Raw genomic sequence first — 114745 nt, forward strand, 5'->3', positions numbered from 1 at the left:
CAAGTCGCTCGGCGGCCCGCCACGGTTTGAGCAGTCCGTCGACCACTGACTGAATCACTTTGAATCGGTCCAACTCGCGCATCGACATGGTAATCGTGTCCGTTGCAGCCATCGCGGTCTCCTGCGCCGCAGCATCGGCGCGGGGTAAGCTTAGGCGGCTCGAAGCGGACATTTGAATCTGGCTAAAAGCGGACATTACAATCTAGCCGCTACACGCAAAAACTGCGCTAATTTATCTTATGTAAACTCAAAGATTAGACACAGCAACCACGACCCCAACATCACCCCATTTCCTCCGCCCGCCCCAAAAGAAACGCCTGCTCCCGAGCATTCCTGGTCAACGCAGCCGCACGCGCGAACTCCTCGCGCGCTTCGTCTTTGCGTCCCAACTTTGCCAGCAAATCCGCACGCACACTCGGCAACCAGGGATAAGTCCTGAGCGCTGGCTCCTTACGCAAATCATCGACGATATCGAGCGCAGCCTGCGGCCCATAAGCCATGCTCACCGCGACCGCGCGATTCAGCTCGACCACCGGCGTGGGCGCCGTTTGCATGAGCGCGTCGTATAACGCGACGATCATCAGCCAGTCAGTCGCGTCGGCGCTCGGTGCGCGCGCGTGACACGCGGCAAGCGCCGCCTGAAGCGCATACACGCCGCGTGCGCCGCCCAGGGTCTCCGAGCGCTGCAAGGCCGTCAACCCGCGACGAATCAAAAGCGGGTCCCAGCGGCTGCGGTCCTGATCGGGCAGCAAAATCGGCCGTCCCTGGGCATCGACACGCGCCTTCGTGCGCGACGCCTGAATCTCCATCAACGCGACGAGGCCGTGAACTTCGCTCTCCGTGGGCATCAGCTCGGCGAGAATGCGTCCGAGACGCAGTGCGTCTTCACAGAGCGCGGGGCGCATCCAGTCGTCGCCGGCGGTCGCTGAATAACCTTCGTTGAAAATTAAATAGATGACTTCGAGCACCGACGCAAGCCGCGCCGCCCGCGCGTCCGCCTGCGGCACCTCGAACGGCACGCGCGCCGCCGTCAGCGTGCGCTTCGCGCGCACGATCCGCTGCGCGATGGTCGGCTCCGGCACCAGGAACGCGCGCGCGATTTCATCCGTCGTCAAGCCGCCGAGCAGGCGCAAGGTCAGCGCGGCGCGGGCATCGACGGAAAGAACGGGGTGACACGCCGTGAAAATCAGCCGTAGAAGATCATCGCCGATGTCGTCTTCGCGGGCCGCGTCGAGGGCATCAACGAAATCGGGCGTGATGTGCATCTCCTGGGCGTCGAGATCGCGGCCCAGTTCCTCGTGCTTGCGCGCGTGCAGCGTGTGCTGCCGCAGCCGGTCGAGCGCCCTGTTCTTCGCTGTCGTCATGAGCCACGCTCCCGGCTTGTCCGGCACGCCCGCATCGGTCCAATGCTCGAGCGCCGCGACGAACGCGTCCTGCGCGAGTTCCTCGGCAAGCGCGACGTCGCGCACCACGCGGGCCACGCTCGCAATCACTTTCGCCGATTCCATTCGCCACACCGCGTCGATAGTCTTGCGCGTCGCGATCGACTGCGCCGCCCGCCCGGCGTCCGAACGCTCGCTCACGCCGCTTCCGGATTCATATGCACGAGTTCCCAGATGTGACCGTCCAGATCCTCGAAGCCGTGGCCATACATGAAGCCGTGATCCTGCGGTTCGCGCGGCGCCCGCCCGCCCGCTTTCAACGCCTTCGCGACGAGGTCGTCCACTTCCGCCCTGCTCTCGCACGACAAACACACGAGCGTTTCGGTGGCCTCGTGCGCATCGACGATCGCTTTTGCGGTGAAGGTCTGGAAGAACTTCTCGACGAGCAGCATCGCGAAGATGTTTTCGCCGATAACGAGGCACGCGGCATCGTCATTGGTAAAAGCCGGGTTGAACGAGAGGCCGAGTTCCTTGAAGAAGGTCATCGAGCGCTTCAGATCGCGCACGGGCAAGTTGACGAAAATCTGTTGATGCATGGCGTAAGGCTCCGACGCGAATGGAAAGACGAGCGAAATTGCCGGCTTCATTGGGACGACGTTTGACGCGCCCGCCGATCGACAGGAAATCACCCGGGAGCAGCGAAACTCGCCTCAGAGATAGCACGGCCCGACTTTGCGGACCTCGATCGTGCACCACGCGGCCGCCGGGCACGTTGCGGCAATTTCAACTGCTTCGGCGTGCGTTTCGCAATCGAGCAGGAAAAATCCGCCGATCATTTCTTTTGCCTCGGCGAACGGTCCGTCGATGATTCTCGCGTCATCCGCCAATGCCCGCGAAACCCGCGACGCATCCTTGAGCGAAGTCAGCGACTCGCATGCGCGCAAAACGCCGCGCGCTTTCAGGCCGTCGGCGAACTCTCCCATCTGCCGATACGCCTCGCGCCCTTCTTCCGGCGTGCGTTGGCCGCGTTGCTCCACCGGCTCGATCACAAGTAGCAGATAAGCCACATCCACCTCCACGAAAAGTTTTTTAGCGTCGCTCAAGTTAAACCGTCGTGGCGCTATCGGCAAGGCTGGCGTGGGTTTGCCATGCGTATTCAAGCAAAAATCTATCCTCATACGTAACATTTTGTTACTCAGTATTACTCAACGTCATTCAATCCATCGAGTAGTATTTGCTTCAGACGAGCCGGAAATGTCTTAGAAGCGAGCAATAGTTACCTTGCATCGATTTCTTCTCATCATTAGTTCCAGCAGACCACCCGCTTTTCGTCACCCTTCTATCTCGCGATATCGAGCGATATCGAGCGATATCGAGCGATATAGCAAACGTTTGCGCGTTCAACCGTTCGTGTAGCAAAAGCGGGATGCGTGCATGTCGAAGCCGGTCGGATGGCGTATCAGAACCCAGCCCGCCTGTCGAAAACCAGATGCTTTTTGCATCGCTGGGCGTAATCGAAATGAACGCCTGGTTTTATCTGCGCTTATGCGTTTTGAATCGATGACCAAAAGTCCTTTCCTGCTTTCGACGCTCGTCCTCGCTCTTGCCGGTTGCGGCGGCAGCGACGGCGGTTCTCCCGCCTCCACGAGCGCGGCTAGCGCCGGCCCCGCCGGCGTGGCAAACGCCTCCGCCGCCTCCGGCTCCGAAGCCGATGCCACCGAACAAGCGGTTGCCAAGGCTGCCTCGAATTTGCGTCTGACGTGTGCTTCGCCGGCGGTGTCGTCGGCATCGGCCGGCAACGGCAAGATTACCGTCGATACCCCCGGGGGCGACGGTTCGCGCATGTTCGCGATCAACGCCAAGTTCAAGGTCGCCGTCACCACGCGCGCCGGCAGCGCCGATACGCTCAAGTGGACTATCGCCGATGCGCTCGGCAAGACGGTCGCGAGCGGCAGTTTCGCGGTGCCTTCGGTTGCAACGACCACCACCCTCACGTGCTCGTCCACGCTCGCCGGCTACTTTGCCGTGTCCGCGACGCTCGCCAATGGCGGCGGTCAGGTGCAAACCTCGGGCACGCGTCCGAATGGCTTCGCGAGCTTCGGCGTGACGCCGGATCTGAGCGGCACGATTCCGGCCGTGACCTACACGAAGCAGGAACAACATCGCTTCGGCATGCAAGGCTTCAACGACAACGGCGTCATGCTGTCGGCGCTCGGCATTTCCTCGACTATCGACGATCGTCAGATGTCGGTGATGGAACCGAACGGCCGCAACACCTTCAACCCAAGCGCGAACAATCTCGATCCGTTCTACACGTCGGGCAAGGTCATGCGTCTCGTGCGGCTCGACGGCATTCCCGGCTGGGCAAGCGGTCACGGCCTGAGCCCGGACTACGGCTATGCGCCGGCCGATCTCGGCTACTTCTCGAACTACCTGTCGCGCGTCGGTCAGGAAACCGAGGCGATTCGCCAAAAGTACTATCCGACGATGTCGTCGAACTACTATCAGGTGACGTGGGAGCCGTACATCCTGTGGAAAGACACGGATGCCAACTTCGTCGCGCTCTACAAGGCCGCGTATCAGGGCCTGCATGCGAAAGATCCGCACGCCGTCGTGATGGGCCCGGCCGAGCCGTTCCCGTCGCTGACGACGGATCGCCTCAAGCGCCTCGCGCCCTTGGGTTACGCGCAATATATCGACGGCATCGCGACGCACGGTTATTACGATGCGGGCACGTCGCCCTCGCATCCGCCGGAGCGTCATCACACGGACCCGAACCCCGCCGATGCCGCGAATTCGCTGCTCAACGAGATGCGCAACCTGCGCGCGGAGATGGCGAAGGAATACAAGCCGAACATGAAGCTGTTCGTGACGGAAACGGGTATCAGCTATGACATCGGTTCGAGCTATGGCCCGAACTATCCGTCGCCGAACATTCTGTACGCACAGGGCGCGGTGGTGGCGCGTACGCATATCATCATGCTCGGCGAAGGCGCGGATCAAACCTATGTCTTCTTCGGCCCGGACTTCCCGGGCGAACCTGGCTACGGCACGTTCTTCGACCTCGACAATCCGCAAGCGGCATTCGGCACGACCAACATCAGCCCGAAGCCGGCCGCGATGCAGGTCGCCACGATGACCCGCGTGCTCGACGGCACGGTGACGCTCGGTCCGGTCAAGAACCTGCCGGCCGGCGTGTACGCCTATCAATTCCAGCAGCTTGGCAGCGGCAAGATCATCACCGCGTTGTGGACGCATAACAATGCAGTGTGGCCCGCGGCCGACGGCACCTTTAGTTCGAGCTACAACACCTCGTACAAGCTGCAGGTAGGTGTGCCAGGCACGGCGGGCACGGTGGCGTTGATCGATCCGATGGGCAACGTGTCGAGCGCACCGTACAACAACGGCGGCATCACGCTCACGCTAACCGAGTCGCCGCGTTATATCGTGTCGACGCTGGCGGACATCGCGAAGAACAACACGACGAAGCCGCTGGGTTATAGCGGCAACTAAGCGCGATCGAGATACTCGAACGAAGAGAACCCGGACCGTGGCAACGCGGTCCGGGTTTTTTATGACTTTGAAAATCCTGTCTCGATATTGACAGCGCGCCTGGTTCCAACTGATACTCCATTCCATGCACGCAGACCTCGTCCTCGCCATCGCCGCGATTAAAAACCCAATGAACGCCATTAAGCATGGCGGGTCATCGGGAGAACGTGTGCGCTAGCAGCCAAGGCTCAAGCAGACAAGTTGGTTCCGAAGGCCCCGCCGAAAGACGGGGCCTTTTGTTTGATGCGTGCTGGCCTTCCGTCTTCGGCTTACAACATGGAGAGCGAGATGGAAGAAGGTTCGGAAGTGCTACAACGCGGCGTGTTGCACGGCGTGGCAGCGGGCAAGCTGGATGCGAGCGGCGCACGCGTGGTGGTGTATGTCGAAGTCGCGCCGCATCAGACGGTGTCGTGGCGTCTTGCACGCGATGCCGACTTGCGTATCGCCGATGCATCCGTGTGGCTCACGCGTCATCAGGATCCCTACGATTACTGGATGAAGCCCGGCGATATCGTGCGCCTGAAGCGCGGCGAACGCGTGTGGTTGTCGTCGGAGAGCGAGCACGCGGTCGAGGTATCGCTGACGTCGTATCGCAAGAATAAGGCGCGCACGTGGGCGCGGATTCTCGCGCGCTTCATGCCGCGCGCCGCGAACGCGACCAGCTTCTGAGCGTGCGCTCAAGACGGGCGCTCAAGGCAAGCATTCAAGGCAAGACACAGCGAAAGTTCGCCGCGACATTGATGCTGCCCTTACCCAGGTAACGCGGATAGCCGGGGTAACGGCAGATCGGCCGCGTGCGTCCGTTGGTGGCCGGCGCAATGTCGCTGCCGATGAGCGTCTCGGGCGCCGTGCCATTCGTGACCCACTCGTCGAGCGCGCCCAGTTCGTCCCATGCGGGAATGAACACGCCGTTGCCATGCTGAAAACCCGGCACCATGTAAAGCCGCATGAAGGAATCGACGCTGTCTTGGCCGTACTTGTCGATGAGCTCGTTGAAGAACGCGATGGTTTGGTTCGGGCTGATGACTTCGTCGGAGAGTCCGTGCATTGCAATCAGCTTGCCGCCGTGCGCGATGAATGCCGCGAAGTCCGGGTTCATCGCGCCGACCGTGTAGGCGAGCGTGATGAGCCGCTGCTTGTAGAGCGCGGGGTCGTTCAGGTCGAAATTGAGCGAGTTGAACGAGAGATCGCGTGTGACGAAGTGGCGGATATACGCGTCGCCTTGCGCGAAGAGATAGCCATTGGCGCCGAAGGTTGGCGGCGAAAGCAGCGTGGGTGAATCGCCGAGACCGAGCGTGCCGGAGAAATCGACGCCCTGAAACACGTTGTAGCCCGGATAAGTATCGACGTTATACGCGAGCGGATACGGCAGCTTCAAGCCATCACGCAGGAGTTCGAGCGTCTCGATCTGCGCGTCGGAAAGACAACTGTCGCGCAGTGAAGGCCGCTGCCCGTTCGCGCAGCGCAACGACGCGATGATCTGCGGCTCGAGCTTCCGGCAAGCTTCCACATTGCCGACGATGCCATCGGCCGCGCCGTCGAGCTTGTCGCATTCATGCACGACCGTTTCGAACAACCGCCGCTGCTGCGCGAGGCCGACGAATCCGCCGGGCTTGGCATAGGACGCCTGCCCGACTTTCACGCCCATCAGCCGCACGCCCGAGAAGTTGATAGCCGGCGCATTGGCGATCACGCCGTCGTAATCGTTCGGAAAGCGTTCGATGACCGTGAAGCCTTCGCGTCCGCCGGTCGAGCCGCCCGCGAAGTACGTCTTCTCGGGCGAACGTCCGTAGCCCATCTGGATGAGCGCGAGCGCGACATCGCGGGTCTTCTTGAGATGCGCGAAGCCGAAGTTGACGATGGCTTCGTCGTTCACGGCGAAGTCCGCGCGCCCCGCGTTGCCCGAGTGCCCCGAGTCGGAGCCGAAGGTCGCATAGCCGCGCGCGAGCGGCGTCGAGTCGGGCGCGAAAGGCATGGGTTCGGTGCCGGAGACGAGCGTGCCGTTATAGCCACCGCCGCCCATCTGCAACGCGCGGCCGTTCCATCGGCTTGGCAGATTCACTTCGAAGCGGATGTCGGGCGTGTTGTCCTGGATTGCCCGGATGATGCCCGTGACGCGGCAATACTCGCCGTTGCGATTACCCGGCGCGGCGGCCTTCGTCACCGACGCGCTCTCGATCAGCGCGCCGCGCGTCGGCAGACCGATGATCGATGCGGGCACCGTCTTGCCACCGAGGTCTTCGCAATGCTTCGTGAGATACGTGGCGGCATGCGCGCCCGCAAACGACAAGGCGAGCGCCAAGAAGACGAGCAACTGCCGCCATGTCCTCATGGACAGGCCCGCGAGACAGCTAGATGAAAGACAGCGAAGACGTGACACGAGATGGGTTGGCCGCTTCGAACGCCGCTCAATATATAAGAAGCGATCGGCGAAGGCCAATCGCACCGGCTGCACGTTGTTGCGGCACAACCGCCGCACATCTCGCGCCTGCCCTCTTTCGCTTCTGGTCGAAGCGTTCATTCGCCGTCCCATTCGCCGCGCAGGTCGCTGCTTTCGAGCAACTGAAGCAGGGTCTCGGCGGGCCGGCTCAGATGTTTCGCGCCGAACGCGATGAACTCCACCTCCGGCAATCCCGGCAACGCTTCGCGATTCACAGGCGGCGCGAGTCCGCGTCCCGCCAGAAAATGCGAACGCACCGTGAGCCCGAGTCCGCCGCGCGCCGCCGCGATGCAGCCCGCATGGCTGCTGCTCGTGCAGACGGTTTGCCAGCTCGCGCCGGCCATGGCGAGCGCATCGAGTACCACAGCGCGCGTCACGCTCGGCTCGGCGACCAAGATGAGCGGCAAGGGCTGAGTCGTATCGACGATGGTGCCTGGCTTTGCAAGCCACTCCAGTCGGCCGCTGAACAGCCGCGTGCCGCGCGCATCGCCGATACGGCGCTTGCCGACGGCAAGATCGAGTTCGCCAGCATCGACGAGTTGATACAGCCGTCCCGTCATGCCAATCGTGATCTCCAGTTCGACATCCGGATGCGTGTCGCGAAAGGCGGCAAGCACGCTCGGCAGCGGCCCGAGCGCCAGATCGTCCGATGAACCGAGCCGCACGCGTCCGCGCAGCCGCGGCGAACTGAACTGCGATTGCGCATGCGCCATCGCTTCGAGAATCACGCGGGCGTGAACGAGCATGGCTTCTCCGTCGGCCGTGAGCGCGAGAGAATGGGTATCGCGCACGAGGAGCCTTCGTCCGACGCTTTCTTCGAGGCGTCGAATGTGCTCGGAGACGCTCGACTGGCGCAGACCGAGCTGACGGCCGGCGTCGGTAAAGCTGTGCGACGTGGCCACGGTCGCGAAGGTGGTCAGCCACACGGGATTCAGCATGCGGCATTGTGATCGGAAATCACGATCACAGTCAATGCGGTTAGCGGTCTTCCCGATAGCGTGCGGAGTCATTAACATTCACAATGCGCGCTGACGGGCTTTTCACTGGCCTTTCGTCAGGCTTTCGCGGCGCGCCGCTTCCTGCCACTTCGCCCCTCAAATGAACAAACTGTCATCGCACACGGCTCTACTCTGGATCGTCGCCGTGGGCTTCTTCATGCAGGCGCTGGACACGACCATCGTCAATACGGCGCTGCCGTCCATCGCCCGCGATCTGCACGCGGCGCCGCTCGCGATGCAGTCCATCGTCGTTGCCTACACGCTCACGATGGCGCTTTTCACGCCTGCTTCGGGCTGGCTCGCCGACCGCTTCGGCACGCGGCGCGTGTACTTCGTCGCGATCACGTTGTTCGTGATCGGCTCGCTTGCCTGCGCGAGCGCCCACACGCTCGATCAACTCGTCATGGCGCGCGTGCTGCAAGGCATCGGCGGGTCGATGTTGCTGCCGATCGGCCGCCTTGCCATTCTTCGCACGATGACGGGCGAAGCCTACGTGTCCGCGCTCGCGATGATTTCGGTTGCCGGACAGGTCGGCCCTATTCTCGGTCCGACGCTCGGCGGCTGGTTCGTTCAGTCGTTCACGTGGCACTGGATCTTTCTGATCAACGTGCCGATCGGCGCGGTCGGCCTCTATGCCGTGCGGCGCTTTCTTCCCGACGACGCCGTCAGGAACGCGCCGCCTTTCGATTTCGTCGGTTGCGGGCTCTTGTCCCTGTGCATGGTGGCGTTTTCGTTGGCGCTGGATAGTCCGGTGAAAACGCACCGCGGGCTCGTGTCGGCGGCGCTGTTCGTCGTGGCCGCCGTCTCGGCCTTCGCGTATATCCCGTATGCGCGCAGAAAGCGCAATCCGCTCTTTCATCTCGCGCTCTTTCGCGAGCCGAACTTCAGCGTCGGGCTGATCGGCAATCTGGTGTGCCGGATCGGGTCGAGCGCGGTGCCGTTCTTGTTGCCGCTTCTCATGCAGCTCGAACTCGGCTACAGCCCGCTGCATTCCGGCTTGATGATGCTGCCTATCGCGTTCGCGGGCACCTTGTCGAAGCGCTGGATCGCGGGCCTCGTCAAGCGCTATGGCTACGACAATTTTCTGCTGGTGAATACGGCGCTGGTGGGCGCGTCGATCATCGGCTTTGCGTTGTTTTCGCCGTCGCTGCCGCTCGTCGTGGAGATCGCCATTCTCGCGCTCTTCGGCGCCTGCAATTCGATGCAGTTCGCGGCGATGAACAGCGTCACGCTCAAGGGCCTTTCCATCAAGGATGCGGGCAGCGGCAACAGCCTCTTCTCGATGGTGCAGATGCTTGCGATCGGGCTTGGCGTGTCGATCGGCGGGTCGCTCGTGCAGGTGTTCGAGCATCAGTTCGGCTCGGGCGCGATCGGTTTCAGACTGAGCTTCCTGTGCATGGGCGTGGTGACGTTGCTATCGGGTCTCGTGTTCAGACGGCTCGACAACGCGCCGCGCGCCGCCGCGCCCGCGCCTGCCGCGCGCTGATAGCGGCGTGCGTCCGGGTAGCCCCGAGCGCGCGGCACGCATAAAGACTATCCTGTCGATCGCTATTCAACCTCGGGAGCGCAATCGTGCAATATCGCAAATTCGGCAGCACCGGTCTCACCGTCTCGCGTCTCACCCTCGGCACGATGACCTTCGGTTTGCAGACGGAGGAAGACGCGTCGTTCGCCATCATGGATCGCGCGGCCGAGGCGGGCGTCAATTTCATCGACACCGCCAACGTTTATCCGCTCGGCGCGACGAACGACCTCGCGGGCCGCACCGAGGAAATCGTCGGACGCTGGTTGAAGGGCCGGCGGCATCAATACATTCTCGCCACCAAGGCCGTGCACGCGATGGGGCCGCTTACATGGGATCAGGGCGCATCGCGCAAGCATCTGCTCGATGCAATCGATGCGTCGTTGAAGCGTCTTGGCACCGACTACGTCGATCTCTATCAACTGCATAACGACGATCGCGACACGCCGCTCGACGAGATGCTCGAAGCGCTCGATATCATCGTGAAAAGCGGCAAGGCACGCTATGTCGGGGTATCGAATTTTCTGGCGTACAGGCTCGCACGTGCGCTAGGTCGCGCCGATGTACTGCGCACCGCCCGCTTCGTTTCCGTTCAGCCGCGTTATAACCTGCTGTTTCGCCAGATCGAGCGTGAACTGCTGCCGCTGACGGTGGAAGAAGGGCTCGCCGTGATTCCGTATAACCCGCTCGCGGGTGGCTTGCTGACGGGCAAGCACAAGCACGACGCCGCGCCTTCGGACGGACGCTTTACCGCGACGGTCGGCAAGGCGGGAGAAATGTATCAGCAGCGCTACTGGCATGAGCGCGAGTTCCAGACCATCGAAAAGCTGAAAGATGTGGCGAAGGAAAACGGCCGGTCGCTTGCGAGCACATCGCTTGCATGGGTGCTGGCGAATCCGGCGGTGACCTCGGCGATCATCGGTGCAAGCCGCGTCGAACAGCTCGACGAGACGCTCGCGACAGTGGATCAGCCGATCGATACCGAACTCAAGGCGAAGCTCGACGATCTGACGGTGGAGTACCGATGGGGTGACGCGTTGCGTTGATCACCCTCGCCCCGGCCGCGCCCGATACAAGCCTTCGAGCGAATAAATCGCCAACGCCGCCCAGATCGCGCCGTAGCCGATCAGACGGTCATGCCCGAACGCCTCCTGATAAATCACCACGCCGATGAGCAACTGCAGCGTCGGCGTGATGTACTGAATCAGGCCGAGCATCGACAAGGGAATGCGCCGCGCGCCGGCCGCGAACAACAGCAACGGCACGGCGGTGATCGGCCCGGCCGCCGCGAGAAGCACCTCGATGCCCACGGACGCATCCAGGAAACCGCTATGTCCGTTCGCGCCGAGCACGAATAAATAAAGCAGCGCGACAGGACACAGCAACATGGTTTCGAGCGTGAGCCCTTCGAGCGCGCCGAGCTTCGCCGTCTTGCGCAACAACCCGTAGCCGCCGAAAGTCAACGCGAGCGCGAGACTGATCCAGGGCGGCGCGCCGTTCACCCAGGTGAGCCACAGCACGCCGAGCGCGGCGATGACAACGGAGAACCACTGCATCGGCCGCAACCGCTCGTGCAGGAAGGCCATTCCGAACAGCACGTTGACGAGCGGATTGATGAAGTAGCCAAGACTTGCCTCGACGATTCGCCCGTCGTTTACCGCCCAGATGTAAATGCCCCAGTTCGTCGATAGCAACACGGCGCTCGCCGCGAAGCGCGCAAGCAGACGTTTGTCGCGCAGCACCGGGCCGAGCCAGCGCCACTGACGCCGCACCGTCAGGACGATGAAGAGGAAGATCAGCGACCAGGCCATGCGGTGCGCAAGCATCTCTAGCGCGCTAATCGAATGCAACGCCTTGAAGTAGATCGGAAACAGGCCCCAAAGCGCGAAGGCCGCGAATGCGTAGACGACACCAGGATTCATTGTTGGATACGTAAAGCGCACCGTGCCACGCACGTGGAACGCGCATTGCTCTTGCATCCGGCTCGATTGAGACCGGAAGCGGTCCGCAAGGAATGAAAGCCGGATTTTAGTCGAGAGCGGTATCAATGGTTGAACGCTGACCGAAGCGCCGGTCGAAACAGCGCTCCAACGCAGTGCACGAATGACGTCGGCAGCCGCGTGCTAGCATGCGCGAACTCGAGCGGCGCTGCCCGCTCCCCTTCCGCTTAACCGGTCCCAATGAATAATCAGTCCGTCCATCAAAGCTTCTTTCATATCCTGTTGTTCGTCGTCACGCTCGCGCTTGCGTGGGTGCTCCTGCCTTTCTTCGGCGCGATCTTCTGGGGCGCGATTCTCGCTATCCTGTTTCAGCCGATGCAGCGCTGGCTCACCGTGCGCTTCGGCAAGCGGCGCAACCTCGCGGCGCTGACGACGTTGGCTGCGGCGATTCTCATCGTCATCATCCCGTTGGCCGTGGTGGCCGTGACGCTCGTGCAGGAAATCGCGCTTGTCTACGCGCGCATCAAGAGCGGCGACCTGAATTTCGGAGTGTACTTTCAGCACGTGCTGCATGCGCTGCCGACTTCGGTGCAGCAGATGCTCGGGCGCTACGGTCTCGACGATATCCCTGGCATCCAGCGTCGACTCATGGAAGGCGCGGCGCAGATCAGTCAGTTCGCGGCGGCGCAGGCGTTGTCCATTGGCCAGAACACGTTCCAGTTCGTCGTGAGCTTCGGCGTCATGCTGTATCTGGTGTTTTTCCTGCTGCGCGATGGCGGCGAGATCGGCCGGCGCATCCGTCGCGCCTTGCCGCTCGATCCGGCGCCTAAGCAGCATCTGATCGCGAAGTTCACGACCGTCGTGCGTGCGACGGTCAAGGGCAATATCGCGGTCGCCGCCGCGCAGGGTTTGCTGGGCGGGCTCATCTTCTGGATTCTCGGCATCAACGGCTCGCTCTTGTGGGGCGTGCTGATGGCGTTTCTCTCGCTCCTGCCCGCGGTCGGCGCGGCGCTGGTCTGGGCGCCCGCGGCGATCTACTTCTTCGCGACCGGCCAGATCTGGCAAGGGCTCGTGCTGGTTGGATTTTGCGTGGTCGTGATCGGTCTCGTGGATAACGTCCTGCGCCCGATTCTCGTCGGCAAGGACACGAAGATGCCTGACTGGGTCGTGCTCATTTCGACGCTCGGCGGCATGGCGCTTTTCGGCATCAACGGCTTCGTGATCGGGCCGCTGGTTGCGGCGCTCTTCATGGCAAGCTGGGACATCTTCACGCAAGACGAGGAAGGCAAGGAAATCTGAAGCCTGCTTCGGACAAGAAAAAAACGGCTCCGCGAGGAGCCGTTTTTCTTTAAAGCTACCGATCAGCGCGCGTGATTCGGCGGCGTGTACCGACAGTCGAAGCGCTTTCTCACCGTGCCATTTTCATCGACGCTCTCCAGATAAACGTCGAACTGCCACAAGCGCGCCATGTGCTTGAGCACTTCGTCGCTGTCGTTCGACAGATGCCGGTTGTCCGTCATGAAGTGGCGCAGCGTGAGACTGCGGTCGCCGCGCGTGTTCACCGAATAGACCTGAATGTTCGGCTCGCGATGATGTATGTCGTATTGGCGCGACAACGCCTGCCGCACATAGCGATACCCGCTGCCGTCGTGAATGGCCGAGACTTCGAGCGAATCGCGCATGTCGTCGTCGAGAATCGAGAAGAGGCGCATTTCCCGGATCAGATGCGGCGACAAATACTGCGCGATGAAGCTTTCGTCCTTGAAGTTGCGCATGGCGTAGTGCAGCGATTCGAGCCAGTCGCTGCCCGCGAGTTCGGGGAACCACTCGCGATCTTCATCCGTCGGGTTTTCGCAAATGCGGCGAATGTCGCTCATCATCGAAAAGCCGAGCGCGTACGGGTTGATGCCGCTGTAATACGGCTTCGTCACGGGCGGCTGATACACCACGTTGCTGTGTGAATGCAGAAACTCCATCATGAAGCCGTCTTCGAGCCGGCCTTCGTTATAGAGCGTGTTGAGCAGCGTGTAGTGCCAGAACGTGGCCCAGCCTTCGTTCATTACCTGCGTCTGCCGCTGCGGATAAAAATACTGCCCGACCTTGCGCACGATACGAATGACTTCGCGCTCCCACGGTTCGAGCAGCGGCGCGTTCTTTTCCGCGAAGTAAAGCAAGTTCTCCTGCGGCTCCGGCGGATAACGGCTTTCGATTTCCTCGGCGGACTGTGCCTTGCGATTCGGCAAGGTGCGCCAGAGTTCGTTGACTTGCGACTGCAGATATTGCTCGCGTTCACGCCGCATCGCGGCTTCCTTCGCAAGCGAAAGTTTCTGCGGGCGCTTGTAGCGATCGACGCCGTAATTCATCAGCGCATGGCAGGAATCGAGCAGTTCCTCGACGCGATCCAGCCCGAAGCGCTCCTCGCATTCGGCGATGTAATTCTTCGCATACACGAGATAGTCGATGATCGCGTGCGCGTCGGTCCAAAGCCGAAAGAGGTAATTGCCCTTGAAGAAGGAGTTGTGCCCGTAGGCCGCGTGCGCGATGACGAGCGCCTGCATCGTCATCGTGTTCTCTTCCATGAGGTACGCAATGCATGGGTTCGAATTGATGACGATCTCATACGCGAGACCCATCTGCCCGCGCCGATAGCTCTTCTCGGTCGACAAGAAGTGCTTGCCGAAGGACCAGTGCCGATAATTCACGGGCATGCCGACGGAGGCGTAAGCATCCATCATCTGTTCGGCGCTGATGATTTCGAGCTGAATGGGATAGACGTCGAGCCCGTATCGGTTGGCGACGCGCGATATCTCGGCGTCGTATTCCTCGATCATCTCGACGGTCCAGTCGGACGGGCACGGCAGCGGCCGCTTTTCTGCAACATTCATCCTGCCTTCCTTGTGCGTCTCCTCGGACGCCTTGTCTTCGACTACTTCCTTGTCTGCTTCCTTCCCTTCTTCCAGTTCCAACGTCGATGCAACCGCACGATCGTCCGTGCCATCCGGTTGAGCCTTGCGCGCTTCCTTCTGCACATTCCGTTTCGTCATGCAGCCGCCTGTTGCTTTTCGAAGAGTTCGCGGAATACGGGGTAGATGTCCGCCGCGGAGTCCACCTTCTTCATGGCCAGTTCAGGCGCGCCGAGCGCAAGTTGCGCGTATTCCACCCACAGATTTTGCTCTTCTGGCGCAACTTGAATATAGGCGAAATAACGTACCTTCGGCAGGATGTCGTCCGAAAGGAGCTTGCGGCACTTGGGGGAATCGTCGGTCCAGTTGTCGCCGTCCGATGCTTGCGCGCCGTAAATGTTCCATTCGGTCGGCGAATAACGCTCATCCATGATTTTCTTCATGAGTTCGAGCGCGCTCGACACCACGGTGCCGCCGCTTTCGGTCGAATGGAAGAAAGTGTCTTCGTCCACTTCCTCGGCTCGCGTGTGATGGCGGATGAACACCACTTCGATTTTCTCGTAGTTCCGCTGCAGGAACAGGTAAAGGAGAATGAAGAAGCGCTTGGACAAGTCCTTGCGCTGCTCGTCCATGGAGCCGGAAACGTCCATCAGACAGAACATGACCGCCTTGCTCGACGGCGTGGGCTGCTTGACGCGATTCACATATCGCAGATCGAATGGGTCGATGAATGGGATACGCGTGATCCGGCCCTGCAGGATCACGATGTCCGCTTCCAATCGCGCGATGTCTTCGGGATCGGCGTTATCGCTCTTGAGTGCTTCGAGCTGACGTTCCATCTCGCGCAGTTGCGCGGTGAGCGGCATGCCGAGCGCGATACGCCGCCCGAGCGCGCTTCTCAGTGAACGCACCACGTCGATGTTGTTCGGCGTACCTTCCGCCGCCCAGCCCGCACGCACGTTCTTCCACGTGGGCACCGCGAGCAATTGCGTCTTCACGAGACGCGGCAGTTCGAGATCGTCGAAGAAGTACTGCATGAATTCTTCACGCGACAGTTCGAACACAAAGTCGTCCTGGCCCTCGCCTTCGTTGCTCGCGCTTTTGCCGCCGCCGCCCGAACCGCCTTGCGGACGCGGAATCTTGTCGCCGCGAATATAGTCGGCGTTGCCCGGATGAACATACTCGCGCTTGCCGCCCGGTCCATGACGGAACGAGGGCTCGGCGATATCCTTCTTGGGGATGGTGATGCTCTGAGTGCTCTGAATATCCTTGATGCTGCGATCGCGCACCGCGTCCGAAACCGCGCGGCGAATGTAGTTCTTGACGCGTCGCAGAAAGCGCTCGCGATTGGCGATGCTCTTGTTCTTACCAGCTAACCTGCGGTCGATGATCTGGTGCAGCACATTCAGTCTCCCGCGTTGATGGCGAGGATGCGAGGCGCTGCGCGAGCCTTGGGCCTGCCGCGAAGGGCATGCCAGCGTCTCTCTCTCGCAAAGTGCCCGCTTTGCCGCTCAGGAAGTCACACCTTGCGGCGCAAACTTCGGTCCCGAGCGGCGCGGACCTACATTACAGCATGCGTCCTGCTTACGACGACTTGCGCACGCGCAGATACCAGTCGCAGAGCAGCCGGACCTGCTTCGGCGTATAGCCCTTCGCGACCATGCGATTGACGAAGTCTTCATGCTTGCGTTGCTCTTCGGCCGAACCTTTCGCATTGAACGATATGACCGGCAGAAGTTCTTCGGTGTTCGAGAACATTTTCTTCTCGATCACCACCCGCAGCTTCTCATAACTGATCCACGCCGGGTTCTTGCCGCCGTTGGCCGCCCGCGCACGCAACACGAAGTTCACGATCTCGTTGCGGAAATCCTTCGGGTTGCTGATGCCTGCCGGCTTTTCGATCTTTTCCAGTTCCGCATTGAGCGAGGCACGGTCGAAACTTTCACCGGTATCGTGATCGCGGAACTCCTGGTCCTGAATCCAGAAGTCGGCATACGTCACGTAACGGTCGAAGATGTTCTGCCCATACTCCGAATACGATTCCAGATAAGCAGTCTGAATTTCCTTGCCGATGAATTCGGCGTAGCGCGAAGCCAGCACGTCCTTGATGAACGACAGATACTTCTGCTCCGTCTCCGGCGGAAACTGTTCGCGCTCGATCTGCTGTTCAAGCACGTACATGAGATGCACCGGATTCGCCGCGACTTCCGACGAGTCGAAGTTGAAGACGCGCGACAAAATCTTGAACGCGAAGCGCGTGGACACGCCTGTCATGCCTTCGTCCACACCGGCGAAGTCGCGGTACTCCTGATACGACTTCGCCTTCGGGTCCGTGTCCTTGAGGTTCTCGCCGTCGTACACCTGCATCTTTGAAAAGAGGCTGGAGTTTTCAGGTTCAGCCAAACGCGTGAGCACGGCCATCTGCGCCATCATCTTGAGCGTGCCGGGCGCGCATACCGCTTCGGCCAGCGACGAGTTGCGCAGAAGCTTTTCGTAGATCTTGACCTCTTCGCCGTAGCGCAGGCAATACGGCACCTTCACGACGAAAATACGATCGAGCAGTGCCTCGTTGTTCTTGTTGTTGCGGAACGCCTTCCACTCCGACTCGTTCGAGTGGGCGAGAATCACGCCGTCGAAAGGGATCGCGCCGAAGCCTTCCGTGCCCTTGAAGTTGCCTTCCTGCGTAGCCGTCAACAACGGGTGCAACACCTTGATCGGCGCCTTGAACATTTCGACGAATTCAAGCATGCCCTGATTGGCGAGGCACAGGCCACCCGAATAGCTGTATGCGTCCGCGTCGTCTTGCGAATAGGTTTCGAGCTTGCGGATATCCACCTTGCCGACGAGGGAGGAGATGTCCTGATTGTTCTCGTCGCCAGGCTCGGTCTTGGCAATGCCGATCTGACGAAGAATGGAAGGATAGCGACGCACCACGCGGAACTTGCGGATGTCGCCGTTGTACTCGTGCAGGCGCTTCACGGCCCACGGAGACAAGATGCTCTTGAGATAGCGGCGCGGAATGCCGTATTGCTCCTCGAGCACGGGACCATCTTCGTCGTAATCGAAGAGGCCAAGCGGTGATTCGTTGACAGGCGAGCCCTTGATCGAATAGAACGGGACGCGCTCGGCAAGCTGCTTCAAACGTTCGGCGATCGACGACTTGCCGCCGCCCACCGGACCCAGCAGATACAGGATCTGCTTCTTCTCTTCCAGACCCTGCGCCGCGTGCCGGAAATACGACACGACGTTCTCGATCACTTCCTCCATTCCGTAGAACTCACGGAATGCCGGATACACCTTGATGACCTTGTTCGCAAACACACGCGAAAGCCGCGGGTCGAGTCTCGTGTCGACGAACTCGGGTTCCCCGATGGCCGTCAACATACGTTCGCCCGCTGTTGCATATGTGGCAGGATCTTCCTTGCAGAGCGCGAGATACTCTTCGAGCGAGAATTCCTCCTCGCGGGTTTTTTCGAAGCGGGTCGCGAAACTGCTGTAGATATCCATGCTACCTCCTCGCCGAAGTCAGAAAGCTATGCCGTGCGCAACGCGCGTAATCGAAACGACATCGCTTGAATTCATCCTAAACCCTTTCGAATTTTTTTTCACGCACTTGCGAAGCTATCCATCTGAGAAGAAGTGCTAGCTACACGAATTATTTTCGGTGCCCTACAATCCTCATCCCAATCTCCTCTTTTGCACATGGTCTTGCGCGGCGTTCTCGCCGCCTGTACGCATGACCGCGCTTTTGTCACTCTCACCCTGCCTTCATCCGCCAGCATCGTTGGGCGCCGTACGCTGTTGTTTCCATCTCATGACTCATACGTGCGCGCATGCATGTCAGATGCAATAACGCGGGTTACGCGGCTGTCGTGACAATAACCGCGCGTGGCGTGTGGACTCTATGAACGCGTGGTGCGACGTGACATGAAGCGTCAGGTAAGAACGAGTTCGAGCTCGCCGATGCGGTCGATCGCGCCATGCACCATCGCGGGACCTTCCACGCGATAAGCGCCCGTATAAGAACCCGTGGTGATGGTCCAGAACGGTTCGACCGTCAGCCCCATGCGCGAACAATGATTGACGAGCCACGGCAGCACGACGCGGGGATCGCCCGCTGGATGGCCTTGCGCGGCCGGAGCAATCGGCAGGCCATCGAGCGTCAATTCGATACGCGGCGACAAGAAGTCGAAGCCCGCCGATACGACCTCATAAGGCTCCATGCCGCTCACGATGAGCGCGCCGTTGTTCTGCGAATCGGCAAGTTGCGCGAGTGGGTCGACGTTGGGCCATTGCGCGAGGCGGCTATCGACGATTTCGAGTGCGACGGCCATGCCGCCCAGTGCGTCGAGGACTTCGGCGTGGCTGTAAGGGTCGCTACGCGGCGGCAGCGGGTAGGCAAAGCGAAACGCTATTTCGAGTTCCACCAGTACGTGAAAAAACGAGTCGAACGCGAGCCGCGCAGGCGATACATGCACGAGGTCTGCATCGATGGGTGCGCCTGCGGCGAGCGCATCGGGCGCGCGGGCGCCGATCTTCCATGCGCCGATGCGCGCGTTTGCCGCACGCAGCGTCTCGTGCTGGATGGCATAGGCCGTGGGCGCGTCGGCGGGAATGTCGCGCGGCGCAAGCGTCTCGATGCTCCGATGCTGCCGGCGCGCGTCCACGAGCTGTGCGGCGAGTGTCGATCCGGTCATGTCGATGGTCCTCGTATGCAAGATGATGCGGTGGCATCAGTGTACGGGGACGAGCTCGATGATGGCGACAGGTGCGTCTTGCGTTCGCACCTCCGGCTTTAGACTTGGCGCCGTCACGCGCGCGACGGCGAAGTTCTGTTACCGCAGCGGGCTCAAAACGTCTCCCAATCCCCGCTTGCAGCCGCCGCTGCAACCGCCGGCGTGGCAGCCGGCTTTGCTGCCTGCGAAGGCTTGGCGGGGACGGGGCGCTTGCTTGCCGCCACAGCCGCTGGCTTGCGCGTAACGCGCCTGGCGGCGCTCACCGAAGTCGAAGCCAAAGGCGCATCCGCGCTGAAACCCTCATTCACCTGAAACACCGCAACCGCCTGACGCAAACGTCCCGCCTGATCTTCCAGCGATTGCGCCGCTGCCGCCGCTTCCTCGACGAGCGCGGCATTCTGCTGCGTCACTTCGTCCATCTGCGTGACCGCGAGCGACACCTGGTCGATACCACTCGACTGCTCCTCCGACGCCGCCGCGATCTCGCCCATGATGTCGGTCACGCGCTGCACCGCGCCGATGATCTCGTTCATCGTGCGGCCCGCTTCATCGACGAGTGTGGTGCCCGACTGCACGCGCGCCACCGAGGTATCGATCAACTCCTTGATTTCCTTCGCCGCCGCCGACGAACGCTGTGCAAGCGAGCGCACTTCGCCCGCGACCACCGCGAAGCCGCGCCCTTCCTCGCCCGCGCGGGCCGCTTCCACGGCTGCGTTGAGCGCGAGAATGTTGGTCTGGAACGCAATGCCCTCGATGATCGTGATGATGTCCGCGATCTTCGACGAACTGCGGTTGATCTCGCCCATGGTATCGACGACCTGCATGACGACCGTGTTGCCCTTGCCCGCGATCTCCGACGCGTTGGCCGCGAGCGCGCTTGCCTGACGCGCATTGTCGGCGTTCTGACGGACCGTGCCGGTCAGCTCTTCCATGCTCGACGCGGTTTCCTGCAACGCGGATGCTTGTTCCTCGGTACGCGACGACAAATCGGTATTGCCAGCGGCGATCTGCTGCGTGGCCGACGCGATCGATTCGCTGCCCGAGCGCACGGTGCGAACGGTCGTCAGAAGGCTTGCGCGCATCTTGGCGAGTCCTTCGAGCAATTGCCCCATTTCGTCGCGCGAAGTGACCACGACTTCACGGCGCAGGTCGCCCGCGGCAATCGCCTCGAAATGGCCGAGCGCGGCTTCGAGCGGGCGCGCGATGGCGCGTCGGAGCGAAACCCACGCGAACGCCGCCGCGGCCAGCCCGAGCGCGATGGCAGACATCGCGACCGCGCGGAACCACAGAAACTGGCTCTGCGCGTCTTCGTAGCTCTTGTGCGAGGACTCGGACAGGAACTTGCGCAGCGTTTCGTTGGCGTTGGCGTAATCGTTGTAGATCGCCTGCATCGACTTGGCGGAAGCGATGATCGCGTCGTGGTCGTTGGCGGCAACGGCCTGGAGGCCCTTGTCGAGCTCACGCTGCAGTTCGAGACGTTTGGCCTGCGCCGCTTCCGCGAGGCGCGCTTCGCCGGGCTCTTGCGGCAGCGCCGTGTATTGCTTCCAGAAGCCATCGGCGCGCTCGCGCATGAGGCGTGAACGCTCGATGGTCGCCGCGACTTCCGCCGTGCCCGCGAGCAGCGCGCCGCGATCGAACACGAGCCGTTCGCGCATGGCGTACATCTCGGTGTTGCCGACGGCGATGGCGCTCGGCATCTGATTCGAGTAGGTATCGAGAAACGCGGTGTTCGAGTGATTCATGCCGCTGAGGCCGAGCGCCCCGATGGCGATCAGCAGCGCGCCGAGAAACGCCATCGAGATGCCGATGCGCGCCTTGATGGTCAAAGCCTTGTTCATGTGTCGTCCCATGCCGCTCGTCAATGCGGTCGTAGCCAGGTGAGGGCCGGCGCGCGCGGAGAGTCGCCGCAACCGATTCGCGTAGCGGCGCTTCTGCGCTCGCTCACTATGTAAACGGCGCGAAAGGGACTGGCTTGAGGATATTTATTTCATCAGACGAAAAGAACGGCGCAAGCTACGCGCCGGTTTTCAGTGAAAACTGAACACTTATGCGGAAATTTCGCAGCGATGCGGAATCGAAGGCTGCGCGCCCTCACGCGTGACCGCAAGCGCGGCGGCGCGCTGGCCGAAACCGATGGCGTCGAGCACCGCCGAGCCGCGCGCGAGTTCCGCGGCAAATCCGCCGATGAAGGTATCGCCCGCCGCGGTGGTATCGACGGCCTGCACTTTCGGCGAAGGCAAGTGCTGGCCGCCGTCGTCGCCATTACCGTCTGATTCGAGCAGCGCGAAGACGCCCTGTCCGCCGAGCGTCACGATCACGTTGCGCGCGCCTTTTTGCCGGAGCGCGTGCGCGGCGCGGCGCGCATCGTCGGGTGTGGAAATGGCAATGCCCGACAGCGTCGCGGCTTCGAGTTCGTTCGGAATCAGATAATCGACGAGGCCGAACCAGTCGGCCGGCAACTCGTTCGCGGCGGGCGCGGGGTTGAGGATGGTCGTGCGCTGCAGGCGCCGGCCGGCGGCAAGCGCCGCGCGCACCGTGTCCGGCGGCGTTTCCAGCTGGCAAACGATTACGTCGGCGCGCGCAAGAAGCGCCTCTTGAGACGCGATGCTCTCGGGCGTCACCTGCGCGTTGCTGCCTGCCACGATCACGATGGCGTTCTGGCTCGCATCGTCGACGATGATGAGCGCGACACCCGTTGGCGCGTCGGTGCTGAGAGCCACCGTGGCGCAGTCGATGCCTTCCGCCTCGAGACTCGTCTTGAGCGTCGCACCGTTGCTGTCGTCGCCGACGCAGCCGATCATCGCGACCTCCGCGCCCAGGCGCGCCGCCGCCACCGCCTGATTACCGCCCTTGCCGCCCGGCACTTGCGCGAACGCGTGGCCTGCGAGCGTCTCGCCGGGTTTCGGCAAACGCGGCGCGCGTGCGACCAGATCCATGTTCAGACTGCCGACCACGGTGACGCGGCCTTGCTTGGCTATTGACTTGTCGCTCATTACGCTCCTTGTGTTGCTTCCAACGTCTATCCGGCGCGTCGCGCCTCGTGCACGACCGCCGTCGATTCGCGCCGCACGAGACGCGGCGCCACGACGCGCCGCCGCGTATTGCCCGCGAGCTTGCCGGTGATCCGCTCGATCAGCGTTTGCGCGGCCATTTCGCCGAGCGCGCGCACCGACTGTCCGACGGTAGAAAGCGCGGGATACGTGTACCGCGAGAGTTCGACATCGTCGAAACCGATGATCGAGCAATCCGTCGGCACGTTGATATGGCGTTCCGCGGCCGCCCGCAATGCACCGATGCCCATCATGTCGTTGCACGCGAAAATGGCCGTCGGCTTCATCGAGTCGAACAGTTGCGATGCTGCCGCGTAACCGCCTGTCGCCGAGAAATCGCTCTGCACGATCGCGTTCGGCTCGATCTCGATACCGCGTTCGGCCATCGCGCGAATGAAGCCATGCAGACGCATAGCGCTCACCGCCGTCGCGACCGGCCCGGTAATGCAGCCGATCTCCGAATGCCCGAGTTGCAGCAGATGCCGCGTGGCGAGATACGCGCCCTTCTCGTGGTCGATCTGCACGAGATCGGCCGTGACGCCTTCGATATTCCGGTCAACGATCACGAGCGGTTCGCGCGATCCGGAAAGGCTGTGCGCGAGCACCGAATCCTCACCCGCCGATGCAATGACCAGCCCGTCGATGCGCTTTTCCTGCAGCACGCGCAGGTAGTGGCGCTGCTTCGCGGGATCGTCGTCCGAATTGCAGAAGAATACGCAATAGCCGTTCTTCGCGCAGCCGTCCTCGACGCCGCGCGCGAGTTCCGCGAAATAAGGGTTCGTCGCGTTCGGCACCAGGAGGCCGATGGTCGCGGTGGACTTCGCCTTCAGCGAACGCGCGACGGCCGAGGGCACGTAATCGAGTTCACGAATTGCCCGTTCTACCTTCGCCCTGACATCGGCCGATACCGGCCTCGAATTGTTGACCACATGGGACACCGTCGTAAACGACACCCCGGCAATGGCTGCCACGTCTTTTATCGTCGCCATACATCGTCCTTCGCTATCTTTGTGCTGCTGCTCTCTTATTTGAAATAGGCGTTCGGTGCGCACTGGCCTCGCGTGCGCTTTTTGGTTTCGCTGTTCCCGTCAGCTACGGCGTAATGCTGCCGCTTCCCCGATCGCCCTGGTCTTTGCTGCATGCTGCCTGTCATCCCGGCGCGCCCCGTGCGCGCCGTACTGCCTTACCCTTTGCTCCTTGGTCAATTCGCCTGGCGCTCCCCGTCAAGCCCGCTTACGCCGGCTGCGATACGTGTCGAGCACGACCGCCACCACGATCACCGCCCCGGTGATGATGCGCTTGGTCGGTTCGTTCGCGCCGATCTGCGCGAGCCCCGCCGCCAGCACGGAAATGATCAAGACCCCGAAGAACGTGCTGATGACCGAGCCGCGCCCGCCCATCAGACTCGTTCCGCCGATCACCACCGCCGCGATCACCTGCAACTCCAGCCCCGCGCCGCCGTTAGGGTCGGCAGCTTCGAGGCGCGAAATCTGAAATAGCGCGGCGAGCCCGGAGAGCGCGCCCATCAACGCGAAAACGATTACCTTGTAAGGACGCGGATTCACGCCCGCAAGCCGCACGGCTTCCTCGTTCGTGCCTATTCCTACGAGATATCGGCCAAAAACCGTCCGAGTCAAGACCAGGTGCGCAATTATCACCACGGCGACCGCGATCACGAACGACGGCGAGATGCCGAAAGCGATCGGATTCGACAGAAAATCGAAGGCGTCGCCAATATACGCGGTCCGCGAATTGGTCATCTGGTAGGCGACGCCGCGCGCCGCTTCCAGCACGCCGAGCGACACGATGAACGACGGAATGCGCCACGCCACCGTCACGAGCCCGGTCAGCGTGCCCGTCAGCGCGGCGGCGGCCATGCCCATCAGCGCGGACGGCAACGCGGGCCAATGCCACTTCAACGCGGCGACGCTCACGACCGATGCGCCGAGCGCCAGGACCGACCCCACCGACAAGTCGATTCCCGCGATGATCAACACGAAGGTCATGCCCACCGACATCACGACCAGATCCGGAATCTGGTTGGCGATGGTGCTGAACGTCTCGTAGGTGAGGAAGTGCGAACTCAGCACCGAAAACAGCGCGATCATCGCGGCGAGCGCGCCGACGAGACCGAGGTAATTCGAAAAGCCGAGCCGCGTGCCGATGCCCTTCGGACTCTTCGGCGCATCGGCTGGCAGATTGGCTTGAGTCTGACCGGTCATTCAGTGCTCCACTTTTTGGTCTTGTTCGGGCGGCTTCGCGTCCGGCGCGAGCGGCTCGTGCAGCATGGCTTCGCGTTTCGCATAGCCCGCGAAGGCTGCGGCAAGCAGCGCATCTTGCGTCCAGTTGGCGCGCTCGAACACGCCCGTCATCCGTCCCGCCGACATCACGCCGATACGGTCGCAAATCAGCATGAGTTCGCGCAGATCGCTCGACACGACCACGAGCGCGCGTCCTTCGCGCGCCAGTGCGCCCATGAGCCCGTAGATATCGAACTTCGCGCCCACGTCGATGCCGCGCGTCGGTTCGTCGAACAGGAGCACGGTGCAGTCGCGGGCGAGCCAGCGGCCGATCACCACTTTCTGCTGATTGCCGCCCGACAGTTCCGAGACGGCCTGCGCCGGCCCGGATGTGCGAATACGCATGGCGTCGATCTGCGTCTGCGCGAGCGCGGCTTCGCGCTTCGTGTCGATCACGCCGTGACGCGACACCGCGTCGAGGTTACCCAGTGAAACGTTCGCGGCGATAGGCAAGCCAAGCAGCAGGCCCTCGCCCTTGCGGTCCTCCGTGATGAGCGCGATGCCGTGCTTCACCGCATCCGATGGCGAATTCACGGCAACGGGCCGCAACGCCTGCCCGCCGTGCGCAATCGAGACCGTGCCGGAATCCGCGCGATCCGCGCCGTAAATCAGGCGCATGAGCTCGGTGCGGCCTGCGCCAATCAGCCCGCTCACCCCGAAAATCTCGCCCGCCTTCACTTCGAAGGAGACGTCGCGCACCACGCTGCCGCGCGTCATGCCGGCGACCTTCAGCGCCACGCCGCCGATTCTTCTTTCGCCCAGGTCGATACGCTCGCCGAGTTCGCGTCCGACCATCAGCGTGACGAGCCGATCGCTCGACAGTTCGGCCATTGGTCCGAGATGCACGAGACGCCCGTCGCGCAGCACGGCCGCGCGCTCGGCAACGCGGCGCAATTCCTCGAGCCGGTGCGAGATGTACACGAGCGCGACGCCGCGCGCTTTCAGGCGGTCGATCTGCTCGAACAGCAAATCGACTTCGCGCGCGGTGAGCATGGCGGTCGGTTCATCGAGGATCAGCACGCGGCAATCGCCGATCAGGTTGCGCGCGATCTCCACCATTTGCTGATGCCCGATGCCGAGCGCACCCACGAGCGTGTCCGGGTCGATGGCGTCGAGCCCGACTTGCGCCATTGCGTGGCGCGCATCTTCCGCGAGCTTCTTGCGGTCGATCCAGCCAAAGCCGCCTTTTTTCGGCAGGCGGTTGAGGAACAGGTTTTCCGCAATCGACAAAGTCGAAAGCAGATTCAGCTCCTGCATGACCATGCGCACGCCGAGCGCTTCGGCCTCGGTGCGGCTTTGCGGCGTGTACGGCTTGCCGGCGAGCGTCATCGTGCCGGCCGTGGGGTTCACCAGCCCGCCGATGATCTTCGACAAGGTGCTCTTGCCCGCGCCGTTCTCGCCCGTCAGCGCGAGCGCTTCGCCCGGCACGAGGTCGAGGGTGACGTCCGCGAGCACCGGCTCGACATAGGTCTTGCCGACGCCGCTGACTGTCAGCACGCTGGCATCGTTCACGTCGTTCGCTCCTCGAAAGGGGCGCCATGGAATTGGCTACGCATCCTCGCTGTGTGTTCCGCTTGGGGCCCGACGGCTTGGCGCAAAGCGTCGCGCAGGCAAGAGCCTACGTCGACGTTCAAACGCGCTCGTTCGTGCTTTATCGGCATGAAAGCCGCGAAACTTGAATGGACCGAGGCTCGCGCATTCATGCCGTAGTGAAGGTTTGCGCCCGCTCCGTGTTCCGGCGGGCGGAGCTGACTGCTGCATCGCCGCGTGCGACGACAGGCAGCAGCTCGTCATGTCATGCCTACTTCGTGATCAGTTCGACCGGCGTTTCCACGACCGTCGACAGCTCCGACTGCTTTTTCTTGCCGGAAATCGCCTTCAGCGCCACGTCGATCCCGAACACCGCCTGTTTTGCGGCGTATTGATCGGCGGTGGCGAGCACGCGGCCGTCCTTCAACATCGGCTTGATGGCCGTGATGTTGTCGAAGCCGACCACCTGCACCTTGCCCGCCTTGCCCGCTGCGCGCACCGCCGACACCGCGCCGATCGCCATGTTGTCGTTATCGCACAGGAGCGCCTTCACGTTCGGGTTCGCGTTCAGGATCTGCGAGGCGACCGCGTTGCCCTTGTCGATTTCCCAGTCGCCCGACTGCAGCGCGACGACCTTCATGCCGCCACCTTCCATCGCGTCCTTGAAGCCGGCGCTGCGCGCCTGCGAATTGGTCGTCGTGGTCACGCCTTCGACGATCGCCACTTCATCGCCCTTCTTCAGATGCTTGGCCAGATAGTCGCCGACCTTCTTCGCGCCCTTGCGGTTGTCCGGACCGACGAACGGCACGTTCAGATTCTTCGACTTCAACACGTCCGGGTCCAGCCGGTTGTCGATATTGACGACGATGATGCCCGCGTCCGCCGCCTTCTTGATCACCGGCACGAGCGCCTTCGAATCCGCCGGCGCGATGATGAGCGCGTCGACCTTGGAGACGATCATCTGCTCGACGATGCGAATCTGCGCGGCGGTATCGGTTTCGTCCTTGATGCCGTTGGTGATGAGATCGAACTGGCCGGAGTTGTGTTGCTGATAATCCTTCGCGCCGTTTTCCATGGTCAGGAAGAACTCGTTGGCGAGCGACTTCATGACGAGCGCGACCTTCGGCTTGGCCGGCGTCTGCGCAAAGACGGACGACGATGCGAACGGCAGCGCGGAGCACGCGATCAGCGCGACGGCGGCCGACAGCACGCGGCGGCGGATGTTTCGATTCATGGATCTCCTCCAGTACTTTCGTTTTGAGTTGTCTGGGCGAAACTGATTCTGGTCAATCTCATAGCCTGACGAGCGTTGGCAAACGCAAATGTCCAGTCGCTGCTTTCAACGCTGTTCAACGTTTGCCCGCCGTCGATTCTCGTTGCGAAGCGGCGTCGGGTCAATCGGGCTAACGTGTAGTGGGCGCTTTGAACATGCGCCGAAATGATGGCTCGACCGCATTCGCAAGAAGAAAGCCGCCAGCCGCGGCCGTTGGAGGATGCAATGTGCTAGCGGTCAAGGGTTTCAAAGGTCTTCCACCGACTCGCCTTCGATCTCGTTGTCGATGATCTTGCGCGCGTAGTCGATGCCCGCGCGCACCGCGTCGATCGGGCTTTCGAAAGGTTCCTGATCGGGCACGCCGAACATCGCGGTGCGGCCGCTGTCGCCGTGCGCGCTGCGGGATATCGTCGTGACGATATCGAAATGGCGCGGACCGTCGTCGGGTTCGTCACGCTCCTTCGCGCGCCGCAAAGCCTGCACCTTGATTTCGAAACCCTTGTAGTGATCGGATAGCGGAGTGGACATGCGCGTGCTCCTTGTCGTTGGTGGCGGCCGTGGGTAGGACAGCCGCCTTTTCTGAATGCTGCACTAAAAACTCTCGAGGCGTCCATGAACATGCCGGTCTTACGGCGAGCTGCATACGCGCGCTCTTTCGCCTTGTAGCGAAAGCCGTTTGCAAGGCGTATTCCCTCTCGTCTCCCGATTTCACCCGATGCCACACATCAGTGATATTCGGTTTGCCATAATGCACGGGCGGATGGCGCATGCTTGTCAGGCGCATCCGGCATTCGTCGTCCAAAGAACAAACTTCATTCAAATCAGGGAGCGTCACATGATCATTCGAGCCACCGCCCTTGCAGCAGTCATCGCTGTTTCCAGCCTCACGATCAGCGCGAGCACGGCGTTCGCCGCCAACAGCCAGCAATCGAAAATGACCGACTGCAACAAGCAGGCAGCCGACAAGAAAGGCGATGAGCGCAAGGCGTTCATGAAGAGTTGTCTGTCGTCGTCGGCGCCCGCCGCCGCGCCCATGACCCAGCAAGAGAAGATGACCGCGTGCAATGGTCAGGCATCCGGCAAGAAGGGCGACGACCGCAAGGCGTTCATGAAGAGCTGCCTCAGCAACAAAGGCTGATTGCCGGCATTGCGTAATGCGCCGCGCGGCATCGCGCGGCGCCCATCCTTCGCCACTTGCTGCTTGGGGATATTGCACTGCACCCAAGCAAATGATTCGCACCGTCGTCTTTTTCTCCTAAGATGGCGCGAAGGCGGCCCCCCAATATTCGAAGAAACACGCCATCGGCCGCCGCTCGTCTAGCGGGGCGTCATGCCTCGCACGGAGGCAATGGATGGCATGGAGACACAAGAACCGCTGGTTCAGGCGGTGGCTCGTCACGATCACCTTCTGGCTCGTGCCGGTGATGATCGTCGCGGTCAATGAAGTACGCGACGAAATGGCCTACAACACGGTCGATCTGCAAAAGTCGCTATCCACGTGGGAACTGACCGATGCCCAACGCGCATCGGGCGCCGCGGCCCGCTGTCATGGCGCGCCCGACGAAGCGCGGGCCGCCGGCTGTCCCGCCGACATCCTCAGCGCTAATGCGGGCAAGCATCAGGAAGCGCTCGACGAATACGATCATCGCAAATCCACGCTCGCGGGTTATCTCTGGCACGCGTTCGTCGGCTACTGGGTCGTTCCTGCTGCATTTTTGTTCGTGCTCGGCATGGTGATCGGCATCATTCGACGACTGCTACGGCGCACGCCAGGCGAGCAAAACGCTTCGGCAGCCGCGCCCGCGTCCAAAGTAAAAACGACGAGTCACCCTTGAAGCCGGGTCGGGAACGGTCGTTGCTACTGGTGACAGCGGCCGCAGCGTAACATCAACGGCCGTGCGGTGAAATAAATGCAAGCCATACGGAAACGGTTCGGGCGAAAACGCGCTGTCAGGTCTTTCCAATCGAGCGGTTTCCGGGTGAGCGTTGCGCTGTATCGCATGACGAAGGTTTTTGTCGTGTAGCTACGCAACAACGATATCAGTGACAGATTGGGAGTAAGCTTGCCAAGTCAAAGTTACCGAAGGGAGCGGCGGCACTGCGCGCGGGTTGGTTCGAAGCAATTTTTCGGGTCACCCGGCGGGGTCTGGTGGTTGCACGGTGCTGTGCTATAACTTGGCGAACCTCACCCTCCCGATCTAATGGGGTTTCCCAAATTCCACGATGGAGAACAACGATGCAAAGACGAAACTTCATGCTCAAGTCGACGGCTGTGCTGGCACTTGGCGGCCTCACGCTGGCGGGTTGTACGACCAATTCCAACACGGGTCAGGAAAAGGCCGCAGGCACCGCTGACGACCGCCGCTCCATCGACGCGGACGTCGACAGCGCAATCCAGCGCCTCTATTCGACCGTCGCCGGTTCGCGCGAACTGGTCGCCAAGTCGCGCGGCATTCTGGTGTTCCCGTCCGTCATTCAGGCTGGCTTCATCGTCGGCGCGCAATACGGCAAGGGGTCACTGCGCGTGGGCGGCGGCACGGTCGGCTACTACAGCACGACCTCCGGCTCGTTCGGCTTGCAGGCAGGCGCGCAGTCGAAGTCGCTGATCTTCCTGTTCATGACGCAAGACGCGCTCGACAAATTCCGCAATTCGGACGGCTGGTCTGCCGGCGCGGATGCATCCGTGGCACTCGTGAAGATGGGCGCAAACGGCGCGGTGGATACGAACACGGCCACCAGCCCGGTCGAGGCGTTCGTGCTGACCAACGCCGGCTTGATGGCCGACGTATCGCTGGCAGGCACGAAGGTGACGCGCCTGAAGATGTAAAAGCGGGGCTCGCGCGGCCTGGCCGCGCGTTTTGCTGCTTTTGGCGTCGACAAAGCATGACCGCCGTGTGTCGCGACTTGACGGTCGCGGCACACGGCGGTTTTTTTGTGCTTTCGCGTTACGGACTTAAGTCGTCGCGCGATCGATCAGCTTGAAGCGCGAGCGCTTCTGCGCGCGCACGACGGACTGATACGCATCGATATACTGCCGCGCCATCCGGTGCGCGGTGAAGCGCTCCTCGAAACGCTTGCGCACGCCTTCGCGCGACAGCGTATGCAGCCGATTCACGGCGGCGACCGCACCGATCTCGTCTTCGACGATGAACCCCGAGACGCCCTCGTCCACCACTTCCGGCACGGCGCCGCGATTGAACGCGATGACAGGCGTGCCGCACGCCATCGACTCGATCATCGCCAGACCGAATGGCTCCGGCCAGTCGATCGGAAAAAGCAAGGCATGTGCGCCCGATAAGAACTCGGCCTTCTGACTGTCGTTGATCTCGCCGATATATTCCACGTACGGCAACTTGAAAAGCGGCGCGATCTCACGTTCGAAGTATTCGTGGTCCGCCGCGTCCACCTTGGCGGCGATCTTGATCTTCAAGCCACAACGCCCGGCAATGCGAATGGCCGTATCCACGCGTTTTTCCGGCGAAATGCGCCCGAGAAATGCCAGATATTCCTGCTTGACCGGTTGCGGTTCGTAGAGCTTTTCCGGCAGCGCGTGATAAACCGTCGTCACCCACTTCGCCTGCGGCAGCGGATGACGCTGCGCATCGGAGATGGACACCACCGGCGCGGTGTTGAAAGTATCGAAAACCGGCTGCTGCTCGGGCAGATCGAGCCGGCCATGCATGGTCGTGAGAAACGGCGTGTCCTGGCGCTTGAACAGCGAGAACGAGTAGTAGTCCATGTGGAAGTGCAGGACATCGAAGTCTTCCGCGCGGCGGCGCACCATTTCCAGCAGCAGCATGTGCGGCGCGATGCGGTCGCGAATGGCCGGGTCCAGACGCAACGCGCGCGGCCAGACGGCTTCGAGATTCGCTTTGGTTTGCGAGTCGCCGGTGGCGAAAAGCGTGACTTCGTGACCGAGCTCGACGAGCGCCTCGGTCAGATACGAGACGACGCGCTCCGTTCCGCCATACAGCTTGGGCGGCACCGATTCCGTCAACGGGGCAATCTGGGCAATTCTCATCGTTCTCGTCTCCCTGTCGGCCGTGAACTTCGTGCCGGCCGGCGTCAGCGCTGCAATGCTCGTTCTCGCGTCATGCGAAAAGGTCGCGCCAAGTTCCCTAAACGTTCGGGCAAGTCGCCTGAACGTGTGTCGAGTATGACAGTAGGCCGTAAGGTCTGGATAACGAGGTTTGCCCTAGGCGACGGCGCGCTCGTTTTGCGCGCTGGTTTGGCACGTGATGTCATTATCGATGGCTCATGCGTCAGCACCGCCGCCTATTTCACTTTCATCGCTCTGTTACAGGTCCGAAACAATCGTTTCGGATGGCGGTTACGGGTTCTTTTTCATGGCCGGCGCGGGCTTCTTGCGCGGTTTGCCACGAAGATCGGCAAGGAAATTGTCCCGCCACACGCCCAGATCGTATTTGCGCAGCGAAGTCATGTTGGTTTCGTAGCGCTGGCGGCGTTCCGCGAGCGGCATGGCGAGTGCGCGCGAGATGGCGTCGCTGGTGCCGACGATGTCATGCGGATTCACCATCACCGCGCCCGTCATTTCCGCGGCCGCGCCGGCGAATTGCGACAGCACGAGCACGCCCGGATCGTCGGGATTCTGTGCGGCGATATATTCCTTGGCGACGAGATTCATACCGTCGCGCAAGGGCGTGACGAGCCCGACTTGCGATTCGCGAAACAGCGACATCAGCTTCCACCGGTCGTAACGCTGATTCAGATACCGGATAGGCGTGTAATCGAGGCCGGAATAGCGCCCGTTGATGCGCCCTGCTTCGTATTCCAGATTCTGGCGGATCTGTTGATACGTCTCTACGTCCGAACGCGTAGGCGGCGCAATCTGCACGAGCGTGACGTTGCCGCGCCATTCCGGCGACTTCTCCAGAAAATGCTCAAACGCGCGAAAGCGCTCGACGAGCCCTTTCGAATAATCGAGCCGATCGACGCTCATGATGAGCTTGCGCCCTTCCAGACTCTGCTTGAGGTCCATGACATCCTGACGCGCTTCGCCGCGCTCGGCCTGTTCGGCGATCTCGTCCGGAAACACGCCGATGCGGTAGACGCCCGTCGTGAGCTTGCGACCGAACGCTTCGACATGTCCGTCGGGCGTCGCCGTGCCGTGCGCGTGCCGCACGATGTAATCGTGGAACGCGGTCTGATCGCCCTCGGTCTGAAAGCCCACGACGTCATAACAGCACAGCGACTTGACGAGCTCCTCGTGAGGCGGAATGTTCAAGAGAATTTGCGGCGACGGAAACGGGATATGCAAAAAGAAGCCGATGCGATTCGTCACGCCCGCGCTGCGCAACGCCTCGGCGAACGGAATCAGGTGATAGTCGTGCACCCAGATCACGTCTTCCGGTTCGAGCAGCTTGATGAGTTTGTGCGCGAGCCACGAATTCACGCGCCGATACCCCGCGTATTCGTCACGATCGTAGACGGCAAGATCGTTGCGATAGTGGAAAACCGGCCACAGCATGGCGTTGGAAAAGCCGCGGTAGTACTGGTCGTAGTCCTTCTTCGGCAGGCCGACGGTGGCGAACGTCACCGCGCCGTCTTGCTGTAGCGTCGGCCCCTGGTTCGCGACGGTCTCGCTCACCACGTCCCCGCTCCAGCCGAACCACACGCCGCCGCTGTCTTTCAGCGCGCCGAACACGCCGACGGCGAGGCCGCCCGCAGAGCCCTTGGTTTCGGTCGGGGTAGCGACCCGGTTGGATACGACGACGAGACGGCTCATGAGTATTCCTTTTTCGTTTGCTGACTACGATGATTCGGTTACGGTGCTTCGCTTGAGATTTCTATCGCTTCTATCGCTTCAGCGCATCCACCGGCGCGGTCGATGCCGCCGAGTTCGCGCGCGGATCGGGACCCGTGCGCTCGCCCCGGCTCGCGACCGGGTCCGCCGCGGTATTCGCGGTGGTGGGCGATGCCGTGTTGGCGCGTTCCAGCGGCGGCGCGAAGTCTACGTGCTTGCTGTCGGTGGAGAGATCGGCCCGTGCGCGTGGCAGATACTGCGGATACGCCGCCTGCACGAAATTCAGCAAGCCTTCGCGCACCCGGCAGCGCAAATCCCAATTGAGCGCGGAGTCGAAGGAACTGACGAGCGCGCGCAATTGCATGGCGTGCTCGGTGGCATCGGTGACTTGCAGCACTTGCACGCGGCCGTCCCACTCCGGCGCGCTCGCCAGAATGCGTTCGAGTTCCGCGCGCAGCGGCGCGATCGGCATGCGGTAATCGACGAAAAGAAACACCGTGCCAATGATCTGCGAGCTATTGCGCGTCCAGTTGGTGAACGGATTCTCGATGAACCATTGCAACGGCACGATCAGCCGCCGCTGGTCCCAGATGCGGATCGACACATACGTACCCGTGATCTCTTCGACGCGGCCCCACTCGCCCTGAATCACGACGACGTCATCGAGACGAATGGGTTGGGACAGCGCGATCTGCAAGCCGGCGATCAGATTGCCGAGCACGGGCCGTGCGGCGATACCCGCGACCAAACCCGCCACGCCGGCGGAAGCCAGCAAGCTCGCGCCGATCTGCCGCACGCTCGGAAACGCCATGAGCGCCCCGCCAAAACCGATGATCACGATCACCACCATGACCGAGCGCGCCAGCACGCGCGCCTGCGTGTGGATGCGGCGCGCGTTGAGATTGTCGTCGGTATCGAGCGGATGCGCCTGCACGATCGCCTCGCCCACCGCGCTCGCCGAACGCGCGGCGAGGAACGTGAGCGCACCGATCAACGCGACGGTTTCGATATCGCGCAATACGCCGATGAGCGGCAGCGTGTCCGGCGCCTCGAAGATCACGAAGCCGAACGCGAGCATGATGACGAGGACGAGCGCGGGCGCGTCGATGTAGCGCAACACCGTGCTCATCAGCGGATACGGCCGCGCGACGCGCGTCAAGACGCGCGCACCGATCCGATGCACCCCGATGGCGACGATCAGTGCGATGGCGGCGGCGCACAGCGCGCCGGGCCAGGTGCCGAGCGGGCGCTCGGCTAGATCGAGAAAGCGGTCGAAAGAAAGCATGAGCGTCGCGGGATCAGCCTCGCAGGAAGGTGGATACGGCGGCCGCGTGCACGAGCCTTGCCACTATGCGCCATGTCGGACGCATCGTGCGCGGTTCGTGCTGCCGGGGTGCGTCTTTAGTCGGCGTCCAGGTCGGCTTCTACGTCTTCAAGTGCAGCGGCGGGCGGCGTCGAGCATCAAGCAAATTCGCTGCCCGCCTCGCAGCCTTGCGATCAACGTTCCGCCTTGCAGGGAAACGCCTTGCCAAGTCCGAGCGACACCATGGTCGTCGCATTGAAGCCGGACTTGTCGGGATTGTCCGCGATGTACTTGCGCACTGCATCGGTCAGTTGTTGCGGCTTGACTTCGGCGGGCAGGCAAAAGTATTGGCCGACTTGCGGGCCGGAGGTTCCGCCAATTGCCTCGATGGTGTTATACACGCCGTCCGCGGCGCCTTCGATATAGGCCGCGCAGGCAGTACGGGAGTTCGGGTCGGTCTTGGTGCAAAGTTGATTCAAATCGCTGCCAGTGAATGCGAACGCGCTGACGGGCGTGGCGAGAACACAGGCGAAGACGAATTTCCGCAGCATGGTCTTCCTTTTATGTGGAGCGGCGGCTCGAAGGGGCGCGGCGGCCGCGCCTGGCCGCCCGCTCCCCGTGGTTACGTTATTTTGCACTGTTTGTGCTGCTTGCGGCGCCCGTCGAGGCCGCCGGCATGGCGTCGAGGCGAGCCTGCAGGCCTTCCGCGACGTCTTTCTCGTTGTACTTCTTCGCGAAATCCACAGCCGTCATGCCAAGCTGGTTCTTCACGCGCAAGTCCGCGCCTTCGTCGAGCAAAAGCTTGCAGGTGGACAGATGCCCGCCGCGCGCGGCCATCATGAGCGGCGTCGTGCCGTTCGGCGCGCCGGCATCGATATAGGCCGAATGGTCGAGCAGAATTTTCACGATATCGTCATGACCGTTGGTTGCCGCGTAGTGCAGCGGCGACCAGCCCTTCTTGTTCACTTCGGCATCCTTGGCGATCAGGAGATTCACGAAAGTCGCGTCGCCGTTGAGCGCGGCGAGCATCATCGCGTTTTCACCGGCCGGGTCCTGCTTCTCCAGATCGGTCTTGGGATTGTCGGCAAGCGCCTGGCCTACCTTGTCCGACTTCTCGCGCGCGGCGATCACGATGAGCGGTGCGCCCGTGTTGTCGACGGTATTCGGGTCCGCGCCCTGCGAAAGCGCCTTCTTGACCGAGGAGATGTCGTCGAACTTGACGTCCTTGATGAGCGCGTCCACGGACTCGGCCAACGCGGGTTGCGCGAACGCGCACGCGGCGAGCAGCACGCCGACCAACATTTGCCGCGTGCTCGAACGTGTGCTCGTGCGCTTGCTTTGTCCCGCTTCACGCGAGGAAGACATCATGGATTTATTCATAGTGAACCTTTGGATTGCCTTTGAAACAGTGGTTCTCGCCGAGCGTGCCGGTCAGACGGCCTGCGCGCCCGGCGGGAGCTTGAACAGCCGGAAGAAGTTGTCGGTGGTGGCTTTCGCGACCGCTTCGTCCGTCTCTTCGCGCAACTGCGCGATGTGACGTCCGACATAGCTCACGTAAGCTGGTTCATTCGGCTTGCCGCGATACGGCACCGGCGCGAGATATGGCGAGTCGGTTTCGATCAGCAGACGTTCGAGCGGCACGCGCCGCGCCACGTCGTGCACGTCCTCGGCCTTCTTGAACGTGACGATGCCCGAAAGCGAAATATGAAAGTTCTGCGCGAGCGCGGCTTGCGCCACTTCCCACGTCTCGGTGAAGCAATGCATCACGCCGCCCGGCACGCTCGCGCGTTCTTCTTCCATGATACGCAGCGTGTCTTCCGCCGACGAACGCGTATGGATGATGAGCGGCTTGCCGGTCTCGTGCGCCGCGCGAATGTGGTTACGAAAGCGCTCGCGCTGCCATTCCATGTCGGCGATGCTGCGGCCTTCCAGCCGGTAATAGTCGAGCCCGGTCTCGCCGATTGCGCAGACTTTGGGATGCCGCGCCAGTTCCACTAGTTGCGCGACGCTCGGTTCCGTTGCGTTTTCGTGGTCCGGATGCACGCCAACCGATGCGAAGATGTGCTCGTGCCGCTCGGCGATATCGAGCACCGATGGCAGCGTCTCCAGATCCACCGACACGCAAAGCGCGTGGGTGACCTTCTGCTCGCGCATCTTGTCGAGCACTTCAGGCAGCCGGTCGGCGAGGCCTTCGAAATTGATGTGACAGTGGGAATCGACGAACATCCGCTACTCCTTTGCTCTCGCGCCAAGCCGCAAGCCGAGAATGACGAGATCGCGCTCGACGCCGTCCAGCACCGCGACGCGCGGCAGCGTGCCCCACGACTCGAAACCGAAGCTGCCGAAGAGCTTCATGCTCGGCTCGTTATGTCCGAAGACGAAGCCGAGCACGGTGTCCACATCAAGCGTCGGCGCGCGCTCCAGCGCCTCGTGCAACAACAGCTTGCCGAGCCCCTTGCCGCGCGCGCGTTCGTCGAGATAAATGCTCACTTCGACCGTGCGCGCGTAGGCCGGACGGCCGTAGAAATCGGAGAAACTCAGCCACGCGATGACTTCGCCGCCCTCTTCCACGACCCACAGCGGACGCTTGTCCGGTCCGTGCGCGTGAAACCAGGCAAGGCGGCTTTCGACTGGGACCGGATCGAGGTCGGCCGTGACGAGGCGCGAGGCGACCGTCGAATTGTAGATGGCGACGATGGCGGGCAGATCGTCCAGCGTGGCGTCGCGGTATTGAAGACTCATGGCGTGATTGCGTTCAGGTTCAGGCGAAGATGCCGCGATAGCCCATGAAGAGTTCCTCGAACACGAGACGCGCGTTCAACGGATGATTCTCCACGGCGCGTTGCCGCGTGACGGTTTTCATGTAGCGCGAAAGCGCAGCCGGGTCGGCGCTGGCGGCGCATCGCGCGAGCGCCTTGGCCGCGCCCGGAAAATAGCGCGGACGGCCTGCCGTGCGCTCGGCGAGCACGTCGTAAAGCCAGCGTTGCAGCCAACCGAGCACCAGCGGCACCGGCAGTTTCTGCAGGTTTTCGCCGCACGCGAAGGCGTCGCAGTTCGGGCCGGCCGCAAGTTGCGCCAACGTGAAATCGCGCAGCGCGCGGTTCTCGTCGCTCGCGAGCGCAAGCGCGTTGAGCGGCGCGCCGCCCGCTTGCGCGAGAAGCCCGGCGGCATCGTCGATACCTCGTGACGCAAGCCACGCGCGCGCTTCGTCGAAGGGCGGCACGCTCATCGGCCACTGTCGGCAGCGGCTGATGATGGTTGGCAACAAGCGGTCGATACGCGCCGACACCAGCAAGAACACGACGCCCGAAGGCGGTTCTTCCAGCGTTTTCAAGAGCGCGTTGGCCGCCGCGACATTGAGCGCTTCGGCGGGATACAGCAGCACGACACGCAAGCCGCCGCGATGCGATCCGAGACTGCAGAAGTCAAGCAGTGCGCGTACCTGTTCGATCTTGATTTCCTTGCTCGGCGCGCGGCTCTTCTTGCCTTCGTCGCCATCGGCTTTCTCGGCTTTCTCGGCGGATGCATCGGCGGAAGAATCCGCGCCTGCCGCCGCAAGCCCTGCAAGCGCCTCGGGCAACACCGCGCGGTAGTCGGGATGATTGCCCTGCGAGAACCACAGGCAAGCGGAACACGTGCCGCACGGCTCGCCGCTCGGCAGATGCGTTTCGCACAGCAACCCTTTCGCCAGATACTGCGCGAATTGCAGCTTGCCGATGCCCGCTTCGCCATGCAGCAAAAGCGCATGCGGCCAGTTCGCGCGTAGCTGCTGGAGACGCTGCCAGTCGTTGGCTTGCCAGGGATAAATCATCGGCGGTTCAGTGGGTTAGGCGTTGCTTGAGCGTGGATCAAAGGCTCGCGATGACATCTTCGAGCTGCGTGCGGATATCGTCGATGGGCCGGCTCGAATCGACGATAAAAAACCGCTGCGGCGATTCGGCCGCGCGCCGCAGATATTCGGCGCGCGTGCGCTTAAAAAATGCCTCCGATTCGCTCTCGAACTTGTCCGGCGCGCGCGCGGCCGAACGGCGCTCGCTCGCGGTCTCCGTCGGAATGTCGAACAGAACGGTAAGGTCCGGCTGAAAACCGCCCTGCACCCAGCGTTCCAGGGCTTCCAGCTTGTCGCGCGGCAGACCGCGTCCACCGCCCTGATAAGCAAAGGTGGCATCCGAAAAACGGTCCGATAGCACCCAGTCGCCATGCGCGAGCGCCGGTTCGATGACCTGCGCGAGATGCTCGCGGCGCGCGGCGAACATGAGGAGCGCCTCGGTTTCGAGGTCCATTGGCTGATTCAGCAGAATGCCGCGCAACGTTTCGCCGAGCGGTGTGCCGCCCGGCTCGCGCGTCATCACGACAGAGCGCGCGTGCGCGGCGAGTTTTTCGGCGAGCCGCTCGCGAAACCACTCCAGATGCGTGGTCTTGCCCGCTCCGTCGATACCCTCGAATGTAATGAACTTGCCCCGCGCCATTCACTGACCCCGGATGTATTTGTCGACGGCCTTGTTGTGGTCGCCCAGGTTGTCGGAAAAGATGCTGCTGCCGTCGCCGCGCGACACGAAATAGAGCGCATTGCTCGCGGCGGGATTGAGCGTCGCGGTGAGCGCGGCCACACCGGGCAGCGCGATCGGCGTGGGCGGCAGACCCATGCGCGTGTAGGTATTGTACGGAGTGTCGGTCTGCAGATCCTTTTTCTTCAGATGCCCGCCGTAAGCCGGACCGAGGCCGTAGATGACGGTCGGGTCGGTCTGTAGCGGCATGCCGATCCGCAGCCGGTTGGCGAACACCGCCGCCACCAGCGGCCGGTCGGTTGCGCGCCCCGTCTCCTTCTCGACGATCGACGCCATGACGAGCGCCTCGTAAGGCGTCTTGTAAGGCAAATTCGGCGAGCGCGTGTTCCAGGCTTCGGTGAGCCGCTGCTGCATGATCCGGTACGCGCGCTTGTAGACCGTGAGGTCGCTCGTGCCTTTGTCGAAAAGATAGGTATCCGGGAAAAACAGTCCTTCCGCCGATGCCTTGTCCACCTCGGGCGCGCCGATTGCACGCAAGAGGTCCGTGTCGGACATGCCGGCGGTGTCGTGCGCGAGCGCGGGGTTGGCGTCGAGTTCGGCGCGCATTTTTTGCAACGTCCAGCCCTCGATGACGGTGGCCACGTACTCGTTGACGTCGCCGCGCGCGATCTTTTGCAGCACTTCATACGGTGTCACGCCGCTTTTGAACGCGTAATTGCCGGATTTGAGCTGCGACGAAAGCCCGAGCACGCGCGTCATCAACACGAAAAGCTCGGATTCGACCGGCACGCCGCCGCGAATCAACTGGGCGCTGACGCTGCGCAAGCTGCTATGAGGCTTGATGGTGACGTCGAGTTCGGCGGGCGTGAGGTTCATTGGCCGATTGGCCCAGTAATAAACGCCACCTGCGAGCGCCGCCGCGAGCACCGCGACGATCACCACCGCCACGACGCATTTCTTGAAAAGGGACATGCCAGACACACTAGGAATAAGACCAATATAATAACTTGCCCGCCTGCGCCCCGGTCAGTTTGACCGGCCGGACCGACTGACAGGATTGACCGCACTTGACGCCATGAATTCCCAAACCCAGCTTTCCCCCGGTTCCGCTCCAAGCGCCATTCCCGCCGACGACTTCGAAGCCGTGAAGACAGCGGGCGTTTTCGTGCCGCTCACGCAGTTCGGCGTGATCGACATCAAGGGCGAGGATGCCGCTTCGTTTCTGCACAACCAGGTCACCAACGACGTCCAGCATCTCGACGCATCCACGGCGCGCCTCGCGGGCTATTGCTCGCCGAAGGGACGCCTGCTGGGTTCGTTTCTCATGTGGCGTTCAGCCGATACCGTGCGTCTCTTGATCTCGCACGACGTCCAGGCGCCCGTGCAAAAACGTCTGTCCATGTTCGTGCTGCGCGCAAAGGCGAAACTGAGTGACGCGACGCCGGAACTCGCGGCAGTCGGCTTTGCGGGCGATGTGCGCGCGGCGCTCTCCGGCATCTTCGATGCGTTGCCCGACGGCGTGCATGTCAAGGTGGAAGGTCCGCATGGCGCGCTGATTCGTGTGCCGGATGCGGCGCATCGGCCGCGTTTCCTGTGGGTCGGCCCGAGGGCCGATATCGAAGCACGACTGCCCGAGCTCGGCGAGAAGTTGCGGCGCGCGGGACCGGCGCTGTGGGACTGGCTCGACATCCACGCGGGCGAGCCGCGCATCACGCAGGCGACGACCGAGCAGTTCGTCCCGCAGATGGTCAACTTCGACGTGCTGGGCGCGGTGAACTTCAAGAAGGGTTGCTATCCGGGACAGGAGATCGTCGCGCGCAGCCAATATCGCGGCACGATCAAACGACGCACGGCGCTCGCGCACGGCGAATCGGCCACGCCGGGCGCCGAGCTGTTCCATTCGGCCGATCCCGGTCAGCCTTGCGGCATGGTGGTCAACGTGGCGCCGGCCGAAGGCGGCGGCGTGGATTGTCTTGTGGAGATCAAGCTGGCGTCGCTGGATAACGGTTCGGTGCACGTCGGCGCCGCCGATGGCCCCGCGCTCGAATTCGTGCCGCTGCCCTACGCCTTTCCTGCCGACGCCTGAACGCCATGTGCCTGATCGTCTTCGACTGGCAACCCCAGGCCGCGCCCGCCAACGGCCGCGCGCTGCTTACACTGGCGGCGAATCGCGACGAGTTCTTCCGCCGCGAGACCGACCCGATGCATTGGTGGACCAACGCGCCCGGCGTGCTCGCGGGCCGGGATCTGACGGGCGGCGGCACGTGGCTTGGCGTAACGCGCGACGGGCGCTTTGCTGCGCTGACGAACTATCGCGCGCCGAGCGAGATGCGGCCGGATGCGCCCACGCGTGGCACGTTGGTCAGCGAATATTTGACGGGCGAGCGCGTCGAGCCTTTGAAGTATCTCAAGCGCGTTGCCCTGGAAGGTCATCGGTACAACGGCTTCAATTTACTGTGCGGGGATTTAACACGACGTGAGCTCGGCTGGTACGGCAATCGCGCCGATGCCGAGCCGGTTTTGCTCGAAGCGGGCGTGCATGGGTTGTCGAACAGCTTGCTGAATACGCCGTGGCCGAAGCTCGTCGCCCAGCGCGATGCTTTACGCGATTTGATTCACGCCGATGAGCGGCCATCGCTCGACGAGCTGATCGAAACCTTGCGTGACCCGCGTATCGCCGACGATCACGTCTTGCCATCCACTGGCCTTTCCATCGAGCGTGAACGCGTGTTGTCGGCGGCGTTTATCGAGAGCGATGGATACGGCACGCGCGGGACGACGGCGTTGCAAGTGTTGCCGCTGACGCATGGTATGGAGCTGCATGTCAAGGAACGCAGTGACGATGACGGTTCGCACAAGGTCGTGCGGCCGGGGGATTTTGTGCGGGCGTTCAGGTTTGAGGTGGCGTGACGCATGATCGCCGCGACCCACGTTTCAACAGTAAGAGCACTATCGCGGTAATCGCAATGGCGATAAATTCGCCAGGTACTTTTCAGAATCTAATCAAGCCCTCACCCCAACGCCTTCCTCAACGCAGCCACCGCATCCGCATGCGCCCGCGCCACGTCGCGAACAAACCCGCCCATCTTGAAGAACTCGTGAATCATCCCTTCATACCGCATGAGTTCCACCGATACGCCCTGCGCTGAAAGCTTCTCCGCGTAAGCGATATCTTCATCGTAAAGCGGATCATGATCCGCGGCCGCGATCCACATCGGCGCCACGCCACGATAATCCGGCTGCCCGCCCGCCGCATCCAGCGGCGCAAAACGCCAGTCGTCCCGGTCGCGTTCATCGCGCACGTACTGCTCGAAGAACCATTGAATCGTCTCTGCGCTCAGCAAGTACCCTTCGGCAAGCCGCGCATGCGATTCGCTTTTCTGCCACGCGCTCGTCCCCGGATAAATCAGCATCTGCAATTGCAAGGCGATGCCTGCATCGCGCGCCAGCACCGAGCACACCGTCGCGAGCGTGCCGCCCGCGCTGTCTCCACCAATCGCGATGCGAGCCGGATCGATCCCCAACGTGGACGCCTCGCGCGCGAGCCATTGCAAGGCGTCGAAGGCATCGTTCACGGCGACCGGAAACTTGTGTTCGGGCGCAAGCCGGTAATCGACCGATACCACCGCGCAGCCCGCGTCGTGCGCGAACTTGCGGCACAGCGCGTCGTGCGTCTCGATGCTTCCCACCGTAAAGCCGCCGCCATGCAAATACATGAGCGCGCCAAGCGGCTCCGCCCAATTCGGCTCGATCGGATAATACGCACGCACACGAATGGACCCGCCATCGCGCATAGGAACGGGAAGATCTTCGACACGCGCCATTGGCAACGGCGCGACATCGAGAATGGGCGCGCTCATCGCATAGGCGGCGCGCGCTTCTTGCGGCGTGACCGTGTGATAAGGCGCGCGCCTCGCGCGTGCGACCATCTGCAAGACTTGCGCGACCTGGGGATTGAGCTGCATTGTCATGCCGATGCCGAGGTCAACGCGACTTGAGCGACATGGGATCGCTCGGATCGCGCAGCTGCGCGATGTCGTCCAGCCGCAGCTGAACCGAAGGCATGATGTTCGGATGCGTGACCACATAAAAACGATTCGCGCGGATAGCGTCGAAGGTCAGTTCGGCGACATCCCGCGCCGATAGCTTGCCGTGCTCCACCGCCTTTGCCAGTTGCCGCGCCGCGAGCTTCTGCGACGCCGTCATCTCTTCGTCGTTGACGAGCGCGCCGGGCCGCGCGCGTTCGGAATCGGCGATACCGGTCGGCACGAACGCCGGACACAACAAGGACACGCCGACCGACGCGTGCGCGAGCCGCAGATCGTGATAAAGCGTTTCGGTCATGGCCACGACCGCATGCTTCGACGCGTTATAGACGCCCATTGCGGGCGCGGCGAGCAGCCCCGCGACCGAAGCCGTGTTGACGATATGCGCCGGTTCGTTCTGGGCCAGCATGATCGGCGTGAACGCGCGAATGCCGTTGGCAACGCCCATCACGTTGACGCCGAAGACCCATTGCCAGTCGTTCGCGCTGCTCTCCCAGATGAAGCCGCCGGCGCCCACGCCCGCGTTGTTGAAGAGCAGATGCGCGCCGCCGAAGGCATCGAGCGTGGCGCGAGCGAGTGCATCGACGTCCGCGGCATTCGAGACGTCCGTTCGCACGCCGCGCACCTCGGCGCCTCGTTCGCGCAGCGATGTTACGGTGGCATCGAGCGCGGTGGCGTCGATATCGGCGAGTACGAGCTTCATGCCGAGCGCCGCGCCCTTTAGCGCAAACTCGCGGCCGAAGCCGCTCGCCGCGCCGGTGATCACGGCGACTTTTCCTTCGAAGCGGTCCAAGCGGGCTCCTTTCTCGCGTGGTGTGGTACTCGGCGCGTCAGATGAGTTTGACGAGCTGCTTGCCGAAGTTCTTTCCGCGCAAAAGACCGAGGAACGCTTCGGGCGCATTTTCCAGTCCCTGCGCAATGGTCTCGCGGTAGATCAGCTTCTTGGTCGCGACGCGTTCGCCGAGTTCCTTCAACGCTTGCGGCCACAATTCCATGTGCTCGCTCACGATGAAACCCTGCAGCTTCAGACGCTGCGTGAGCAGAATGCGCGGCGCCTGCAGCGGCAATGGCTTGCCGTCGTAGCCCGAGATCATGCCGCACAACGCAATGCGCCCGTGTGCGTTCATGCGCGGCAGCACGGCATCGAGCACTTCGCCGCCGACGTTTTCGAAATAGCCGTCGATGTCATCCGGCGCCGCGGCTTTCAGCTCGTCGTACAAATGGCCCGCCTTGTAGTCGATGCATGCGTCGAAGCCCAGCGTTTCGACGACATAGCGGCACTTCTCGGCGCCGCCCGCAATGCCGATCACGCGGCAGCCCGCAGCCTTCGCCAGTTGCCCGACCACGCTGCCGACCGCGCCGCTTGCCGCGCTCACGGCGACCGTATCGCCAGCCTTCGGTTCGATGATGCGATTCAGGCCATACCAGGCCGTCACGCCCGGCATGCCGACCGGACCGAGATACGCGGACAGCGGAACGTGCGTGGTATCGACGGCATAAAGACCCGTGCCGTCCGATGTCCCGTATTCCTGCCAGCCGTACATGCCGACCACGTTGTCGCCGACCTTGAACTTCGGATTGCGCGACTCGACCACTTCACCGACCGTGCCGCCGATCATCACTTCGTTCAAAGCCTGCGGCGCGGCGTATGACTTGGCATCGCTCATGCGCCCGCGCATGTACGGATCGAGCGACAGATAGTGATTGCGCACGCGCAGCTCGCCTTCCCGTAGCGGCGCAAGCGGTGTTTCGACGAGCCTGAAATTGTCGGTCGATGCCTCGCCTTCCGGTCGCGATACCAGCAATACCTGGCGATTCTTCTGAGCGTCTGCCATTGCGAATCCTCCTGTTCGGAATGAATCAAGCGTCGCTCGGTCCCGGCGTGGCCTTGGGATCGGAACGCATTTTCTGTTTCACGATATCGCGGCCCACTGCGAGCCTGCGCATGTATTTGAACGTGCCTAGCGCCTTGGCGACGAAATGCCCTTCGCTGTCGCGCACTTCGCCTTCGCAATACGCCATGGTGGTGGAGCGATGCAGCACGCGCCCGATGCCGCGCAATTCACCGCGTCCCGGCTGCATGAAGTTCACCTTCATCTCGACGGTAACGACGCCGATGCCATTGCCCGCGAGACTGCGCGCGGCGAGTGCCAGCGCGGAATCGAGCAAGGTCATGGTGACGCCGCCGTGCGCGATGCCCCACGTGTTCAAATGCGCATCTTCGAGCGCGAGCCGCACTTCCGCTTCGCCGTCGGCGGCCTTGACCAATTCCACGCCGAGCGAGTCGATGAACGGGCTTTCGATGGCGACGTCATGTGGCTTGTCGGTCATGGTCGTCACACTTCGTAGTCGACGCATTGACGGTCTTCGCGCACCGCGGCAATGAAGTCTTTCAGCGCCACGTGCTTCGGATGCACCTGATAGGCAACGAGCGCCGCTTTGTCGTCGAAGTCGGAGACGAGCACGACATCGTAAGTGCAGTCGAAACCCGGTTGCGCCGTACCGACCTCGAAGTGTCCCTGCCCCTTAACGATGCTGCGGCAGGTTTCGAGCTTCTCCTTGAGCTTCTGCGCATTCTCCGCGCGGCTCGCGCCTTCCGCCGACTCCTTCAGCTTCCACATGACGATGTGACGTAACACGGCAACTCCTGGTCAAGAAAACGATGAAGGCAGAAGCGTAGCAAAGATTCGACGGTAGCTTCGGAGGCTCACGCGAGCAAATAATCGGAGCGTATGCGTTCGACACCCGCGTCGCGCATTTCGCGCCACGCTCGATCCAGCGAGCCGTCGAGATCGATCGCGCGGCACGCGTCTTCTATCACGCTCACTTCGAAGCCCGCGCGACGCGCATCCAACGCGGACCACGCAACGCAATAATCCGTCGCCAGCCCCGCGACCCATACGCGCTTCGCACCGACGTCGCGCAGATAGCCTGCAAGACCCGTGGGTGTCACGCGATCCGCCTCGAGAAACGCGGAGTAGCTGTCGACATGTTCGTGATGCCCCTTGCGGATCACGAGCCGCGCGTGCGGTAATTGCAGGCCGCGATGTAGCGCCGCGCCCTCGGTGCCCTGCACGCAATGCACCGGCCACAGCACCTGTTCGCCGTAAGGCATTGTCATCATGTCGAAGGGCGCGCGTCCTTCGTGATTCGCCGCGAACGAGACATGCGAGCGCGGATGCCAGTCCTGCGTCAGAACGACATGCGAGAACGCGCGCGCCAGGCGGTTGATGACGGGCACCACCTCATCGCCTTCCTTCACGGCGAGCGCGCCGCCGGGCATGAAATCGTACTGCACGTCCACGACGAGTAAAACGTCTTCTACGGGTTTCATCATGCTCATCTTCAAGGGTTGAACCGGCCGTTGACCGCCGCGAGTTGCGTCACGCGGGCGGCGGGCTGCCATGCGTCGCCGTTGGGCTGTTGCGCGTAGCGGCGCATGGCGCGTTCCACGGCGGCAAGGCCGATGGTGTCGGCGTAGAACATCGGGCCGCCGCGCCAGAGCGGGAAACCGTAACCCGTCAAATAGACCATGTCGATATCCGAGGCCTTCGAAGCGATGCCCTCTTCGAGAATACGCGCGCCTTCGTTGACGAGCGCGAGCATGAGCCGCTCGACGATTTCATCGTCCGCGATACGCCGTCTTTCGATGCCTGCTTCCTTCGAATACGCGACGATCATGTCGTCGACCGCTTGTGATGGCAGCGCATCGCGCTTGCCTGGCTCGTAGTCGTACCATCCCGCGCCGGTCTTTTGTCCGAAGCGGCCCGCTTCGCACAGCCGATCCGCGATTTTCGAATAGCGCAACTCCGGCTGCTCGACATAACGGCGCTTGCGAATGGCCCAGCCGATGTCGTTGCCCGCAAGATCGCTCATGCGAAACGGCCCCATGGCGAAGCCGAAATTTTCGATTGCGCGATCGATCTGCGCGGGCAGCGCGCCTTCCTCCAGCATGAAAAGCGCCTGCCGCAAGTACTGTTCGACCATGCGGTTGCCGATGAAGCCATCGCATACGCCCGAGACCACGGCCGTCTTCCTGATCTTCCGCGCGAGTTGCATGACGGAGGCGAGCACGTCCTTGTCCGTTTTTGCGCCGCGCACCACTTCGAGCAGCTTCATCACGTTGGCGGGACTGAAGAAGTGCGTGCCGATGACATCGCCCGGACGTTTCGTGAACGCGGCGATTTTGTCGAGATCGAGCGTCGATGTGTTCGATGCGAGAATCGCGCCGGGCTTCGCGACTTCATCGAGGCGGCGGAAGACTTGTTCCTTCACGCCCAGGTCTTCGAATACCGCTTCGATGATCAAGTCCGCGTGCGCGAGGTCTGCATAATCGAGCGTCGGTTGAATGAGGGCCATGCGTTCATCGACCTCGTCTTGCGTGAGCTTGCCCTTCTTCACTTGCGCTTCGTAATTGCGGCGCACGTTCGCCAAACCCCGGTCGAGTGCGTCCTGTTTCGTTTCGAGCAACACGACGGAAAATCGCGCGTTGATGAAGTTCATGGCGATGCCGCCACCCATCGTGCCCGCGCCGATCACGCCGATGCGCTCGATCTTTCTGACGGGCGTGTTCGACGGCACATCCGCGATCTTGGACGCCGCGCGTTCGGCGAAGAACGCGTGCCGCAGCGCGCGGCTTTCCGGTGTCTGCACGAGCGCGAGAAAGCATTCGCGCTCGAAGGCGAGCCCGCGTTCGAAGCCTTCTTTCAGGCCTTTTTCGATGGCATCGATGCACTTGTGCGGTGCCGGAAAATGCTTCGCCGTCGCGATGGCGTTCGCGCGCGCGGCCTGGACGATTCGATCGGCATCCGTGTGTTCGATGGGGCGTTCGCGCACTTGCGGGTGCTTGCTGTCACGCTTGGCGACGTGCTGAGCGAAACGCACGGCGCCATCGAGCAAGTCGCCTTCGATCATTTGGTCGAAGAGCGCGGTATTCGCGAGTCGTTCGGATGATACCGGCGTCCCTGACACGATCATGCCAAGTGCCCTTTCGACGCCAACCACGCGCGGCAGCCGTTGCGTGCCGCCCGCGCCGGGCAGGAGGCCGAGCTTCACTTCGGGCAGCGCGATCTGCGCGCCGGGCGACGCCACGCGGTAATGCGCGCCGAGCGCGAGTTCGAGGCCGCCGCCCATCGCCACGGCGTGAATCGCCGCGATCACCGGCTTCGCGCTGCCCTCGATTGCTTCGATGACCGTCTTGAGCGTCGGTTCTTGCGTCGCCTTCGGCGTATTGAATTCGGTGATGTCCGCGCCGCCCGAAAACGCCTTGCCGGCGCCGATCACGACGATGGCGCGCACGTTGTCTTCGTCACGCGCGCGCTCGATGCCTTCCACGATGCCAAGCCGTGTCGCGTGCCCGAGGCCGTTCACCGGCGGGTTGTCGAGTGTGATGACGGCGACGCCGTCGTGGATCGTGAAGTGCACAGCCATGAAGATGTCTCCCGTTCGCGCGTCTTTGGCGAGGTTATTGTGAGTGATCGACGCAGAATACACAAAGGAGAACGATCGTTCAAATGCGCGTCGTCCGGCGAATGAAAACGCCCCGGATCGACCGGGGCGCGAGGTCAGCCGGAAGCGCTGGTATCAAGATGTCTTCTCACCCTTCTCCGGCAGCACATGCTCACGATACAACGCGCGCAGCCGCACCTTCTGCAGCTTGCCCGTCGCCGTATGCGGCAACTCGTCGGCGAACACGACATCGTCCGGAATCCACCACTTCGCGACCTTGCCCTCGAAATGCGCGAGCAAATCCTCACGCGTGATGGTCGCGCCCGGACGCAGCACGGCGACGATCATCGGCCGCTCCGTCCACTTCGGATGCGAGCACGCAATGCACGCCGCCTCCGCCACCTGCGGATGCGACACCGCGATGTTCTCCAGATCGATCGAACTGATCCACTCGCCGCCCGACTTGATCACGTCCTTGCTGCGATCGGTGATGTTCATGAAGCCATCGGCGTCGATGGTCGCGACATCGCCCGTCGGGAACCAGCCGTCGATGAGCGGCGACTCGTCGCGCCGGAAATAGCGGTCGATGACCCACGGTCCGCGCACGTGCAGATCGCCGAACGACTGGCCGTCCCAAGGCAGTTCGTGGCCGTCGTCGCCGACCACTTTCATATCGACGCCAAAGAGCGCGCGCCCCTGCTTTTCGAGCGAGATGCGCTGTTCCTCGGCCGAACGCTGCTTCTGCCGGAAACTCAGCCGCGCGAGCGTGCCGAGCGGCGACATCTCCGTCATGCCCCACGCATGAATCACCTGCACGCCGTAGTCTTCCTCGAAGGTCTTCAGCATGGCGGGCGGACACGCCGAGCCGCCGATCACCGTGCGCTTCAACGTCGAAAAGCGCAAATCGTTCTGCTTCATGTAGGCGAGGAGCGCCAGCCATACGGTCGGCACGCCCGCCGAATAGGTGACGCCTTCCGCTTCCATCAACTCGTAGAGCGACTTGCCGTCGAGGTCCTTGCCGGGGAACACCAGCTTCGCGCCGACGAGCGGCCCCGCATGCGGAATGCCCCACGCGTTGACGTGGAACATCGGCACGACGGGCAGGATGGAATCGCTCGATGAAGCGCCCATCGCATCGGGCAAGGCCGCGCCATAAGCATGCAGCACCGTCGAGCGATGCGAATACAGCGCGCCCTTCGGATTGCCCGTCGTTCCCGACGTGTAGCAAAGAAACGATGCCTGACGTTCATCGAGCATCGGCCATTCGTAGACGCCATCCTGTTCGCCGACGAGACTTTCGTAGCTCATCACCGGCACGCTCAGGTTCGAAAGATGCTGCTCGATGCAGGCGGCATCGCCGAGTGCGATCCAGCCTTTCACGTTCGGACACTGCGGCGCGATCATCTCGACGAGCGGCGCGAAGGTCATGTCGAACAAGACGTACGAATCGTCCGCATGATCGATGATGAACGCGACCTGATCCGGAAAGAGACGCGGATTGATGGTGTGGCACACGGCGCCCATGCCCGCCACGCCGTAATAGCACTCCAGATGCCGGTAGCCGTTCCAGGCCAGCGTGCCGATGCGCTCGCCCTGCTCCACGCCGAGCGCGATCAAGGCCTGCGCGAGTTGCTTCGCGCGCTTCTCGCAATCGCGGTACGTGTAGCGATGGATATCGCCTTCGATACGCCGCGACACGATTTCCGTATCGCCGAAGTGGCGCGAGGCATGGGACAACAGGGACGACGCGAGCAACGGTATTTCCATCATCTGGCCGTAAAGCGGCGACGTCATGGGTGATTTCCTCGGTGAGTCGGTTGGCGAGTCCGGGCTCGAGTCATTGGGTCGGTCATTGGCTTTGCGCCGCCCGATGCCCGGCCGGGTGCGGCCCTGCAGGCCCGCGGGCGCGGATTTACAATATCGTTTAACCAAAAGGCGCTCAATATGTCGTTTTCCCCAAGCAATGCCGTGCGTGCAGCGTCCGGCGAGAAGGCTTCCGGCGCTGATTCCATGGACGCCATCGCCGCCGCGATCAAGGTTGGCCAGCCCGGCTCGTTCGCGGCGCTCGGGGCCGCGTTCCTCACGCGCCTTCCCGCCACGCCGGTGCCCGATCCTTATCTCGTCGCGATCTCGCGCGAAACGGCGGACATGCTCGGCATCGATCCGGATGTCGCGGAAGGCAGCGAGCAAAAGCGCTTTGCCGAATACTTCGCCGGCAATCCCACGCGCGAATGGCCCGCCGGCGACCTGCCTTACGCAGCGGTCTATTCGGGGCATCAGTTCGGCGTATGGGCAGGTCAATTGGGCGATGGCCGCGCACTTACACTCGGCGAGATCGAGCCAGACGCTGATCGGGACCATGACGGCACACGCTTCGAACTTCAGCTGAAGGGCGCGGGCCGCACACCGTATTCCCGCATGGGCGATGGCCGCGCCGTGTTGCGTTCGTCGATCCGCGAATTCCTGTGCTCCGAAGCCATGCACCATCTGGGCATTCCCACGACGCGCGCGCTCGCCATCGTCGGCTCCGATATGCCGGTGCGGCGTGAGAGCATCGAAACAGCGGCGATCGTTACGCGCGTCGCGCCGAGCTTCGTGCGCTTCGGGCATTTCGAACACTTCTATTCGAACGACCGCGTCGACGATCTCAAAGCGCTTGCCGATCACGTGATTGAGCGCTTCTATCCGCATTGCCGCGATGCCGACGATCCCTACCTCGCGCTCCTCGACGAAGCCGTGCGCAGCACCGCCGATCTGATGGCGGAGTGGCAAGCCGTCGGCTTCTGTCACGGCGTGATGAACACCGACAACATGTCCATTCTCGGTCTCACGATCGACTACGGCCCGTTCGGTTTCATGGATGGCTTCAACGCGCATCACATTTGCAACCACACGGACACGCAAGGGCGCTATTCGTACAGCCGTCAGCCGCAGGTCGGCTATTGGAACCTGTTTTGTCTGGCGCAGGCGCTGGTTCCGCTCGTCGGCGCGAACCTGCCGGAAGAAGGCCATGCGCAACGCGTGGTCGAGGAAGCACAGAAGGTTCTCGAACGCTACAAGGCGCGCTTCGGCCCTGTGTTCGAAGCGAAGATGCGCGCCAAGCTCGGCCTCGAAATCGCGCGCGAAGGCGATGACAAACTCGCCAACGGTCTCCTCGAAATCATGCACGCGAACCGCGCGGACTTCACGCTCACGTTCCGGAACTTGTCGAAGCTCGTGAAATCCGATACCTCGAACGATTCGCCCGTGCGCGACCTCTTTCTCGACCGTGCCGCTTTCGACGCGTGGGCGGTGCAGTATCGCGAACGTCTCGCGCACGAAACGCGCGACGATACGAATCGCGCGGCCGCGATGAATCGCGTGAATCCGAAGTACGTGCTGCGTAATCACCTGGCCGAACAGGCGATTCGCCAGGCGAGCGAAAAGGATTACACCGAAGTGGCGCGGCTTCTCGACGTGCTGCGCCGTCCCTACGACGAACAACCCGAATACGAAGCGTACGCCGGCCTGCCACCCGACTGGGCGAGCGATCTGGAAGTGAGTTGTTCTTCTTAGGATCGCCCCAAAATAGCTGGCCTGATCCGTTTTTCCGACTTTCGGCCGATAAAAGGAATGATATGAGCAGAGACGACACCATCGACAACACTGGCGCCACGGCGTATCCGCTGCAAAAGGACGATGCGGCGTATCGCAGCGAACTCAACGACATGCAGTATCAGGTCACGCGCCACGCGGCGACCGAGCGCCCGTTCTCCGGCGAATACTGGGACCACTTCGAGCGCGGCGTGTATGACTGCGTGTGTTGCGGCACGCCGCTTTTCGAATCCGCGACCAAGTTCGACGCGGGCTGCGGCTGGCCCAGCTACTTCAAGCCGATCAACGGCGAAGTGATCGAAGAGAAGACCGACCGCTCGCACGGCATGCTGCGCATCGAAGTGCAGTGCAAGAACTGCGGCGCGCATCTCGGTCACGTCTTCGAAGACGGCCCGGCGCCCACCGGTTTGCGGTATTGCATCAACTCGGCTGCGCTACAATTCGAATCCAAGTAAGCGCGGGCGGGTTGTGGCGGGCTAATCAATAAGCCCGTGCATAATTTTCTGCCGCATGGAACGCCCGCTTCTCGAGAGCGGGCGTTCGTTTCGCGCGCCGCAGCCTGCTCGCTGCCCACCTCATCGCCACGCCAATGAAATTTCTGTTCGATCTGTTTCCGATCATCCTGTTTTTTGTCGCATTCAAGATCTGGGGCATCTATACGGCAACTGCCGTAGCCATCGCGGCGACGCTCGTGCAGATTGCGTGGGTGGCGTTCCGCCATCGCAAGGTCGATCCAATGCTGTGGGTGAGTCTCGGCGTGGTCGTGGTGTTTGGCGGCGCGACGCTCGTGCTGCACAACGATACCTTCATCAAATGGAAGCCCACCGCGCTTTACTGGCTCTTCGCCGTGGCGCTGATCGTCGCGCAACTCGGCTTCAAAAAGAACCTCATTGAAGCGATGATGGGCAAGCAGATCGTCCTGCCGCATCGCGTGTGGGGACAATTGAACGTGGCGTGGGCGGTGTTTTTCGCGCTGCTCGGTATCGTCAATCTCGTGGTGGCGTTTCACTTCACCACGGACCAATGGGTCAACTTCAAACTCTTCGGCGCGACGGGGTGTCTCGTGGCGTTTATCGTCGCGCAAAGCTTCTGGCTCGCCAAATACATGAAGGAGGATGGTCAATGAACGCTTCCTTCGATTTTCCGAACGCGAGCGCGGCCGACAAGATCGCGCATCTCGAAGCGCGCCTCGAAGCGGCGCTCGAACCGCAAACCGTGCATATCGAAGACGACAGCGCGGCGCATGCCGGGCATGCCGGCGCGGCTTCGGGCAGTCATTACACGGTCACGGTCATCGCCGAATGCTTCGCGGGCCGCGCGCGAGTGGCGCGGCATCGACTGGTGTATGATGCGCTGGCCGCGGAAATGCAGCATGGCGTGCACGCGCTGGCCATCCGGGCTTATACGCCGCAAGAGTTCGCAGAACAATTCGAATAGACTCCGCGCGGGCTTTGGCGCCTGATTGCCGCGCTTTTGCCTCGCCTCTCCCGCGTGTCGATTCACTCAGCTTCTTCCAGATCAACCTCTCAATCAAGCGCCTTTCGAGGTCGCTCGTTGCTCAGTTAGGAACCTCCGATGACTTTGAAAAAAACCCGCGTCTGGGTCTTGCTGGCTGCGTTCGCCGCGGCTCCCGCGTTTGCGCAGAACATCGCCGTCGTCAATGGCACGCCGATTCCCACGTCGCGCGCCGATGCGCTCGTGAAGCAACTCGTCCAGCAGGGTCAGCAGGATTCGCCGCAATTGCAACAGGCGGTGCGCGAGGAACTCATCAACCGCGAAATCCTGATGCAGGAAGCATCGCGCGAAGGCCTGCCCATGCGTCCCGACGTGAAGGCGCAGATCGCGGTCGCGCAACAGACGGTCGTGCTGCGCGCGATGATCGAAGACTTCGTCAAGAAGAACACGCCGACCGACGCCGAGATCCAGGCGCGCTACGAGCAACTCGTGAAGCAGACGGGCGGCGGCAAGGAACTGCATCTGCATCACATCCTGGTAGAAAGCGAAGCGCAGGCGAAGGACTTGATCGCGAAGATCAAGGGCGGCGCGAGCTTCGAGGATTTGGCGAAGCAATACTCGAAGGACCCGGGATCGGGCAAGAACGGCGGCGATCTGGACTGGTCCGCGCCGCAAGCCTACGTGCCGGAATTCGGCGCCGCCGCCGAGAAGCTCAAGAAGGGTGAAGTAACGCCGCAGCCGGTGAAGACGCAATTCGGCTGGCACATCATCCGTCTGGACGATACCCGCGACGTCGCCCCGCCGCCGCTGGAACAAGTGAAAGCGCAGATCGCGCAGCAGATTCAGCAAGAGAAGCTGCAGGCGTTCGAGGAAGGGTTGCGGAAGAAGGCAGTGGTGAAGTAAGAGCGCTGATCGCCCTTCGTCGCTGTCGGACAAAGCCGCCTTCGGGCGGCTTTGTCGTTTTCGGTGCGTGTCTGCAATCGGCAAAAAAACACCCCGAAAAACCACTTCGGGGTGCTCTCATCCCACCGATACAACCGAACCTCACCCCATGAACCGCCGCGCGTTCTGAAACACGCGCAGCCACGGACTGCCGTCAGTGGTCCAGTCATCCGGTGTCCAGCTCATTTGCACATTGCGATGCACGCGCTCCATATGCGGCATCAAAACGGTGAAGCGGCCGTCGGGCGTCGTGACCGACGTGATGCCTTGCGGCGAGCCGTTCGGGTTGAACGGATACTGCTCCGTCGCGCGGCCGTGATGATCGACGAAACGCATGGCGACGAGTGCCTTCGCGGCATCGCCCTGTTGCGAGAAATCGGCGAAACCTTCACCATGCGCGACCGCCACCGGAATGCGCGAGCCTTCCATGCCGCTAAAGAAGATCGACGGCGAACTCTCCACTTCCACGAGCGAGAAGCGCGCTTCGAACTGCTCGGACTTGTTGCGCGTGAACTTGGGCCACGCCTCGGCGCCGGGGATGATTGACGCCAGGTTCGACATCATCTGGCAGCCGTTGCAGATGCCGAGCGCGAAGGTATCGGCGCGGCTAAAGAAGGCGGCGAACATATCGGAAAGACGCGGGTTGAAGCGAATGGTCTTGGCCCAGCCTTCGCCCGCACCCAGCACGTCGCCATACGAGAAGCCGCCGCACGCCACCGCGCCCGCGAAGTCGGCGAGTGTCGCGCGGCCTTCGAGCAGATCGCTCATATGTACGTCATGCGCATCGAAGCCCGCGCGGTCGAATGCATACGCGGTTTCGAGATGCGAGTTCACGCCCTGCTCGCGCAGGATCGCCACGCGCGGACGCGTGTTCGTCGCGATGAACGGCGCGGCGACGTCTTCCGCCGGATCGAAGGTCAACACGGGCGACAAGCCGGGATCGCCGGCATCGAGCAATGCGTCGTATTCGGCGTCGGCACAAGCGGGGTTGTCGCGCAGACGCGCGATGCGCCAGCTCACCTCGCTCCATGCGCGCTGCAACTCGGTACGCGGCGCATCGAAAATCTTCTTCGCGTCGCGATAGATCTCGACCGTGTCGCGCTCGTTCGGCTTGCCGATGACATGCGCGCACGCCGACAAACCATGCCCGCGCAACGCGCCGAGCACGGCATCGCGATCCGCCGCGCGCACTTGCACCACCGCGCCGAGTTCTTCCGTGAACAGCGCGCGGATCGTGCGGTCGTCGCGCCGGCCGCTCGTCTGCTTGGTCCAGTCTTTCGCGTCGCCGTAATCGGATTCGTGGTCGGCATCGAGTGTCAGCATGTCGACGTTGAGCGACACGCCCACGTGCCCCGCGAACGCCATCTCGCAGACCGTCGCCCACAGGCCGCCGTCCGAGCGGTCGTGATAGGCAAGCAGCTTGCCGTCGGCGTTGAGCGCCTGAATGGACGCGAAGAAGCGCTTGAGGTCTTCGGGATCGTCGACGTCGGGCACGGCATCGCCCACTTGCTGCGTCACTTGCGCGAGGATGCTGCCGCCCATGCGATTGCGCCCGCGCCCCAGATCGATGGCGATCAGCACCGTATCGGACTCCGCGACGAGTTGCGGCGTGAGTTGACGGCGCACGTCCTCGACCGGCGCGAACGCCGAGATGATGAGCGACACCGGCGACACCACTTCCCGTGAGCCGCCGCGTGCGTCCTGCCACTTGGTGCGCATCGACAGCGAATCCTTGCCGACCGGAATGCTGATGCCGAGCGCCGGGCACAGTTCCATGCCGATGGCCTTCACCGTGTCGTAGAGCGCCGCGTCTTCGCCCGCGCTGCCGCACGCGGCCATCCAGTTGGCGGAGAGCTTGAGCTTGCTCAACGATTCGATCGGCGCGGCAGCGATATTCGTCACTGCTTCGCCCACTGCCATGCGGCCGGATGCGGGTGCGTCGATGACGGCGAGCGGCGTGCGCTCGGCCATCGTCATGGCTTCGCCGCGATAGCCCGCGTAGTCCATGGTCGTGATGGCGCAATCGGCCACCGGCACTTGCCACGGGCCCACGAACTGGTCGCGCGCCGTCGTGCCGCCCACCGAACGGTCGCCGATGGTGATGAGAAACGACTTGCTCGCGACGGTCGGGTGCTTGAGCACATCGACGGCGACTTCCGAAAGCTGCAGGCCGGTGACATCGACCGGCGTGAAGCTCGGATGTTCGCGCGCAACGTCGCGATGCATTTTCGGCGGCTTGCCGAGCAGCACATCCATCGGCATGTCGACGGGTTCCTGACCTTCGTTTTCATCGTCGATGAGTTCGAGGTCGCGCTCGTCCGTCGCCACGCCAACCACTGCCACCGGGCAGCGTTCACGCTCGCACATTGCCTCGAAGGCCGGCAGATCGGCGGGCGCGATGGCCAGCACATAGCGCTCTTGCGCTTCGTTCGACCAAATTTCGCGCGGCGACAGTCCGCTTTCCTCGAGCTGTACCTTGCGCAGTTCGAAGCGCGCGCCCTTTCCCGCGCCATCGACGAGTTCGGGGAACGCATTCGAAATGCCGCCCGCGCCGACGTCGTGAATCGACAGAATGGGGTTGTGCTCGCCCAGTTGCCAGCACGAGTTGATGACTTCCTGCGCGCGGCGTTGAATTTCAGGATTGCCGCGCTGCACGGAATCGAAGTCCAGCTCGGCGGTGTTCGCGCCCGTGGCCATCGAACTCGCCGCGCCGCCGCCCATGCCGATGCGCATGCCCGGTCCGCCGATCTGGATCAGCAGAGTGCCCGCCGGCAGATCGTTCTTGTGCGTGTGCTGGTCCGAGATATTGCCGATGCCGCCCGCGATCATGATCGGCTTGTGATAGCCGCGCACGCGGCCCGCGACGTTCTGCTCGAAAGTGCGGAAGTAGCCGCCCAGGTTCGGACGGCCGAATTCGTTGTTGAATGCCGCCGCGCCGATGGGCCCGTCGATCATGATCTGCAACGGCGACGCAATGCGATCCGGCCGGCCATACGCCTCATGCGTTTCCGACGGATTGCGCGAGACGAGCGGCGTGGCGGCATCGCGGGCGTTTTCCCACTTTTGACGCGCATCGGGCAAATCGAGGTTCGATACCGTGAAGCCCGCGAGACCGGCTTTCGGACGCGCGCCGCGACCGGTCGCGCCTTCGTCGCGGATTTCGCCGCCCGAGCCCGTTGCCGCGCCCGCGAACGGCGAGATCGCCGTCGGGTGGTTATGCGTTTCGACCTTCATCAGCGTGTGCGTCAACTCGACCTTGCGCTGATACTGCTCGCTCTCGCCGCGCGGAAACCAGCGCTCCGCGACGCCGCCCGCCATGATCGCCGAGTTGTCCGAGTACGCGACGATCGTGCCTTCGTGATTCAGCTTCTCGGTGTTGCGGATCATGGCGAAGAGCGACAGATCCTGCTTCTCGCCGTCGATGGTCCATTCGCCGTTGAAAATCTTGTGGCGGCAATGTTCGCTGTTGGCCTGCGCGAACATCATCAGTTCGACGTCGGTCGGATTGCGGTTGAGGTTTTTGAAGGCATCGACGAGATAGACGATCTCGTCTTCCGCGAGCGCGAGGCCCAGTTCCGCGTTGGCCGCTTCGAGCGCCGAACGCCCGGCGCCGATGATATCGACCGTCTGCAAGGGCTTGGCGGGCAGTTCGTCGAAGAGATGCAGCGCCTGATCGCGCGAGGCCGCGACGCTTTCGGTCATGCGGTCGTGCAACGCGTCGGCAACGGCGGCGCGCGCTTCGTCCGACAGGGTTTTCTTGCCGCCGAGCAGGCCGCTCTTCAGGACGACCGTGTATTCGACGCCGCGCTCGATACGCCGCACTTGCGTGAGGCCGCAATGATGCGCGATGTCGGTTGCCTTGCTCGCCCAAGGCGACACCGTGCCGAAACGCGGCACGACCAGAAACGTTTCGGCGTGGCCGCGTTCCTTGCCTTCTTCGAGCGGCGCACCGTAGTGCATCAACGCGTGGATGCGGTTGCTGTTCTCATCGGAAAGCGGTTCGGCCGAATTCACGAAGTGCAGAAACTGGCCGCGCACGCCGACGATGTTCGCGTCGATGCGCGCGAGCGTCTCGAGGAGGCGGGTCTGACGGAAATCGGAGAGGGCCGAAGCGCCGGGGAAACACGAGAAGTGGGCCATTGTGACGGTGCGTCGATGACGTCTGTGTGCCGCTGGGTGCCGCGCTCGAAACGCCGGAAACGGCCACGAGCGTGGATGAGCGACGTGAGGCGAAAGGAAGACCGCGATTATACCCCGGATGCGTCTCAAATTCAGCCGGCCCGACCGGCGCCATTGCCCGTCGCGCGTGCGCATCCCGCCGCGGACGTGACGCATGGCTTATCCTGAAATCGATCCTGCAGTGTACGCAGTGCAGAAACGTTCGCGACGGACATGCTGCGATCTGGCACCTATGGTCCCGGCGCGGCTCATTTGGCGCTATCATGGCGCGCTTTCTTCGGGTGTGGCGAGTCTGCCGCGCCCGCCGTCTCATCGTCGACATGCGCGGCGCGCCCGAGCTTGCGGCGCGGTGTGCGGCGCAAGTTCGCGCCTTCGGGCAAAAAAGTCATGGATGTCATCGTTATCGGCGGAGGAATCGCCGGCATCGCCACCGCTTACCAGTTGCATGCGGCCGGGCATCGCGTCTGCGTGGTCGAGCGCTACGCGACGGTCGCCCAAGGCGCCACCTATGGCCAGGGCGGCGCGCTTCTGCCCTCTCCGCTCGATGTCTGGTTCGGACCGACCTTCATGTCGTCGAACCGCGCGAAGCAAAACGGCATGGTCGTGAAGACCGGCTTTCATAGCGCCGTGCGCGATTTTCTGAAACAACTCGCCATGCTGCGCGAGCCGGACGCGTTCGCGGCGCAATATGCGTTGCTGGAACCGCTCGTCGCGTTGTCGCGCCGTACCGTCGCGGAAATCGAGAGCGCACTGCAACTCGAATTCGAACAGCGGCGCGGCATGTTGCACGTGTTTCGTCACGCGCGCGAGCTGGAGGAAGCGCAACCGGCCATCGATCTGTTGCGGCAGTTCAAGGTGCCGCATCGCGTGCTGACGCCTGAGGAATGCGTCGCAGCGGAGCATTCGGTGCCCGAATATCCCGAATTCGCAGGCGGCGTTTTGCTGCCCGAGGATCGCACGGCCAATTGCCCGCTCTTCACCAAGCAACTGAAGCAGGTGCTCGAAGACGGCGGCGTGCAGTTCCGCATGAATCGCACGGTAACGGCGCTGCGTCTGGACGATAAGCGCGCGGCCGTCGAACTCGCCGATCCGGACGCGAGCCGCAACAAGCGCAACGAAAATGTCGAGTTGATCACGGCGGACGCCGTCGTGGTCGCGGCGGGAGCCGAGACGCCCGCGCTCGTCAGGAAGTCCACGCCGTGGCTGTATCCGCTGCGCATGCATACGCTCACCGCGCCGATTGCCTACGAAGAGCGCGCGCCGCATCTGACGGTCGTCGATTCGATGAAGCGCATCACGATGACACGTGTGAACCAGCGTCTGCGCGTGGCGGGCGCGGGCGTATTCCAGAGCGCATCCAAGGCCGACAAGCCGCTCGATGCGAGCCTCGCCCGTCGTGCCCTCGACGTGCTCGGTCAGGGCACGCACGACTGGATTCCGGGCGCGGGACGCGTCTCGGCCGCGCGTCCGTGGGAAGGCCTGCGCCTCTTCTCCGCCGATGGCCTGCCGGCAGTCGGCGCGACACGGCATCCGCGTGTGTTCGTGAACGCGGCGCATGGTCCGGCGGGCTGGGGGCTCGCGTGCGGGTCGGCGAAGGTGGTGGCGGATCTCGTGTCCGATGTGACGCCCGAGGTTCCGGAACAGACGCTTGCGGCGTTGAGTATCGAGCGGTTTTGAAGAGCGCGCGTCCGTGCTCTCGCGTGCTGCGGTGCTAGTGGCTGCGTCGGCCTGGCATTCGGTTTGTGCGAGCCGCGCGCGTCGGCTTGGCATTCGGTTTGTGCGAGCCGCGCGCGTCTTTGAGCGACTCACGAAACTTGCGATCCTGGTCGAGCCGAATCGCCACATGCTTCAGGCACGAACGGTGCGAATCGACGCAATGTTCGCTGCACGCCTATCATCGTCGACATGACCGATTCCCGAACGCCCTACTTCACGCCCCGCGACGATGCCCTCGCGCTCCTGACGCTCACAGAGCTGCGTTCGCTCGAAGCGCGCGCCGCCGCCGCGCTGCCGCCTCACACGCTGATGGCCCGCGCAGGCGCCGCCGCCGCACAGCTTCTGCTCCATACGCGCGACTTTCATACGAAGAAGCCCGTCTGGATCGTCGCCGGCCCCGGCAACAACGGCGGCGATGCGCTCGTGATGGCCGAGCGGCTTCACCGCGCGGGCGTGACGGTGCGCGTTTGCATGCCGGTCGAGGTCAAGCCCGACGACGCCCGCTGGGCGCTCGAAGCGGCGCGTGCCGCAGGCGTGACGATCGACACCGAAGTCCCCGCATCGTTCGATGAATTCGGCTGGCTGGTCGACGGCATGTTCGGCATCGGCCTGACACGGGTGCTGGACGGCGTGTTCGCCGGCATTGCGACACGTCTGTCGCAAAGCGCGCGCGATGCCGACAGCCGCGACCACGGCCGCGTGCTCGCGCTCGACGTCCCGAGCGGTCTCGACAGCGACACCGGCGCACCCGTCGCGGGCGGTGCAAGCGTGCGCGCGAACGAGACGATCACGTTCATCGGCGCGAAGCCGGGCCATTTCACGGCGGAAGGCCGCGATCTGTGCGGCACGCTGCATGTCGCCACGCTCGACATCGAGCCGCCCGCCGCGCCTTCCATCGTGCTCAACGTGCCGGCCCTTTTCGCGGCCCACATGCCGCTGCGCGACAACGCGACCAACAAGGGCACATTCGGCACGCTTGCCGTGATTGGCGGCGATACCGGCATGTGCGGCGCGCCCATCCTCGCCGCGCGCATGGCGCTCTACAGCGGCGCGGGCAAGGTCAACGTGGCGTTTCTAGGCGAAGGTGCGCCGTCCTACGATCCGCCGCATCCCGAACTGATGCTGCATCACGTCGACGACTTCGCGCTCGAAAAAATGGACGCGCTTTCGATCGGCTGCGGCATGGGCAAGAGCGACCGCGCGAAAAAAGTGCTCGCCGATGTCCTGAAGCTCGACGCCGCCAAGCTGCTCGACGCCGATGCGCTCAATCTCGTCTCGAAGGACGACGCCCTCGCCGCAGAAGTCGCGGGACGCGGCGCCAAGGGCAATCCGTGCGTGCTCACGCCGCATCCGCTAGAAGCCGCGCGGCTCTTGCAAACCGATGCAAAGGCGGTGCAGGCCGACCGCATCGCGGCCGCGCGTCGGTTGGCAGCGCGTTATTCGGCGGTCATCGTGCTGAAAGGCTCGGGCACGGTCATCGCGTCGCCGGATGGCCGCGTCGCCATCAATCCGACCGGAAACGCAGGACTCGCCACCGGCGGCACCGGCGACGTGCTCGGCGGATTGATCGGAGCATTGCTCGCCCAAAAGTTGCCTGCGTATGAGGCGGCGCTGGCAGGCGTGTACTTTCACGGGCAGGCCGCCGAGCATCTGGCGAGCGATGGCACCGGGCCTGCGGGACTGACGGCGGGCGAACTTGCGCCTGCCGTGCGCAGTCTCATCAATCGTCGCTTCTATAAACGACAGCAGCGCGCCTGATTCGCGCGAGGCTTGCACGGCGCCGCGATGACGCCTTGCAAGCATTCGTTCATGCATCGTCGCTATACTGCCTCTTGCTTCTTACATTCGAGCATCCGCGGCACCGCTGGTCGCGTTCACGAACTGACTGACGCCACCCGCCAAGCCGCCTTTGCACGAACGTTTCCTTTGTCACTCAGGACTATCGAACCGTTATGACGCTCAAATCGCTACCCGCCTGGTCGGCGCTCCAATCGCACTACGATGCCATCTCCGGCGAGCGCCTGCGCGACTGGTTCGCGCCGCAAAACGACACCGCGCCCACGCGCGCCGAGCGCTTCACGTTCGACGGCGGCGGTATCAGCATCGACTTCTCCAAGAACCGCATCACCGACGCCACGCTCAAGCTGCTCATTCAGCTCGCCGAAGAGGCGAAGGTGACCGAGCGCCGCGACGCCATGTTCGCGGGCGATATCGTCAATATCACGGAACATCGCGCGGTGCTGCATACGGCGCTGCGCGCGCAATCCGACGACGCGCCCTTCGCCGAACAGGTCCGCGCCGAGCGCGCGAAAATGGCCGCGTTCGCCAACAAGGTCCGCGACGGCTCGTGGACCGGCTATACCGGCAAGCGTATCCGCCATGTGGTGAACATCGGTATCGGCGGCTCGGACCTCGGACCGAAGATGGTCGTGCACGCGCTGCATCATCTGGCATCGAAAGAACTCGACACGCATTTCGTCTCCAATGTCGATGGCGCCGATCTCTGGAACGTGCTCCAGCAAGTCGATGCCGAAGAGACGCTCGCGATCATCGTCTCCAAGACCTTCACGACGCTCGAAACCATGACCAACGCGCACTCCATGCGCGATTGGTTCTTGAAGCAGGGCTGCCCGGAAAGCGAGCTTTCGAAGCACTTCGTCGGCGTCTCGGCGAACCCGGCGGAAGTGGTCAAGTTCGGCATCGCGAAAGAAAACGTCTTCGAGATGTGGGACTGGGTCGGCGGGCGCTATTCGCTGTGGTCGGCGGTGGGCCTGTCCATCGTGATCTCGGTCGGACCGGAGAATTTCGACGCGCTGCTGGAAGGCGCGTACGCGATGGATCAACACTTCCGCGAAGCGCCGCTCGACAAGAATCTGCCCGTGCTGATGGGCATGATCGGCATCTGGTATCGCAACTTCTTCGGCTCGCAGAGCGATCTGATCGCGCCTTATTCGCAGGCGCTGCACTATCTGCCTTCGTATCTTCAGCAACTGGAGATGGAAAGCAACGGCAAGTCGGCGACGCTGGCAGGCGGCATGGTCGATTACCCGACCGCTGCCGTGATCTGGGGCGAGCCCGGCACGAACGGCCAGCACGCGTTTTTCCAGATGCTGCATCAAGGGCCGACCATCATCCCGATCGATTTCATCGCCGTGCTCACGCCTGAGCATCCGCTCGTCGATCACCATGCGAAGCTGCTCGCCAACTGCTTCGCGCAAAGCGAAGCGCTGATGCTTGGCCGCACGCTCGAAGAGGCGAAGAAGGTCGCGGGCCCGGGCAAGGAAGAACTTGCCACGCATTTGAGCTTTCCGGGGAATCGGCCGACCACGACCATCATTCTCGATGCGCTCACGCCCGAGGCGCTCGGCGCGCTCATCGCGCTATACGAACACAAGGTGCTCGTGCAGGGCGCGGTGTGGGACGTGAACTCGTTCGATCAGTGGGGCGTGGAACTCGGCAAGATTCTCGGCAAGGTGGTCGAGGCGGATATCACCGCCGCGAGCGCCGATCCGAAGAAGCACGATGCCTCGACCTCCGCGTTGATCGAGCGCGCGCGCAAGGCTCTGAAGTATTGACGGCTGGTTGCGTCGTTAAAGCCCGCATCGGCCCGCATCGGCCGATGCGGGCTTTTTTATACGCTCAGGCCATTGACGAGCCGCCCTGCTTCGATCGTCACGGTGGCATCGCAGCGTTCGGCGAGTTCGACGTCGTGCGTGACGAGCACGAGCGTCGCGCCGTTGCGTTCGTTCATCGCGAACATGAGATCGATGATGGCATAGCCCGTAGCGGCGTCAAGGCTGCCGGTGGGTTCATCGGCGAAGAGCACCGCGGGATGCGTGACGAAGGCGCGCGCCAACGCCACGCGTTGCTGTTCGCCGCCGGACAGCAGCTTGGGATAATGCGCCGTGCGTTGCGCGAGACCGACCTGATCGAGCAGCGAGCGCGCGCGCGCGGCAATCTGATCGTGCGGCAACTCCGCGCGCAGTTCGAGCGGCAGCATGACGTTCTCGAGCGCGGTGAGATGCGGCATCAACTGGAACGACTGGAACACGAAACCGACCGCGCCGCTTCTGAGCGCGGCGCGCTGGTCTTCATCGAGCGTGGAAAGCTCCTTGCCCAATAAACGAACCGAGCCCGCACTCGCGCTGTCCAAACCCGCGAGCAGGCCGAGCAGTGTCGACTTGCCCGAGCCCGATGCCCCGACGATCGCCACGCTGCTGCCCTTCGCGATGGACAGATCGATCTGATCGAGTATCGTGAGCTCGCCCGTTGCGTCCTTCACCCGCTTGCTTAAACCCCGAACTTCGATGACCGGCTCGATATTGTTTTGCATGGACACCCTGAAAAAGAACTGGAGCGCGCGTGCTTGCGTCGCCTTGACAATGCTTGCGGCAAGTTCCGCGCTGCATGCACAAGACGCAGCGACGAACAAGCCTGCAATCGTCGTGCTTGGCGATAGCCTCTCCGCCGAATACGGCTTGCCTCGCGATACCGGCTGGGTCAATCTGCTGCGCCAAAGGCTTGCGAAAGAGCGTCTCGATTATAGCGTCGCCAATTCGAGCATCAGCGGCGACACCACGAGCGGCGGACGCGCGCGATTGACCGCCGTGCTCATGCGTATCAAACCGGCGGTGGTAGTCGTGGAACTCGGCGCGAACGATGCCTTGCGCGGCGTGCCGCTTGCCACCACCGAGACGAATCTGCGTGGAATAGTCGAGGCATCGCAGGCGGCGCATGCGAAGGTTTTACTCATCGGCATGTACGTTCCGCCCAATTACGGCCCCGACTATTCGCAAAAGTTCCACGCCATCTATGAACGCATCGCCAAGGACAAGAATGTGGCGCTCGTCCCTTTCCTGCTTGCCGGGATCGAAAACAAGCCGACGATGTTCCAGTCGGACCAGATTCATCCGACGGTGCAGGCCCAGCCATTGCTATTAGAAAACGTCTGGCCAAGCTTGAAACCCTTGCTGGGCGCAAGTGCGTCGTAACAACGAAGACGCCAGCCGCGACAGCTTTTCCAACAAACGCGGAACACGGCCAAGATTCAGTTATCTGAGACTTTCGCGTAACTCTTATAACCCCGCTCGCAAGAGAGCGCTCTACAAGGAGGTCACGTGAAATACTTCCCTCTGGTTGCATTGACCATCGCGATTTCGGCATGCGCCGCTCAACCGCCCGCAGGCGTGCAACAAGTCGGCATGAGCGACAAGCCGGTCAAGGCGGTCGCCGAATGCGTCTCGCATGCATGGGCTGACAAGACGCAACAGCAAGTCGTGTCGCAAGATACGCTTGCCAACGATCAGGCCGTCGATGTCTATGTGCCTGGTCAGCAGCCGCCGAATGGCGCGGCCGCCGTGGTGCGTCCGAAGTGGTCCGGTCCGGGCTCGTGGGTGGGTTTCCGCGCATCGGGTGCCGCTGGCAGCCAGGCGACGGGCGACATTCAGGCTTGCCTGTAAGGACACTGTTGCTGGTTACATCGGGCAGCATTGAAAAAGCCCCGCGTCCTTTCGGACACGGGGCTTTTTTGTGCGACTGACGTTTTACTGCTTCTTATTGATTGGCCGCAGGCACCGGCGCCTGACTCAGCTTGACCTTCGAGCGCGCCTTCAACGAGTCGATATACGCTTCCATCTCGGCTTGAGCATAGACCTGCGCGATCTGCTGCTGCGCGCCGGCGAGACGATCCGCGGCCACCGCGTTGGCTTTCTCGATACCGTTGACGCGATAGATCGCATAGCCGTCCGTGCCGAGATCGACGCCGACGTACGCGGGCAACTTCGAGGCATCCGCCTTGAAGATCGCGCTCAACGCGGCAGGCGGCAAGCCCTGCGCGTCGTTGCGCGAGACGATGATCGGTGACGTGAAGCGATCGGTCGACTTCGATTTCTGCAGATCGGCAAGCTTCGTCTGGCCTTCCTTGAGCGCCATCGCAGCTGCGTCTTGCGCGACGACCTTCGTGCGTACCGCGTCCTTCACGGCGTCGAATGCGGGAACGGTCGAAGCCTTGTAGTCGGTCACGCGCGCGGCGATCAGCGTGTTGTTGCCTGCATCGACGGCTTGGGTGTTGTTGTGATCTTTCACCGAGTCCGGTGAGAACACGGCCGCCAGAAACTTCGCATTGTTGAGCGGATTGTCCTGCGGCAATTGCGTGTTGGGCTTCGGACCGACCGTAGCGGTCTGAACCGTGAGCTTGTATTTGTCGGCCGCGGGCTGCAGCGACTTCGCCTGTTCGTAGACGGTGTCGGTGAAGCCTTGCGCTGCTTCTGCAAAGCCCTTGCTGCCCTGTTGCGCGGCGTAGTCCTTCGCGAGCGCTTCCTTCACTTCTTCGAACGACTGCGTAACCGACGGCTTGACGTCCGTTGCCTGAATGATGTGGTAACCGAAGTCCGACTCGACGATATCGCTCACTTCGCCTTTTTTCAGGTTGAACGCGGCGTCGTCGAAAGCCTTGCCGCCCGCGATCTGACCGCGCGCGAAGTAACCGAGGTCGCCGCCCTTCGACGCCGAGCCCGGATCTTCCGAATTCTTTTCCGCTACTTGCGCGAACTGATCGGGATGCGCCTTTACTTGCGCGAGCAGTTGTTCGGCCTTCTGCTTCGCCTTCGCCTTGTCGGCCGCGCTGGCGTCCTTCGGCGCGTTCACGAGGATGTGACTCGCGCGTACCTGACCCTCCGTGCGATAGCGCTGGATGTTGTCGTCGTAGAACTTCTTGAGTTCGGCGTCGCTCGGCTTCGATGCCGCCGCGAGCGTGGACGGCGACAGCACGAGGTACTGAATGGTCGCGGTCTCGGGCGTGGCAAAGTCATTGCGATGCGCGTCGTAGTACGAATGCAGTTGCGCTTCGGTGGGTTGAACCTTCGCGGCGTAATCCGCCGCGCGCAGCGACATGCCCTGCACCGCGCGACGCTGCTCGGACAATTCGGTCAAGCTCTGCGCGAGCGACTTCGAGGTGAACGAAGACTCCTGAATGCTTGCCGGGATCTGCTGATTTGCGATTGTGTAGCGCATGCGCTCGTCGTACTGCGCGGGCGTCATGCCCTGCATGGCGAGCATCTCCTTGTAACGCTCGATGTCGACGGAGCCATCGGGCTTGCGCAGCGACGCGACGATCGGATCGGACAGCAGCGCGCGACGCACGGCGTCGTCGGATGCGGTCAGATGCAGGCGTTGCGTCTCGTCCGACAGCGCGCGCTGTTGCACGAGACTGTCGACCATGGCGGCGCGCGCTTCGGGCGTGTCGAACATGCGGGCGTCGAACTGAGCGCCCAGCATGGAGCGCGCGCGATCCACCTGCTGGCGGAAGGCGTTATCGAATTCGGGGCGCGTGATCTTGTGACCGTTCACGCTGGCGACGTAAGCGCTTTCGTCGAAAAAGTTGCTGAAACCCTGAATCCCGACAATGCCGAGACCCGGCACGATGATCAGGATCAGCAGGGCCATCATCAGGCGCTGGTGATTACGGAAGAAGTCGAGCATGCGTAGCGCTGCGTGGTTAGAACAAAACGCTCGATATTACAACAGCGCGAGGGGAAAAGGCGACAAGTCGGGGTGTAAGGCTTCCGGTGGGAGCCGCGTTTGGTGGTCCATCTATGTTCCAGGAAGCGGAAAATCCTTCGTACTCAAAGGCTTAACCGTTCATGCGGAAGATTCGGCGGCATTATCGCAATGCCTGCAAATTTGGCAATGCACGAGACGCGTCGACGCTGTAAATTGCTTCGGAATCTTAATCAAGAAGCGGAAAAGAGAAAGTCCCGCAAGCTTGTGACTTGCGGGACTCTTTCAGTCGATCCTGGCGGAGCGGACGGGACTCGAACCCGCGACCCCCGGCGTGACAGGCCGGTATTCTAACCAACTGAACTACCGCTCCTTGCTTGATGCTCAACCCAAACTGCTGTGAACCGGAAACTGGTGGGTGCTGAGAGGCTCGAACTCCCGACCTACGCCTTGTAAGGGCGCCGCTCTACCAACTGAGCTAAGCACCCGTTCCGCGATTCAAGCGTTGCTGCTTTTTGCTACTCCGCGTTGACCAGCAGCTCATGTAAGAGTTGCCGTATCCAGCGAGTCCGCTAGTTTAGCGCATCCTTCAGCGCTTTGCCAGGCCGAAATTTCGGCACCTTGGCCGCCTTGATCTTGATGGCCGCGCCCGTGCGCGGATTGCGTCCCGTACGCGCCACGCGCTTGCCCACGGCAAAGGTTCCGAACCCCACGAGCGTCACCGTTCCACCCTTCTTCAAGGTCGCGCTCACGCCGCCGATCACGGCTTCGAGTGCACGCCCCGCTGCCGCCTTGGAAAGATCGGCTTGCTCCGCGATATGGTCGATCAGGTCAGTCTTGTTCATTGTGATCCCCGAATCTGTAATGGCACGATGTGGTCGATGTCGTTTCGCATCGAAACGAGCAGCATCGATTTTTCGATTCGATGCGCGGCCATTAAACGCAGCCGAAACGGGAGTGTCAACGAGGGTTGCGCCTGATTTCATCTGCTTTGGAAGGACTACTCGAATTCGTCGACGCAAACAAAAAGACCCCGCAAGCGCGAACCTGCGGGGTCTTTTTTACGACTTGGGCCGTAAGTGCGGCAGCGTCAATGAAGCGTGCTTCAGTGCTTCACGAACTCGCCGACAGCCGGACCATCTTTCTTCGCTTCAGCGGCCACTGGCGGCTTGGCTTCTTCTTCCGGCAACGGTGCCGGCGCGCGTTCGAGCGCCAGTTCCAATACGCGATCGATCCAGCGAACCGGAATGATCTCGATGGCGTTCTTCACGTTGTCCGGAATGTCGGCCAGATCCTTGGTGTTTTCTTCAGGGATCAGCACGAGCTTGATGCCGCCGCGATGCGCCGCCAGCAGCTTCTCCTTCAACCCGCCGATAGGCAGCACTTCGCCGCGCAGCGTGATTTCGCCTGTCATCGCGACATCCGCGCGAACCGGAATACCGGTCAGCACCGAGACCAGCGCCGTCGTCATGGCGATACCGGCGGACGGACCGTCCTTCGGCGTCGCACCTTCGGGCACGTGAATGTGGATGTCCTTCTTCTCGAAGGCCTCGTCCGAGACACCGAGACGACGCGAACGCGAACGCACGACCGAGCGCGCCGCTTCGACGGATTCCTTCATCACGTCGCCGAGCGAACCGGTGCGGATCACGCCACCCTTGCCGGGCATAACCGCCGCTTCGATCGTCAGCAAATCGCCGCCGACTTCCGTCCACGCAAGACCCGTCACCTGACCGATCTGGTTTTCCTTCGCGGCCAGACCGAAGTCGTACTTGCGCACGCCGAGGAAGGTGTCGATGTTCGTGCCATCGACCTTCACCGCGCCTTCGGCCTTCTTCAGCAACAGCATCTTCACGACCTTGCGGCAGATCTTCGACACTTCACGTTCGAGCGAACGCACGCCCGCTTCACGCGTGTAGTAGCGAATGATGTCGCGGATGGCTTGTTCCGCCACTTCGATCTCGCCGTCCTTCAGACCGTTGTTGCGCTTTTGCTTCGGCAACAGATAACGCTGCGCAATGCTGACCTTCTCGTCTTCCGTGTAACCCGAAAGGCGGATGACTTCCATCCGGTCGAGCAGCGGCGGCGGGATATTGAGCGAGTTCGACGTCGCGACGAACATCACGTCCGACAGGTCGAAGTCCACTTCGATGTAATGGTCCGCGAACGTATGGTTCTGTTCTGGGTCCAGCACTTCGAGCAACGCCGATGCAGGATCGCCGCGGAAATCCATCCCCATCTTGTCGACTTCGTCGAGCAAGAAGAGCGGATTGCGCACGCCGACCTTGGTCAGGCTTTGCAGAATCTTGCCGGGCATGGAACCGATATACGTGCGACGGTGCCCGCGAATCTCGGACTCGTCATGCACGCCACCAAGCGCCATGCGTACGAACTTGCGATTCGTCGCACGAGCGATGGACTGCCCAAGCGACGTCTTGCCGACGCCCGGAGGCCCGACGAGGCACAGAATCGGCGCCTTCACTTTCTCCACGCGCTGTTGAACCGCGAGATATTCGAGAATGCGTTCCTTGACCTTTTCCAGACCGAAGTGGTCTTCGTCGAGCACGCGCTCGGCATTGGTCAGGTCGTTGTTGACCTTGCTCTTCTTGCGCCACGGCAAACCAATAAGCGTGTCGATGTAATTGCGCACGACAGTGGCTTCAGCCGACATCGGCGACATGAGCTTGAGCTTCTTGAGCTCGGCGTCCGCCTTCTTCTTGGCTTCCTTCGGCATGCGCGCGGCCGTAATGCGCTTCTCGAGTTCTTCGAGATCCGCACCCTCCTCGCCTTCGCCCAATTCCTTCTGGATAGCCTTGACCTGTTCGTTCAGGTAATACTCGCGCTGGCTCTTCTCCATCTGGCGCTTCACGCGGCCACGGATACGCTTCTCGACCTGAAGGATGTCGATTTCAGCTTCGAGTTGCGCGAGCAAATGCTCGAGGCGTTCGATCACAGGGAACATCTCGAGGATGTGCTGCTTTTGATCGAGCTTGAGCGGCAAATGCGCGGCGATGGTGTCCGCGAGACGACCCGCTTCGTCGATGCCCGACAGCGACGTCAGGATCTCGGGCGGAATCTTCTTGTTGAGCTTCACGTACTGATCGAACTGCGACACGATCGCGCGACGCAGCGCTTCAGTCTCGGCGCTGTCGGCGTGGTCGGGTTCGAGCGGCATCACATCGCAGGAAAATTGCGTTTCCTGTTCTTCAATGGACAGCGTCTTCGCGCGCTGCAAGCCTTCGACGAGCACTTTCACGGTACCGTCCGGCAGCTTGAGCATTTGCAGGATGTTGGCGACACACCCTACTTCGTACATGTCCTTTTCGGTCGGCTCGTCCTTCGCCGCCGTTTTCTGGGCAACGAGCATGATGTGCTTGCCACCTTCCATCGCGGCTTCGAGCGCCTTGATCGACTTGGGCCGCCCGACGAAGAGCGGAATCACCATATGCGGGAAAACGACTACGTCGCGCAGCGGGAGCAGCGGCAACGTGATGCGTTCCTGCGGGAGGAGTTGGGTTCCTGACATTTCATTTCCCCATTAATGGAATCGGTTCGTTCGTAAGTAAGGCCGTTAAGAGCTATTGCAAGCCTTTATCGGAAGGGAAAAGTCGTTAGTCGACGACCTGGTCAGTAACGTCCACAATAAACCGAAAAAATAAACAAAGGCCGTTCACGTTGCCATGAACGGCCTTTCGCCGGGACACAGCCTGCTTCAGTTCGACCCTGCTACTTTCGGTGCGTCTTCGTAGATGAGCAACGGCTTGCCGTCGCCGTCGATCGTGTTGTCGTCGACGATCACCTTCGAAACGCCCTTCATGGTCGGCAGCTCGTACATGACATCGAGCAACGCTTGTTCCAAGATCGAACGCAACCCGCGCGCACCCGTCTTGCGACGAATGGCTTTTTGCGCGATGGCCTGCAGTGCCGCCGGACGAATCTCCAGTTCCACACGTTCCATGGCAAAGAGCTTGTGATATTGCTTCACCAGCGCATTTTTCGGCTCGATCAGAATCTTCACGAGCGCGGCTTCGTCGAGCTTGCCGAGCGTGGCCACAACCGGCAAACGGCCGATCAGTTCGGGAATAAGACCGAACTTGATCAGATCTTCTGGTTCCACATCCCGCAGTACTTCGCCGGCATCGCGATCCTGCTTGCTCTTCACGCTCGCGCCAAAACCAATGCCGGTTTTTTCCGTACGATCGGTAATGACTTTCTCGAGCCCGTCGAACGCGCCGCCGCAAACGAACAGGATGTTGGTTGTGTCGACCTGAATGAAGTCCTGGTTCGGATGCTTGCGCCCGCCTTGCGGCGGCACCGAAGCCATCGTGCCTTCGACAAGTTTCAGCAGCGCCTGCTGGACGCCCTCGCCCGACACGTCGCGCGTGATGGACGGGTTATCCGACTTGCGGCTGATCTTGTCGATTTCGTCGATATAAACAATTCCGCGCTGCGCCTTGTCGACTTCGTAATTGCAGTTCTGCAGCAGCTTCTGGATGATGTTTTCGACGTCTTCACCGACATAACCGGCTTCGGTCAGCGTGGTGGCGTCGGCAATGACGAACGGCACGTTCAGCATGCGTGCAAGCGTCTGCGCGAGCAGCGTCTTGCCGGAGCCGGTCGGCCCGATCAGCAAGATGTTGCTCTTCGACAGCTCGATCTCGTCTTTCTTGTCGAGGTGCTTGAGTCGCTTGTAGTGGTTGTACACGGCCACGGCGAGAATTTTCTTCGCGCGTTCCTGGCCGATGACGTACTGATTAAGGATGTCGCTGATTTCCTGCGGGCTCGGCAGGTCGGACTTGGTCAGCCCGGCCTCTTCTGCCGCGCCGGCCGCTTCGTCGCGAATGATCTCGTTGCACAAGTCGATGCATTCATCGCAGATGAACACGGACGGCCCAGCGATGAGCTTCTTCACCTCATGCTGGCTCTTGCCGCAAAACGAGCAATACAGCAGCTTTTCGCTGCTGGAACCTTTTTTGTCCGCCATAAATGTGTGAGCCTCCGGACACTCTTGTTACATGATACGCCCTTCGATCCGGCCACGCAGTTTCGCCTGTGTGGCCCGTCCGAAGCGCGTTTTGGCGCGTTTCGCGTGACGCCGCATGCGCCACTCGCAACAGCCGGCTTCGTGTTTCGTGGAAGCCGGCGCGGCGTCGTTCCGGACGCCTTAAGGACGCTTGTGCAAAACCTGGTCAACGATGCCGTACGCTTGCGCGTCATCGCCCGACATGAAGTTGTCGCGGTCGGTGTCGCGTGCAATGCGCTCGACCGGCTGGCCCGTGTGATGCGACAGCAATTGGTTCAGACGCTCCTTCAAGTACAGGATTTCCCGCGCTTGAATTTCGATGTCCGACGCCTGACCACGCGCGCCACCCAGCGGCTGGTGAATCATCACGCGCGCATTCGGCAACGCGACGCGTTTGCCCTTTGCGCCCGACGCCAGCAGGAACGCGCCCATGCTTGCGGCGAGCCCCATGCAAAGCGTAGTGACGTCGGGTTTGACGAATTGCATCGTATCGTAGATCGCCATGCCGGCTGAAACCGAGCCGCCCGGGCTATTGATGTAGAGGCTGATGTCCTTGTCCGGATTTTCGCTCTCGAGAAACAGCAACTGCGCGACGACAAGATTCGCCGACTGATCATTGACTTCGCCGACGAGAAACACCACGCGCTCTTTCAGGAGGCGCGAATAGATGTCATAGGCACGCTCGCCGCGGCCGCTGGTTTCCACGACCATCGGAACGAGGCCGAGCGCCTGGGCTTCGAAGTCCCGCGATGCGTGGGACGCCAGTGTGTCGAGCAATTCAGCGCGAAAGGTCATGCAATTTCCTTGTTCGGAATAGGGATACTGATCGACGAAGGAGCATCCGGTAGAACGGCATGCGTACGCACAAACTTTAATGCAAAAAAGGCGTGAGGGCCGTCAGTCCGACGACCCGCACGCCCCCGGGCTCTACGCGTCAGGCTTGCGCCGTTGCGCTGGCCAGTTCCTCGAAGCTGACTTCCTTGTCGGTCACCTTGGCCTTGCCGAGAACGAAATCGACGACGTTGCTTTCAACGACGTACGCTTCCATTTCGGAGAGGCGCTGCTGATTCGAATAATACCAGCGGACGACTTCCTTCGGGTCTTCGTAGCTCTTGGCGAATTCGTCCACTTCCGCGCGGATCTGCTCGGGCTTGGCCTGCAGTTCGTTGGCCTTCACCAGTTCTGCGAGCACGAGGCCCAGCTTCACGCGACGCTCGGCTTGTTCAGCGAACATTTCGGCGGGGATCGGTGCGTCGGCAGCGTTCGGCACGCCACGTTGTTGCAGATCCTGGCGCGCCATTTCGACGAGACGTTCCTGGTCCTGTTCGATCAGCGCCTTCGGCACGTCGAGTTCGGAAATCTTGAGCAACGCGTCCATGACCTGATTCTTCACGATCTGCTGCGTGCGGCGCTTTGCTTCGCGCTCGAGGTTGTCCTTGATCTCGCCGCGCATTTTCGTGAGATCGCCGTCTTCGATACCGAGCGACTTCGCGAATTCCGCGTCGATTTCCGGCAGATGCGGCCACTCGATCTTTTTCACGGTGACGGCGAACTGCGCGGTCTTGCCGGCGACGTCCTTGCCGTGATAGTCCTCGGGGAACGTAAGGTCGAACTCGCGCGTTTCGCCGACCTTCAGGCCGGTCGCTGCTTGTTCGAATTCCGGCAACATGCGGCCTTCGCCCAAGACGAACGCGAAGTCTTCCGCGCTGCCACCTTCGAACGGCACGCCGTCGAGCTTGCCGATGAAGTCCAGCGTGACGCGGTCGCCTTCCTTGGCCGCCGTGTCCGCGCCGCCGTCGCCATGCTCGCCGCCTTCGCCGCGCGCGTGGAAGTGCACGCGCTGCTTGCGAAGGATGTCGAGCGTACGGTCGACTTCGGCTTCGGAAATGGTCGTGACGGTGCGTTCGATTTCAGCGGTGGCAACGTCGCCGAGCTTCACTTCGGGATAGACCTCGAAAGTGGCGTCGAATGCGTAGTCTTCCGCAGCGGCTTCGACCTTCGGCGCAAAGCTCGGCTGGCCCGCGACGCGCAGGTTTTCGGTGCGCGTGACGTCGAAGAATTCCTTGCCCACCTTGTCGCTCAACACTTCGGCTTCGACCTGACCGCCGTATTGCTGCGTGACCATCTTGAGCGGCACCTTGCCCGGGCGGAAGCCCGGCATGCGCACGGTCTTGGCCAACTGGCGGATGCGCGAGTCCACTTCCTTCTGCACGGTGTCTTTCGGCAGCGAGATGGTGACGCGGCGTTCGAGCTTGCCGAGGTTTTCAACTACGTTAGCCATGGCTTCAATCGTCCTAGAGTATTCGGGTGTTCGGTGTTCGGTTCTTCCGCGGTTCTGGTTGCGCGGGTCCGGATGAGTTCTGCATGAGCCGCGCCGGGTGCGATGTCGGGCTTCGAAAACGCGCCGCCATGTCGAGACAAGGGAGCGCATCTCGCGACCGCCAGATGTTCGCCAACGCCGAGTCAGCCGGCAGAGCCAAGTATTCTAGCAAACAAATCGCGCGGCCTCTGACCACGAAACCCGCTTGGCCCGTTTCGAGCGATTTGCACGGTTTTTCAGCGCAATTCCGCTCGAAATACACATTTTGAGTCCATCGGCGCGACACTGCGATGGCGGTTATCGCACCTTCGCTATTTTGCTGCGGGCGGAGCGCTGATAAGCTTGCCGGCGCGTGACTCACGAGAAGCGAAAGGAGCGCGCGTTGCGTTGCGCGCTCGATTACCGCAACGCATGAAGCGCATGCGCCATACGCATGGCGACGTGCGATGCAATGCGCATACATCGGGCTTCGCTTCGGCTTTTCAACGTCCACTCACACAGAAAATATTCGAGACACCATGCCTAACGTCACGTCTGCCACGTCTGCCCCTGTCGTCGTCATCGCGCCCGATTCGTTCAAGGGTTCGCTTTCCGCCGAGGGCGTTGCCAACGCCATTGCAGAGGGCATTTTGCGCGCGCGTCCGGATGCCGAAATACGCATTCACCCGATGGCCGATGGCGGCGAAGGCACGCTCGACGCCATGCTCTCCGCAGGCGGCGAACGACGTCTGCTCAACGTGCGCGGCGCGGCTTCGGCCCGGCGCGACGCGGCGACCGGATTGCTGGCGGATGGCGGCGCGATCATCGAGACGGCCGAAGTAGTCGGCATCACGGACCCGGACGGCATGGCGACGCCCGTCACGGAGCGCAGCACGCTTGGCATGGGCGAGGCGATTCGCGCCCTGCTCGATTCGGGCGCGCGCACGTTCTACGTTGCGCTGGGCGGCAGCAGCACGAACGACGGCGGCGCGGGTCTGCTCGTCGGGCTCGGCTTGAAGCTTTTCGATGCGAACGGGCGCGAACTCGAGCCGGTGCCGTCGGCGTTGGCGAAGATCGCGCGTATCGATGCGTCGGGGCTCGATTCGCGCGTGAAGGAAGCGGAGTTCATCGGCATGTCGGACGTCGATAATCCGCTCACCGGCGAGCACGGCGCGACCGCGATCTTCGGTCCGCAGAAGGGCGTGACGCCGGAGCAAGTGGCGACCATCGATGCCGCCCTCGCGCATTTCGCGGATCAACTCGAACCGGCGATGGGAATCGTCAAGCGCGACGAGCCGGGCGCGGGCGCGGCGGGTGGTCTGGGTTTCGCGCTGCATATGCTGGGCGCGCGCTTCGAAACCGGCGCCGAAGTGGTTGCGCGCGAGATCGGACTGGATGCGGCACTCGAGGGCGCTGACTGGCTCATCACCGGCGAAGGCCGGTCGGACGTGCAGACGCTGCACGGCAAGGCGCCGTTCATCGCCTGCAGGCACGCGCGGGACGCAGGCGTGCCGGCGACGCTTTTGTCGGGCGCGGTGGATTCGGCGGCGCTGCCGCGTCTGTCGGAGTTTTTCAGCGGATGCTTTTCGCCCGCGCCCGGCCCGATCACGCTCGATGTCGCGATTCGCGATGCCGCGCGCTTGCTGGCGAACGAAGCGGAGCAGTTGACGCGGTTGAGGTTTGGAGCAAAGTGAAGGGTCGGTGCTTGCGAAATGGCAAGCGCCAACAAAAAACCCCTTTCAGAAACAAAGGGGTTTGTTTGGTGCGAGGAGCGGGACTCGAACCCGCACACCATTGCTGGCGTCAGGACCTAAACCTGGTGCGTCTACCAATTTCGCCATCCTCGCAGCACGACTTCGAGCGGGGTTTCGTTTTGCCGCGCAACCTTGGTTGCGTGGCGCCGCAAAGCGCCCGGCGCTGTTTCGCCGTGTTCGACACCGGTCCAGTGTGTCGAGCCCGAGATTCTAACGCATTCGTCTGGTGATGTCTGGGAAAATCCGTGACAGCTTTCTAGGGGCGTGATTTCGGCTCAGGGAAGGCATTGAATCTTCAGGAATCCTCGACGTCGATTGTTGCCAGGTTCAAGGATAGTCGCGTCTGTTGTGAGCCACCCGACAGCGAACGATTCAGGGCTCACGCATCCGTTCACGGTTCAAAGCGTCTCCTCCGGCGCGGCTCGTCAAATTGCGACGCGCGATCGAGTGCGAGAAGCCGCAGCGTGCATCGTCAGACGGACACGCCGCCCAACTCCACCATGACCACTTCGCCTTTGGCCTGCGAGCGTCCGGCGAAATCGATACCCGATTGCCCCATCAGCTTCCTGATCTCGTCAGGCATCCTTTCGCTTGCTTGCGCTGCCGCAATCGGCCTGTCGATATGCGACAGAAACTGCCGCACGCTAGATGGCGGCAGGAACACGAAAACGTTCAGCGGATAAGACAGCTTTGCATCGCTGGCGCGGTTGGCCGTGATGTGCAGTCCCATGGTCGGCGAGACGTGCATCTGACGCGGACACACTCGAAAATCGAAGCCGAAATCGCTTGCCACGCTTCTCAGGAGAAACGGCAGGCATCTGTCTCCAAACTGCTTGTTCTCGGTCTTGCTGAGGGCCATGGCAGCCTCCGGTGCGCGCGCGGTTCGTTCACGAGCGCCCAGTGTTGCGCGGCGCGAAAACGGCGTCGGTGGGTCGGCGCACATCCGTGTCGATGACCGTGCATCGGGAGGACGTTCGCCGCGCCTGGCAGCGGAGCCTTTCGCGGGCGGATAAAATAGACATCGCGTCACGTTCATGCGTCAGAACAATCAAAGCCGGACGCCCCGCCCCACTTGGCCTACCCCACAAGCTCAGTTCGTGAATTTCGACGATTATTGCCAGCAAAAAGCCGCGCCCGAAGGCTCGGGCACTTACTACGCGCTCCGTCGCGCGCCCACGGCGCGTCAGCCGCTTTTGAGCGCGCTCTATGCGTTGCGGCGCGAACTCGAAGAGACCGTGAAGGAAACGAGCGACCCGACCATCGGGCGGACCAAGCACGCGTGGTGGCAAAACGAACTAGGCAAGCTCGATGCCGGTGAACCCACGCATCCCGTGACGAAAGCCTTGCTGGCGCACGCACCGTCCGCGGCGCAACCCGTGCTCGAAGATGCGGGCCGCGCGCTGATCGATGGCTTCGGCATGGATCTCGATCAGGCGCGCTATCTGGACTGGCCAGGACTGCGTCGCTATCTGGAGCAGACTGGCGGCGCGTTCGGAACGGCGGTCGCGCGTGCGACCGCGCGCGATCCGGCGCAGGCCGCGTCGTGGGCGGCGCCGCTCGGTTCGGCGCTCTTGCTGGCCGAGCGCGTGCAGGAGATCGGCGACGACGCGCGACATGGACGCATCTACGTTCCTATCGACGAACTGCAGCGCTTCGGCGTGACGGCAGCGGACATCATCAATCGCAAATACAGCGATAGCTTCACGGAACTGATGCGCTTCCAGACCGAACGCGCCCGACGTGCGCTTGAAGATGCGCTTGCCGCAATACCGCCGGCCGAGCGTTCATCGCAACGTGTTTTGCGCTCGCAGGCGGCGCTGTCGCTTGCGCTGCTCGACGAGATCGAGCGCGAGGGTTTTCAGGTGCTGCATCAGCGGATAGCGCTAACGCCAATTCGGAAGCTCTGGATTACCTGGCGGACGCGATAGGTGCGTGGACAGCGCTTTTCATTGCTGTTGATTCTTCGGCGCGTCGATTGGACGCGGGGCGCAACGGGCTGACGTCGTCACCGCGATTCGAAGGCGCTCGTGAATACCGCCTCCGCCATTCGTGTCTGCAAATGGCCAATGCACGCGAATAAACCGCAGCGCTCGCGCAGCAGGCCCAATGCGGCTAGCGATCGGGTCGAACGCGTGAGCGGCGGCTCTTCAATGGCGCGAGCCGGAAACGGAAGACCGCTAGAACGAAGCAATAACGTCTACACACGAATCAATGGCAGCGCGTCCGAAGACGGCCCCAGGCTCGCCACCGATTCGAGCTCCGCGCACGCGCTCAGAACCGTCGCATAAACCCGCCTGAAGTCGATGCCGACGCTCACGCCGCCATCGACGTCCAAGTCATCCAAACGCGGCGCTGCCCCATACAGCCCGCCGCTCACGCTTCCACCCAACACAAACTGCGGTGCGGCCGCGCCGTGATCGGTGCCTCGCGCATCGTTTTCACGAGCGGAGCGCCCGAACTCCGAATGACTCATCACAAGCGTGGTGCGCCAGTCGCCCGACGCGATCAACGCGCGTCGCAACGAAGCGAGCCCGTCCGCAAGCTGCGCCAACACACGCGCGTGCTTGGCCGCCTGATGCTCATGCGTATCGAACCCCGGTAGCGTAAGACGCACGAACGCGACCTTGTCACGTTCAGCGCGCCCGACGATGAAACGCGACGCCGCATCGCATGAAGCGGCAAACGACGCGCGTGCCTGCCCGATCCATTCGACCGCGCGGCTGGCATTTGCGAAAGGCCCCGCCTCCGCCGTGCCAACGACGCTCGCACGCGTTGCGTCCGAACGCGCAAGCCAGCCATCACGGCGATATTGGGCGGCGCTCGAAGCCGTATCCCAGATTTCGCGGGAGCGAAAATGCGAGCGGCTGGAGCTCGCATACCCCACGCCCTGGACGATGGCGAATTCGCGCGCTTCCCAAGCCGGCATCAACGCGAGCAAGGAAGGATGCAGCCCGGTTTGCTCATTCAGATGCAAGACATGCTCGCGCGGGATCGCAAGCGTCGGCCTGAGCGCGCGATAGCGATCATCGTTAAGCGGGATGACCGTGTTGAGGCCGTCATTGCCGCCGCTGAGTTCGACGAGCACGAACGTCTTGATCGAACGTCGCGCACGCGCCGTGGCGAATCCGTCCGCGCTCGCGCCACCTGCAAGCGCGCCGGCAATCTGCATGAAGCGGCGTCGGTTCATCGCGGCTCGCGCTCAACGCTTGTAGAGATCGCGCACGGCCTCTTCGATATGTTGACGCAAGAGGCGCCGCTCATCGGCGGTCATGACGGTATGGCGCGGAGGACGCGCGGGCGGTGCCTGATCGACCTGCTGAACCGGCTGCATCGTGGCGGCTTTGGTGTCGCGGTCGGGAAGATTGCCGTTCTTGGACGAGCGCTGCTGCGCGCGAATCATACGGCCGTCGAAGCGATTCGGCCGGGTGTCGGACGTGGTGTCGAAAGCGGTTGAGGGACGCGCGAAGCCCGGCGTCTGGGCGAAAACATGGTGCGTGCTCAGGATGGCGCAGAGCGCGCTGGCGAGAAGCGTTAGCTTGAAGATGCGCTCGACGCGCACGGGTCCGCGTTGCCGCGCTCCCAACATGTTTTTCCCTTCGTTGCTCGACAACCGGACAGCCTCATTCTTTTAGCGCACGTCTCAAAAGGCTTGGTCCGGCCAAATGACGCGCTGGTCTAATGGAGTATCTACCGAATGGCGGGCTTAGGTAAGGGAGTGTACGCATAGAACCTTTTGGGCGTGCCACAGTCGCCGTAAATTTTGTAACGGACTGTTACACTCGCTTTTGTTACAAACTCGACGATTGAACAAACGCGCTAAGATGCCGCCATGGAAACCAAGAACCCATCCAAAATTCTCGTCGTCGACGACGACCCGCGCCTGCGCGATTTGCTGCGCCGTTATCTGGGCGAGCAAGGCTTCAACGTGTATGTCGCGGAAAACGCGCCGTCGATGAACAAACTCTGGGTGCGCGAGCGCTTCGATCTGCTCGTGCTCGACCTCATGCTGCCCGGCGAAGACGGTCTTTCCATCTGCCGCCGCCTGCGCGGCAGCAACGACCGCACGCCGATCATCATGTTGACGGCCAAGGGCGAGGACGTGGACCGCATCGTCGGTCTGGAAATGGGCGCGGACGACTACTTGCCGAAGCCGTTCAACCCGCGCGAACTCGTCGCGCGCATTCACGCGGTGCTGCGCCGCCAGACGCCGTCGGAGTTGCCGGGCGCGCCGTCCGAAACCACCGAGGTATTCGAGTTCGGTGAATTCGCGCTGAATCTCGCCACGCGCACGCTTACCAAGAACGGCCAGGAGATTCCGCTGACCACGGGCGAATTCTCGGTGCTGAAGGTGTTTGCACGGCATCCGCGTCAGCCGCTCTCGCGCGAAAAGCTGATGGAACTCGCGCGCGGCCGTGAATACGAAGTGTTCGACCGCAGTCTCGACGTACAGATTTCCCGCCTGCGCAAGCTGATCGAGCCGGACCCGAGCAGCCCGCGTTTCATCCAAACGGTGTGGGGCCTGGGCTACGTGTTCATTCCCGACGGCGCGGCCTGATGCCTCATGCTTTGACGCGAGTCCGCCACGCTTTTTTTCCTCCATCGAGCCGAACCCGATAGACCCATGCGCATCGACAGGCGGCTATTGGCGCTTGCGTTCGGCGGCCTGTTCTGGCGAACCTTCGCGCTGATCGCGCTGCTCATCGCGGTCAGTCTCACGGCATGGTTCCAGAGCTTTCGAGTGATCGAGCGGGAGCCGCGCGCGCAGCGCGTGGCGCTTCAGCTCGTCGCCGTGGTCAAGCTCACGCGCACGGCCCTGCTCTATTCCGATCCCGATCTTCGTCGCGCGCTCCTGCAGGACCTGGAGAGCAACGAAGGCGTGCGCGTGTATCCGCGCGAGACCACCGACAAATATCGCCTGCAGCCGGATGAATCGCTCAACCGTCTGATCGAGCGCGACGTGCGCGGACGCCTTGGCAACGACACGATCATCGCGCAATCCGTGAACGAGATTCCCGGCGTGTGGATCAGCTTCAAGATCGACGACGACGACTATTGGGTCGCGCTCGACCGCGATCAACTGGATACCGTCACCGGTCTGCAATGGGCCGGCTGGGGCGTTTTCGCGCTCGCGCTGTCGCTCTTCGGCGCGGCGTTTATCACGAGTCTCGTGAACCGGCCGTTCGCGCGACTGGCGCTCGCCGCGCGCAAGGTCGGTTCGGGACAATCGCCCGAGCCCTTGCCGGAGCGCGGCATGGGCGTCGCCGCGGAAACCAATCGAAGCTTCAACCAGATGGTGCAAGACCTCGAACAGCTCGAAGCGGACCGCGCGCTGATGCTCGCGGGCATTTCGCACGATCTGCGCACGCCGCTCGCGCGTTTGCGGCTCGAAACCGAAATGAGCCCTTCGGACGAAGCCACCAAGCTCGCGATGATCGACGACATCGAACAGATGGACATGATCATCGGGCGCTTCCTCGACTACGCGCGGCCGATGCAGCGCATGCCCGAGGCCGTCGATCTCTCGATGATCGCGAGCGAACTCGTCGCGCGCTTCCAGGCCGACGAAGGCGTCGTGATGCGCACCGACCTCGCGCCCGGCGCGGTGATCGAAGGCGACCCGACGGATGCGCGCCGCGTGGTCGGCAATCTGCTCGAAAACGCGCGCAAGTACGGGCGCAGCGAACAGGACGACATCGCGCGGATCACCGTGCTTACGCGCGTCACGCACGGCAAGGTCGAACTCTCGGTGATGGACGAAGGCCGCGGCATCCCCGACGATCAGGTCGCGCTCATCACACGGCCCTTCTATCGTGTCGACGCCGCGCGCACGCAAGCGAACGGCACGGGTCTCGGCATGGCGATCGTGCAGCGGCTCGTCTCGCGTCAGCGCGGCACGTTGCGCCTGCGCAATCGCACGCCGCTTGCGGGCTTCGAAGTCACCATCGATTTCCCGGTGATGAAAGGCGCACGTTTCGACGGCGTCTGACACCTCCCGCGTTTCCTGGAAATTCGTCAAAAACTATTCGAAGTTATAGTCAAATACTATTGCTTCGATTTAGTGATACGCTTAATATGGATTTGTGCAGCGCGATGGCATGACGATTGTTTTCATGTCCGCGTTACGAAGATTCAGTAGCCTCATTTTGCGTTTGTCCTTTCAACGAACACAGGAGTCACTGCATGAAGACCGTTGGCGATAAAGTCGAAGCATTCACCGTCACCGCTGCCAAGCCGGGTTTCAATCACCACGAAGAAAACGGCCAGTCGGCATTCGAAGAAATCACCGAGCAGTCGTTTCCGGGCAAGTGGAAAATCATCTACTTCTACCCGAAGGACTTCACGTTCGTCTGCCCGACTGAAATCGTCGAGTTCGGCAAGCTGGCAAAGGACTTCGAAGACCGCGACGCCATTTTGCTCGGCGGCAGCGTCGACAACGAGTTCGTCAAACTCGCATGGCGTCGTGAACACAAGGACCTGAACAAGCTGAACCACTACTCGTTCGGCGACGTGAAGGGCGAACTCATCGACCAGCTCGGCGTGCGCGACAAGGAAGCCGGCGTGGCGCTGCGCGCGACGTTCATCGTCGATCCCGACAACGTCATTCAGCACGTCTCGGTCAATAACCTGAATGTCGGCCGCAATCCGGAAGAAGTGCTGCGTATTCTCGACGGCCTGCAAACGGACGAACTCTGCCCGTGCAATCGCGCGGTCGGCGGCTCGACGCTTTAATCGCACGAGCCTTTGAGCGCCTGAGGCAACGCCCGTAGCCCGCCCTCTTTCGAGCGCCCGCTTGGAAGCCGGCGGGCTTTATTGACGCCATCGAATAAGGAGAACGCATGGAATTCCTGTCATCGATCAAGGAGCTGGTGCCGGACTACGCGAAAGACATTCGCCTGAATGTCGACGGGACGATCGCCCGTTCGTCGCTGGAAGGCAACGACGCGGTCGGCGTCGCGCTCGCCGCCGCGTATGCCGCGAAGGCGACGAAGATCGTGAATATCATCCGCGAGTCGGGTGTCATGGCGCCGGAAGAAGTCAATGCCGCGCTCACGGCGTCCGCGCTGATGGGCATGAACAACGTCTGGTATCCGTACCTGGAGATGGCCGACAACGCCGATCTCAAGACGCAGCCGGCTGGACTGCGCATGAACGCGTATGCATCGCACGGCGGCGTCGACAAGCGGCGCTTCGAGATGTACGCGCTCGCGGCGTCGATCATCGGCAAGTGTCACTTCTGCGTGAAGTCGCACTACCAGAATCTCGTCACCGAAGGCATGTCGACGACCCAGTTGCGCGATGTCGGGCGCATCGCGGCCGTGATCAACGCGGTGGCGCTCGCCATCGAGGCCGAGGCGAAGTAAGCCCTTGACGCCACGCGCGCGTGGCGTTCGATTTCAACTATCGATCGACGTGCGCCGCAACAGCACCGCGGCCTGCGCCTCGATACCTTCCTTGCGGCCGAGATAGCCGAGCTTTTCGTTGGTCTTCGCTTTCACGTTGACGCGATCGACGGCCAAGTCCAAGTCTTCCGCGATATTCGCGCGCATCGCCTCGATGTGCGGCGCGAGCTTCGGCGCCTGCGCGATGATCGTGCTGTCGATATTGGCGATGGCGAAACCCGCTTCCGACACGCGCTTGAACGCTTCGCGCAGCAGCACGCGGCTGTCGGCGCCGGCGAATTCCGTCGCGGTATCCGGAAAGTGCCGGCCGATATCGCCGAGCGATGCCGCGCCGAAGAGCGCGTCGGTGATGGCGTGCAGCAGCACGTCCGCGTCCGAATGGCCGAGCAGGCCGCGTTCGTAGGGAATCGTCACGCCGCCGATGATGAGCGGGCGGCCCTCGACGAGCTGATGTACGTCGTATCCCTGTCCGATTCTGAAATCCATCGATGCAACCTTGCTGTAGAAAGTGTGTGTCGGAGCCGTCAGGCCTTCGTGGCGAGCATCGCGCCCGCGAGCGCGAAGTCTTCCGGATAGGTCACCTTGAAGTTGCGCAGGCTGCCCTGAACTAATCGCGGCGAGTGGCCGAGCCATTCGATTGCGCTCGCTTCGTCCGTGAGATCGTGACCGTCGTGACGCGCACGTTCGATCGCTTCGCGCAACATGCCGAGGCGGAACATCTGCGGCGTTTGCGCCTGCCAGAGCCCGTCGCGCGATTCCGTGCGGGCGACGCGCGGGTGGTCATCCGCTGCATCGGGCATGCTCGGTGCGACCCGTTTCAGCGTATCCGCGACCGGCAATGCGAGAATGCCGCCCACGGCGTCGTGACGCAGGGCGCCGACGAGCTTGCGAATCAGTTCCGGCGTAATGCCGGGACGCGCGGCGTCGTGGACGAGCACCCAGTCGTCGTCGCGTGCGCCGAAATCGGCCAGCGCGACGAGACCGTTATACACCGATGCCTGTCGTGAAGCCCCGCCACAGCGCTGCACCGCGAAGCGCAGGCCGGCAAAGCGGCGCGCATCGAAGTGATGATCGTCGGGAGCGAGTACGACGAGGGTCTGCGAGAATTCCGAACACGCGTCGAAGGCGGATAACGTGTAACCAAGCATCGGGCGGCCCGCGACGGTCTGATATTGCTTCGGCATGGGTGCGCCGGAGCGGCTGCCGTTGCCGGCGCACGGAATCAGCGCGAACAGGCGCGAGGTAGTGGCGGGTGAAATCGTTGGCGCAGTAGACGGCGCATTTGACGAATTTGCAGTCGTAGTCACGGGCAGATCACTGAGCCAGGTCAAAGTGGAGCCCGGATTTTATAATAGGTCTTTAGCGACCACGTCCGGCGCGTCCTCGAAGAGGGCGAAAGAGCCGACGGTTAATTGCATATATATGTCCTCGAAAGCCGTCAACGCGCAGTCCAGTTCTCCCATCCCGCTCGTGAAAGCGGGTCAGCGCTTTGTCTTCGACGGTGCGCCCGGTTCATCCGATGCCCTCGTCATCGCGCGGTATTACACGGCTAATCGCGAGTCCGTGCGGCTCTTGACGGTGCTCTGCGCAAGCGCGGTCGATGCGCAACGCCTCGCAACCGAAATCCCCTACTTCGCGCCGGATGCCCGCGTGCGTCTCTTGCCGGACTGGGAAACGCTGCCGTACGACACGTTCTCGCCGCATCAAGACCTCGTGTCCGAGCGTCTCGCGACGCTGCACGATCTCGGCGAAGGACGTTGCGACATCCTGCTCGTGCCGGCGACCACGGCGCTTTATCGCATGCCGCCCGCGTCGTTTCTCGCGGCTTACACGTTTTCGTTTACGCAGGGCGAGCGCCTCGACGAAAGCAAGCTCAAGGCGCAGTTGACGCTCGCGGGTTACGAGCACGTGAGTCAGGTCGTGCGTCCCGGCGAATATTGCGTGCGCGGCTCGCTGATCGACCTTTATCCAATGGGCTCGCCGCTGCCGTATCGCCTCGACTTGTTCGACGATCAGGTCGATTCCATCCGCGCCTTCGATCCCGACACGCAACGCAGCCTGTATCCCGTGCGCGACGTGCGCCTCTTGCCGGGCCGCGAATTTCCGTTCGACGAAGCCGCGCGCACCGCGTTTCGCAGCCGCTGGCGCGAAGTGTTCGAGGGCGATCCGAGCCGGTCGCAGATTTACAAGGACATCGGCAGCGGCGTGCCGTCGGCGGGCATCGAATATTACTTGCCGCTCTTCTTCGACGACACCGCAACCCTCTTTCACTATCTGCCGGAGAACTCGCAACTCGCGTTCGTCGGCGACATGGACGCCGCGATCAAACGCTTCACGGCCGACACGAAGCAGCGCTACAACTTTCTTTCGCATGATCGCGAGCGGCCTTTGCTCGAACCGCGCCGCCTCTTTCTCAGCGACGACGACTTCTTCACGTTCGCCAAGCCATTCGCGCAACTGAAGTTCCCGGCGTCGCCCGAAGGCGGCTGGGCCGTGCCGCTGCCAGGGCTTGCTATCGACCGCCACGCGGACGAACCGTTGCTCGCGCTGCGCCATTATCTGGAGCGGACCGAAAACCGCGTGATGCTGGTCGCGGAATCGGCGGGACGGCGCGAAGCCATCCAGCAATTGCTCGTCGATAACGGCTTGCGCGGCGAACTGCGCGACACGTTCCAGGAATGGCTCGGCGCGGATGCCAAATTCACGCTCGGCATAGCGCCGCTCGCGAACGGTTTTTCGTTGCCGGAAGCGAAGCTGTCTATCGTCACCGAGACCGAGCTCTACGGGCCGCTCGCGCGCCGCGCCGGACGCCGCCGCCAGGAACAGGCGAGCAATGTCGATTCGATGGTGCGCGATCTCGCCGAACTGAAAATCGGCGATCCGGTGGTACACGCGCAGCATGGCATCGGCCGATACATGGGTCTCGTGTCCATGGACCTCGGCGAAGGCGAAACCGAGTTTCTGCACCTCGAATACCAGAACGACGCCAAGCTCTACGTGCCCGTCGCGTTGTTGCATGTGATTTCGCGCTATAGCGGCGCCGATCCCGAAAGTGCCCCGCTCCACACGCTCGGTTCGGGCCAATGGGAAAAAGCCAAACGCAAGGCCGCGCAGCAGATTCGCGATACCGCAGCCGAACTGCTCAACCTCTACGCCCGCCGCGCCGCGCGCGAAGGCTACGCGTTCAAGCTCGATCCACGCGACTACGTGAAGTTCGCCGAGAGCTTCGGCTTCGAGGAAACGCCCGACCAGGGCGCCGCGATTGCCGCGGTGATCGGCGACATGACGAGCGGCAAGCCGATGGATCGGCTCGTGTGCGGCGATGTCGGCTTCGGCAAGACGGAAGTGGCCTTGCGCGCGGCGTTCATCGCGGTAATGGCGGGCAAGCAAGTGGCGATACTTTCCCCCACCACGCTGCTCGCCGAACAGCATACGCAGACTTTCACCGACCGCTTTTCCGACTGGCCCGTGCGGATTGCCGAACTGTCGCGCTTCAAGAGTTCGAAGGAAGTCACGCAGTCGATCGCGCAGATCAACGAAGGCAGTGTGGATATCGTCATCGGCACGCACAAGCTGTTGTCGTCGGATGTGAAGTTCAAGCGGCTCGGGCTCGTGATCATCGACGAGGAACATCGCTTCGGCGTGCGGCAGAAGGAAGCGCTCAAGGCGTTGCGTGCGGAAGTGGATGTACTCACGCTCACCGCGACGCCCATTCCACGCACGCTCGGCATGGCGCTCGAAGGCCTGCGCGACTTCTCCGTGATCGCGACCGCGCCGCAGAAGCGCCTTGCCATCAAGACCTTCGTGCGGCGCGAGGAAGACGGCGTCATTCGCGAAGCCATGCTGCGCGAGCTGAAACGCGGCGGGCAAGTCTACTTCCTGCATAACGAAGTGGAAACCATCGAGAATCGCCGTTCCATGCTCGAAGCACTCGTGCCCGAAGCGCGCATTGCCGTGGCGCACGGCCAGATGCACGAGCGCGAACTCGAACGCGTGATGCGCGATTTCGTCGGCCAGCGCGCGAACGTGCTGCTGTGCACGACCATCATCGAAACGGGTATCGACGTGCCGAGCGCGAACACCATCATCATGCATCGCTCGGACAAGTTCGGTCTCGCGCAGCTGCACCAGTTGCGCGGGCGTGTCGGGCGTTCGCACCATCAGGCTTATGCGTATCTGCTCGTGCACGACCCGCAGTCGCTGACCAAGCAGGCGCAGCGCCGGCTCGAAGCCATTCAGCAGATGGAGGAACTCGGCTCGGGCTTCTATCTGGCCATGCACGACCTCGAGATTCGCGGCACGGGCGAAGTGCTCGGCGACAAGCAATCGGGCGAGATTCACGAGATCGGTTTTCAGCTTTACACCGACATGCTCAACGACGCCGTGCGCGCACTGAAGGAAGGCCGCGAGCCGGATCTCAACGCGCCGCTCGCCGCCACGACCGAGATCAATCTGCACGCACCGGCCATCTTGCCCGCCGACTATTGCGCGGACGTACAAGAGCGTCTTTCGCTCTACAAGCGGCTTGCGAACTGCGAATCGAGCGATGCCATCGACGGCATTCTCGAAGAGCTCGTCGACCGCTTCGGCAAGTTGCCGCCGCAAGCGCATGCGCTCGTGGAGACGCATCGGTTGCGGCTTGCGGCGAAGCCGCTCGGTATCTCGAAGATCGACGCCAACGAGAGTTCCATCGGCTTGCAGTTCGTGCCGAATCCGCCTGTCGATGCCATGAAGATCATCGAGATGGTGCAGAAGAACAAGCACATCAAGCTCGCGGGACAGGACAAGTTGCGCATCGAAACGCGCAGCCCCGATCTCGCGGTGCGCATTGCCACGGTGAAGGAAACGTTGCGCGCGCTCGGCGCGCCGGTGCGGCAGTCGGCGGCCGTGGCGCGCTAGGTTCATCCGGCGCGTGGGTATCGACGGGAGGCACGGCGCGCGCATCGACCGGAAGAAGGGTCAAGCGCCCCGCCCGACGCACCCCGTCATTGCCGCACTTTTGAAAGGCAGTGACGGGAGCCATGCCGCAGCGCATATATTGACCGGAAGGTCAGCAAGCGTGGTTTCGGCTATGATCGGCTTCTACCCCGCAGGAGCGAAAAATGTCCCAAATCGCCGCTGAGGCGCAACAAGCCACGACCTCCGCCACGCCTCAATCCTTGCCTTGGATCGAACGTCTCGTTTCCTTCGATACAGTCAGCCGCAATCCCAACCTCGGCCTCATCGAAACCGTGCGCGACGAACTGCGCAAGGCGGGTGTCGAAGCCAGCATCACGACCGATTCACGCGGCCAGTGGGCCAATCTCTTCGCCACGGTGCCCGCGCACGACGGTCAGACGAACGGCGGCATCGTGCTGTCGGGACACACCGACGTGGTGCCGGTCGACGGTCAAAATTGGAAAAGCGATCCTTTCAAGCCCGAAATCCGCGATGGTCTGCTCTACGGTCGCGGCACCTGCGACATGAAGGGGTTCATCGGCGCGGCACTCACAATGCTGCCGAAGATGCAGGCGACAAAGCTCGCCAAGCCGATCCACTTCGCGCTTTCGTTCGATGAAGAAGTAGGCTGCGCGGGCGCGCCGCTCATGATCGCCGACTTGCAAAAGCGCGGCGTCAATCCGGATGGCTGTATCGTCGGCGAACCGACTTCCATGCGCCCGGTCATCGCACACAAGGGCATCAACGCGTTCCGCTGCTGCGTGCGTGGCTTTGCGGCGCATTCGTCGCTTACGCCGAAGGGGCTGAATTCGATCGAGTACGCCGCGCGCCTCATCTGCTTCATTCGCGACGTCGCCGATGAATTCCGCGCCAAGGGCCCGTTCGACGAGTTCTACGACGTACCCTTCACCACCGCGCAGACGAGCACGATCAAGGGCGGCAACGCGCTCAACACCGTGCCCGCGGAATGCACTTTCGACTTCGAATTCCGCAACTTGCCGACCATCGACCCGGACCCTATCTTCAAGCGCATCGAAGCGTTCGCGCGCGACACGCTCTTGCCGAAAATGCAGAAGGAGCACGAGAACGCGGCCATCGAATTTTCGAAGATCGCCGCCGCGCCCGGACTCGACGCCACCGAGCAGGCCGCCATTACGCAACTCGTGCGCGCGCTCACCGAGAATCAGGAGAAGCGCAAGGTCGCTTACGGCACCGAAGCGGGACTTTTCGCGATTGCGGGCGTGCCGAGCATCGTGTGCGGACCGGGCAACATCGAACAGGCGCACAAGGCGAACGAATACGTGTCGCTCGACCAACTCGTCGCTTGCGAAGCGTTTCTCGGCAAGTTCATCCATAGCATGTCGGTCGAAGCCCAGGCGCGCTAGTCATCGACCGTCGCACGATCCATCGAGCCATGTCCACAGCAACGCATTCCGACCATACGATCGACGGCACGCCCATTCCGACCCTCGACGAGATCGCCGAGCAGCATATGGCGCTCACGCCCTGGGTAGCGCGCACGCCGATCTTCGAGCGGCACGATTTTCCGACGCTCGAAGGCACACCCGTCACGTTCAAGTTCGAGCTGCTGCAGGCAAGCGGCACGTTCAAGGCGCGTGGCGCGTTCTCGAACATCCTCGCGCTCACCGACAGCGAACGCGCGGCAGGCGTGACGTGCGTGTCGGCGGGCAATCATGCGGTCGCGGTGGCTTACGCGGCGCAGCGCATGGAAGTGGGCGCGAAGGTGGTCATCACGAAGAACGCCAGTCCGACGCGCATCGCGCTTTGCCGGCGCTTCGGCGCGGAAGTCGTGCTGGCGGAAAATGTGATCGAGGCCTTCGAGATCGTGCGGCGCATCGAGGCCGAGGAAGGACGCTTCTTCGTGCATCCGTTCAATGGTTATCGAACGGTGCTGGGCACGGCGACGCTCGGTTACGAGTGGACGTCGCAGGCGCCGGATCTCGATGCGGTCATCCTGCCAATCGGCGGTGGCGGGCTGTCCGCCGGCGTTTCGACCGCCATGCGTCTCGCCAACCCTTCGCTGCATGTCTATGGCGTGGAACCGGAAGGCGCGGATGCGATGAGCCGCAGCTTCGCCGCCAATCACACGATCAAGCTGAGTTCCCTGCACAGCATCGCCGATTCATTGATGGCGCCGCATACCGAGCAATACAGCTATGAACTGTGCAGGCGACATATCGACGAGATCGTCACCGTATCGGACGACGCGTTGCGGCACGGCATGCGGCAGTTGTTCAACGAACTGAAGCTGGCTGTGGAACCGGCGTGCGCGGCGGCGACCGCCGCGCTGCTCGGACCGTTGCGCGAGCGGCTGCAAGGCAAGCGCGTGGGCGTGTTGCTGTGCGGAACCAACACGGACCCGGCGACGTTCGCGACGCATTTGGCGAGTACGTGAAGTGCCATTGCAGGCGCTGCGTGGAACCGAAGCATCTGGCAATTGCTGGCAATTGCTCGATGCTCACAGTGACATCGTAGGTAAAAAGCGGCTTTAAGCGGCGCTTGCCGTGTTCAGGCGAACACGCGGAAAAGCGCCACTCTCGCGGTTCCTCGTCAACGAGAGCAGACTAACGCGCCTGCGTTCACAGCACCTCGGCCAGCCTTCTGCGCTCATTGCGCTGCATGAAGTAATTCGCGGCGATCACCCCGACCGTCACCAGCGCGATGAACAACGTCGCGAGCGCATTCATTTCCGGATTCAGCCCAAGCCGCACGCGCGAAAACACGACGAGTGGCAGCGTGGTCGATCCCGGTCCCGACAGAAACGCGGAAAGCACGAGATCGTCAATCGACAAGGTGAACGACAGCAGCCAACCCGCCACGAGCGCCTGCGATATCAGCGGCAGCGTGATCGCGAAGAACACGCGCAGCGGTGTCGCGCCGAGATCGAGCGCGGCCTCTTCCAGCGACGGATTCAGCTCCCGCACGCGTGACTCCACGATGATCGCCACATACGAGATGCACAGCATCACGTGGCCGATCCAGATGGTGAAGAGCCCGCGCCCCGCCGGCCAGCCGATCAGCTTGGCCATCTCCACGAAAAGCAGCAGCAACGAGATGCCCTGAATGACCTCGGGAATCACGAGCGGCGCGTTGATCATGCCCGTGTAGAGCGTGAAGCCGCGAAAGCGTCCCATGCGCGCGAGCACGAACCCCGCCCACGTGCCGATCACGACCGACGCGCACGCCGTCAGAAACGCGATGCGCAACGACAGCCATGCCGCCGCGATAAGCTCGTCGTCGTACCAGAGCGCCTTGTACCAGCGCAGCGAAAACTCCGTCCACACGGTGACGAGCTGCGACTCGTTGAACGAATAAACGATCAGACTGAGGATGGGGATATACAGAAACGCGAACCCGATTCCGAGCGCGGTGATCTGCAGCGGACGGCTCGGCTTGATCATCGTTTCTCCTCCAGTTGCTTCGCCTGGAAGTGCTGGAAAAGCGCCATCGGCACGAGCAGGAGGAGCACCATCGCGCAGGTGACTGAGGATGCCATCGGCCAGTCGGCGTTATCGAAGAACTCGTTCCACATGACGCGGCCGATCATCAAGGTATCCGCGCCGCCGAGCAGCTCGGGAATGACGTATTCGCCCACCGCCGGAATGAACACGAGCAGACATCCGGCGATAATCCCGTTCTTCGACAGCGGCAAGGTAATCTGCAGGAACGCCTTCCAGGGCTTGGCGCCGAGATCGTAAGCGGCTTCGAGCAAGGTGAGATCCATCTTCACGAGATGCGCGTAAAGCGGCATGACGAGAAACGGCAAGTACGAATACACCATGCCGATATAAACCGCGACATTCGTGTGATAAAGCTCGATTGGCGAATGGATGAGGCCGATCGACATCAGGAAGTTGTTGAGCAAGCCGTTGTTCTTGAGAATGCCGATCCACGCGTAGACGCGTATCAGGAACGACGTCCAGAACGGCAGCATGACGGCCATCATCAGCAGATTGCGCGAGGCCGGATTCGCCCGCGCGATGTAATACGCCATCGGATAGCCGATCACGAGGCACAGCAAGGTCGAAACCGCCGCGACCAGCAGCGAATTCATGTAGGTCGCGAAGTACAGGCTGTCGGTGACGAGAAACGCGTAGTGCGAGAAATCGAGCGCGATATTCAGCACACCCTCTTTCAACGCCACGATATCCGTGTACGGGGGAATGCCAAGCTGGCTGTCCGCGAAGCTGATCTTCACGACGAGCAGGAACGGCACGAAAAATAGCAGCAACAGCCACATGAACGGCCCGGCGATGACCGCGGTGCGGCCGCTCACGCCCATGCGGTCGAGCAGTTTCATCATCATGCCGTCAGCACCACGCCCGCCGACGCGCTCCAGCGCACGTAGACTTCATCGTCGAAAGTGGGGGAATCGATTTCGCCGAGCGCGAGGCTCGATACGTTCGCGACTACCGTCTTGCCGCTTTCGAGCGTCACGTGATAGAGCGTGTAGCCGCCCATGTAAGCGATATTCGTCACATGCCCGCGGCCCCAGTTGAACGCGCCCTCGGGCGGCTTTCTCATGAGCGCGATACGTTCCGGGCGCACCGAGATGGTCACCGGCATGCCGAGCGGCCCGGTAATGCCGTGGTTCACATAGAGCCTGACCGGCAGTTCCGGCGACTCCACGAAAATATGGTCTGGCTCGTCCTCGACCACGTTGCCGTCGAAGAGATTGGTCGAACCGATGAACTGCGCCGAGAAGCGGCTGTTCGGATACTCGTAGACCTCGTGCGGCGTGCCGATCTGCACGATACGCCCTTCGCTCATCACGGCGAGGCGCCCGGCCATGGTCATCGCCTCTTCCTGATCGTGCGTGACCATGATGCAGGTGACGCCCACCTGATCGAGGATGTTGACGAGTTCCATCTGCGTGCGCTGGCGAATCTGCTTGTCGAGCGCGGACATGGGTTCGTCGAGCAAGAGCAGCTTGGGACGCTTGACGAGGCTGCGCGCGAGCGCCACGCGCTGCTGCTGGCCGCCCGACAACTGATGCGGCTTGCGCTTCGCATACTGGCCCATCTGCACGAGTTCGAGCGCGGCTTGCACGCGCTCCTTGAGTTCGCCACCGCGCACGCCTTCCTGCTTCAAACCGAATGCGACGTTCGATTCCACGCTCATGTGCGGAAAGAGCGCGTAGGACTGAAACATCATGTTCACCGGCCGGCGATACGGCGGCATCTGCGCGAGGTCTTCGCCTTCGATCAGAATCTGCCCTTCGGTGACGGTCTCGAGCCCGGCGAGCATGCGCAACAGCGTGGACTTGCCGCAGCCGGAACTGCCGAGCAGCGCAAACAGTTCGCCCTTCGCAACCGACAGGTCGACGCCCCTCACGGCCACCGTCTCGCCGAACTTCTTCACGACGCCGACGACCTGCACGAAGTTGTCGTCCGACACGAGTCCGGTGGACGGAAAATTGTCCGGCGCTTGTCTGCCGGAATTAGGCGCTGCCTTCAACGCGCTCGACTGCTCACTCATGATTGCCTGTTCGACTCCCGCAACTTGTCCTTCATCGATGACTTCGTCTGCCCGGCTACGCGACGATCACGAACAAAGCCCCCGGAGGTCCAGGGGCTTCGTCGGTTCAAAGCATAACCCGCTTTTGCAAACTAGCGGCCGGATTTGAGTTCGGTCCACAAGCGCGTCTGCAGACGCTGGATTTCGGGCGGCAACGGCTTGAGCAGGAACAGCGTCTTGATGACATCCTGCGGCGGATAGACAGCCGGATCGTTCGCCACGTCCTTGTCGACGTACTTGCGCGCTTCGAGGTTCGCGCTAGGGTAATACACCGCATTCGTGATCGCGGCGTGCACCTGCGGCGTCTCGATGTAGTTGATCCACTCGTGCGCGGCGTCCTTGTTCTTCGCGTCCTTCGGAATGGCCATCACGTCGAACCACACCGGCGCGCCGCCCTTCGGAATGTAGTACTCGATCTTGTAAGCCTTCTTCGCGTCCACGGCGCGATGCTTGGCAATGACGACATCGCCCGACCAGCCGTAGGTGAAGCACACGTCGCCGCCCACCAGGTCGTTGATATAGCCCGACGAGTTGAATTGCGTGATGTACGGGCGAATCTTCTTGAGCATCGCGAGCGCCTCTCGATAATCGGCGGGATTCGTGCTCATCGGGTCCTTTCCGATGTAATGCAGCGCGGCGGCGAACATCTGGTCGGGCGCATCCAGCACGGACACGCCGCACGCCTTCAGCTTCGAAATGTTCTCGGGCTTGAAGAGAATGTCCCAGTTATTGAGTTCGACGTTCGCGCCGAGTATTTTCTTTACCTTGTCGACGTTATAGCCGAGGCCGGTCGTGCCGTACGCCCAGGGCACCGTGTACTTGTTGCCGGGGTCCGCGCCTTCCACCAGCTTCATCAGTTCGGGATCGAGATACTTGAGGTTCGGCAGCTTGGACTTGTCGAGCGGCGCGAAGATGTTTGCCGCGATCTGTTTGCCCGCGTAGTTGCTCGTCGGCACGACGATGTCATAGCCCGAATTGCCCGTCAGCAGTTTGGCCTGCAGCGTGTCGTCGCTGTCGTAGTTGTCGTACTTCACCTTGACGCCGGTTTGCTTGGTGAAGTTGGGGATCGTGTCCTTGGCGATGTAATCCGACCAGTTGTACACGTTGAGCTGCGTGTCTTTCGCCGATGCCGTGAGGGACATCAGCGGCAACAGCGTCGCCGCGCACGCCAGCGCGCCCGCGAATTTGGCCAGCTTGGCCACGGGGGCCGCCAGTTTCTCGTTCATCTCGTTTCTCCCTTGTTCCGACTGTCGACGGCGTCGTGTCGGGCCCAACTCTCAAGGAACGGCCCGCGAACCCCATAAAAACCCGAAAACTACCATTAAACCGAAGCACGACAAAAATAATGTCCGGCTTGTCGCGCGAATCTCACGTGCGTCGAGGGCAGCCGCCTGGTTATAAGGCCTGCCCGTGCCACGGTTCATCGATCTGCTGTACCGAAAGTGCGCGCATTTTAGCGTCTAATGACGCCGTGCGACACCTGATAAAACCACACTCGTCAAAGGGAACCACGCCGCGAAAGCATCGCGAAATGTCATTATCGATGGAAGGGACTTAAGCATCCACGTGCGACCGTCGCTCGTAAAGACACAAGAGCGGCGCGACGGCACGGTTTGAGCCCAATTCCTTGCCTGACGAATAGCCAGCGGAACACTCGTTGCTAGCCAATTCGGATGTGCGTTGATTTTTCCCACGCATTCTCAACCGGCAACGCGTGCGCTCGTGCCGCGGCTTCAGAAGCCGTGACACGACAGCGCTGTTGCAACGCTATTCAAGGCAACCGACCGCATGAACACCAATCCGTCCGCGCTTGCGCAGCTCTCGGCTACCGAGCCCGACGTACCGCCTCAATCCGGCAATCGTCAAGACCGGCCCCGCGCGCCGCGCGGCCGCTGGTACACGTTCGTCGGCGCGGGTTCGCTCGTCGCGGTCGGCTACATGGACCCGGGCAACTGGGCGACGGCGCTGGCGGGTGGCGCGCGTTACGGCTATCAGTTGCTCTTCGTCGTGCTGCTCGCGAGTCTCATGGGCATGCTGCTGCAATGGGTGGCGTCGCGCGTGGGCGTCGTCACCGGCCGCGATCTCGCGCAGTTGTGCCGCGAGCGCTATAGCCGCCGCACGACGCTCGTGCTGTGGCTCGCATGCGAAATCGCCATCATCGCGTGCGACGTGGCCGAAGTCGTCGGCAGCGCGGTCGCCTTGCAGATGCTCTTCGGCGTCTCGCTGACCGCAGGCGTGTTGTTCTCGGCGGTCGGCACTTTCATCATGCTCGCGTTGCAAAGCCGTGGGCAGCGGCCGCTCCAGCGTGCCATCACGGCGATGATCCTTTTCGTCGGCTTCTGTTTCGTCGTCGAACTGGCGCTGGCGCATCCCGTCTGGAGCGATGCCTTGCGTGGCTTCGCGCCCCCGCGCGAGCTTCTGCGCGATGCCGGCATGCTCTGGCTCGCCGCCGGCGTGCTGGGCGCGACCGTCATGCCGCACAACCTTTATCTGCACTCGGCGCTGGTGAAGGAACACGCTCCTCACCACGACGACGCAACCATCGGCCGCGCGCTCAAGGGCGTGAATATCGATACGTTCGCATCGCTCGGGCTGGCGCTTATCGTCAATGCGTCGTTACTGGTGGTGGCCGCGTCGGTGTTTCATGCAAGCGGCCACTTCGATGTCGATGATCTCGCGGACGCGCATCGGCTCATCGCACCGCTCGTGGGAAGCCACTGGGCGGGCATTGCGTTCGCCGCCGCCCTGCTCGCGTGCGGCTTGAACGCGACGGTCACGGGCACGCTCGCCGGTCAGGCAGTGATGGAGGGCTTCCTGCAGCTGAAGATGGCGCGCTGGGCGCGGGCGCTCTTGACGCGTTCGCTTGCCATCGGCCCAGCGCTTTTCGCCGTCGCGAGCTTCGGGCAGCACGGTTCGAATACACTGCTCGTCGCGACTCAGGTCGTGCTGAGTCTGCAATTACCGCTGGCAGTGATTCCGCTCGTGCGCTTCGCTTCCGATGCCGGTCTCATGGGGCGCTGGCGCGTCGCCCGCGTGCCGCTTGCACTTGCTTGGGCTTGTGCAGGACTGATTCTTGCACTGAATGGCGCGCTGTTGTGGCAGATGGTGGGTTCTGTCTGAGCGAAAGGCGTTGGTATCGGCGTCGGCGCCTGGGCAATCCTTTCGCGGGCTTGAGCAAGAAATGCCTGCAAGCGCGATAGTGCGAGTGCCCAACCAATGACTCGGCACAGCGCGCCGCGTCAGCAGCCCTGCCGCACACCCCGACAACAAAACGCCAAACTACCCGATGCATCGTCCAAATTCGTTTGTTTTGCCGACACTCCTTCGTGCGGCTCATGCCCAAACCGGCGCTCGGCGCCGTCTTCGCGCCGCGACGTTCGCACTTGCCACGCTCAGTGCAGCGAGCACGGCGCATGCCACTGTCTCCGTGCTGCAACCGGCACGCGAAGCGGCGGCGTCGCAGCCGCTCGAAATCACGCTGCTTTATACCGATGACGGTAGCAAACCGCTTTCCATCGATGTGCCGAAGCAACTGACGGTGAATCTCACCAATGGCGATCTGCCGCCGGCGCCACTCACGCTCGCCCGCGATCCGAAGGTGCCGGACCATGTGCGCCTCGCGCCTGGGCAGTATCGCCGGGTGCGCTTTACGGCTGCGTGGCCCGAAAGCGCGCGCGGCACGATGAAGATCGATCCGGTCGGCTTCGATGCTTCACCCATGCTCGTCACGCTCAACCGCGGCGATACGCAGACGCAGGTGGTCGCCGCCGAGAAACGCGAAGCGCAGGCGACGACGCCCGCGCAAATGGCCACCGCCACCGCCGCCGCGAACACGACGGCCGTGCCGACGACGACCATCGACACCATGCTGTCCGGCCGCCTTTCGACCTTCGAGCCGATGTACTTCGCCGATGGCGAAAACGGCGACAATCTCGCCAAGTTCCAGTTCAGCTTCAAATACCGGCTGCATCTGCCGGACGACCCGCGCTCGCGCGGCTTCCTCGACAATCTCTACTTTGCGTACACGCAGACGACCATCTGGAACCTCTCCGCGCCGTCCGTCCCGTTTCGCGATACGAGCTATCAGCCGCAGCTTTTCTACTACGTGGAAGACACGGGCGTGAAGAGTCCGTTGTTCACGCGCATGGGCGTGGCGGCGGGTATCGGGCATGAATCGAACGGCAAGAGCGGCGACGAATCGCGCGCGATCAACATCATGTTCGTGCGGCCGACGTGGGATTTTGGCGACCTGAACGGCGAGCATCTGACCATCTCGCCAAAGATCTATTACTACTTGTCGAGAAGCGGGAATCATGACATCGCGGATTATCGCGGCTACACCGACTTCCTGGTCAAATACGGCAGCCCGGATGGGTGGCAGCTCGCAACGACCTTGCGCAAGGGCACGAAGCACTGGTATGGCAGCGTGGATTCGCAGCTCACCTACCCGCTGGCTAAGCTGATCGGCAGCGCATGGGGCGGTTATGTGTTTGCGAGCTACTTCAACGGTTACGGCGAAGATATCCTCGATTACAACCAGCGGCGTCACTGGATCGCGCGAATAGGCTACAGTATTGCCCGCTAATGTCTTTCAATGCGTGCGTCATGGCTTTCGTCATGGCGCGCGGCAATCAACGAATCCATGTCTTCGAATCTCCACGATCTTCCTGATAGTCCCTGCATCGGCGTGTGCTCCACGCTTTTCGACGACATCTGCAAAGGCTGCGGCCGCACGGCGGGTGAAGTGTCGAACTGGGTGTTTCTTTCCGATGCCGAGAAGCAGGCCGTGTGGGAGCGGATCAGGCGTGAAGGGACGGCGATGCGGTTCAGGAAGCCAACGTGAACCGGCTCGGCTAAAATGGTTTTGGCGGACCCGGACGAGCAGCATCCGCCTCAGTCATGGCGAAACCCGGGATGGGCTGCCGATGCGGGGTTGCTGGTTTCCCGACACAACAAAACCAGCGCGATAACCAATGAAAAAGCCGCGCATACGTCTGTATGCGCGGCTTTTGTTTGCAATGCCGACTGCGGCTTTACTGAATGCCCTGACTCGACAAGAAGTCCTCGTAATTCCCACCGAAGTCGCGCAATGTGCCATCCGTCTTCACTTCGATGATCCGGTTCGCCAGCCCGCTCACGAACTCGCGGTCATGCGACACGAAGATCAGCGTGCCTTCGAACTTGTCGAGTGCAATCTGCAGCGATTCGATGGACTCCATGTCCATGTGGTTGGTCGGCTCGTCCATGAGCAGCACGTTATGGCGGCCGAGCATGAGCTTGCCCCAGATCATGCGGCCCTTCTCGCCGCCCGACAGCACCTTGACGTTCTTCTTGATGTCGTCCGCGTTGAAGAGCAGGCGCCCGAGCGTGCCGCGCACCATCTGGTCGTCATCGCCTTCCTGACGATACTGGTCGACCCAGTCGGTCAGCGTCTCGTCCTTCGGAAACTCTTCGTAAGTGTCCTGCGGCATGTAGCCGACGTTCGCGTTCTCCGCCCACTTCACGCGGCCGCCGTCCAGGTCGAGCGCGCCCCTGAGAGACTTCAGAAGCGTGGTCTTGCCCGCGCCGTTTTCGCCGATGATGGCGATCCGCTCGCCCGGCTGCACGCTCAGGCTGAAGTTCTGAAAGATCGGGCGGTCGTACTTCTTCGTGATGCCCTCGGCCACCACCGCGATGTTGTGCAGCTTCTTCTCGAACTCGAAGCGGATAAACGGATTCTGCCGCGACGACGGCTTGAATTCCTCGATCTTGATCTTGTCGATCATCTTGAGACGGCTGGTCGCCTGACGCGCCTTCGACTTGTTCGCCGAGAAGCGGCGCACGAAGTCCTGCAGGTCGGCCACGCGTTCCTTCGCCTTCGCGTTCGCGTTCTGCTGACGCTCGCGCGCCTGCGTGCTCGCCAGCATGTAGTCGTCGTAGTTGCCCGGCCAGAGCTTGAGCGTGCCGTAATCCATGTCCGCCATGTGCGTGCAGACCTGGTTCAGGAAGTGTCGATCGTGCGAGATGATGATCATCGTCGAGTTGTACTGGTTGAGCACGTCTTCCAGCCAACGGATCGAGTTGATGTCCAGGTTGTTGGTCGGCTCGTCCAGCAACAGCACGTCCGGCTTCGAGAACAGCGCCTGCGCCAGCAGCACGCGCAGCTTCCAGCCTGGCGCAACGTTGCTCATCGGGCCATTGTGATCGGCGATATCGATGCCGATGCCAAGCAACAATTCGCCCGCGCGCGCTTCGGCCGTATAGCCGTCGTATTCGGCGAACTTCGCTTCAAGGTCGGCGGCGCGCATGTAGTCGTCGTCGGTGGCGTCGGGGTTCGCGTAGATCGCGTCGCGCTCGGTCATCGCGGCCCACATTTCGGTGTGACCCATCATGACCACATCGAGCACGCGCATGTCTTCATACGCGAACTGGTCCTGACGCAGCTTGCCCAGACGCACGTTCGGCTCGAGCATGACGTTGCCCGAACTCGGCTCCAGATCGCCGCCCAGGATCTTCATGAAGGTCGACTTGCCGCAGCCGTTCGCGCCGATCAAGCCATAGCGGTTTCCCTCGCCGAACTTGACCGAGATGTTCTCGAAGAGGGGCTTGGGCCCGAATTGCATGGTGATATTGGCGGTAGACAGCACGGCGCGTCCTTTGAATGATGTACGGCGAAAAACCTATGATTTTAGCAGATTTTGGTGGCGATTCTGGCGGGGAGCGGCATGAGCCTTGGCATTCCGGCAGATTACGCGGATCAAAAAACATCGGGGCGCCGGCCGAACCGGCCGCGCCCCGCGCTCAACCGCTCTCGATCCGCGCGCGGCGGATGCGCTTCAAGTCCGTTCAGCGATAAACGCCTTCACCACGGCTGCATCCGCAGGAACGATATCGAACCTTTGTGGCAGTTTTTCAAGTCCCACGAACGCGATAGGACGCTCGGGCTCGCGGTTCAACGCCTCGCGGATGGTCTCGCCGAATTTGATCGGCTGCGCGGTCTCGAGCACGATCATCGGCACGCCGGGTTTGAGGTTCTCGCGAGCAACCTTCACGCCGTCGGCGGTGTGCGTGTCGATCATCGTGCCGTAACGCTCGAACACATCGCGAATGGTGTTCACGCGGTCGTCGTGATCGCTCTTGCCCGACACGAAGCCGAATTGCTTCACCCGCGCAAAGTCGCCGCTCGCCGCGAGATCGAAGCCGCCCTTCTCGTCGACGTCGCGGAACAGTTGCAGCACGCGCGCCGGGTCGCGGCCGAGCAGGTCGTACACAAAACGCTCGAAGTTCGACGCCTTCGAAATATCCATGCTCGGGCTGGTCGTGTGATACGTCTCGTCCGCGCCGCGCACGCGATAGATGCCCGTGCGGAAGAATTCGTCGAGCACGTCGTTTTCGTTGGTGGCGACCACGAGCTGATCGATCGGCAGACCCATCATGCGCGCGATATGCCCCGCGCAGACGTTGCCGAAGTTGCCCGACGGCACCGTGAACGACACGCGCTCGTCGTTGCTCTTCGTCGCGGCAAAATAGCCCTTGAAGTAGTACACGACTTGCGCGACCACGCGCGCCCAGTTGATCGAATTGACCGTGCCGATCTTGTGCTTCGCCTTGTAGGCGTGATCGTTCGATACGGCCTTCACGATGTCCTGGCAATGGTCGAAATTGCCTTCGACCGCGAGGTTGAAGATGTTCGGGTCTTGCAGCGAAAACATCTGCGCCGTCTGAAACGCACTCATCTTTTTATGCGGCGAGAGCATGAACACACGCACGCCGGTCTTGCCGCGCATGGCATATTCGGCGGCGCTGCCGGTATCGCCCGACGTTGCACCGAGAATGTTGAGCGTTTCGCCGTGCTTTTCCAATGCGTACTCGAAGAGATTGCCGAGTAGTTGCATTGCCATGTCTTTGAAGGCGAGCGTCGGACCATTCGACAGTTCCAGCAACGACAGCGGCGTGCCGTTCTCCATGCCCAGCGTCTTCAGCGGCGTGATCTGCGCGGCGCTTTCTTCGTGGCGCACGTTGCTGTAGACCTGCGCGACGTAAGTCTTGCGCGTAAGCGAACGCAGGTCGTCGGCGGGAATGTCATCGCTGAATTTCGACAGCACTTCGAAGGCGAGATCCGCATACGACAGAGTGCGCCAGCGCGCGAGTTCATCGGCCGAAACGCGCGGATATTCCGCCGGCAGATACAGACCGCCGTCCTTCGCGAGACCGCCGAGCAAGATGTCCGAGAACGTGTGGCGCTCGTTCGAGCCGGCGCCGCGCGTCGAGATGTAGTTCATGTCGCGTTCCTGTGCTTAATTCAGCGTTGCCATGCGCAGTTTCGTCACCTTGGAGACGACCGTGGAAAGCGCTTCGATCTGGGCGATCGCCGCGTTCGCGTTCTTTTCCACCGTCTCGTGCGTGATGAGGATGATGTCCGTCTCGCCCTTGTGCTCGCCGCCGACGTCTTCCGATTCCTTCTGCAGCAACGCGTCGATGGAGATGCCCTTGTCCGCGAGAATGCGCGTGATGTTGGCAAGCACGCCCGTCACGTCGGCGACACGCAAACGCAAGTAATAGCCGCTCGTCACTTCGTCGATTGGCAGGATGGGCGTGTTCGCCAGACTGCCCGGCTGGAAGGCCAGATGCGGCACGCGATGCTCCGGGTCGGCCGTATGCAGACGCGTGACATCCACGAGATCGGCGACCACGGCCGACGCCGTCGGCTCCGCGCCCGCGCCCTTGCCGTAGTAGAGCGTCGTGCCGACCGCATCGCCATGCACGACGACCGCGTTCATCGCGCCTTCGACGTTGGCGAGCAGACGCTTGGCCGGCACCAGCGTGGGGTGCGTGCGCAACTCGATGCCCTTCTCCGTGCGCCGCGCGATGCCGAGCAGCTTGATGCGATAGCCGAGATCCTCCGCGTAACGAATGTCGATGGCTGCGAGCTTGCTGATGCCTTCCACGTACGCGCGGTCGAACTGCACCGGCACGCCGAACGCGATCGCGCTCATGATCGTGACCTTGTGCGCGGCGTCGACGCCTTCGATGTCGAAAGTGGGATCGGCCTCCGCGTAACCCAGATCTTGCGCGCCCTTCAACGCGGTCGCGAAGTCCAGCCCGCGGTCACGCATCTCCGAAAGAATGTAGTTCGTCGTGCCGTTGATGATGCCCGCGATGTATTCGATACGGTTCGCGCTCAGGCCCTCGCGAAGCGCCTTGATGATTGGAATGCCGCCCGCCACCGCTGCTTCGAACGCAACCATCACGCCCTTCGCGTGCGCGGCTTCGAAAATCTCCGTGCCGTGCACCGCGAGCAGTGCCTTGTTCGCCGTGATCACGTGCTTGCCGTTGGCGATGGCGCGCAGCACCAATTCGCGCGCGAATCCCGTGCCGCCGATCATTTCGCAAACGATGGATATCGCCGGGTCGTCGACGACGGCGAGGAAGTCGTCGGTGACCGCCACGTTCGCTGCCGCTTGCACCTTCGACGGTGTACGCACGGCAATGCGCGTGATCTCGATACCCCGTCCCGCGCGGCGCCTGATTTCTTCCTGATTGCGGCGCAGCACCGTGAAGGTGCCGCTGCCAACCGTGCCGAAGCCCAACAGTCCTACTTTGATCGGTTCCATACAGCGTGAGTCTTCTAAGAAAAGTTAAGCGGAGTGACGTTTGCGATAGCCGTCGAGAAAGCGCGCGATGCGGTTGATCGAGTCGGCCAGATCGTCGAGGTTCGGCAGGAAGACCACGCGGAAGTGATCCGGCGTCGGCCAGTTGAAGCCCGTGCCTTGCACGAGCAGCACGCGTTCTTCGAGCAGCAGGTCGGTGATGAATTGCTGATCGTTTTCGATCGGGTACATCTTGGGATCGAGCTTCGGGAACATATACAGCGCGGCCTGCGGTTTCACGCACGTGACGCCCGGAATGGCCGTGAGCATGTCATAGGCGAGCTCGCGCTGTTTGAACAGCCGCCCGCCCGGCACGATCAGGTCGTTGATGCTCTGATAACCGCCGAGCGCCGTCTGGATGGCGTATTGGCCGGGCACGTTCGGGCACAAGCGCATGGACGCGAGAATGCCCAGGCCTTCGAGATAGTCTTTCGCGCGACGGCGATTTTCCTCGATGAGGCCCGACACGGCCATCCAGCCCGCGCGATAACCGCACGAACGGTAACTCTTCGAGAGACTGTTGAACGTGACGGTTAGCACGTCCTCGGAAAGCGCGGCCATGGACGTGTGCGTCATGCCGTCGTAGACGATCTTGTCGTAGACCTCGTCCGCGAAAATGATCAGGCCGTGTTCGCGCGCAATGTCGATCAGTTCGAGCAGCAGTTCGTCCGAATACAGCGCGCCCGTCGGATTGTTTGGGTTGATGACGACGAGCGCCTTGGTGTTGGCGGTGATCTTCGAGCGGATGTCGTCGAGATCGGGCATCCAGCCATTGCCTTCGTCGCACATGTAGTGACGCGGCGTGCCGGCGGAAAGACTTACCGCGGCCGTCCAGAGCGGATAGTCGGGCGCGGGCAGCAACACCTCGTCGCCATCGTTCAGAAGCGCCTGCATGGCCATGACGATAAGTTCCGACGCGCCGTTGCCGATGAAAATGTCGTCGAGCGTCACGCCCGTCACGCCCTTTTGCTGCGTGTAATGCATGATCGCCTTGCGCGCGGCGAATACGCCCTTCGAATCCGAATAGCCCGACGAACCCGGCAAATTGCGGATCATGTCCTGAATGATCTCGTCCGGCGCTTCGAAACCGAACGGCGCCAGATTGCCGATATTGAGCTTGATGATGCGATGCCCTTCTTCTTCGAGACGCTTCGCGTGTTCGAGCACGGGCCCGCGAATGTCGTAGCAGACGTTTTGCAGCTTGTTGGATTTGAGAATCGGTTTCACGGGCGCGGCTCTTGTGTTTGGGCTGTCTGGTGGATTCGTTTTAAGGATTCGTTCTGGCGTTCTGGCGTTCTGTCGTTTCGGCGTTTCGATGCAGCAGGTGCTTCGGTCGATGCTCCGGCGGTTCGTGTCCGCTTCTGGAACGCGCACGCGAAGCGAGATGACACGAAGTGACGCGGGATGGCGACGAGCTGCGGCAGACTACGGCATGTTACTGGACTGCCGCCGCTTCTCGGGATTTTGAACCCTGGGCGAGGAACACCGCGCCGGATAGGGGCGCAGGCGTAACGGTACGGATTGCGTGTCGAAGGCGGCTTGTGGCGGCACGCGAGCGCAACGGGGGCCGCGCGAGCGGTCCGCGCGGCTGGAAAGTTATAATTTACTGATTATGGCCCGGTTCCGCAATGCACCAAACACTGGCGCGAAGCGCCTTTTGGTGCGTTTTCCGCCGCCTTCTCGCGCTTTTTTCAGCCGCGTACGGCGGATGCCGGGTTTTACTCCTTTCCTTGCCGGACCATCGTTTTGAAACTTCATCAAGACTCCAGCGGCGCGCTCAACACCATCACGAGCTACGGAGACGACTTCGTCGCGATCAATCTCGAACGCCATGAGGGCAGCGTGATCGTCATGCCCGAGGCGCCCGTCGTCAAATGGCCGGTGGCATCGTTCGACGCGCTCGCGCCCGAGCATTTCGAGGAACTCGTGAAAGCCGCGCCCGAAGTGGTCATCTTCGGCAGCGGTTCCAGATTGCGCTTTCCGCATCCGCGGCTCACGGCAGCGTTGACCAAGCATCGTATCGGCGTGGAAACGATGGATATCGGCGCTGCCTGCCGCACCTACAACATATTGATGTCCGAAGGCCGGCGCGTGGCCGCCGCACTGCTGATCGAGGAATGAGCGGAAACTAAGGCTCGGCTAAGGATGCGCCGCAATACTTCGGCGACAGGCGCCTCTTTGGCGCACGCGCTGGCTTCTCGGCGCCCGGCGTGCGCCAATTTGACGAATCCGGCCTGGCAGTGCGATACACTCCCGCCCGGCGAACGTTGCGCCGAACCTGAAAGGCGGTAACACAGCGTGCGCCACGGCCAGTCCGGCGCTCATGCGAGCCTGCACGCAAGCGACGGCTTCGCGCCCCGCGCGGCCGGTTGCGCCACTCATTCACAAGCGCCGCGCATGGCGGCATCGAACAGGTCGACTTCATGAACGATACGCCTTCGCGGCTACCGCTCACGCGTCTCTCACTCATTCTTCTCGTCGTCGCGCTGGCCGTCATCTGGTTCGGGCCGCTTGGGCTCAGGCATCTCGTGCCGAGCGACGAGGGCCGCTACGCCGAAATGGCGCGCGAAATGTTCGTCACCGGCGACTGGATCACGCCGCGCTACAACGGCTACAAATACTTCGAGAAACCGCCGCTGCAGACCTGGGCGAACGCGCTGACCTTTGCGTGGTTCGGCGTCGGCGAATGGCAGGCACGGTTCTATACGGCGCTTTGCGGCTTCGCGGGCGTGCTGATGGTCGGCTACACGGGCGCGCGGGTCTTCAACGCGATGACGGGCTTCGCGGCCGCCGTGATTCTCGCGACCTGCCCGTACTGGAACCTGATGGGCCACTTCAACACGCTCGACATGGGCCTGTCGTTCTGGATGGGGCTCACGCTCTGCGCGCTTTTGCTCGCGCAACGCCCAGGGCTGGCCGTGCGCGAGGTGCGGCTCTGGATGTGGCTTTGCTGGGCGGCGATGGGCGCGGCCATGCTCTCCAAGGGGCTCGTCGGCGTAATCCTGCCGGGCGCGGTGCTGATCATCTACTCGCTCGTGGCGCGCGACTGGGCGCTTTGGAAGCGGCTTTATATCGGCAGCGGGCTGATCGTGTTCCTGATCGTCGTCGCGCCGTGGTTCGTGCTCGTGCAGATGAAGAACCCCGAGTTCTTCAATTTCTTCTTCATCGTGCAGCAGTTCAAGCGCTATCTGACGCCCGAGCAGAACCGTCCCGGACCGTTCTATTACTTCGTGCCGGTGCTCATCGTCGGCTTTCTGCCGTGGCTGTCGATCGCGTTCCAGAGCGTGCGCCACGGTCTCAAGACGCCGCGCCAGCCCAACGGCTTCGCGCCCGTGACCATGCTGCTCGTCTGGTCCGCGTTCATTTTTCTGTTCTTCAGCGCCTCGCATTCGAAGCTGCTGTCCTATGTCTTGCCGATTGCACCGGCGCTCGCGCTCGTCTTCGGGCTTTATCTGCCGTCGCTGACGAAGCCGCGTTATCGCATGCATCTGATCGGCTATGCGGTGTTCCTGATCGCCGCGGCGTTCGGCGCGATCTTCATCGGCCGGGCGGGCAGCGCGAATACGCCCAATGCGCTGTATCGCGCGTTCCAGATATGGGTTTATGCGGGACTGGCGGTGGCGTTCGTCGTGACGCTCACGGCGCTCTGGCTCAATCGCCGGAACGTGCTTGCGGGCGCGGCAGGGCTGGGCGCGGCGTGGCTGCTGCTCGGCACCATCGCGGGAACGGGTCACGACGTATTCGGCACCGACAGCTCGGGCGTCAAGCTCGTGCCAGCCGTGAAAGCCGCGATGGCGAAACTCCCGCCCGGCACGCCCTTTTACTCGATCGCCAAGCTCGATCACACCATGCCGTTCTATCTCGATCAGCCGATGATCATGGTGCAGGAAGCCGACGAACTCACCTTCGGCGTGCAGACGGAGCCGCGGAAGTGGGTGCCGAGCATCGACCAATGGGTCAAGCTTTGGGACTCGCAACCGTATGCGCTCGCGCTGATGCCGCCTGGCCGCTACGACGACCTCGCCGCCCGCCATGTGCCGATGCAGGTCATCGCCCGCGACGCGCGCCGTGTGATCGTCGAGAAACCGCAACCGTGATGGCGCACTCTGCCACCTCGCGCGGCATCACGTCTGACACAGTGCGTGCCACGCGCGCAAACGGATTGCACGACCGTTCGGCCAACCCCGTTGTGGCGGCCCGGCTTTTTCCTTATCGTGTGAGACCAGCAAGACCGTCGGCACGATCAACCAGGCGCCAACCCGCGACTAATCCGCAATGAATCCGATTTCCTTCGCTTGTATCCTCATCGGCGTATTGTTGAACGCGTGCGCGCAGTTGCTGCTGAAGGCGGGCGTCAACGCCGTCGGGCACTTCGAACTCACGGCGAGCAACATTCTGCCGGTCGGTTTCAGGATCGCGACGCAATGGCCGATCATCGGCGGCCTTGCCTGCTATGTGCTGAGCGTGGGCGTGTGGATCGTCGGCCTGTCGCGCGTGGATGTGTCGATCGCCTATCCGATGCTCTCGCTCGGCTATGTCGTCAACGCCTTCGCGGCATGGTATTTGTTCGGCGAGGTGCTCTCGCTGCAGCGGCTGATCGGCATCGGCATCATTCTGCTCGGCGTGGTCGTGCTGGCGCGCGGTTAGGCGCCGCGACCGGCGTTGAATTCACTCGTGCCGCCAATACATCAGATCAACTCCATTTTCTTAAGCAAATAGTCCATGACTCAGACATCGCGGCCGTTCCTGCCCTTCGTCAAGCCCGACATCGATGAAGAAACCATTCAGGGCGTCGCCGACGTGCTGCGTTCCGGCTGGATCACGACGGGCCCGCAGAACCAGCAGTTCGAGGCGGAATTGTCGGCGTTCGTCGGCGGCAGGCCGGTGCGCGCGTTCAACTCAGGCACCTGCACGATGGAAATCGGCCTGCGAATTGCAGGCGTCGGCGCGGGCGACGAAGTCATCACGACGGCGATGACTTGGGTATCGACGGCGAACGTCATCATCGAAGTCGGCGCGACGCCGGTTCTGGTCGATATCGACCCGGCCACGCGCAACATGGACCTGAACTTGCTGGAACGCGCCATCACGCCGCGCACGAAGGCGATCATGCCGGTGTATCTGGGCGGCCTGCCGGTGAATATGGACCGGCTTTACGCCATCGCACGCGCCCACAAGCTGCGCGTGATCGAAGACGCGGCGCAGGCGTTCGGTTCGAGCTGGAACGGCAAGCGCATCGGCGCGTTCGGCGATCTCGTTTCGTTCAGCTTTCACGCGAACAAGAACGTGACGTCGATCGAAGGCGGCGCGCTCGTCTTGAACGACGAGGACGAAGCCGAACTCGCGCGGAAGTATCGCCTGCAGGGCATCACGCGCACGGGTTTCGACGGCATGGACTGCGACGTGCTCGGCGGCAAGTACAACCTGACGGATGTGGCGGCGCGCGTGGGTCTCGGGTCGCTGCGCAAGGTGGAAAGCATCACGCAACGGCGGCGCGAACTGGCGCAGCTTTACTTCGATGCCTTCGACGGCGGCGCGGCCGTGAAACTCGGTCTAGGCTTGCCGCCGCGCAACTTTACGGACAGTAACTGGCACATGTTTCAGGTCACGCTGCCGCTCGATCAACTGAATCTCACGCGCGCGCAGTTCATGGGCGAGCTGAAGGAGCGCGGCATCGGCACGGGCGTGCACTATCCGGCCCTGCATCTGTTCACGCTGTATCGCGAGCGCGGCTTCAAGGAAGGCATGTTCCCGCACGCGGAGCACTTCGGCGCATCCAACGTGACGTTGCCGCTTTTCCCGCAAATGAGCGCGGAGGACATCGCGCACGTGGTCACTTCCATCGACGAGATCTGTGCGCAGCACGCCAGACTGCATGCCTAACAAGGACACCCAGCGCAACATGAGTCATACGGATTTCGCGGCGACGGCACCCGAGGTAACGGTCGTCATTCCGGTCTACAACGAGGAAGCCGGCCTCGCCGCCCTCTTTGAGCGCCTTTATCCGGCGCTCGATGCGCTCGACGCATCGTACGAGGTGATCTTCATCAACGACGGCAGCCGCGACAAGTCGGCCGCGCTGCTCGCCCAGCAGTTCCACGTGCGTCCGGACACCACGCGCGTGATCCTGCTCAACGGCAACTATGGTCAGCACATGGCGATTCTCGCGGGCTTCGAGCAATCGCGCGGCGAGATCGTCGTCACGCTCGACGCCGACTTGCAGAATCCGCCCGAGGAAATCGCCAAGCTCGTCGAAAAGATGCGTGAAGGCTACGATTACGTCGGCACCATTCGCGAACAACGGCAGGACAGCCTGTGGCGCAAAAAGGCATCGCTTGCCATGAACCGTCTGCGCGAGCGCATCACCAAGATTCGCATGACGGATCAGGGCTGCATGTTGCGCGCGTACAGCCGGCATATCATCGACACGATCAACCGCTGCGGCGAAATCAACACGTTCATTCCAGCGCTTGCCTACACCTTCGCGCAGAACCCGATCGAAGTGGGCGTGGCGCACGAAGAGCGCTTCGCGGGCGAATCCAAGTACTCGCTTTATAGCCTCATCCGGCTGAACTTCGACCTCGTGACGGGCTTTTCGGTCGTGCCGTTGCAATGGCTGTCGTTCATCGGCGTGATCCTTTCGGTCGGATCGGCGGGACTGTTCCTGCTGCTGTTGATACGCCGCTTCATGTTCGGCGCGGAAGTTCAGGGCGTGTTCACGCTCTTCGCCATCACGTTTTTCATGCTCGGCGTGATCATCTTCGCGCTCGGCCTGCTCGGCGAATATATCGGCCGGATTTATCAGCAAGTGCGCGCGCGCCCGCGCTATCTCGTGCAGACCATTCTCGAGCAGCGCGACGGCCTGCCAACGGCCAGCCAGCCGCGCCAGCAAGTGATCCATCTGGCGGTCGCCGATCGCGAGGACGAAGGCCGATGAAGCCGCGCGCCGTCGTATTCGCTTATCACAATGTCGGCGTGCGCTGCCTGCAGGTGCTGCTCGCGCGCGGCGTCGACGTGCGGCTCGTCGTGACGCACGAGGACAGCGCAAGCGAGAACATCTGGTTCGGCAGCGTGGCGCAGGTCGCGGCGGAACATGGCATCGACGTGATCACGCCCGCCGATCCCAAAGCGCCCGACGTGCACGACGCAGTCGCCCACGCCGCGCCGGATTTCATCTTCTCGTTCTACTACCGGCACATGCTGCCCGTGACGCTGCTCGCGTTGGCCAGGCGCGGCGCGTACAACATGCATGGCTCGCTGTTGCCGAAATATCGCGGCCGCGTGCCGACCAACTGGGCGGTGCTCAACGGCGAAACCGAAAGTGGCGCGACGCTGCACGAAATGGCCGAAAAGCCCGACGCCGGCGCGATCCTCGCGCAGACGTCCGTGCCTATCCTGCCGGATGACACCGCCGCTCAGGTCTTCGACAAAACCGTGGTCGCCGCCGAGCAAACGCTCTGGCGCGTACTGCCCGCCCTGCTTGCCGGCGAAGCGCCGCGTCTGCCGAACGATCTCGCCGCCGGCAGCTACTACGGCGGGCGCAAACCGGAAGATGGCCGCATCGACTGGACGGCGAACGCACAACGCGTCTACAACCTGATTCGCGCGGTGGCGCCGCCCTATCCCGGCGCGTTCACGGACATGGGCGGCGAGCGCTTCATCGTCGCGCGGGCGCGGCTCGTTCCTGAAACCGGTGCGCCCGGCGTTACGCGCGAGCGGCTCGCCGCGCTCAGGGATTTGCCCTGCGGCCTGACGCTGGCGGATAATGCGCTGTTTGGCGTCTGCGGCGATGGCCGCGTCGTCGCCGTGCACGAGTTGCGTCATCGGCCATTGAATGCCGAAGCGCAGCCCGTGGGCGAGGAGCGCACCGTCGAACCCGCCGAATTCGGCCGAATCATTCAATCCTCTCGTCATTCATGAAAAAAGTTCTCATCCTGGGTGTCAATGGCTTCATCGGCCATCACCTTTCCAAGCGCATCCTCGAAACGACCGACTGGGAAGTCTTCGGGATGGACATGCAAACCGATCGCCTGGGCGACCTCGCGAATCACGAGCGGATGCATTTCTTCGAAGGCGACATCACCATCAACAAGGAGTGGGTCGAGTATCACGTCAAGAAGTGCGACGTGATTCTGCCGCTCGTCGCCATTGCCACGCCCGCGACCTACGTGAAGCAGCCGCTGCGCGTGTTCGAACTGGACTTCGAGGCCAACCTGCCGATCGTGCGGTCGGCGGTCAAGTACGGCAAGCACCTCGTGTTTCCGTCGACCTCCGAGGTGTACGGCATGTGCGCCGACGAGCAGTTCGATCCGGAGAACTCCACGCTTTCCTACGGCCCCATCAACAAGCCGCGCTGGATCTACGCCTGCTCGAAGCAGTTGATGGACCGCGTGATCTGGGGTTACGGCATGGAAGGCCTCAACTTCACGCTGTTCCGCCCGTTCAACTGGATCGGCCCGGGCCTCGACTCCATCTACACCGCGAAGGAAGGTTCGTCGCGCGTGGTTACGCAGTTCCTGGGACACATCGTGCGCGGCGAGAACATCAGCCTCGTCGATGGCGGCGCGCAAAAGCGTGCGTTCACGGATATCGACGACGGCATCGGCGCGCTGATGAAGATCATCGAGAACAAGGACGGCATGGCGTCGGGCAAGATCTACAACATCGGCAATCCGGTCAACAACTTCTCGGTGCGCGAACTCGCGCACAAGATGCTCGCGCTCGCCGCCGAGTATCCCGAGTACGCGGAGACCGCGAAGAAGGTGCAGCTCGTCGAGACTTCGTCGGGCGCGTACTACGGCGCGGGCTATCAGGACGTGCAGAACCGCGTGCCGAAGATCGACAACACCATGCAGGAACTGGACTGGAAGCCGGAAGCGAGCATGGACGACGCGCTGCGCAAGATTTTCGAAGCGTATCGCACGCTCGTCGGCGAAGCTCGCGCGCTCGTCGAGCAGTCTTAAGGAACGGCGCGTGGCCCGTATCGTTCTCAAGATCGACGTCGACACCCTGCGCGGCACGCGCGAAGGCGTGCCCAAACTCGGCAGATTGCTCGACAAATGCAGCGCCCGCGCGACGTTTCTGTTCAGCCTCGGGCCGGATCACACCGGCTGGGCGCTGCGCCGCGTGTTCCGGCCGGGCTTTCTAAAGAAGGTGTCGCGCACGTCTGTCGTCGAGCATTACGGTGTGAAGACGCTGATGTACGGCGTACTGCTGCCAGGGCCGGATATCGGCCGCGAGGCGAAGGCCGAAATGCGCGCCATCCACGAAGCCGGGTTCGAATGCGGCATCCATACCTGGGATCACGTCTACTGGCAGGACAACGTGCGCGCGCGCGATCAGGCGTGGACCGTGTCGCAGATGCAGCAAAGCCATGCGCGCTTCATCGAGATTTTCGGCGCGCCGCCCGTCACGCATGGCGCGGCGGGCTGGCAGATGAACGGCTACGCGTTCGAACAGATCGACGCCTGGGGTATGCGCTACGCATCCGACGGGCGCGGCCATACGCCGTATATTCCAGTGCTCAATGGCCGCACGCTCGATCACATTCAGATGCCGACCACCCTGCCGACCCTCGACGAAATCCTCGGCGTCGATGGTGTCGACACGACCAACGTCGCCGCGCATCTCTTGCGTCACACGCAGAACAATCCGCGCGACCAGGTTTTCACGCTGCACGCCGAACTCGAAGGCCAGAAGCTCGCGCCGGTGTTCGAGCAACTGCTGGCGGGATGGCGCGCGCAGGGACACAGCTTCGCCACGATGGGCGACTATCATGCGACGCTGGACCGCGCTTCCCTGCCCACGTACCCTGTCACGTGGGGCGAGATCCCTGGCCGCGCCGGCGAATTGATCGTTCAGCCGGGCTGATCCGCTTCTGCTTACTAGTCCCTCTGCTTCAAATAAACAACATCTGGCCAAGGTTGGGCTACGCGCCCGACCCTGGCCGACAAAGGAGAAACTTCGTGTCAGTCGCAGTCGATCAGCCCGTTCCCGACTTCACCGCACCCGCCACCGGCGGCGAGTTCACGCTCTCGAACCTGCGCGGCAAGAAAGTCGTGCTGTTCTTTTATCCCAAGGACAACA

General features: G+C 62.3%; 98 protein-coding genes and 3 tRNA genes (1 of these 101 cut by a window edge). 41 read left to right on the plus strand and 60 right to left on the minus strand.

Annotation, left to right across the window (positions count from 1 at the left end):
- Positions 1-281 precede the first annotated feature (281 nt).
- The 3 genes from NCR40_RS06160 to NCR40_RS06170 all read right to left on the minus strand — a co-directional run bounded on the left by NCR40_RS06160 (position 282) and on the right by NCR40_RS06170 (position 2449).
- The gene (locus NCR40_RS06160) at positions 282-1508 is read right to left on the minus strand and encodes an RNA polymerase sigma factor (protein ID WP_250509133.1); all 1227 of its coding nucleotides are present in this window, start codon (positions 1506-1508) and stop codon (positions 282-284) included.
- Positions 1509-1579: 71 nt separating this feature from the next.
- Positions 1580-1978: a VOC family protein gene (locus NCR40_RS06165; protein ID WP_244827868.1), complete on the minus strand. Its 399-nt coding sequence runs from the start codon at positions 1976-1978 to the stop codon at positions 1580-1582.
- A gap of 114 nt (positions 1979-2092) precedes the next feature.
- On the minus strand, positions 2093-2449 hold the full coding sequence (locus NCR40_RS06170; protein ID WP_250509134.1) for a YciI family protein: 357 nt from the start codon (positions 2447-2449) through the stop codon (positions 2093-2095).
- Positions 2450-2942: 493 nt separating this feature from the next.
- On the opposite strand from NCR40_RS06170, the gene NCR40_RS06175 reads away from it, so the two are divergent.
- Both NCR40_RS06175 and NCR40_RS06180 read left to right on the plus strand, forming a co-directional pair.
- Positions 2943-4895, plus strand: coding sequence for a hypothetical protein (locus tag NCR40_RS06175; RefSeq protein ID WP_250509007.1), 1953 nt, complete (start codon positions 2943-2945; stop codon positions 4893-4895).
- Between the two features lie 327 nt (positions 4896-5222).
- On the plus strand, positions 5223-5603 hold the full coding sequence (locus NCR40_RS06180; protein ID WP_244827871.1) for a DUF2917 domain-containing protein: 381 nt from the start codon (positions 5223-5225) through the stop codon (positions 5601-5603).
- Positions 5604-5637: 34 nt separating this feature from the next.
- On the opposite strand, the gene NCR40_RS06185 is transcribed toward NCR40_RS06180, so the two are convergent.
- On the minus strand, positions 5638-7266 hold the full coding sequence (locus NCR40_RS06185; RefSeq protein WP_250509008.1) for a tannase/feruloyl esterase family alpha/beta hydrolase: 1629 nt from the start codon (positions 7264-7266) through the stop codon (positions 5638-5640).
- A gap of 185 nt (positions 7267-7451) precedes the next feature.
- Positions 7452-8312, minus strand: coding sequence for a LysR family transcriptional regulator (locus tag NCR40_RS06190; RefSeq protein WP_244827873.1), 861 nt, complete (start codon positions 8310-8312; stop codon positions 7452-7454).
- A gap of 160 nt (positions 8313-8472) precedes the next feature.
- Between NCR40_RS06190 and NCR40_RS06195 the strand changes: the two genes are divergently transcribed.
- Entirely contained in the window at positions 8473-9858 is a 1386-nt protein-coding gene (locus NCR40_RS06195) for a DHA2 family efflux MFS transporter permease subunit (RefSeq protein ID WP_250509009.1), read from the plus strand.
- An 86-nt stretch (positions 9859-9944) separates the two neighbouring features.
- Entirely contained in the window at positions 9945-10940 is a 996-nt protein-coding gene (locus NCR40_RS06200; protein ID WP_250509010.1) for an aldo/keto reductase, read from the plus strand.
- Here the strand turns inward: NCR40_RS06200 and rarD are convergent, their stop codons facing one another.
- Positions 10941-11816: an EamA family transporter RarD gene (gene rarD, locus NCR40_RS06205; RefSeq protein WP_250492390.1), complete on the minus strand. Its 876-nt coding sequence runs from the start codon at positions 11814-11816 to the stop codon at positions 10941-10943.
- A gap of 258 nt (positions 11817-12074) precedes the next feature.
- On the opposite strand from rarD, the gene NCR40_RS06210 reads away from it, so the two are divergent.
- On the plus strand, positions 12075-13133 hold the full coding sequence (locus NCR40_RS06210; protein WP_244827876.1) for an AI-2E family transporter: 1059 nt from the start codon (positions 12075-12077) through the stop codon (positions 13131-13133).
- Between the two features lie 62 nt (positions 13134-13195).
- Here the strand turns inward: NCR40_RS06210 and NCR40_RS06215 are convergent, their stop codons facing one another.
- The 11 genes from NCR40_RS06215 to NCR40_RS06265 form a co-directional block, all read right to left on the minus strand.
- The gene (locus tag NCR40_RS06215) at positions 13196-14719 is read right to left on the minus strand and encodes a SpoVR family protein (protein ID WP_250492406.1); all 1524 of its coding nucleotides are present in this window, start codon (positions 14717-14719) and stop codon (positions 13196-13198) included.
- Positions 14720-14874: 155 nt separating this feature from the next.
- Positions 14875-16140, minus strand: a complete 1266-nt coding sequence (locus tag NCR40_RS06220) for a YeaH/YhbH family protein (RefSeq protein ID WP_244827878.1) — start codon at positions 16138-16140, stop codon at positions 14875-14877.
- 181 nt (positions 16141-16321) lie between these two features.
- Positions 16322-18244 carry a PrkA family serine protein kinase gene (locus NCR40_RS06225; RefSeq protein WP_244827879.1) on the minus strand — a complete coding sequence of 641 codons (1923 nt, stop codon included), beginning with the start codon at positions 18242-18244 and terminating at the stop codon, positions 16322-16324.
- A 428-nt stretch (positions 18245-18672) separates the two neighbouring features.
- Positions 18673-19434, minus strand: coding sequence for a 2-keto-4-pentenoate hydratase (locus tag NCR40_RS06230; RefSeq protein WP_250509011.1), 762 nt, complete (start codon positions 19432-19434; stop codon positions 18673-18675).
- Positions 19435-19586: 152 nt separating this feature from the next.
- Positions 19587-21311, minus strand: coding sequence for a methyl-accepting chemotaxis protein (locus tag NCR40_RS06235; RefSeq protein ID WP_250509012.1), 1725 nt, complete (start codon positions 21309-21311; stop codon positions 19587-19589).
- 207 nt (positions 21312-21518) lie between these two features.
- Positions 21519-22466: a ribokinase gene (gene rbsK / locus NCR40_RS06240; RefSeq protein ID WP_250509013.1), complete on the minus strand. Its 948-nt coding sequence runs from the start codon at positions 22464-22466 to the stop codon at positions 21519-21521.
- 26 nt (positions 22467-22492) lie between these two features.
- Positions 22493-23512 carry a LacI family DNA-binding transcriptional regulator gene (locus tag NCR40_RS06245; protein ID WP_244827883.1) on the minus strand — a complete coding sequence of 340 codons (1020 nt, stop codon included), beginning with the start codon at positions 23510-23512 and terminating at the stop codon, positions 22493-22495.
- 234 nt (positions 23513-23746) lie between these two features.
- Positions 23747-24745, minus strand: a complete 999-nt coding sequence (locus tag NCR40_RS06250; RefSeq protein WP_250509014.1) for an ABC transporter permease — start codon at positions 24743-24745, stop codon at positions 23747-23749.
- Positions 24746-26335: a sugar ABC transporter ATP-binding protein gene (locus NCR40_RS06255; protein WP_244827885.1), complete on the minus strand. Its 1590-nt coding sequence runs from the start codon at positions 26333-26335 to the stop codon at positions 24746-24748.
- A gap of 289 nt (positions 26336-26624) precedes the next feature.
- Positions 26625-27587, minus strand: coding sequence for a sugar ABC transporter substrate-binding protein (locus NCR40_RS06260; RefSeq protein WP_244827886.1), 963 nt, complete (start codon positions 27585-27587; stop codon positions 26625-26627).
- A gap of 285 nt (positions 27588-27872) precedes the next feature.
- Positions 27873-28154: a hypothetical protein gene (locus NCR40_RS06265; RefSeq protein WP_244827887.1), complete on the minus strand. Its 282-nt coding sequence runs from the start codon at positions 28152-28154 to the stop codon at positions 27873-27875.
- Between the two features lie 307 nt (positions 28155-28461).
- Here NCR40_RS06265 and NCR40_RS06270 point away from each other — a divergent pair, with 307 nt between their 5' ends.
- The 3 genes from NCR40_RS06270 (at position 28462) to NCR40_RS06280 (ending at position 30453) form a co-directional block, all read left to right on the plus strand.
- The gene (locus NCR40_RS06270) at positions 28462-28764 is read left to right on the plus strand and encodes a PsiF family protein (RefSeq protein ID WP_250509135.1); all 303 of its coding nucleotides are present in this window, start codon (positions 28462-28464) and stop codon (positions 28762-28764) included.
- Positions 28765-28978: 214 nt separating this feature from the next.
- Positions 28979-29461: a hypothetical protein gene (locus tag NCR40_RS06275; protein WP_250464863.1), complete on the plus strand. Its 483-nt coding sequence runs from the start codon at positions 28979-28981 to the stop codon at positions 29459-29461.
- 401 nt (positions 29462-29862) lie between these two features.
- Positions 29863-30453, plus strand: coding sequence for a BPSL1445 family SYLF domain-containing lipoprotein (locus NCR40_RS06280; RefSeq protein ID WP_244827890.1), 591 nt, complete (start codon positions 29863-29865; stop codon positions 30451-30453).
- A 126-nt stretch (positions 30454-30579) separates the two neighbouring features.
- Here NCR40_RS06280 and NCR40_RS06285 read toward each other — a convergent pair whose 3' ends face one another.
- The 10 genes from NCR40_RS06285 to mltG all read right to left on the minus strand — a co-directional run bounded on the left by NCR40_RS06285 (position 30580) and on the right by mltG (position 40173).
- Positions 30580-31647: a glycosyltransferase family 4 protein gene (locus NCR40_RS06285; RefSeq protein ID WP_244827891.1), complete on the minus strand. Its 1068-nt coding sequence runs from the start codon at positions 31645-31647 to the stop codon at positions 30580-30582.
- A gap of 309 nt (positions 31648-31956) precedes the next feature.
- A complete protein-coding gene (otsA, locus tag NCR40_RS06290) occupies positions 31957-33372 on the minus strand; it encodes an alpha,alpha-trehalose-phosphate synthase (UDP-forming) (protein WP_244827892.1) in 1416 nt (471 codons plus the stop codon).
- 70 nt (positions 33373-33442) lie between these two features.
- The gene (locus tag NCR40_RS06295) at positions 33443-34675 is read right to left on the minus strand and encodes a mechanosensitive ion channel family protein (RefSeq protein ID WP_250509015.1); all 1233 of its coding nucleotides are present in this window, start codon (positions 34673-34675) and stop codon (positions 33443-33445) included.
- Between the two features lie 212 nt (positions 34676-34887).
- Positions 34888-35244, minus strand: a complete 357-nt coding sequence (locus tag NCR40_RS06300; RefSeq protein ID WP_244827894.1) for a Rap1a/Tai family immunity protein — start codon at positions 35242-35244, stop codon at positions 34888-34890.
- A 76-nt stretch (positions 35245-35320) separates the two neighbouring features.
- Positions 35321-35995, minus strand: coding sequence for an ankyrin repeat domain-containing protein (locus NCR40_RS06305; protein WP_244828029.1), 675 nt, complete (start codon positions 35993-35995; stop codon positions 35321-35323).
- 129 nt (positions 35996-36124) lie between these two features.
- On the minus strand, positions 36125-36919 hold the full coding sequence (locus NCR40_RS06310) for a TatD family hydrolase (RefSeq protein ID WP_250509016.1): 795 nt from the start codon (positions 36917-36919) through the stop codon (positions 36125-36127).
- 3 nt (positions 36920-36922) lie between these two features.
- Entirely contained in the window at positions 36923-37435 is a 513-nt protein-coding gene (locus NCR40_RS06315; protein WP_250509017.1) for a GNAT family N-acetyltransferase, read from the minus strand.
- A 19-nt stretch (positions 37436-37454) separates the two neighbouring features.
- Positions 37455-38504 (minus strand): DNA polymerase III subunit delta', encoded by a 1050-nt coding sequence (locus tag NCR40_RS06320; protein WP_250509018.1) that lies wholly within the window; start codon positions 38502-38504, stop codon positions 37455-37457.
- Between the two features lie 37 nt (positions 38505-38541).
- The gene (gene tmk, locus NCR40_RS06325; RefSeq protein WP_244827898.1) at positions 38542-39162 is read right to left on the minus strand and encodes a dTMP kinase; all 621 of its coding nucleotides are present in this window, start codon (positions 39160-39162) and stop codon (positions 38542-38544) included.
- Complete coding sequence (gene mltG / locus NCR40_RS06330; RefSeq protein ID WP_250464856.1) at positions 39163-40173, minus strand: endolytic transglycosylase MltG; 1011 nt, start codon at positions 40171-40173, stop codon at positions 39163-39165.
- 103 nt (positions 40174-40276) lie between these two features.
- Between mltG and ygfZ the strand changes: the two genes are divergently transcribed.
- A complete protein-coding gene (ygfZ, locus tag NCR40_RS06335) occupies positions 40277-41287 on the plus strand; it encodes a CAF17-like 4Fe-4S cluster assembly/insertion protein YgfZ (RefSeq protein WP_250509019.1) in 1011 nt (336 codons plus the stop codon).
- Positions 41288-41292: 5 nt separating this feature from the next.
- Complete coding sequence (locus NCR40_RS06340; RefSeq protein WP_250509020.1) at positions 41293-42111, plus strand: NRDE family protein; 819 nt, start codon at positions 41293-41295, stop codon at positions 42109-42111.
- Positions 42112-42212: 101 nt separating this feature from the next.
- On the opposite strand, the gene NCR40_RS06345 is transcribed toward NCR40_RS06340, so the two are convergent.
- The 8 genes from NCR40_RS06345 to NCR40_RS06380 all read right to left on the minus strand — a co-directional run bounded on the left by NCR40_RS06345 (position 42213) and on the right by NCR40_RS06380 (position 50489).
- Positions 42213-43166, minus strand: a complete 954-nt coding sequence (locus NCR40_RS06345; RefSeq protein ID WP_250509021.1) for an alpha/beta hydrolase — start codon at positions 43164-43166, stop codon at positions 42213-42215.
- Positions 43167-43185: 19 nt separating this feature from the next.
- The gene (locus NCR40_RS06350; protein WP_250509022.1) at positions 43186-44040 is read right to left on the minus strand and encodes an SDR family oxidoreductase; all 855 of its coding nucleotides are present in this window, start codon (positions 44038-44040) and stop codon (positions 43186-43188) included.
- A gap of 37 nt (positions 44041-44077) precedes the next feature.
- Complete coding sequence (locus NCR40_RS06355; RefSeq protein ID WP_250509023.1) at positions 44078-45082, minus strand: NADP-dependent oxidoreductase; 1005 nt, start codon at positions 45080-45082, stop codon at positions 44078-44080.
- Positions 45083-45107: 25 nt separating this feature from the next.
- Positions 45108-45578, minus strand: coding sequence for a PaaI family thioesterase (locus NCR40_RS06360; protein WP_244827907.1), 471 nt, complete (start codon positions 45576-45578; stop codon positions 45108-45110).
- A gap of 5 nt (positions 45579-45583) precedes the next feature.
- Positions 45584-45886 carry a Dabb family protein gene (locus tag NCR40_RS06365; RefSeq protein WP_244827908.1) on the minus strand — a complete coding sequence of 101 codons (303 nt, stop codon included), beginning with the start codon at positions 45884-45886 and terminating at the stop codon, positions 45584-45586.
- A gap of 68 nt (positions 45887-45954) precedes the next feature.
- On the minus strand, positions 45955-46581 hold the full coding sequence (gene pncA, locus NCR40_RS06370) for a bifunctional nicotinamidase/pyrazinamidase (RefSeq protein WP_250509136.1): 627 nt from the start codon (positions 46579-46581) through the stop codon (positions 45955-45957).
- A gap of 11 nt (positions 46582-46592) precedes the next feature.
- The gene (locus NCR40_RS06375; RefSeq protein WP_250509024.1) at positions 46593-48677 is read right to left on the minus strand and encodes a 3-hydroxyacyl-CoA dehydrogenase NAD-binding domain-containing protein; all 2085 of its coding nucleotides are present in this window, start codon (positions 48675-48677) and stop codon (positions 46593-46595) included.
- A gap of 153 nt (positions 48678-48830) precedes the next feature.
- Entirely contained in the window at positions 48831-50489 is a 1659-nt protein-coding gene (locus NCR40_RS06380) for a 3-(methylthio)propionyl-CoA ligase (RefSeq protein ID WP_250464839.1), read from the minus strand.
- Between the two features lie 150 nt (positions 50490-50639).
- On the opposite strand from NCR40_RS06380, the gene NCR40_RS06385 reads away from it, so the two are divergent.
- From NCR40_RS06385 to NCR40_RS06405, 5 genes are all read left to right on the plus strand, one after another.
- Positions 50640-52250 carry a protein adenylyltransferase SelO gene (locus NCR40_RS06385; protein WP_502800970.1) on the plus strand — a complete coding sequence of 537 codons (1611 nt, stop codon included), beginning with the start codon at positions 50640-50642 and terminating at the stop codon, positions 52248-52250.
- Between the two features lie 62 nt (positions 52251-52312).
- A complete protein-coding gene (gene msrB, locus NCR40_RS06390) occupies positions 52313-52744 on the plus strand; it encodes a peptide-methionine (R)-S-oxide reductase MsrB (protein ID WP_250464837.1) in 432 nt (143 codons plus the stop codon).
- A gap of 134 nt (positions 52745-52878) precedes the next feature.
- On the plus strand, positions 52879-53415 hold the full coding sequence (locus NCR40_RS06395; RefSeq protein ID WP_244827912.1) for a septation protein A: 537 nt from the start codon (positions 52879-52881) through the stop codon (positions 53413-53415).
- Positions 53412-53726: a BolA family protein gene (locus tag NCR40_RS06400; protein ID WP_244827913.1), complete on the plus strand. Its 315-nt coding sequence runs from the start codon at positions 53412-53414 to the stop codon at positions 53724-53726. Before NCR40_RS06395 ends, NCR40_RS06400 begins: the two co-directional genes overlap by 4 nt.
- A 138-nt stretch (positions 53727-53864) precedes the next feature.
- Entirely contained in the window at positions 53865-54647 is a 783-nt protein-coding gene (locus NCR40_RS06405; protein ID WP_244827914.1) for a peptidylprolyl isomerase, read from the plus strand.
- Between the two features lie 141 nt (positions 54648-54788).
- On the opposite strand, the gene purL is transcribed toward NCR40_RS06405, so the two are convergent.
- Both purL and NCR40_RS06415 read right to left on the minus strand, forming a co-directional pair.
- Positions 54789-58826: a phosphoribosylformylglycinamidine synthase gene (purL, locus tag NCR40_RS06410; protein ID WP_250509025.1), complete on the minus strand. Its 4038-nt coding sequence runs from the start codon at positions 58824-58826 to the stop codon at positions 54789-54791.
- A 287-nt stretch (positions 58827-59113) separates the two neighbouring features.
- Positions 59114-59254: a hypothetical protein gene (locus NCR40_RS06415; protein ID WP_244827916.1), complete on the minus strand. Its 141-nt coding sequence runs from the start codon at positions 59252-59254 to the stop codon at positions 59114-59116.
- On the opposite strand from NCR40_RS06415, the gene NCR40_RS06420 reads away from it, so the two are divergent.
- The 3 genes from NCR40_RS06420 to pgi all read left to right on the plus strand — a co-directional run bounded on the left by NCR40_RS06420 (position 59253) and on the right by pgi (position 64156).
- The gene (locus NCR40_RS06420; RefSeq protein WP_250509026.1) at positions 59253-60542 is read left to right on the plus strand and encodes an FAD-dependent oxidoreductase; all 1290 of its coding nucleotides are present in this window, start codon (positions 59253-59255) and stop codon (positions 60540-60542) included. The genes NCR40_RS06415 and NCR40_RS06420 overlap by 2 nt on opposite strands.
- 228 nt (positions 60543-60770) lie before the next feature.
- Positions 60771-62339: an NAD(P)H-hydrate dehydratase gene (locus NCR40_RS06425; RefSeq protein WP_250509027.1), complete on the plus strand. Its 1569-nt coding sequence runs from the start codon at positions 60771-60773 to the stop codon at positions 62337-62339.
- A gap of 194 nt (positions 62340-62533) precedes the next feature.
- A complete protein-coding gene (pgi, locus tag NCR40_RS06430; RefSeq protein WP_250509028.1) occupies positions 62534-64156 on the plus strand; it encodes a glucose-6-phosphate isomerase in 1623 nt (540 codons plus the stop codon).
- A gap of 56 nt (positions 64157-64212) precedes the next feature.
- On the opposite strand, the gene NCR40_RS06435 is transcribed toward pgi, so the two are convergent.
- Positions 64213-64914, minus strand: a complete 702-nt coding sequence (locus NCR40_RS06435; protein ID WP_244827920.1) for an ABC transporter ATP-binding protein — start codon at positions 64912-64914, stop codon at positions 64213-64215.
- Between NCR40_RS06435 and NCR40_RS06440 the strand changes: the two genes are divergently transcribed.
- Both NCR40_RS06440 and NCR40_RS06445 read left to right on the plus strand, forming a co-directional pair.
- A complete protein-coding gene (locus tag NCR40_RS06440; RefSeq protein ID WP_502800971.1) occupies positions 64913-65572 on the plus strand; it encodes an arylesterase in 660 nt (219 codons plus the stop codon). The genes NCR40_RS06435 and NCR40_RS06440 overlap by 2 nt on opposite strands.
- A gap of 126 nt (positions 65573-65698) precedes the next feature.
- Positions 65699-66040 carry a hypothetical protein gene (locus NCR40_RS06445; RefSeq protein WP_244827921.1) on the plus strand — a complete coding sequence of 114 codons (342 nt, stop codon included), beginning with the start codon at positions 65699-65701 and terminating at the stop codon, positions 66038-66040.
- A 94-nt stretch (positions 66041-66134) separates the two neighbouring features.
- Here NCR40_RS06445 and NCR40_RS06450 read toward each other — a convergent pair whose 3' ends face one another.
- From NCR40_RS06450 to tig, 8 genes are all read right to left on the minus strand, one after another.
- Complete coding sequence (locus NCR40_RS06450; RefSeq protein ID WP_250509029.1) at positions 66135-68060, minus strand: SurA N-terminal domain-containing protein; 1926 nt, start codon at positions 68058-68060, stop codon at positions 66135-66137.
- Between the two features lie 314 nt (positions 68061-68374).
- Positions 68375-68451: transfer RNA gene (locus NCR40_RS06455), tRNA-Asp, on the minus strand.
- 39 nt (positions 68452-68490) lie between these two features.
- Positions 68491-68566 (minus strand) — tRNA-Val (locus NCR40_RS06460).
- A gap of 84 nt (positions 68567-68650) precedes the next feature.
- Positions 68651-69064 (minus strand): HU family DNA-binding protein, encoded by a 414-nt coding sequence (locus tag NCR40_RS06465; RefSeq protein ID WP_502800974.1) that lies wholly within the window; start codon positions 69062-69064, stop codon positions 68651-68653.
- A 119-nt stretch (positions 69065-69183) separates the two neighbouring features.
- Positions 69184-71604, minus strand: a complete 2421-nt coding sequence (lon, locus tag NCR40_RS06470) for an endopeptidase La (RefSeq protein ID WP_244827924.1) — start codon at positions 71602-71604, stop codon at positions 69184-69186.
- A gap of 186 nt (positions 71605-71790) precedes the next feature.
- Entirely contained in the window at positions 71791-73062 is a 1272-nt protein-coding gene (clpX, locus tag NCR40_RS06475; protein ID WP_244827925.1) for an ATP-dependent Clp protease ATP-binding subunit ClpX, read from the minus strand.
- Between the two features lie 180 nt (positions 73063-73242).
- Positions 73243-73896, minus strand: a complete 654-nt coding sequence (gene clpP, locus NCR40_RS06480) for an ATP-dependent Clp endopeptidase proteolytic subunit ClpP (RefSeq protein ID WP_244827926.1) — start codon at positions 73894-73896, stop codon at positions 73243-73245.
- Between the two features lie 139 nt (positions 73897-74035).
- Positions 74036-75382, minus strand: a complete 1347-nt coding sequence (tig, locus tag NCR40_RS06485; protein ID WP_250509030.1) for a trigger factor — start codon at positions 75380-75382, stop codon at positions 74036-74038.
- A 557-nt stretch (positions 75383-75939) separates the two neighbouring features.
- Here tig and NCR40_RS06490 point away from each other — a divergent pair.
- Positions 75940-77094 carry a glycerate kinase gene (locus tag NCR40_RS06490; RefSeq protein WP_250509031.1) on the plus strand — a complete coding sequence of 385 codons (1155 nt, stop codon included), beginning with the start codon at positions 75940-75942 and terminating at the stop codon, positions 77092-77094.
- Between the two features lie 66 nt (positions 77095-77160).
- On the opposite strand, the gene NCR40_RS06495 is transcribed toward NCR40_RS06490, so the two are convergent.
- Both NCR40_RS06495 and NCR40_RS06500 read right to left on the minus strand, forming a co-directional pair.
- Positions 77161-77247: transfer RNA gene (locus tag NCR40_RS06495), tRNA-Leu, on the minus strand.
- A gap of 379 nt (positions 77248-77626) precedes the next feature.
- The gene (locus NCR40_RS06500) at positions 77627-78013 is read right to left on the minus strand and encodes a hypothetical protein (protein ID WP_250464820.1); all 387 of its coding nucleotides are present in this window, start codon (positions 78011-78013) and stop codon (positions 77627-77629) included.
- 238 nt (positions 78014-78251) lie between these two features.
- Here NCR40_RS06500 and NCR40_RS06505 point away from each other — a divergent pair, with 238 nt between their 5' ends.
- A complete protein-coding gene (locus tag NCR40_RS06505) occupies positions 78252-79082 on the plus strand; it encodes a squalene/phytoene synthase family protein (RefSeq protein WP_244827930.1) in 831 nt (276 codons plus the stop codon).
- A 269-nt stretch (positions 79083-79351) separates the two neighbouring features.
- Here the strand turns inward: NCR40_RS06505 and NCR40_RS06510 are convergent, their stop codons facing one another.
- Together NCR40_RS06510 and NCR40_RS06515 are read right to left on the minus strand one after the other, a co-directional pair.
- Positions 79352-80341 (minus strand): DUF1501 domain-containing protein, encoded by a 990-nt coding sequence (locus NCR40_RS06510; protein WP_250509032.1) that lies wholly within the window; start codon positions 80339-80341, stop codon positions 79352-79354.
- A 12-nt stretch (positions 80342-80353) separates the two neighbouring features.
- Positions 80354-80740, minus strand: a complete 387-nt coding sequence (locus NCR40_RS06515) for a hypothetical protein (protein WP_244827932.1) — start codon at positions 80738-80740, stop codon at positions 80354-80356.
- A gap of 243 nt (positions 80741-80983) precedes the next feature.
- Here NCR40_RS06515 and ompR point away from each other — a divergent pair, with 243 nt between their 5' ends.
- The 4 genes from ompR to NCR40_RS06535 all read left to right on the plus strand — a co-directional run bounded on the left by ompR (position 80984) and on the right by NCR40_RS06535 (position 84515).
- Complete coding sequence (gene ompR, locus NCR40_RS06520) at positions 80984-81709, plus strand: osmolarity response regulator transcription factor OmpR (RefSeq protein WP_008349770.1); 726 nt, start codon at positions 80984-80986, stop codon at positions 81707-81709.
- A gap of 66 nt (positions 81710-81775) precedes the next feature.
- Positions 81776-83140, plus strand: coding sequence for an ATP-binding protein (locus NCR40_RS06525; RefSeq protein ID WP_244827933.1), 1365 nt, complete (start codon positions 81776-81778; stop codon positions 83138-83140).
- Positions 83141-83334: 194 nt separating this feature from the next.
- Positions 83335-83883 carry a peroxiredoxin gene (locus NCR40_RS06530; RefSeq protein WP_244827934.1) on the plus strand — a complete coding sequence of 183 codons (549 nt, stop codon included), beginning with the start codon at positions 83335-83337 and terminating at the stop codon, positions 83881-83883.
- Positions 83884-83990: 107 nt separating this feature from the next.
- Positions 83991-84515, plus strand: coding sequence for a carboxymuconolactone decarboxylase family protein (locus tag NCR40_RS06535; protein WP_244827935.1), 525 nt, complete (start codon positions 83991-83993; stop codon positions 84513-84515).
- 33 nt (positions 84516-84548) lie between these two features.
- Here the strand turns inward: NCR40_RS06535 and ispF are convergent, their stop codons facing one another.
- Positions 84549-85040, minus strand: a complete 492-nt coding sequence (gene ispF, locus NCR40_RS06540; RefSeq protein ID WP_244827936.1) for a 2-C-methyl-D-erythritol 2,4-cyclodiphosphate synthase — start codon at positions 85038-85040, stop codon at positions 84549-84551.
- Between the two features lie 38 nt (positions 85041-85078).
- On the minus strand, positions 85079-85738 hold the full coding sequence (gene ispD / locus NCR40_RS06545; protein ID WP_284507717.1) for a 2-C-methyl-D-erythritol 4-phosphate cytidylyltransferase: 660 nt from the start codon (positions 85736-85738) through the stop codon (positions 85079-85081).
- Positions 85739-85976: 238 nt separating this feature from the next.
- Between ispD and mfd the strand changes: the two genes are divergently transcribed.
- From mfd to NCR40_RS06560, 3 genes are all read left to right on the plus strand, one after another.
- On the plus strand, positions 85977-89453 hold the full coding sequence (gene mfd, locus NCR40_RS06550) for a transcription-repair coupling factor (RefSeq protein WP_250509033.1): 3477 nt from the start codon (positions 85977-85979) through the stop codon (positions 89451-89453).
- 203 nt (positions 89454-89656) lie between these two features.
- The gene (argE, locus tag NCR40_RS06555; RefSeq protein ID WP_244827938.1) at positions 89657-90877 is read left to right on the plus strand and encodes an acetylornithine deacetylase; all 1221 of its coding nucleotides are present in this window, start codon (positions 89657-89659) and stop codon (positions 90875-90877) included.
- Between the two features lie 29 nt (positions 90878-90906).
- Entirely contained in the window at positions 90907-91908 is a 1002-nt protein-coding gene (locus tag NCR40_RS06560; protein WP_244827939.1) for a threonine/serine dehydratase family protein, read from the plus strand.
- A gap of 184 nt (positions 91909-92092) precedes the next feature.
- On the opposite strand, the gene NCR40_RS06565 is transcribed toward NCR40_RS06560, so the two are convergent.
- The 4 genes from NCR40_RS06565 to NCR40_RS06580 form a co-directional block, all read right to left on the minus strand.
- Entirely contained in the window at positions 92093-92911 is an 819-nt protein-coding gene (locus tag NCR40_RS06565) for an ABC transporter permease subunit (RefSeq protein ID WP_244828036.1), read from the minus strand.
- Positions 92911-93819: an ABC transporter permease subunit gene (locus NCR40_RS06570; protein ID WP_250509034.1), complete on the minus strand. Its 909-nt coding sequence runs from the start codon at positions 93817-93819 to the stop codon at positions 92911-92913. Before NCR40_RS06570 ends, NCR40_RS06565 begins: the two co-directional genes overlap by 1 nt.
- Entirely contained in the window at positions 93816-94991 is a 1176-nt protein-coding gene (locus NCR40_RS06575; protein ID WP_244827941.1) for an ABC transporter ATP-binding protein, read from the minus strand. Before NCR40_RS06575 ends, NCR40_RS06570 begins: the two co-directional genes overlap by 4 nt.
- Before the next feature lie 131 nt (positions 94992-95122).
- Positions 95123-96256, minus strand: a complete 1134-nt coding sequence (locus NCR40_RS06580) for a polyamine ABC transporter substrate-binding protein (RefSeq protein ID WP_250464805.1) — start codon at positions 96254-96256, stop codon at positions 95123-95125.
- A gap of 562 nt (positions 96257-96818) precedes the next feature.
- Between NCR40_RS06580 and NCR40_RS06585 the strand changes: the two genes are divergently transcribed.
- From NCR40_RS06585 to NCR40_RS06595, 3 genes are all read left to right on the plus strand, one after another.
- Positions 96819-98150: an Nramp family divalent metal transporter gene (locus tag NCR40_RS06585; RefSeq protein WP_250509035.1), complete on the plus strand. Its 1332-nt coding sequence runs from the start codon at positions 96819-96821 to the stop codon at positions 98148-98150.
- Between the two features lie 166 nt (positions 98151-98316).
- Positions 98317-99615, plus strand: coding sequence for a phospholipase A (locus NCR40_RS06590; RefSeq protein ID WP_502800972.1), 1299 nt, complete (start codon positions 98317-98319; stop codon positions 99613-99615).
- A gap of 57 nt (positions 99616-99672) precedes the next feature.
- Positions 99673-99873 (plus strand): DUF1289 domain-containing protein, encoded by a 201-nt coding sequence (locus NCR40_RS06595; protein ID WP_244825197.1) that lies wholly within the window; start codon positions 99673-99675, stop codon positions 99871-99873.
- 190 nt (positions 99874-100063) lie between these two features.
- On the opposite strand, the gene NCR40_RS06600 is transcribed toward NCR40_RS06595, so the two are convergent.
- The 4 genes from NCR40_RS06600 to NCR40_RS06615 all read right to left on the minus strand — a co-directional run bounded on the left by NCR40_RS06600 (position 100064) and on the right by NCR40_RS06615 (position 105886).
- Positions 100064-101656 (minus strand): ABC-F family ATPase, encoded by a 1593-nt coding sequence (locus NCR40_RS06600; RefSeq protein WP_250464797.1) that lies wholly within the window; start codon positions 101654-101656, stop codon positions 100064-100066.
- Between the two features lie 189 nt (positions 101657-101845).
- Positions 101846-103291 (minus strand): threonine synthase, encoded by a 1446-nt coding sequence (thrC, locus tag NCR40_RS06605; protein ID WP_250509037.1) that lies wholly within the window; start codon positions 103289-103291, stop codon positions 101846-101848.
- A gap of 15 nt (positions 103292-103306) precedes the next feature.
- A complete protein-coding gene (locus NCR40_RS06610; RefSeq protein WP_250464792.1) occupies positions 103307-104623 on the minus strand; it encodes a homoserine dehydrogenase in 1317 nt (438 codons plus the stop codon).
- 24 nt (positions 104624-104647) lie between these two features.
- On the minus strand, positions 104648-105886 hold the full coding sequence (locus tag NCR40_RS06615; protein ID WP_244825201.1) for a pyridoxal phosphate-dependent aminotransferase: 1239 nt from the start codon (positions 105884-105886) through the stop codon (positions 104648-104650).
- A gap of 519 nt (positions 105887-106405) precedes the next feature.
- Here NCR40_RS06615 and NCR40_RS06620 point away from each other — a divergent pair.
- The 9 genes from NCR40_RS06620 to NCR40_RS06660 form a co-directional block, all read left to right on the plus strand.
- Positions 106406-106780, plus strand: a complete 375-nt coding sequence (locus tag NCR40_RS06620) for an Mth938-like domain-containing protein (RefSeq protein ID WP_244825202.1) — start codon at positions 106406-106408, stop codon at positions 106778-106780.
- Positions 106781-107082: 302 nt separating this feature from the next.
- The gene (locus tag NCR40_RS06625; RefSeq protein WP_250492356.1) at positions 107083-108756 is read left to right on the plus strand and encodes a glycosyltransferase family 39 protein; all 1674 of its coding nucleotides are present in this window, start codon (positions 107083-107085) and stop codon (positions 108754-108756) included.
- 178 nt (positions 108757-108934) lie between these two features.
- Positions 108935-109306 carry an SMR family transporter gene (locus NCR40_RS06630; RefSeq protein WP_244825204.1) on the plus strand — a complete coding sequence of 124 codons (372 nt, stop codon included), beginning with the start codon at positions 108935-108937 and terminating at the stop codon, positions 109304-109306.
- Between the two features lie 75 nt (positions 109307-109381).
- Positions 109382-110542, plus strand: coding sequence for a DegT/DnrJ/EryC1/StrS family aminotransferase (locus tag NCR40_RS06635; RefSeq protein ID WP_250509038.1), 1161 nt, complete (start codon positions 109382-109384; stop codon positions 110540-110542).
- Between the two features lie 19 nt (positions 110543-110561).
- Positions 110562-111596, plus strand: coding sequence for a glycosyltransferase (locus NCR40_RS06640; protein ID WP_244825206.1), 1035 nt, complete (start codon positions 110562-110564; stop codon positions 111594-111596).
- Positions 111593-112579, plus strand: a complete 987-nt coding sequence (locus tag NCR40_RS06645) for a formyltransferase (RefSeq protein WP_250509039.1) — start codon at positions 111593-111595, stop codon at positions 112577-112579. Before NCR40_RS06640 ends, NCR40_RS06645 begins: the two co-directional genes overlap by 4 nt.
- Positions 112576-113622 carry a bifunctional UDP-4-keto-pentose/UDP-xylose synthase gene (locus NCR40_RS06650; protein ID WP_244825208.1) on the plus strand — a complete coding sequence of 349 codons (1047 nt, stop codon included), beginning with the start codon at positions 112576-112578 and terminating at the stop codon, positions 113620-113622. Before NCR40_RS06645 ends, NCR40_RS06650 begins: the two co-directional genes overlap by 4 nt.
- Before the next feature lie 10 nt (positions 113623-113632).
- Complete coding sequence (locus NCR40_RS06655) at positions 113633-114529, plus strand: polysaccharide deacetylase family protein (RefSeq protein ID WP_250509040.1); 897 nt, start codon at positions 113633-113635, stop codon at positions 114527-114529.
- 95 nt (positions 114530-114624) lie between these two features.
- On the plus strand, positions 114625-114745 hold the 5' portion of the coding sequence (locus tag NCR40_RS06660) for a peroxiredoxin (protein ID WP_244825211.1). It continues 341 nt past the right edge of the window; the window shows 121 of its 462 coding nt (coding positions 1-121); its start codon is at positions 114625-114627; the stop codon falls past the right edge of the window.

Origin of the sequence: Caballeronia sp. GACF4 (genome assembly GCF_023631025.1) — a bacterium.
Classification (GTDB): domain Bacteria; phylum Pseudomonadota; class Gammaproteobacteria; order Burkholderiales; family Burkholderiaceae; genus Caballeronia.

What these genes read in the sequence shown, in the direction of transcription:
- NCR40_RS06160 (WP_250509133.1), bottom strand. Translation starts at nt 1,508, where the DNA reads ATGGAATCGGCGAAAGTGATTGCGAGCGTGGCCCGCGTGGTGCGCGAC.
- NCR40_RS06165 (WP_244827868.1), bottom strand. Translation starts at nt 1,978, where the DNA reads ATGCATCAACAGATTTTCGTCAACTTGCCCGTGCGCGATCTGAAGCGC.
- NCR40_RS06175 (WP_250509007.1), top strand. Translation starts at nt 2,943, where the DNA reads ATGACCAAAAGTCCTTTCCTGCTTTCGACGCTCGTCCTCGCTCTTGCC.
- NCR40_RS06180 (WP_244827871.1), top strand. Translation starts at nt 5,223, where the DNA reads ATGGAAGAAGGTTCGGAAGTGCTACAACGCGGCGTGTTGCACGGCGTG.
- NCR40_RS06185 (WP_250509008.1), bottom strand. Translation starts at nt 7,266, where the DNA reads ATGAGGACATGGCGGCAGTTGCTCGTCTTCTTGGCGCTCGCCTTGTCG.
- NCR40_RS06190 (WP_244827873.1), bottom strand. Translation starts at nt 8,312, where the DNA reads ATGCTGAATCCCGTGTGGCTGACCACCTTCGCGACCGTGGCCACGTCG.
- NCR40_RS06195 (WP_250509009.1), top strand. Translation starts at nt 8,473, where the DNA reads ATGAACAAACTGTCATCGCACACGGCTCTACTCTGGATCGTCGCCGTG.
- rarD (WP_250492390.1), bottom strand. Translation starts at nt 11,816, where the DNA reads ATGAATCCTGGTGTCGTCTACGCATTCGCGGCCTTCGCGCTTTGGGGC.
- NCR40_RS06210 (WP_244827876.1), top strand. Translation starts at nt 12,075, where the DNA reads ATGAATAATCAGTCCGTCCATCAAAGCTTCTTTCATATCCTGTTGTTC.
- NCR40_RS06215 (WP_250492406.1), bottom strand. Translation starts at nt 14,719, where the DNA reads ATGAATGTTGCAGAAAAGCGGCCGCTGCCGTGCCCGTCCGACTGGACC.
- NCR40_RS06225 (WP_244827879.1), bottom strand. Translation starts at nt 18,244, where the DNA reads ATGGATATCTACAGCAGTTTCGCGACCCGCTTCGAAAAAACCCGCGAG.
- NCR40_RS06230 (WP_250509011.1), bottom strand. Translation starts at nt 19,434, where the DNA reads ATGACCGGATCGACACTCGCCGCACAGCTCGTGGACGCGCGCCGGCAG.
- NCR40_RS06235 (WP_250509012.1), bottom strand. Translation starts at nt 21,311, where the DNA reads ATGAACAAGGCTTTGACCATCAAGGCGCGCATCGGCATCTCGATGGCG.
- rbsK (WP_250509013.1), bottom strand. Translation starts at nt 22,466, where the DNA reads ATGAGCGACAAGTCAATAGCCAAGCAAGGCCGCGTCACCGTGGTCGGC.
- NCR40_RS06245 (WP_244827883.1), bottom strand. Translation starts at nt 23,512, where the DNA reads ATGGCGACGATAAAAGACGTGGCAGCCATTGCCGGGGTGTCGTTTACG.
- NCR40_RS06250 (WP_250509014.1), bottom strand. Translation starts at nt 24,745, where the DNA reads ATGACCGGTCAGACTCAAGCCAATCTGCCAGCCGATGCGCCGAAGAGT.
- NCR40_RS06260 (WP_244827886.1), bottom strand. Translation starts at nt 27,587, where the DNA reads ATGAATCGAAACATCCGCCGCCGCGTGCTGTCGGCCGCCGTCGCGCTG.
- NCR40_RS06265 (WP_244827887.1), bottom strand. Translation starts at nt 28,154, where the DNA reads ATGTCCACTCCGCTATCCGATCACTACAAGGGTTTCGAAATCAAGGTG.
- NCR40_RS06270 (WP_250509135.1), top strand. Translation starts at nt 28,462, where the DNA reads ATGATCATTCGAGCCACCGCCCTTGCAGCAGTCATCGCTGTTTCCAGC.
- NCR40_RS06275 (WP_250464863.1), top strand. Translation starts at nt 28,979, where the DNA reads ATGGCATGGAGACACAAGAACCGCTGGTTCAGGCGGTGGCTCGTCACG.
- NCR40_RS06280 (WP_244827890.1), top strand. Translation starts at nt 29,863, where the DNA reads ATGCAAAGACGAAACTTCATGCTCAAGTCGACGGCTGTGCTGGCACTT.
- NCR40_RS06285 (WP_244827891.1), bottom strand. Translation starts at nt 31,647, where the DNA reads ATGAGAATTGCCCAGATTGCCCCGTTGACGGAATCGGTGCCGCCCAAG.
- otsA (WP_244827892.1), bottom strand. Translation starts at nt 33,372, where the DNA reads ATGAGCCGTCTCGTCGTCGTATCCAACCGGGTCGCTACCCCGACCGAA.
- NCR40_RS06295 (WP_250509015.1), bottom strand. Translation starts at nt 34,675, where the DNA reads ATGCTTTCTTTCGACCGCTTTCTCGATCTAGCCGAGCGCCCGCTCGGC.
- NCR40_RS06300 (WP_244827894.1), bottom strand. Translation starts at nt 35,244, where the DNA reads ATGCTGCGGAAATTCGTCTTCGCCTGTGTTCTCGCCACGCCCGTCAGC.
- NCR40_RS06305 (WP_244828029.1), bottom strand. Translation starts at nt 35,995, where the DNA reads ATGTTGGTCGGCGTGCTGCTCGCCGCGTGCGCGTTCGCGCAACCCGCG.
- NCR40_RS06310 (WP_250509016.1), bottom strand. Translation starts at nt 36,919, where the DNA reads ATGTTCGTCGATTCCCACTGTCACATCAATTTCGAAGGCCTCGCCGAC.
- NCR40_RS06315 (WP_250509017.1), bottom strand. Translation starts at nt 37,435, where the DNA reads ATGAGTCTTCAATACCGCGACGCCACGCTGGACGATCTGCCCGCCATC.
- NCR40_RS06320 (WP_250509018.1), bottom strand. Translation starts at nt 38,504, where the DNA reads ATGATTTATCCCTGGCAAGCCAACGACTGGCAGCGTCTCCAGCAGCTA.
- tmk (WP_244827898.1), bottom strand. Translation starts at nt 39,162, where the DNA reads ATGGCGCGGGGCAAGTTCATTACATTCGAGGGTATCGACGGAGCGGGC.
- mltG (WP_250464856.1), bottom strand. Translation starts at nt 40,173, where the DNA reads ATGTCCCTTTTCAAGAAATGCGTCGTGGCGGTGGTGATCGTCGCGGTG.
- ygfZ (WP_250509019.1), top strand. Translation starts at nt 40,277, where the DNA reads ATGAATTCCCAAACCCAGCTTTCCCCCGGTTCCGCTCCAAGCGCCATT.
- NCR40_RS06340 (WP_250509020.1), top strand. Translation starts at nt 41,293, where the DNA reads ATGTGCCTGATCGTCTTCGACTGGCAACCCCAGGCCGCGCCCGCCAAC.
- NCR40_RS06345 (WP_250509021.1), bottom strand. Translation starts at nt 43,166, where the DNA reads ATGCAGCTCAATCCCCAGGTCGCGCAAGTCTTGCAGATGGTCGCACGC.
- NCR40_RS06355 (WP_250509023.1), bottom strand. Translation starts at nt 45,082, where the DNA reads ATGGCAGACGCTCAGAAGAATCGCCAGGTATTGCTGGTATCGCGACCG.
- NCR40_RS06360 (WP_244827907.1), bottom strand. Translation starts at nt 45,578, where the DNA reads ATGACCGACAAGCCACATGACGTCGCCATCGAAAGCCCGTTCATCGAC.
- pncA (WP_250509136.1), bottom strand. Translation starts at nt 46,581, where the DNA reads ATGAAACCCGTAGAAGACGTTTTACTCGTCGTGGACGTGCAGTACGAT.
- NCR40_RS06375 (WP_250509024.1), bottom strand. Translation starts at nt 48,677, where the DNA reads ATGGCTGTGCACTTCACGATCCACGACGGCGTCGCCGTCATCACACTC.
- NCR40_RS06380 (WP_250464839.1), bottom strand. Translation starts at nt 50,489, where the DNA reads ATGACGTCGCCGCTTTACGGCCAGATGATGGAAATACCGTTGCTCGCG.
- NCR40_RS06385 (WP_502800970.1), top strand. Translation starts at nt 50,640, where the DNA reads ATGTCGTTTTCCCCAAGCAATGCCGTGCGTGCAGCGTCCGGCGAGAAG.
- msrB (WP_250464837.1), top strand. Translation starts at nt 52,313, where the DNA reads ATGAGCAGAGACGACACCATCGACAACACTGGCGCCACGGCGTATCCG.
- NCR40_RS06395 (WP_244827912.1), top strand. Translation starts at nt 52,879, where the DNA reads ATGAAATTTCTGTTCGATCTGTTTCCGATCATCCTGTTTTTTGTCGCA.
- NCR40_RS06400 (WP_244827913.1), top strand. Translation starts at nt 53,412, where the DNA reads ATGAACGCTTCCTTCGATTTTCCGAACGCGAGCGCGGCCGACAAGATC.
- NCR40_RS06405 (WP_244827914.1), top strand. Translation starts at nt 53,865, where the DNA reads ATGACTTTGAAAAAAACCCGCGTCTGGGTCTTGCTGGCTGCGTTCGCC.
- purL (WP_250509025.1), bottom strand. Translation starts at nt 58,826, where the DNA reads ATGGCCCACTTCTCGTGTTTCCCCGGCGCTTCGGCCCTCTCCGATTTC.
- NCR40_RS06420 (WP_250509026.1), top strand. Translation starts at nt 59,253, where the DNA reads ATGGATGTCATCGTTATCGGCGGAGGAATCGCCGGCATCGCCACCGCT.
- NCR40_RS06415 (WP_244827916.1), bottom strand. Translation starts at nt 59,254, where the DNA reads ATGACTTTTTTGCCCGAAGGCGCGAACTTGCGCCGCACACCGCGCCGC.
- NCR40_RS06425 (WP_250509027.1), top strand. Translation starts at nt 60,771, where the DNA reads ATGACCGATTCCCGAACGCCCTACTTCACGCCCCGCGACGATGCCCTC.
- pgi (WP_250509028.1), top strand. Translation starts at nt 62,534, where the DNA reads ATGACGCTCAAATCGCTACCCGCCTGGTCGGCGCTCCAATCGCACTAC.
- NCR40_RS06440 (WP_502800971.1), top strand. Translation starts at nt 64,913, where the DNA reads ATGGACACCCTGAAAAAGAACTGGAGCGCGCGTGCTTGCGTCGCCTTG.
- NCR40_RS06435 (WP_244827920.1), bottom strand. Translation starts at nt 64,914, where the DNA reads ATGCAAAACAATATCGAGCCGGTCATCGAAGTTCGGGGTTTAAGCAAG.
- NCR40_RS06450 (WP_250509029.1), bottom strand. Translation starts at nt 68,060, where the DNA reads ATGCTCGACTTCTTCCGTAATCACCAGCGCCTGATGATGGCCCTGCTG.
- NCR40_RS06465 (WP_502800974.1), bottom strand. Translation starts at nt 69,064, where the DNA reads ATGAAATCAGGCGCAACCCTCGTTGACACTCCCGTTTCGGCTGCGTTT.
- lon (WP_244827924.1), bottom strand. Translation starts at nt 71,604, where the DNA reads ATGTCAGGAACCCAACTCCTCCCGCAGGAACGCATCACGTTGCCGCTG.
- clpX (WP_244827925.1), bottom strand. Translation starts at nt 73,062, where the DNA reads ATGGCGGACAAAAAAGGTTCCAGCAGCGAAAAGCTGCTGTATTGCTCG.
- clpP (WP_244827926.1), bottom strand. Translation starts at nt 73,896, where the DNA reads ATGACCTTTCGCGCTGAATTGCTCGACACACTGGCGTCCCACGCATCG.
- tig (WP_250509030.1), bottom strand. Translation starts at nt 75,382, where the DNA reads ATGGCTAACGTAGTTGAAAACCTCGGCAAGCTCGAACGCCGCGTCACC.
- NCR40_RS06490 (WP_250509031.1), top strand. Translation starts at nt 75,940, where the DNA reads ATGCCTAACGTCACGTCTGCCACGTCTGCCCCTGTCGTCGTCATCGCG.
- NCR40_RS06500 (WP_250464820.1), bottom strand. Translation starts at nt 78,013, where the DNA reads ATGGCCCTCAGCAAGACCGAGAACAAGCAGTTTGGAGACAGATGCCTG.
- NCR40_RS06510 (WP_250509032.1), bottom strand. Translation starts at nt 80,341, where the DNA reads ATGAACCGACGCCGCTTCATGCAGATTGCCGGCGCGCTTGCAGGTGGC.
- NCR40_RS06515 (WP_244827932.1), bottom strand. Translation starts at nt 80,740, where the DNA reads ATGTTGGGAGCGCGGCAACGCGGACCCGTGCGCGTCGAGCGCATCTTC.
- ompR (WP_008349770.1), top strand. Translation starts at nt 80,984, where the DNA reads ATGGAAACCAAGAACCCATCCAAAATTCTCGTCGTCGACGACGACCCG.
- NCR40_RS06525 (WP_244827933.1), top strand. Translation starts at nt 81,776, where the DNA reads ATGCGCATCGACAGGCGGCTATTGGCGCTTGCGTTCGGCGGCCTGTTC.
- NCR40_RS06530 (WP_244827934.1), top strand. Translation starts at nt 83,335, where the DNA reads ATGAAGACCGTTGGCGATAAAGTCGAAGCATTCACCGTCACCGCTGCC.
- NCR40_RS06535 (WP_244827935.1), top strand. Translation starts at nt 83,991, where the DNA reads ATGGAATTCCTGTCATCGATCAAGGAGCTGGTGCCGGACTACGCGAAA.
- ispF (WP_244827936.1), bottom strand. Translation starts at nt 85,040, where the DNA reads ATGGATTTCAGAATCGGACAGGGATACGACGTACATCAGCTCGTCGAG.
- ispD (WP_284507717.1), bottom strand. Translation starts at nt 85,738, where the DNA reads ATGCCGAAGCAATATCAGACCGTCGCGGGCCGCCCGATGCTTGGTTAC.
- mfd (WP_250509033.1), top strand. Translation starts at nt 85,977, where the DNA reads ATGTCCTCGAAAGCCGTCAACGCGCAGTCCAGTTCTCCCATCCCGCTC.
- argE (WP_244827938.1), top strand. Translation starts at nt 89,657, where the DNA reads ATGTCCCAAATCGCCGCTGAGGCGCAACAAGCCACGACCTCCGCCACG.
- NCR40_RS06560 (WP_244827939.1), top strand. Translation starts at nt 90,907, where the DNA reads ATGTCCACAGCAACGCATTCCGACCATACGATCGACGGCACGCCCATT.
- NCR40_RS06570 (WP_250509034.1), bottom strand. Translation starts at nt 93,819, where the DNA reads ATGATGATGAAACTGCTCGACCGCATGGGCGTGAGCGGCCGCACCGCG.
- NCR40_RS06575 (WP_244827941.1), bottom strand. Translation starts at nt 94,991, where the DNA reads ATGAGTGAGCAGTCGAGCGCGTTGAAGGCAGCGCCTAATTCCGGCAGA.
- NCR40_RS06580 (WP_250464805.1), bottom strand. Translation starts at nt 96,256, where the DNA reads ATGAACGAGAAACTGGCGGCCCCCGTGGCCAAGCTGGCCAAATTCGCG.
- NCR40_RS06585 (WP_250509035.1), top strand. Translation starts at nt 96,819, where the DNA reads ATGAACACCAATCCGTCCGCGCTTGCGCAGCTCTCGGCTACCGAGCCC.
- NCR40_RS06590 (WP_502800972.1), top strand. Translation starts at nt 98,317, where the DNA reads ATGCATCGTCCAAATTCGTTTGTTTTGCCGACACTCCTTCGTGCGGCT.
- NCR40_RS06595 (WP_244825197.1), top strand. Translation starts at nt 99,673, where the DNA reads ATGTCTTCGAATCTCCACGATCTTCCTGATAGTCCCTGCATCGGCGTG.
- thrC (WP_250509037.1), bottom strand. Translation starts at nt 103,291, where the DNA reads ATGAACTACATCTCGACGCGCGGCGCCGGCTCGAACGAGCGCCACACG.
- NCR40_RS06610 (WP_250464792.1), bottom strand. Translation starts at nt 104,623, where the DNA reads ATGGAACCGATCAAAGTAGGACTGTTGGGCTTCGGCACGGTTGGCAGC.
- NCR40_RS06625 (WP_250492356.1), top strand. Translation starts at nt 107,083, where the DNA reads ATGAACGATACGCCTTCGCGGCTACCGCTCACGCGTCTCTCACTCATT.
- NCR40_RS06630 (WP_244825204.1), top strand. Translation starts at nt 108,935, where the DNA reads ATGAATCCGATTTCCTTCGCTTGTATCCTCATCGGCGTATTGTTGAAC.
- NCR40_RS06635 (WP_250509038.1), top strand. Translation starts at nt 109,382, where the DNA reads ATGACTCAGACATCGCGGCCGTTCCTGCCCTTCGTCAAGCCCGACATC.
- NCR40_RS06640 (WP_244825206.1), top strand. Translation starts at nt 110,562, where the DNA reads ATGAGTCATACGGATTTCGCGGCGACGGCACCCGAGGTAACGGTCGTC.
- NCR40_RS06645 (WP_250509039.1), top strand. Translation starts at nt 111,593, where the DNA reads ATGAAGCCGCGCGCCGTCGTATTCGCTTATCACAATGTCGGCGTGCGC.
- NCR40_RS06650 (WP_244825208.1), top strand. Translation starts at nt 112,576, where the DNA reads ATGAAAAAAGTTCTCATCCTGGGTGTCAATGGCTTCATCGGCCATCAC.